The sequence below is a fragment of the Mycobacterium triplex genome, assembly GCF_000689255.1.
In the GTDB taxonomy this organism is placed as follows: domain Bacteria; phylum Actinomycetota; class Actinomycetes; order Mycobacteriales; family Mycobacteriaceae; genus Mycobacterium; species Mycobacterium triplex.
The window spans coordinates 321,001-436,343 of the sequence record NZ_HG964446.1 but is presented as its reverse complement, the minus strand read 5'-3'; the positions used below and the strand labels follow the sequence as shown (position 1 = coordinate 436,343).

General features: G+C 66.8%; 104 protein-coding genes, 2 tRNA genes and 1 pseudogene (1 of these 107 running past the window's edge). 43 read left to right on the top strand and 64 right to left on the bottom strand.

The window, feature by feature from the left end:
* The 10 genes from BN973_RS01975 to dnaA all read right to left on the bottom strand — a co-directional run.
* A protein-coding gene (locus tag BN973_RS01975) for a CDGP domain-containing protein (protein WP_036465570.1) crosses the window boundary here: on the bottom strand, positions 1–145 show its beginning. It extends 170 nt beyond the left edge of the window; the window shows 145 of its 315 coding nt (coding positions 1–145); its start codon is at positions 143–145; its stop codon lies beyond the left edge, outside the window.
* A 168-nt stretch (positions 146–313) separates the two neighbouring features.
* Positions 314–386, bottom strand: a tRNA-Ala gene (locus BN973_RS01970).
* A gap of 139 nt (positions 387–525) precedes the next feature.
* Positions 526–599: transfer RNA gene (locus BN973_RS01965), tRNA-Ile, on the bottom strand.
* A 61-nt stretch (positions 600–660) separates the two neighbouring features.
* On the bottom strand, positions 661–1,533 hold the full coding sequence (locus BN973_RS01960; protein WP_036465569.1) for a DUF3566 domain-containing protein: 873 nt from the start codon (positions 1,531–1,533) through the stop codon (positions 661–663).
* Positions 1,534–1,668: 135 nt separating this feature from the next.
* The gene (gene gyrA / locus BN973_RS01955; protein WP_036465567.1) at positions 1,669–4,188 is read right to left on the bottom strand and encodes a DNA gyrase subunit A; all 2,520 of its coding nucleotides are present in this window, start codon (positions 4,186–4,188) and stop codon (positions 1,669–1,671) included.
* A gap of 34 nt (positions 4,189–4,222) precedes the next feature.
* Positions 4,223–6,256 (bottom strand): DNA topoisomerase (ATP-hydrolyzing) subunit B, encoded by a 2,034-nt coding sequence (gyrB, locus tag BN973_RS01950; protein ID WP_036465565.1) that lies wholly within the window; start codon positions 6,254–6,256, stop codon positions 4,223–4,225.
* 267 nt (positions 6,257–6,523) lie between these two features.
* The gene (locus BN973_RS01945) at positions 6,524–7,096 is read right to left on the bottom strand and encodes a DUF721 family protein (RefSeq protein WP_036465564.1); all 573 of its coding nucleotides are present in this window, start codon (positions 7,094–7,096) and stop codon (positions 6,524–6,526) included.
* Positions 7,093–8,256 (bottom strand): DNA replication/repair protein RecF, encoded by a 1,164-nt coding sequence (gene recF, locus BN973_RS01940; protein ID WP_036465563.1) that lies wholly within the window; start codon positions 8,254–8,256, stop codon positions 7,093–7,095. Before recF ends, BN973_RS01945 begins: the two co-directional genes overlap by 4 nt.
* A complete protein-coding gene (dnaN, locus tag BN973_RS01935) occupies positions 8,257–9,456 on the bottom strand; it encodes a DNA polymerase III subunit beta (protein ID WP_036465562.1) in 1,200 nt (399 codons plus the stop codon).
* Between the two features lie 520 nt (positions 9,457–9,976).
* Entirely contained in the window at positions 9,977–11,500 is a 1,524-nt protein-coding gene (gene dnaA, locus BN973_RS01930; protein WP_036465561.1) for a chromosomal replication initiator protein DnaA, read from the bottom strand.
* 612 nt (positions 11,501–12,112) lie between these two features.
* Between dnaA and rpmH the strand changes: the two genes are divergently transcribed.
* The 9 genes from rpmH to BN973_RS01895 all read left to right on the top strand — a co-directional run bounded on the left by rpmH (position 12,113) and on the right by BN973_RS01895 (position 18,631).
* Positions 12,113–12,256 (top strand): 50S ribosomal protein L34, encoded by a 144-nt coding sequence (rpmH, locus tag BN973_RS30265; protein ID WP_003874369.1) that lies wholly within the window; start codon positions 12,113–12,115, stop codon positions 12,254–12,256.
* Between the two features lie 23 nt (positions 12,257–12,279).
* Positions 12,280–12,636: a ribonuclease P protein component gene (rnpA, locus tag BN973_RS01925; protein ID WP_036471928.1), complete on the top strand. Its 357-nt coding sequence runs from the start codon at positions 12,280–12,282 to the stop codon at positions 12,634–12,636.
* A 2-nt stretch (positions 12,637–12,638) separates the two neighbouring features.
* Positions 12,639–13,004: a membrane protein insertion efficiency factor YidD gene (gene yidD / locus BN973_RS30260; protein WP_084163569.1), complete on the top strand. Its 366-nt coding sequence runs from the start codon at positions 12,639–12,641 to the stop codon at positions 13,002–13,004.
* On the top strand, positions 12,952–14,091 hold the full coding sequence (yidC, locus tag BN973_RS01920; protein WP_407067606.1) for a membrane protein insertase YidC: 1,140 nt from the start codon (positions 12,952–12,954) through the stop codon (positions 14,089–14,091). Before yidD ends, yidC begins: the two co-directional genes overlap by 53 nt.
* Positions 14,092–14,175: 84 nt before the next feature.
* Complete coding sequence (locus tag BN973_RS01915; RefSeq protein WP_036465558.1) at positions 14,176–14,748, top strand: Jag family protein; 573 nt, start codon at positions 14,176–14,178, stop codon at positions 14,746–14,748.
* 63 nt (positions 14,749–14,811) lie between these two features.
* The gene (gene rsmG, locus BN973_RS01910) at positions 14,812–15,558 is read left to right on the top strand and encodes a 16S rRNA (guanine(527)-N(7))-methyltransferase RsmG (protein ID WP_051641075.1); all 747 of its coding nucleotides are present in this window, start codon (positions 14,812–14,814) and stop codon (positions 15,556–15,558) included.
* Positions 15,555–16,574: a ParA family protein gene (locus BN973_RS01905; protein WP_407067605.1), complete on the top strand. Its 1,020-nt coding sequence runs from the start codon at positions 15,555–15,557 to the stop codon at positions 16,572–16,574. The genes rsmG and BN973_RS01905 overlap by 4 nt, the downstream gene beginning before the upstream one ends.
* A 23-nt stretch (positions 16,575–16,597) precedes the next feature.
* Complete coding sequence (locus tag BN973_RS01900; protein ID WP_036465556.1) at positions 16,598–17,581, top strand: ParB/RepB/Spo0J family partition protein; 984 nt, start codon at positions 16,598–16,600, stop codon at positions 17,579–17,581.
* A 285-nt stretch (positions 17,582–17,866) separates the two neighbouring features.
* Positions 17,867–18,631 carry a hypothetical protein gene (locus BN973_RS01895; protein ID WP_036465555.1) on the top strand — a complete coding sequence of 255 codons (765 nt, stop codon included), beginning with the start codon at positions 17,867–17,869 and terminating at the stop codon, positions 18,629–18,631.
* Here the strand turns inward: BN973_RS01895 and BN973_RS01890 are convergent.
* The 8 genes from BN973_RS01890 to BN973_RS01855 form a co-directional block, all read right to left on the bottom strand.
* The gene (locus BN973_RS01890) at positions 18,628–19,848 is read right to left on the bottom strand and encodes an N-acetylmuramoyl-L-alanine amidase (RefSeq protein WP_036465554.1); all 1,221 of its coding nucleotides are present in this window, start codon (positions 19,846–19,848) and stop codon (positions 18,628–18,630) included. The genes BN973_RS01895 and BN973_RS01890 overlap by 4 nt on opposite strands.
* A gap of 133 nt (positions 19,849–19,981) precedes the next feature.
* Positions 19,982–20,335: a thioredoxin gene (gene trxA, locus BN973_RS01885; protein WP_036465552.1), complete on the bottom strand. Its 354-nt coding sequence runs from the start codon at positions 20,333–20,335 to the stop codon at positions 19,982–19,984.
* The gene (gene trxB / locus BN973_RS01880; protein WP_036465551.1) at positions 20,332–21,348 is read right to left on the bottom strand and encodes a thioredoxin-disulfide reductase; all 1,017 of its coding nucleotides are present in this window, start codon (positions 21,346–21,348) and stop codon (positions 20,332–20,334) included. The genes trxA and trxB overlap by 4 nt, the downstream gene beginning before the upstream one ends.
* A gap of 93 nt (positions 21,349–21,441) precedes the next feature.
* Positions 21,442–22,212 (bottom strand): serine/threonine-protein kinase, encoded by a 771-nt coding sequence (locus BN973_RS01875; RefSeq protein ID WP_036465550.1) that lies wholly within the window; start codon positions 22,210–22,212, stop codon positions 21,442–21,444.
* Complete coding sequence (gene sigM / locus BN973_RS01870; protein ID WP_036465549.1) at positions 22,178–22,828, bottom strand: RNA polymerase sigma factor SigM; 651 nt, start codon at positions 22,826–22,828, stop codon at positions 22,178–22,180. Before sigM ends, BN973_RS01875 begins: the two co-directional genes overlap by 35 nt.
* Positions 22,829–22,889: 61 nt before the next feature.
* Positions 22,890–26,486, bottom strand: a complete 3,597-nt coding sequence (locus BN973_RS01865) for a lipid II flippase MurJ (RefSeq protein ID WP_036465548.1) — start codon at positions 26,484–26,486, stop codon at positions 22,890–22,892.
* The gene (locus BN973_RS01860; RefSeq protein WP_036465546.1) at positions 26,483–28,894 is read right to left on the bottom strand and encodes a DUF6049 family protein; all 2,412 of its coding nucleotides are present in this window, start codon (positions 28,892–28,894) and stop codon (positions 26,483–26,485) included. The genes BN973_RS01865 and BN973_RS01860 overlap by 4 nt, the downstream gene beginning before the upstream one ends.
* Positions 28,891–29,622 carry an NUDIX hydrolase gene (locus tag BN973_RS01855; RefSeq protein WP_036465545.1) on the bottom strand — a complete coding sequence of 244 codons (732 nt, stop codon included), beginning with the start codon at positions 29,620–29,622 and terminating at the stop codon, positions 28,891–28,893. Before BN973_RS01855 ends, BN973_RS01860 begins: the two co-directional genes overlap by 4 nt.
* Positions 29,623–29,717: 95 nt before the next feature.
* Here BN973_RS01855 and BN973_RS01850 point away from each other — a divergent pair, with 95 nt between their 5' ends.
* The 17 genes and pseudogenes from BN973_RS01850 to BN973_RS01770 all read left to right on the top strand — a co-directional run bounded on the left by BN973_RS01850 (position 29,718) and on the right by BN973_RS01770 (position 47,933).
* Positions 29,718–31,160 (top strand): CCA tRNA nucleotidyltransferase, encoded by a 1,443-nt coding sequence (locus BN973_RS01850; protein ID WP_036465543.1) that lies wholly within the window; start codon positions 29,718–29,720, stop codon positions 31,158–31,160.
* Positions 31,161–31,184: 24 nt separating this feature from the next.
* Complete coding sequence (locus tag BN973_RS01845) at positions 31,185–31,694, top strand: hypothetical protein (protein ID WP_036465541.1); 510 nt, start codon at positions 31,185–31,187, stop codon at positions 31,692–31,694.
* A gap of 142 nt (positions 31,695–31,836) precedes the next feature.
* Positions 31,837–32,160, top strand: a complete 324-nt coding sequence (locus tag BN973_RS01840; RefSeq protein WP_036465540.1) for a WXG100 family type VII secretion target — start codon at positions 31,837–31,839, stop codon at positions 32,158–32,160.
* Between the two features lie 44 nt (positions 32,161–32,204).
* Positions 32,205–32,495 carry a WXG100 family type VII secretion target gene (locus tag BN973_RS01835; protein WP_036465539.1) on the top strand — a complete coding sequence of 97 codons (291 nt, stop codon included), beginning with the start codon at positions 32,205–32,207 and terminating at the stop codon, positions 32,493–32,495.
* Between the two features lie 59 nt (positions 32,496–32,554).
* Positions 32,555–33,388, top strand: coding sequence for an ESX secretion-associated protein EspG (locus tag BN973_RS01830; protein WP_036465538.1), 834 nt, complete (start codon positions 32,555–32,557; stop codon positions 33,386–33,388).
* A 35-nt stretch (positions 33,389–33,423) separates the two neighbouring features.
* Positions 33,424–34,452, top strand: a complete 1,029-nt coding sequence (locus tag BN973_RS01825) for a MinD/ParA family ATP-binding protein (RefSeq protein WP_036465537.1) — start codon at positions 33,424–33,426, stop codon at positions 34,450–34,452.
* Positions 34,452–35,945: a type VII secretion integral membrane protein EccD gene (gene eccD / locus BN973_RS01820; RefSeq protein WP_084163266.1), complete on the top strand. Its 1,494-nt coding sequence runs from the start codon at positions 34,452–34,454 to the stop codon at positions 35,943–35,945. The genes BN973_RS01825 and eccD (BN973_RS01820) overlap by 1 nt, the downstream gene beginning before the upstream one ends.
* 26 nt (positions 35,946–35,971) lie before the next feature.
* Positions 35,972–37,601 (top strand): annotated as a pseudogene (gene mycP, locus BN973_RS01815) (type VII secretion-associated serine protease mycosin).
* Positions 37,598–39,151, top strand: a complete 1,554-nt coding sequence (gene eccE, locus BN973_RS01810) for a type VII secretion protein EccE (protein ID WP_036465536.1) — start codon at positions 37,598–37,600, stop codon at positions 39,149–39,151. Before mycP (BN973_RS01815) ends, eccE (BN973_RS01810) begins: the two are co-directional and overlap by 4 nt.
* Positions 39,148–40,998 (top strand): type VII secretion AAA-ATPase EccA, encoded by a 1,851-nt coding sequence (eccA, locus tag BN973_RS01805; RefSeq protein WP_036465535.1) that lies wholly within the window; start codon positions 39,148–39,150, stop codon positions 40,996–40,998. Before eccE (BN973_RS01810) ends, eccA (BN973_RS01805) begins: the two co-directional genes overlap by 4 nt.
* Positions 40,999–41,154: 156 nt before the next feature.
* Positions 41,155–42,501 carry a type VII secretion-associated serine protease mycosin gene (mycP, locus tag BN973_RS01800; protein WP_036471924.1) on the top strand — a complete coding sequence of 449 codons (1,347 nt, stop codon included), beginning with the start codon at positions 41,155–41,157 and terminating at the stop codon, positions 42,499–42,501.
* Between the two features lie 9 nt (positions 42,502–42,510).
* The gene (eccE, locus tag BN973_RS01795) at positions 42,511–43,911 is read left to right on the top strand and encodes a type VII secretion protein EccE (protein WP_036465534.1); all 1,401 of its coding nucleotides are present in this window, start codon (positions 42,511–42,513) and stop codon (positions 43,909–43,911) included.
* A gap of 148 nt (positions 43,912–44,059) precedes the next feature.
* Positions 44,060–44,407, top strand: coding sequence for a YbaB/EbfC family nucleoid-associated protein (locus tag BN973_RS01790; protein WP_036465532.1), 348 nt, complete (start codon positions 44,060–44,062; stop codon positions 44,405–44,407).
* 55 nt (positions 44,408–44,462) lie between these two features.
* Positions 44,463–45,248, top strand: a complete 786-nt coding sequence (locus BN973_RS01785) for a sulfotransferase family protein (RefSeq protein WP_269147631.1) — start codon at positions 44,463–44,465, stop codon at positions 45,246–45,248.
* A 13-nt stretch (positions 45,249–45,261) separates the two neighbouring features.
* Complete coding sequence (locus BN973_RS29820) at positions 45,262–46,257, top strand: glycosyltransferase family 9 protein (protein WP_051641073.1); 996 nt, start codon at positions 45,262–45,264, stop codon at positions 46,255–46,257.
* A gap of 61 nt (positions 46,258–46,318) precedes the next feature.
* Positions 46,319–47,362, top strand: a complete 1,044-nt coding sequence (locus BN973_RS29815) for a glycosyltransferase family 9 protein (RefSeq protein ID WP_051641072.1) — start codon at positions 46,319–46,321, stop codon at positions 47,360–47,362.
* Positions 47,328–47,933, top strand: a complete 606-nt coding sequence (locus tag BN973_RS01770; protein ID WP_084163263.1) for a DUF4254 domain-containing protein — start codon at positions 47,328–47,330, stop codon at positions 47,931–47,933. The genes BN973_RS29815 and BN973_RS01770 overlap by 35 nt, the downstream gene beginning before the upstream one ends.
* Positions 47,934–47,937: 4 nt before the next feature.
* On the opposite strand, the gene BN973_RS01765 is transcribed toward BN973_RS01770, so the two are convergent.
* The 5 genes from BN973_RS01765 to BN973_RS01745 all read right to left on the bottom strand — a co-directional run bounded on the left by BN973_RS01765 (position 47,938) and on the right by BN973_RS01745 (position 52,176).
* Entirely contained in the window at positions 47,938–48,714 is a 777-nt protein-coding gene (locus BN973_RS01765) for a hypothetical protein (RefSeq protein WP_036465528.1), read from the bottom strand.
* A complete protein-coding gene (locus BN973_RS01760) occupies positions 48,711–49,055 on the bottom strand; it encodes a hypothetical protein (protein ID WP_139830352.1) in 345 nt (114 codons plus the stop codon). The genes BN973_RS01765 and BN973_RS01760 overlap by 4 nt, the downstream gene beginning before the upstream one ends.
* A 316-nt stretch (positions 49,056–49,371) precedes the next feature.
* On the bottom strand, positions 49,372–50,355 hold the full coding sequence (locus BN973_RS01755) for a sulfotransferase family protein (RefSeq protein WP_036465525.1): 984 nt from the start codon (positions 50,353–50,355) through the stop codon (positions 49,372–49,374).
* Positions 50,356–50,360: 5 nt separating this feature from the next.
* A complete protein-coding gene (locus tag BN973_RS01750) occupies positions 50,361–51,194 on the bottom strand; it encodes a DUF6065 family protein (protein WP_051641070.1) in 834 nt (277 codons plus the stop codon).
* A gap of 13 nt (positions 51,195–51,207) precedes the next feature.
* Positions 51,208–52,176: a TauD/TfdA dioxygenase family protein gene (locus BN973_RS01745; RefSeq protein WP_036465524.1), complete on the bottom strand. Its 969-nt coding sequence runs from the start codon at positions 52,174–52,176 to the stop codon at positions 51,208–51,210.
* Positions 52,177–52,352: 176 nt separating this feature from the next.
* On the opposite strand from BN973_RS01745, the gene BN973_RS01740 reads away from it, so the two are divergent.
* The 3 genes from BN973_RS01740 to BN973_RS30925 all read left to right on the top strand — a co-directional run bounded on the left by BN973_RS01740 (position 52,353) and on the right by BN973_RS30925 (position 57,450).
* Positions 52,353–53,099, top strand: coding sequence for an FkbM family methyltransferase (locus tag BN973_RS01740; RefSeq protein ID WP_051641069.1), 747 nt, complete (start codon positions 52,353–52,355; stop codon positions 53,097–53,099).
* A 425-nt stretch (positions 53,100–53,524) separates the two neighbouring features.
* The gene (gene espB, locus BN973_RS01735; RefSeq protein ID WP_036465522.1) at positions 53,525–55,009 is read left to right on the top strand and encodes an EspB family ESX-1 secretion system-associated protein; all 1,485 of its coding nucleotides are present in this window, start codon (positions 53,525–53,527) and stop codon (positions 55,007–55,009) included.
* Positions 55,010–55,200: 191 nt separating this feature from the next.
* Complete coding sequence (locus BN973_RS30925) at positions 55,201–57,450, top strand: hypothetical protein (RefSeq protein WP_036465520.1); 2,250 nt, start codon at positions 55,201–55,203, stop codon at positions 57,448–57,450.
* Between the two features lie 173 nt (positions 57,451–57,623).
* Here the strand turns inward: BN973_RS30925 and BN973_RS29810 are convergent, their stop codons facing one another.
* From BN973_RS29810 to espM, 15 genes are all read right to left on the bottom strand, one after another.
* Positions 57,624–58,364, bottom strand: a complete 741-nt coding sequence (locus BN973_RS29810) for a hypothetical protein (RefSeq protein ID WP_139830351.1) — start codon at positions 58,362–58,364, stop codon at positions 57,624–57,626.
* Between the two features lie 114 nt (positions 58,365–58,478).
* The gene (gene eccD / locus BN973_RS01720) at positions 58,479–60,050 is read right to left on the bottom strand and encodes a type VII secretion integral membrane protein EccD (RefSeq protein WP_084163259.1); all 1,572 of its coding nucleotides are present in this window, start codon (positions 60,048–60,050) and stop codon (positions 58,479–58,481) included.
* The gene (locus tag BN973_RS01715; protein WP_036465518.1) at positions 60,047–61,810 is read right to left on the bottom strand and encodes a MinD/ParA family ATP-binding protein; all 1,764 of its coding nucleotides are present in this window, start codon (positions 61,808–61,810) and stop codon (positions 60,047–60,049) included. Before BN973_RS01715 ends, eccD (BN973_RS01720) begins: the two co-directional genes overlap by 4 nt.
* Positions 61,811–61,915: 105 nt before the next feature.
* Positions 61,916–62,209: a WXG100 family type VII secretion target gene (locus tag BN973_RS01710; protein WP_036465516.1), complete on the bottom strand. Its 294-nt coding sequence runs from the start codon at positions 62,207–62,209 to the stop codon at positions 61,916–61,918.
* A gap of 43 nt (positions 62,210–62,252) precedes the next feature.
* Positions 62,253–62,564 carry a WXG100 family type VII secretion target gene (locus tag BN973_RS01705; protein ID WP_036465515.1) on the bottom strand — a complete coding sequence of 104 codons (312 nt, stop codon included), beginning with the start codon at positions 62,562–62,564 and terminating at the stop codon, positions 62,253–62,255.
* Positions 62,565–62,652: 88 nt separating this feature from the next.
* On the bottom strand, positions 62,653–63,903 hold the full coding sequence (locus BN973_RS01700) for a PPE family protein (protein WP_051641067.1): 1,251 nt from the start codon (positions 63,901–63,903) through the stop codon (positions 62,653–62,655).
* Positions 63,904–64,180: 277 nt separating this feature from the next.
* Positions 64,181–65,935 (bottom strand): type VII secretion protein EccCb, encoded by a 1,755-nt coding sequence (eccCb, locus tag BN973_RS01695; RefSeq protein ID WP_036465514.1) that lies wholly within the window; start codon positions 65,933–65,935, stop codon positions 64,181–64,183.
* Positions 65,932–68,193, bottom strand: coding sequence for a type VII secretion protein EccCa (gene eccCa / locus BN973_RS01690; protein ID WP_036465513.1), 2,262 nt, complete (start codon positions 68,191–68,193; stop codon positions 65,932–65,934). The genes eccCb and eccCa overlap by 4 nt, the downstream gene beginning before the upstream one ends.
* Complete coding sequence (gene eccB / locus BN973_RS01685) at positions 68,193–69,635, bottom strand: type VII secretion protein EccB (RefSeq protein ID WP_036465512.1); 1,443 nt, start codon at positions 69,633–69,635, stop codon at positions 68,193–68,195. The genes eccCa and eccB overlap by 1 nt, the downstream gene beginning before the upstream one ends.
* Positions 69,636–69,638: 3 nt before the next feature.
* The gene (gene eccA / locus BN973_RS01680) at positions 69,639–71,360 is read right to left on the bottom strand and encodes a type VII secretion AAA-ATPase EccA (protein ID WP_036465511.1); all 1,722 of its coding nucleotides are present in this window, start codon (positions 71,358–71,360) and stop codon (positions 69,639–69,641) included.
* Positions 71,357–71,971 carry a hypothetical protein gene (locus tag BN973_RS30920; protein WP_036471916.1) on the bottom strand — a complete coding sequence of 205 codons (615 nt, stop codon included), beginning with the start codon at positions 71,969–71,971 and terminating at the stop codon, positions 71,357–71,359. Before BN973_RS30920 ends, eccA (BN973_RS01680) begins: the two co-directional genes overlap by 4 nt.
* Positions 71,972–72,006: 35 nt before the next feature.
* Positions 72,007–72,870, bottom strand: a complete 864-nt coding sequence (locus BN973_RS01670) for an ESX secretion-associated protein EspG (protein WP_036465509.1) — start codon at positions 72,868–72,870, stop codon at positions 72,007–72,009.
* On the bottom strand, positions 72,870–73,184 hold the full coding sequence (locus tag BN973_RS01665; protein ID WP_036465507.1) for an ESX-1 secretion-associated protein: 315 nt from the start codon (positions 73,182–73,184) through the stop codon (positions 72,870–72,872). The genes BN973_RS01670 and BN973_RS01665 overlap by 1 nt, the downstream gene beginning before the upstream one ends.
* 73 nt (positions 73,185–73,257) lie before the next feature.
* The gene (locus tag BN973_RS01660; RefSeq protein ID WP_036465506.1) at positions 73,258–74,568 is read right to left on the bottom strand and encodes an EspA/EspE family type VII secretion system effector; all 1,311 of its coding nucleotides are present in this window, start codon (positions 74,566–74,568) and stop codon (positions 73,258–73,260) included.
* A gap of 250 nt (positions 74,569–74,818) precedes the next feature.
* On the bottom strand, positions 74,819–75,931 hold the full coding sequence (gene espM, locus BN973_RS01655) for an ESX-1 type VII secretion system transcriptional regulator EspM (protein ID WP_036465505.1): 1,113 nt from the start codon (positions 75,929–75,931) through the stop codon (positions 74,819–74,821).
* Between the two features lie 441 nt (positions 75,932–76,372).
* Between espM and BN973_RS01650 the strand changes: the two genes are divergently transcribed.
* Positions 76,373–76,654 (top strand): WhiB family transcriptional regulator, encoded by a 282-nt coding sequence (locus BN973_RS01650; RefSeq protein WP_036465504.1) that lies wholly within the window; start codon positions 76,373–76,375, stop codon positions 76,652–76,654.
* Between the two features lie 113 nt (positions 76,655–76,767).
* Here the strand turns inward: BN973_RS01650 and BN973_RS01645 are convergent, their stop codons facing one another.
* Together BN973_RS01645 and BN973_RS01640 are read right to left on the bottom strand one after the other, a co-directional pair.
* Complete coding sequence (locus BN973_RS01645) at positions 76,768–77,217, bottom strand: nitroreductase family deazaflavin-dependent oxidoreductase (RefSeq protein ID WP_036465503.1); 450 nt, start codon at positions 77,215–77,217, stop codon at positions 76,768–76,770.
* A 20-nt stretch (positions 77,218–77,237) separates the two neighbouring features.
* A complete protein-coding gene (locus tag BN973_RS01640; RefSeq protein ID WP_036465502.1) occupies positions 77,238–78,074 on the bottom strand; it encodes an NAD(P)H-binding protein in 837 nt (278 codons plus the stop codon).
* 109 nt (positions 78,075–78,183) lie between these two features.
* Between BN973_RS01640 and sigI the strand changes: the two genes are divergently transcribed.
* The gene (gene sigI / locus BN973_RS01635) at positions 78,184–79,068 is read left to right on the top strand and encodes an RNA polymerase sigma factor SigI (protein ID WP_036465501.1); all 885 of its coding nucleotides are present in this window, start codon (positions 78,184–78,186) and stop codon (positions 79,066–79,068) included.
* Between the two features lie 7 nt (positions 79,069–79,075).
* Here sigI and BN973_RS01630 read toward each other — a convergent pair whose 3' ends face one another.
* A complete protein-coding gene (locus tag BN973_RS01630; protein WP_036465500.1) occupies positions 79,076–80,278 on the bottom strand; it encodes a MinD/ParA family ATP-binding protein in 1,203 nt (400 codons plus the stop codon).
* Positions 80,279–80,940: 662 nt separating this feature from the next.
* Between BN973_RS01630 and gltB the strand changes: the two genes are divergently transcribed.
* Together gltB and BN973_RS01620 are read left to right on the top strand one after the other, a co-directional pair.
* On the top strand, positions 80,941–85,536 hold the full coding sequence (gene gltB, locus BN973_RS01625; protein ID WP_036465499.1) for a glutamate synthase large subunit: 4,596 nt from the start codon (positions 80,941–80,943) through the stop codon (positions 85,534–85,536).
* Entirely contained in the window at positions 85,529–86,995 is a 1,467-nt protein-coding gene (locus BN973_RS01620; RefSeq protein WP_036465497.1) for a glutamate synthase subunit beta, read from the top strand. The genes gltB and BN973_RS01620 overlap by 8 nt, the downstream gene beginning before the upstream one ends.
* 341 nt (positions 86,996–87,336) lie before the next feature.
* On the opposite strand, the gene BN973_RS01615 is transcribed toward BN973_RS01620, so the two are convergent.
* On the bottom strand, positions 87,337–88,191 hold the full coding sequence (locus BN973_RS01615; RefSeq protein ID WP_036465495.1) for an LLM class F420-dependent oxidoreductase: 855 nt from the start codon (positions 88,189–88,191) through the stop codon (positions 87,337–87,339).
* Positions 88,192–88,242: 51 nt separating this feature from the next.
* Between BN973_RS01615 and BN973_RS01610 the strand changes: the two genes are divergently transcribed.
* Together BN973_RS01610 and BN973_RS01605 are read left to right on the top strand one after the other, a co-directional pair.
* Complete coding sequence (locus BN973_RS01610) at positions 88,243–88,674, top strand: hypothetical protein (protein WP_036465494.1); 432 nt, start codon at positions 88,243–88,245, stop codon at positions 88,672–88,674.
* 22 nt (positions 88,675–88,696) lie between these two features.
* Positions 88,697–89,704 (top strand): PHP domain-containing protein, encoded by a 1,008-nt coding sequence (locus tag BN973_RS01605; RefSeq protein WP_036465493.1) that lies wholly within the window; start codon positions 88,697–88,699, stop codon positions 89,702–89,704.
* A 4-nt stretch (positions 89,705–89,708) separates the two neighbouring features.
* Here BN973_RS01605 and BN973_RS01600 read toward each other — a convergent pair whose 3' ends face one another.
* The 3 genes from BN973_RS01600 to BN973_RS01590 form a co-directional block, all read right to left on the bottom strand.
* Positions 89,709–90,467, bottom strand: coding sequence for a YoaK family protein (locus tag BN973_RS01600; RefSeq protein WP_051641065.1), 759 nt, complete (start codon positions 90,465–90,467; stop codon positions 89,709–89,711).
* A 76-nt stretch (positions 90,468–90,543) separates the two neighbouring features.
* On the bottom strand, positions 90,544–91,743 hold the full coding sequence (gene dinB / locus BN973_RS01595) for a DNA polymerase IV (protein WP_036465492.1): 1,200 nt from the start codon (positions 91,741–91,743) through the stop codon (positions 90,544–90,546).
* Between the two features lie 23 nt (positions 91,744–91,766).
* Positions 91,767–92,408, bottom strand: coding sequence for a TetR/AcrR family transcriptional regulator (locus BN973_RS01590; protein ID WP_036465491.1), 642 nt, complete (start codon positions 92,406–92,408; stop codon positions 91,767–91,769).
* Positions 92,409–92,485: 77 nt separating this feature from the next.
* Here BN973_RS01590 and BN973_RS01585 point away from each other — a divergent pair, with 77 nt between their 5' ends.
* A complete protein-coding gene (locus BN973_RS01585; protein WP_036465490.1) occupies positions 92,486–93,955 on the top strand; it encodes a flavin-containing monooxygenase in 1,470 nt (489 codons plus the stop codon).
* Between the two features lie 3 nt (positions 93,956–93,958).
* Here the strand turns inward: BN973_RS01585 and rraA are convergent, their stop codons facing one another.
* From rraA to BN973_RS31325, 10 genes are all read right to left on the bottom strand, one after another.
* Positions 93,959–94,432 carry a ribonuclease E activity regulator RraA gene (gene rraA, locus BN973_RS01580; RefSeq protein WP_036465489.1) on the bottom strand — a complete coding sequence of 158 codons (474 nt, stop codon included), beginning with the start codon at positions 94,430–94,432 and terminating at the stop codon, positions 93,959–93,961.
* A complete protein-coding gene (locus BN973_RS32270) occupies positions 94,432–94,872 on the bottom strand; it encodes an Rv3852 family protein (protein WP_036471914.1) in 441 nt (146 codons plus the stop codon). The genes rraA and BN973_RS32270 overlap by 1 nt, the downstream gene beginning before the upstream one ends.
* Before the next feature lie 106 nt (positions 94,873–94,978).
* Positions 94,979–95,491, bottom strand: a complete 513-nt coding sequence (locus BN973_RS01570; protein WP_036465488.1) for a copper resistance CopC family protein — start codon at positions 95,489–95,491, stop codon at positions 94,979–94,981.
* Positions 95,488–96,153 carry a YcnI family protein gene (locus BN973_RS01565; protein WP_036465487.1) on the bottom strand — a complete coding sequence of 222 codons (666 nt, stop codon included), beginning with the start codon at positions 96,151–96,153 and terminating at the stop codon, positions 95,488–95,490. The genes BN973_RS01570 and BN973_RS01565 overlap by 4 nt, the downstream gene beginning before the upstream one ends.
* A 15-nt stretch (positions 96,154–96,168) precedes the next feature.
* Positions 96,169–96,825 (bottom strand): DUF6474 family protein, encoded by a 657-nt coding sequence (locus BN973_RS01560; protein WP_036465486.1) that lies wholly within the window; start codon positions 96,823–96,825, stop codon positions 96,169–96,171.
* Between the two features lie 123 nt (positions 96,826–96,948).
* Entirely contained in the window at positions 96,949–97,347 is a 399-nt protein-coding gene (locus BN973_RS01555) for a hypothetical protein (protein ID WP_036471913.1), read from the bottom strand.
* A gap of 455 nt (positions 97,348–97,802) precedes the next feature.
* The gene (locus BN973_RS01550) at positions 97,803–98,495 is read right to left on the bottom strand and encodes a TMEM165/GDT1 family protein (RefSeq protein ID WP_036471912.1); all 693 of its coding nucleotides are present in this window, start codon (positions 98,493–98,495) and stop codon (positions 97,803–97,805) included.
* A 255-nt stretch (positions 98,496–98,750) separates the two neighbouring features.
* The gene (locus tag BN973_RS01545) at positions 98,751–99,284 is read right to left on the bottom strand and encodes a hypothetical protein (protein ID WP_036465484.1); all 534 of its coding nucleotides are present in this window, start codon (positions 99,282–99,284) and stop codon (positions 98,751–98,753) included.
* Between the two features lie 189 nt (positions 99,285–99,473).
* Positions 99,474–100,097, bottom strand: a complete 624-nt coding sequence (locus tag BN973_RS01540; RefSeq protein ID WP_036471911.1) for a superoxide dismutase — start codon at positions 100,095–100,097, stop codon at positions 99,474–99,476.
* A 164-nt stretch (positions 100,098–100,261) separates the two neighbouring features.
* Positions 100,262–100,417, bottom strand: a complete 156-nt coding sequence (locus tag BN973_RS31325; protein WP_169718189.1) for a hypothetical protein — start codon at positions 100,415–100,417, stop codon at positions 100,262–100,264.
* 444 nt (positions 100,418–100,861) lie between these two features.
* On the opposite strand from BN973_RS31325, the gene BN973_RS01535 reads away from it, so the two are divergent.
* Positions 100,862–101,908, top strand: a complete 1,047-nt coding sequence (locus BN973_RS01535; protein WP_084163257.1) for a DUF4328 domain-containing protein — start codon at positions 100,862–100,864, stop codon at positions 101,906–101,908.
* 4 nt (positions 101,909–101,912) lie between these two features.
* Positions 101,913–102,737 (top strand): glycerophosphodiester phosphodiesterase, encoded by an 825-nt coding sequence (locus BN973_RS01530; RefSeq protein WP_036465481.1) that lies wholly within the window; start codon positions 101,913–101,915, stop codon positions 102,735–102,737.
* Here BN973_RS01530 and BN973_RS01525 read toward each other — a convergent pair.
* The 3 genes from BN973_RS01525 to BN973_RS01515 all read right to left on the bottom strand — a co-directional run bounded on the left by BN973_RS01525 (position 102,734) and on the right by BN973_RS01515 (position 105,547).
* Positions 102,734–103,291 carry a ferritin gene (locus BN973_RS01525; RefSeq protein WP_036465479.1) on the bottom strand — a complete coding sequence of 186 codons (558 nt, stop codon included), beginning with the start codon at positions 103,289–103,291 and terminating at the stop codon, positions 102,734–102,736. The genes BN973_RS01530 and BN973_RS01525 overlap by 4 nt on opposite strands.
* Before the next feature lie 180 nt (positions 103,292–103,471).
* On the bottom strand, positions 103,472–104,707 hold the full coding sequence (locus BN973_RS01520) for an LCP family protein (RefSeq protein ID WP_036465477.1): 1,236 nt from the start codon (positions 104,705–104,707) through the stop codon (positions 103,472–103,474).
* Positions 104,708–104,758: 51 nt separating this feature from the next.
* Positions 104,759–105,547: a DUF2470 domain-containing protein gene (locus tag BN973_RS01515; RefSeq protein ID WP_036465475.1), complete on the bottom strand. Its 789-nt coding sequence runs from the start codon at positions 105,545–105,547 to the stop codon at positions 104,759–104,761.
* 92 nt (positions 105,548–105,639) lie between these two features.
* On the opposite strand from BN973_RS01515, the gene pheA reads away from it, so the two are divergent.
* Positions 105,640–106,605 carry a prephenate dehydratase gene (pheA, locus tag BN973_RS01510; RefSeq protein WP_036465474.1) on the top strand — a complete coding sequence of 322 codons (966 nt, stop codon included), beginning with the start codon at positions 105,640–105,642 and terminating at the stop codon, positions 106,603–106,605.
* Positions 106,606–106,608: 3 nt separating this feature from the next.
* On the top strand, positions 106,609–107,295 hold the full coding sequence (locus tag BN973_RS01505) for a histidine phosphatase family protein (RefSeq protein ID WP_036465472.1): 687 nt from the start codon (positions 106,609–106,611) through the stop codon (positions 107,293–107,295).
* Here the strand turns inward: BN973_RS01505 and BN973_RS01500 are convergent, their stop codons facing one another.
* From BN973_RS01500 to BN973_RS01490, 3 genes are all read right to left on the bottom strand, one after another.
* The gene (locus BN973_RS01500) at positions 107,296–107,487 is read right to left on the bottom strand and encodes a hypothetical protein (RefSeq protein WP_036465470.1); all 192 of its coding nucleotides are present in this window, start codon (positions 107,485–107,487) and stop codon (positions 107,296–107,298) included.
* Between the two features lie 64 nt (positions 107,488–107,551).
* A complete protein-coding gene (locus BN973_RS01495; protein ID WP_036465469.1) occupies positions 107,552–107,902 on the bottom strand; it encodes a metallopeptidase family protein in 351 nt (116 codons plus the stop codon).
* Between the two features lie 5 nt (positions 107,903–107,907).
* Positions 107,908–109,287 carry a septum formation family protein gene (locus BN973_RS01490; protein ID WP_036465467.1) on the bottom strand — a complete coding sequence of 460 codons (1,380 nt, stop codon included), beginning with the start codon at positions 109,285–109,287 and terminating at the stop codon, positions 107,908–107,910.
* A 110-nt stretch (positions 109,288–109,397) separates the two neighbouring features.
* Between BN973_RS01490 and serS the strand changes: the two genes are divergently transcribed.
* Positions 109,398–110,651 carry a serine--tRNA ligase gene (gene serS / locus BN973_RS01485; RefSeq protein WP_036465465.1) on the top strand — a complete coding sequence of 418 codons (1,254 nt, stop codon included), beginning with the start codon at positions 109,398–109,400 and terminating at the stop codon, positions 110,649–110,651.
* On the opposite strand, the gene BN973_RS01480 is transcribed toward serS, so the two are convergent.
* On the bottom strand, positions 110,648–111,133 hold the full coding sequence (locus tag BN973_RS01480) for a DUF2834 domain-containing protein (protein WP_036465463.1): 486 nt from the start codon (positions 111,131–111,133) through the stop codon (positions 110,648–110,650). The genes serS and BN973_RS01480 overlap by 4 nt on opposite strands.
* A 69-nt stretch (positions 111,134–111,202) precedes the next feature.
* On the opposite strand from BN973_RS01480, the gene BN973_RS01475 reads away from it, so the two are divergent.
* Together BN973_RS01475 and BN973_RS01470 are read left to right on the top strand one after the other, a co-directional pair.
* Entirely contained in the window at positions 111,203–111,850 is a 648-nt protein-coding gene (locus tag BN973_RS01475) for a TetR/AcrR family transcriptional regulator (RefSeq protein ID WP_036465461.1), read from the top strand.
* A gap of 49 nt (positions 111,851–111,899) precedes the next feature.
* Positions 111,900–113,456, top strand: coding sequence for a phytoene desaturase family protein (locus BN973_RS01470; protein WP_036465459.1), 1,557 nt, complete (start codon positions 111,900–111,902; stop codon positions 113,454–113,456).
* On the opposite strand, the gene BN973_RS01465 is transcribed toward BN973_RS01470, so the two are convergent.
* The gene (locus BN973_RS01465) at positions 113,453–113,779 is read right to left on the bottom strand and encodes a hypothetical protein (RefSeq protein WP_036465457.1); all 327 of its coding nucleotides are present in this window, start codon (positions 113,777–113,779) and stop codon (positions 113,453–113,455) included. The genes BN973_RS01470 and BN973_RS01465 overlap by 4 nt on opposite strands.
* Positions 113,776–115,326 (bottom strand): MBL fold metallo-hydrolase, encoded by a 1,551-nt coding sequence (locus BN973_RS01460; protein WP_036465455.1) that lies wholly within the window; start codon positions 115,324–115,326, stop codon positions 113,776–113,778. Before BN973_RS01460 ends, BN973_RS01465 begins: the two co-directional genes overlap by 4 nt.
* Positions 115,327–115,343 lie beyond the last annotated feature (17 nt).

The following is a 115,343-nucleotide window of genomic DNA, read 5'->3' as shown; positions in this document are numbered from 1 at the left end:
TGTCGCAGTAGGACTCTCCCGGAATGATGGTGCCCTGACAGCCCGCGGACGCGGGCGGAGCCAGTCCGATGCCAATTCCGACTCCGCCGAACGTCAATGCCGCTCCCAGCGCCACGGTTCCGGCGACCCGCGCTGATTTCATCATGAGCGGCACGATACAGCTAATAATGTGGCTGTGGCCTTGCCAGCCGAGTGAGTTTACCTGGACGTAGCAAACGAGCGGGTTTGGCTCCGCGGCCCGGCGGCCAATGTCTAAGCAGGAGTCGGTAATTCAGTCGGTACGGCGACCGCGAGAACGCCGCCTTTTGAATTGTGGAGCCTAGGGGAATCGAACCCCTGACACCTGCCTTGCAAAGGCAGTGCTCTACCAACTGAGCTAAGGCCCCTCGACAACCGGTGCGGGATCAACTGCTGCCACGTGCCAGACCTCGACGCCGCGGCGTGACCGCAGCACCGCCGCCACCAAAACAATCAGCGCCAACGGCAATGCAAGTCTCACACAACGTCTTGACGGGTACATGGTTGTGGGCCTAGGAGGACTCGAACCTCCGACCTCTTCGTTATCAGCGAAGCGCTCTAACCGCCTGAGCTATAGGCCCGTACACGCGTACGGCCGAGCGACGAGATTACCGCAATCGCCGCCCCACCCCAAAACCTGCACTAATCCCGGTCCGCCAGCGTGACTTCGACGCCGCCGATCAAGTCGGTTGTCAGGTTGTAGACAAACGCGCCGATCGTGGCCATCGCCGTCAACAAGACGATGTTGACCAATCCGATCAGCACGGCCCCACCGAAGATGGTCCCGCTCGAAACCAGTTCTCCGCTGCTGCCGCTGGTGTTGTTCAGCAGGTCGCCGACGTTGCTGTTGAGCTTGGCCCACACGCCCATGCCGCCGAGCACCAGGTACAGGAACGCCACCGCGATCATCCAGACGAAGAACAGCGCCACCGAAAGCATCAGGGACACCTTCAAGGTGCTCCACGGATCGATGCGCCGGATCTGCATGCTGGCCCGGACCGGGCCCCCTCGTCGCCGCGACACCTGAACCAGGCTGTCACGGCTTTCCCGAGATTCCGTCACCGTCGAGCGCCCGGCCGACTGGGACGATTCCGAGCCGCGGTCCGGGGTTGTGCCGCGCTGCGATCCGCGCGGAATCCCGCCGGACAGGTCCGGCAACTCGCTGGCGTAGGCCTCGTGCGTCGGACCGTCGCCGCGGCTCGGCGCGTCGAAGTCGTCCCGGCGCGGCGGGGCTTGCCCCGGCGCGTTGCCGCCCGAGATGAAGCGGTTTACCCGCGCGTCGACGCCGGAGGGCGGGCCCGGTGGCCGGGCCTCGCTCGGCGGTTCGCCTTGACGATTCCCGGGGTTGGCGGCCCGGGCGGCGCCGCGCTGCCACGGCGGCGAATCGCCGCCGTCCTGACTACGGCCTGCCTGGGTGGGCGTCCCGCGCGGGTGTGCACCGGCCCGCTCGGCCGAAACGTCCCCGTTCTGGCTGTCGCCCTTCTTGGGGGCACCCGGCTCGCTCGGTGAGGTCACCCCGACTCCTTACCTCTGCTGCCTCGGCCGCCCGGTCGGTGGCCCGTGCACTGTCTCTGGTCGGGCTGAGTCTAATTGCCCGTATCCGGTGGCAGTCCCTTGGCAGGCGACTGCCCGGCCCGCACCCCTAGCGGGCTAGCTCTGCGACTCCTCGCCGCCGTCGCGCTCCTCGCCGTCCTCGTCCGAACTTTCCTCGGCGTTGCGGGCAATGGCCAACAGCGTGTCGCCCTCACCCAGGTTCATCAACCGAACGCCCTTGGTCTGCCGGCCGGCCTTGCGGACCTGGCGCGCCGCCGTGCGAATGACACCGCCACCGGAGGTGATCGCGTACAACTCGCTCTCATCGTCGACAATCAACGCCCCCACCAGACTGCCACGGCGGCGGTCGTACTGGACGGTCAAAACGCCCTTGCCGCCGCGGCCCTGCACCGGGTACTCCTCGATCGCGGTGCGTTTGGCGTAACCCCCGGCGGTAGCGACCAACAGGAACATGCCTTCCTGCACCACATTCAGCGACAGCAGCCGGTCGTCCTCGTTGAAGCGCATGCCCTGCACACCGGAGGTGGCGCGGCCCATCGGTCGCAGCGCCTCGTCGGTCGCCGAGAACCGGATGGACTGCCCGTTGGCCGAGACCAGCAACAGATCGTCGTCGGCCGAGCACAGCACCGCCCCGACCAGCTCGTCGCCATCACGCAGGTTGACCGCGACGATCCCGCCGGAGCGGTTGGAGTCGAAGTCGGTCAGCTTGGACTTTTTGACCAGACCGTTCTTGGTGGCCAACACCAGATACGGCGCATCCTCGTAGCTGCGGATCTGGATGACCTGGGCGATGCGTTCCTCGGGCTGGAAGGCCAACAGGTTGGCGACGTGCTGGCCGCGCGCCGTGCGGGACGCCTCCGGCAGCTCGTAGGCCTTGGCCCGATACACCCGGCCCTGAGTGGTGAAGAACAGGATCCAGTCGTGCGTCGACGACACGAAGAAGTGCGCGACGATGTCGTCCTGTTTGAGACCGGCGCCCTGCACGCCTTTCCCGCCGCGCTTCTGGCTGCGGTACAGGTCGGTCTTGGTGCGCTTGGCGTAGCCGGTTTCGGTGATCGTGACGACGACGTCCTCGCGCGCGATCAGGTCCTCGTCGTTGACGTCGCCGTCGGCCGCGACGATCCGGGTGCGACGGGCGTCGCCGTGCTTCTCGACGATCTCGGCGAGCTCGTCGCGCACGATGCCGCGTTGCCGCTCCGGCTTGGCCAGGATGTCTTCCAGATCGGCGATCTCGGCTTCGATCTTGGCCAGGTCGTCGATGATGCGCTGCCGCTCCAGGGCCGCCAGCCGGCGCAACTGCATATCCAGGATCGCCTGCGCCTGGATTTCGTCGATATCGAGCAGCTCGATCAAGCCGGCCCGGGCGATGTCGACGGTTTCCGAAGCCCGGATCAACGCGATGACTTCGTCCAGCGCGTCCAGCGCTTTGACCAGACCGCGCAGAATGTGGGCCCGCTCGTTGGCTTTCCGCAGCCGGTAGGTGGTGCGGCGGATGATCACGTCGAGTTGGTGTTCGACGTACAGCCGGATCATCTGGTCCAGGCGCAGCGTGCGCGGCACCCCGTCGACGATGGACAGCATGTTGGCACCGAAGCTGGTCTGCAGTTGGGTGTGCTTGTAAAGGTTGTTCAGCACCACCTTCGCGACGGCGTCGCGTTTGACCTCGACGACGATGCGCAGACCCACCCGGTCGCTGGACTGGTCCTCGATGTTGGAGATCCCGGCGAGCTTGCCGTCGCGGACCTGCTCGGCGATCGAGGTGATGAAGTTGTCGTGGTTGACCTGATACGGGAGCTCGGTGATGACCAGCGAGGTCCGGCCGCGCGAATCCTCTTCTACCTCAACAACTCCGCGCATCCGAATGGAGCCGCGGCCGGTGGTGTAGGCGTCGTGGATCCCCTGCGACCCCACGATCAGACCATGGGTGGGGAAGTCGGGGCCCTTCACCCGCTCGCAGACCGCGGCGAGCGTCGCCTCTTCGTCGGCCTCGTGATTTTCCAGGCACCAGAACACGGCCTCGGCGAGCTCGCCCAGGTTGTGCGGCGGGATGTTGGTGGCCATGCCGACCGCGATGCCGCCCGAACCGTTGGCCAGCAGGTTGGGGAACCGGCTGGGCAGCACGGTCGGCTCTTGCACGCGGCCGTCATAGTTGGGGATGAAATCGACTGTCTCCTCGTCGATTTCGCGCAACATCTCCATGGCCAACGGCGTCAGCCGCGCTTCGGTGTACCGCATGGCGGCCGGCGGGTCGTTGCCCGGCGAACCGAAGTTGCCCTGCCCGTCGACCAGTGGGTAGCGCAGCGACCAGGGCTGCGCCATCCGGACCAGGGTGTCGTAGATCGACGCGTCACCGTGCGGGTGGTAGTTCCCCATCGTCTCGGCCACCGACCGCGCCGATTTCGCGTGGCTGCGGTCCGGGCGGAACCCGGAGTCGTACATCGCGTAGAGCACCCGGCGGTGCACCGGCTTGAGGCCGTCGCGGACCTCCGGCAGCGCGCGGCCCACGATCACGCTCATCGCGTAGTCGATGTAGCTGCGCTGCATCTCCTGCTGAATGTCAACCGGTTCGATCCGGTCGACGGAGTCGTCGCCCGGTGGCAGCGTGGTGTCAGTCATGTAGTCCTCGTGGGTCGGTCAGCCGTAGATGTGCTCAGACGTCCAGGAAGCGAACATCTTTGGCATTGCGGGTGATAAAGCTTCGGCGCGCGTCGACGTCCTCGCCCATCAGGATGGAGAACAGCTCGTCGGCCGCGGCGGCGTCGTCGAGGGTGACTTGGCGCAGCACCCGGACGGTCGGGTCCATCGTGGTTTCCCACAGCTCCTTGGCGTCCATTTCGCCCAGACCTTTGTAGCGCTGGATGCCGTCGTCCTTGTTGATCTTCTTGCCGGCTTTCGCCCCCGCCTCGAGCAGGCCGTCGCGCTCGCGGTCGGAGTAAGCGAATTCGGGATCGCTGCGTTGCCACTTCAGCTTGTACAGCGGCGGCTGCGCCAGGAACACGTGACCGTGTTCGATCAGCGGCCGCATGAAGCGGAACAGCAATGTCAACAACAGCGTCGAGATGTGCTGGCCGTCGACATCGGCGTCGGCCATCAGCACGATCTTGTGGTAACGCAGCTTGGCAATGTCGAATTCGTCGTGGATACCGGTGCCCAGCGCGGTGATAATCGCTTGGACTTCGGTGTTTTTCAGCACGCGGTCGATGCGCGCCTTCTCCACGTTGATGATCTTGCCGCGCAACGGCAGGATCGCCTGGAACATCGAGTCGCGACCGCTCTTGGCCGAGCCACCGGCCGAATCACCCTCCACCACATATAGTTCCGACTTACGTGGATCGGTGGAGCGGCAGTCGGCAAGCTTGCCCGGCAAACCGCCGAGGTCGGTGGCGCTCTTGCGGCGCACCAACTCTCGCGCCTTGCGCGCGGCGATGCGCGCCTGCGCCGAAGACACCGCCTTGTTCACAACGACTTTCGCGTCGGCGGGGTTGGCTTCGAACCAGTGGGTGAGTTGCTCGTTGCAGACCTTCTGCACGAACGACTTGACTTCGGTGTTGCCCAGCTTGGTCTTGGTCTGGCCCTCGAACTGCGGTTCGCTGACCTTGACCGAGATCACCGCGGCCAGGCCTTCCCGGATGTCGTCGCCGGTGAGGTTGGGGTCCTTCTCTTTCAGCAGCTTCTTGTCTTTGGCGTACTTGTTCACCACGGACGTCAGCGCGCTGCGGAAGCCTTCTTCGTGGGTGCCGCCCTCGTGGGTGTTGATCGTGTTGGCGAAGGTGTGCACCGACTCCGAGTAGCCGCCGTTCCACTGCATCGCGATCTCGACCTCATGGCCGGTGCCCTTGCCTTCGAAATCGATGATGCTCTGCTGAATTGGGCTCTTGGTGCGGTTGATGTGCTTGACGAAATCGACCAGGCCACCGGGGTAGTGGAACGTGCGTTGCTTGACCTTGTGCGGGGCGGTGGATTCGGCCGCCTTTTCTTCGGCGGTCTTGGGAGCTTCGGCTGTGTCGCTGACGACGTCGTCGACCACCTCTTCCCGGGATACTCGCTCGTCGGTGAGGGTGATGGTCAATCCCTTGTTGAGGAACGCCATTTCCTGCAGTCGACGTGCCACCGTCTCGAAGTCGTAGTCGGTGGTTTCGAAGATGTCAGGGTCGGCCCAGAACCGGATCGTGGTTCCGGTCTTCTTCGTGGCTTCACCCTGCTTGAGGGTGCCGGGTACGGCGCGCTCGTAGTACTGCGACCATTCGTGCCCGTCGCGGGAGATGTCGACCTCGAGGCGGGTCGAAAGCGCGTTGACCACCGACACACCGACTCCGTGCAGACCACCACTGACGTTGTAGCCGCTGTTCTCGCCGCCGAACTTGCCGCCGGCGTGCAGTTGCGTCATCACCACGTCGACGGTCGGTGCGCCGGTGGCATGCATGGCGACCGGGATACCGCGGCCGTTGTCGGCGACTTCGACACTGCCGTCGTCGAGGATGCGCACGTCGACCTGGTTCGCGTAGCCGGCCATCGCCTCGTCGACGGAGTTGTCCACGACCTCCCAGATGAGGTGGTGCAGACCTCGTTCGCCGGTGGATCCGATGTACATGCCGGGACGTTTACGGACGGCCTCCAGGCCTTCGAGCACGGTGATCGCTGACGCGCCGTATTCGTCTTGCGCCTTCTTCTTCTGGGCAGCCACGGTCGGAATGCTCTCCTCGGGGTTTCATGCGGGCGGTTCCAGTCACCGCAGCAGTCGCATCAGCCCACTCTACCGTGATCGGGGGTCGGGACCGATTTTCTGGGCGCGTTTCTACCTATCTGGACGCGCCGTGCGCTGAATTTCTCTATTGGCGCCGCGTCCGGACGTGCGTCATGGGGGTCCGTTTCGTTCTCGCGGATCTGAGCGGGCGAACCTTTACGGCTTGCCGGCAGCCGGGCGCCGGCGGCGGAGAACCACTCAATTGTGTCAGCCGTAGGTGTCGCGCGGCCCTCGACCGGAGATGTGTCGCGGCCCCTTGCGCCAGGACGGGGCGGCGGGTCCGGTGATTTTCAGCGATGTCACCACACCGTTGCCCACCGCGGCGGCGATCTTGGCCAGCAACTGCGCCTGGATCATCCGCAATTGGGTAGCCCAGGCGGTAGATTCGGCCGCCACGCTGAGCACCCCCTCGCTCAGCCCGGTCGGCGTCGCGTGATCGGCGATCTGATGCCCCACCACCGACGCCCAGTGCCCGAGCACCGTGCCCTCGGCGACACGTCCCGACCACCCGCGCTTTTTCGCGAGATCACGCGCGACCCTGCCCATCGGTTGCGGATCGCGAACGTCGGGGCCCGGACCCGACCAGCTGCGCCGCTGCCCGGTGACGCGGCGCGGAACCGGATTACTGCCGCGGCCGCGGCCGGCGTCCTTGCCCTGCGCCCGCGCCGCCGCCCGGGCTTCTTCGAGGCTGCGTCGCACCAGGTCGATGCCGCTGAGTCCGCTCGGTGGTTCGCAGGGTGGCGGGCTTTGTTCGTCGTGGTCGTCGTCGGTGCCCGTCATGGTCGCATCACCGAAACCCGGCCGGTGTCATCGTCTTGCAAGTCGATGTGCACCCGCCTAGCGTCCCAGCCCGCCGGGACATCTTCCAGTACCGCCGCGGTTATCAGGACTTGTTCGGCCGATTCGGCCACCGCGGCCAGGGCGCGGCGGCGGGCCGCGTCCAGTTCGGCGAACACGTCGTCGAGCAACAACACCGGCTCGGTGCCGTCCGCGCGAAGCAACTCGTATGCGGCCAGCCGCAGCGCGATCGCGAAAGACCACGATTCACCGTGGCTCGCAAAGCCTTTCGCTGGTTGATCGCCCAGACGGAGCTCTAAGTCGTCGCGGTGCGGGCCGACCAGACACACGCCGCGCTCCAATTCGGCGCTGCGGCGCGCCGCCAACGCGGCCAACAGCGCGGCTTCCAAGAAGTCGCCGTCGCTGGTCGCGGTTTCAGCCCCCTGGGCACCCAACCCGTCGATGCTCGTCTTGTAGTTGATCGACGCCGACCGCGACCCCGGTGCCAACAACTGGTAGGCCTTCTCCACCTCCGGTGCCAGCTGGTTCACCAGATCGATACGGGCGGCCATCAATTCGGCACCGTGCTCGGCCAACCTGCTGTCCCACACGTCGAGGGTGTCCATCGCACCGTGGTCGCCGCGATGTCGCGCCCCGGCCAACGATTTCAGCAGCGCGGTCCGTTGCCGCAGCACCTTGTCGTAGTCCGCGCGCACCCCGGCCACCGTCGGCCGGCGCACGGTCGCCAGGTCGTCGAGGTAACGACGCCGGTCCGCCGGATCCCCGCGGACCAGCGCCAGGTCTTCGGGAGCAAACAACACCGCGCGCAACACCCCGACCACTTCGCGGGTGCTGCGCACCGGCGAGCGATTCAACCGGGCCTTGTTCGCCCGTCCCGCGGCAATCTCCACATCGATCGCGCATTCCCGGCCCTCGTTGACCACGATCGTCGAAACCACCGCTCGATCGGCGCCCGCCCGGATCAGCGGCACATCGGTTCCCACCCGGTGGGACCCCAAAGTGGTCGAATACCACAGTGCCTCAACCAAATTCGTCTTCCCGAAGCCATTGGGGCCGACGAACACCGTTCGGCCCGGCTCGAGCTCCACGTCAACTTGTGCCCAGGACCGAAAATCACGCAGCCCCAAATGCCGGACGTACACCTATCCGGGCAACCGAACTGGCATCAACAAGTAGACGTAATCCGTAGGCAACGCGGAAAACGGACCATTATCCGTCGGGTGGCTGTCGTCGTCGAACGCCGGGCGCAGCAACGCCGGCTTGCCCGGCGTAGTGAAGCCGAACGACACCCGGTCGGCCTTCACCGAGGCGAGACCGTCGGTGAGGTACGTCGGATTGAACGCGATCGTCAACGGTTCGCCGGAGAAGTCGACGGCGAGTTCCTCTTCGGCACGGCCGACATCGTCGGCGCCGGCCGAGAGCCGCAACAGACCTTCGGCGAATTCCATGCGCACCTGCGCACCCCGGTCCGCCACCAACGCAACCAGCTTGATGGCCTCGGTCAACTCGGCCACGTTGATGGTCGCGACCGCCGTGTGCTCGGCCGGCAACAACTGACGAAACTTCGGGAATTCCGCATCCAGCAGTCGCGTCGTGCTGCGTTTGCCGTTGCCGCTGATCCCGAGCAGCCCGTCTTTTCCGACTCCGCTGCCGGCGCCCAATGACAATCGGACCTCGGAACCGTCCGTACCGGTCTTGGCGGCTTCGGCCAACGTCTTGGCCGGTACCAATACCGCCGCCTCGATATCGGGCGACAACGCCGACCAGGTGAGCTCACGAACTGCCAGACGGAATCTGTCGGTGGCGGCCAAAACGACCGTCTCACCCGAGATCTCGACCCGAATGCCGGTCAACATCGGCAACGTGTCATCCCGGCCGGCCGCAATCGCGACCTGGCCGATCGCCTCGGCGAACAAATCCGATGGCAAGGTCCCGGTCTCTTCCGGCAGCGTCGGCAGCGTGGGGTAATCCTCGACCGCCATCGTCGGCAACGAAAACTTGGCACTGCCGCAGGTCAATGCGACGCGGTTGCCGTCGACGTAAAAGTCGATCGGCTTGTCCGGCAATGCCCGGGTGATATCTGATAACAGCCGTCCTGACACCAAAACGCTTCCCGGAGAAGCGATTTCGGCTGCAATCTGTGCCTCGGCAGAAACTTCGTAGTCGAATCCCGAGATCGTCAAGCCCTGATCGGAGCCGGTCAACAGCACGCCGGACAGCACCGGGACCGCGGGGCGGCTCGGGAGGTTCTTCGCCACCCAGGACACCGCGTCGGCGAAAGATTCTCGGACCAGGCGAAACTTCAGATCGGTGAGGCCAGCAGTTGTCGTCGCCACGTTCACAGCGTCCCTTCACCTACCAAAGTTCAAAATCCGACAGCCAGCTTCGGGCCCCGCCACGAACGCCGATGGCGAGTTACCCGCCAGGACGTCCACAACGGAGTCGAATCACAACCGTAGAGCTTCTGCGTCCATCTTGAAAGCTAATCGTGAAGGCCGACAAGCCGAGTGGGAGCGAGGTTGGCGAGTGCTGTGCAGCGACGCATCCCCAAGCCTGTTCTTCAAAGAACAAACAACGGATAGATCTCAGTACCAGTATTAAGGCCTGTGCAATCTGGGGACAGCTTCGGCTCGGCGCTGCTAGCGCGGCGATCGGCTTGTGGATGACGGCGTTGGTAACTGTGTAGCCGATGTTGAGCCACTGGGGATGGGGGAGCGGTGTGCACTTCACGGCCGATTGCTGCACTGTTGTTTGGCACGTTTGTACACAACACTGCGCACACAGGTGGCTGTGACTGGAGTTGCAGACGTGCGGGAAGTTTTTTGGAAAAAATTTGGCGCGCGGCGGCGGAAACGGCTGAAATCAGCGCTTGGAGCGCTGCCGGATGCGAGTGGTGAGCTCTTTCACGTGATCGAAGACCTCACGGCGCTCGGCCATCTCGGACAAGATCTTTCGCTGCGCATACATGACCGTGGTGTGGTCGCGGCCGAATGCCTGCCCGATCTTGGGCAGTGACAGATCGGTGAGCTCGCGGCACAGATACATCGCGATCTGGCGCGACTGAGCCAGCGCGCGCGTCTTGCCCGGACCGCGCAACTCCTCGACGGTGGTGTCGAAGTATTCGGCGGTGGCGGCCATGATGGTCGCCGCACTGATCTGCATGGTGCTGGCATCGGCGATCAGGTCGCGCAGCACGATCTCGGCCAGGGACTTGTCAATTGGCGTCTTGTTCAGCGAGGCGAACGCGGTGACGCGGATCAAAGCTCCCTCGAGCTCGCGAATGTTGCGCTCGATGCTGCTGGCGATCAGCTCGAGCACATCGTCGGGTACCGCGAGCCGTTCCATCTGTGCTTTCTTGCGCAGAATCGCGATGCGGGTTTCCAGTTCGGGCGGCTGGACGTCGGTGATCAGGCCCCACTCAAACCGGGTTCGCAGCCGGTCTTCGAGGGTGGCGAGTTGCTTGGGCGGCCGATCAGACGAGATGACGATCTGTTTGTTGGCGTTGTGCAGGGTGTTGAAGGTGTGGAAGAACTCTTCCTGGATACCTTCCTTGCCCTCGATGAACTGGATGTCATCGACCAGCAGCACATCGACGTCACGGTAACTGCGCTTGAACGCGACCTTACGGTCGTCGCGAAGCGAGTTGATGAAGTCGTTGGTGAATTCCTCGGTGGAGACGTACTTCACCCGCATGCCGGGAAACAGCCGCTGCGCGTAATTGCCTGCGGCATGCAGCAAGTGGGTCTTGCCCAACCCGGACTCACCCCAGATGAACAACGGGTTGTAGGCACGCGCGGGTGCTTCGGCGATGGCCAGGGCCGCGGCATGCGCGAACCGATTGGACGCGCCGATGACGAAAGTCTCGAAGGTGTAGCGCCGGTTGAGGCTGGTTCCGCCGGCGGCCGCGGCGGGGTCGCCGCCGTGCGAACGCTCGGTGAAATAGTTGGGCCAACTCTGCTCGACGCCGATCGCTTCACCGTTGTCGTCGGCCTCGTCGGTGTCACTCGACGTTTCTAGGTCGATGTCGTCTGCGAACGTGTCACCCTGCGCAAACTGGGTCTCGTCGGCGTCGTCGGTCGGCGGTGCGATTCGCACTCCGAGTTGGACCTGCTGTCCGAGCCGGCGGCTCAGCGCGTCGGTGATCGGGGTGCGCAGATGCCGTTCGATCTCGTTTTGCACAAAACTGCTCGGCACCGACAAGAGGGCGAAACCCTCGACGATGGTCAGAGGCTGAACAAGATTCAGCCACGCGCGCTGCTGGGGGGTGAGGGGAGTGACCAGCGTCGTGCGATTACCTGCTGCTCCGTCCGCGTCGGAATCGCCGTTGAGCTCAGAGACGACCGCATTCCACACTGTCGTAAAACCAGAACCGGAGTCATCGGTCAACGACGCATCTCCCTGGTCCGACGTCGAAGTAAAACCACGCTTGGCGACAAAGCAACTGTCCACATAGTTATACACAGGTGTGGACAGGATAGGCGTATGCGGGTCGCAACCTATCGGCGACGGCTCGCGATCCGCGGGCTGGAGACGACCCGAGCTAGGTCGCCTGCACAGCTAGAGGATCCGCCATCATGCTTCGTTGTCGAGCGCCGCTCCAGTCTGAAACGGCATTGCCCGAAGCTAACAGTTTTCCGTGCGGCTGCCAACAGTTCTGCTGCATTCCAGTCGCGGTATTTAGAGTCCATAGGGGCGTGCTATGGCTCGTCGATGATGTCGTGTCGAATGGCTGCGCTTGTGGCCGAGCTTTGAACTCGGGCGTCGGTGGGTCCGTTGGGGCAGGCCAAGTTTGACCCAGCGAACGCTCGTCAGTACCCTCATACAGTCGCCCGAAAGTCGGCGATACGGCAGCGACCCAGGAGTTATTCACCCGGGGACCGCGCCGGCCAGCAGCAAGAACCACCTTTCGACCGAATCACGAAGCAATTTAGCCGAAGCAAACGTGACCGGCCGGATGACTGGGACAAGCTTCTAGCGAGACAGAACGAGGAGAACGCCGTGGCCAAGGGCAAGCGGACCTTCCAGCCGAACAACCGGCGCCGAGCTCGTGTGCACGGCTTCCGCTTGCGCATGCGCACCCGCGCAGGGCGCGCCATCGTGTCTGGCCGGCGGCGCAAGGGCCGCCGCGCGCTATCTGCCTGATCTGACCGACAGGCTTGTTGGCGGTGCTTCCCGCGCGCAACCGCATGAGGCGGTCACGGGAATTCGACACGACAGTGAAGTACGGGATGCGCATCGCGCAGCCCGATCTCGTCGTCCACGTGCGACGGGGAGACGATGACGAAGCCGGTCCGCGGGTCGGGTTGATTGTCGCCAAATCGGTCGGTTCGGCCGTCGACCGCCATCGCGTGTCCCGCCGGCTGCGCCATGCGGTTCGAGGCATGCTCAGCGATCTTCATCAGCAAGATCGGGTGGTGATCCGGGCGCTGCCGAGCAGTCGGCAGGTGTCGTCGACGTGGTTGGAGCAGGAGTTGCGCAAAGGCCTGCGGCGTGCCTTCGAACGCGCGGGAACGGACGGGTGACCGTGACGGCGCCGGTGCGCGCGAGAGCCAGTGGCGCAAGCAGGACCGTGGTGCGCGGACTGGTTTTCCTGATCCAGCTGTACCGGCACATGGTGTCACCGCTTCGGCCGGCGACGTGTCGCTTCATGCCGACCTGCAGTCAGTACGCGGTCGACGCCCTCACCGAATACGGGTTGATTCGGGGGAGCTGGCTGGCGATCGTCAGGCTCGCCAAGTGTGGACCATGGCATCGGGGAGGATGGGACCCGATACCGGAACGCGGTTCAGAACACCGGGGTTGCCGGGTGGACTTTGAAGACACCAGCGTCGTCGGAAATGCCCCGGCGCCGCGAGGGGAGAGTGAATCTGTTGTCGTTCGATCTGTTTAGCCTCGACTTCGTCTACTACCCGGTGTCGTGGATCATGTGGGTTTGGTACAAGCTGTTCGCCGCGCTGCTGGGGCCCTCGAACTTTTTCGCCTGGGCACTGTCGGTGATGTTCCTCGTGTTCACCCTGCGGGCGCTGCTGTACAAGCCGTTCGTGCGCCAGATCCGGACTACCCGCCAGATGCAGGAGCTGCAGCCACAGATCAAGGCGCTGCAGAAGAAATACGGCAAAGATCGTCAGCGCATGGCGCTCGAGATGCAGAAGCTGCAGCGCGAGCACGGGTTCAACCCAATCCTCGGCTGCTTGCCGATGCTCGCGCAGATCCCGGTTTTCCTCGGGCTGTATCACGTGCTGCGCTCCTTCAACCGCACCACGGGTGGCTTTGGACAGCCACAGATGTCGGTCGTCCAAAACCGGTTGACGGGCAACTACATGTTCAGCCCGACCGAGGTGCAACACTTCCTGGACGCGAATCTGTTCGGCGCCCCGATCGGGGCGTCGATGACGCAGCGGGGCGGTCTGGAGGCCTTCACCGATTTCAGTCGCCCGGCGGTCATCTTGGTCGGCGCGCCGGTGATGATCCTGGCGGGCATCGCGACCTACTTCAACAGCCGCGCCTCGATTGCCCGGCAGAGTCCGGAGGCGGCAGCGAACCCCCAAACCGCCATGATGAACAAGCTGGCGCTGTATGTGTTCCCGCTGGGCGTCGTCGTCGGCGGCCCGTTCCTACCGCTGGCGATCATCCTGTACTGGTTCTCGAACAACATCTGGACCTTCGGTCAGCAGCACTATGTGTTCAACATGATCGAGAAAGAGGACGAGGCCAAAAAGCAAGAGGTGCTGCAACGCAGAGCGGCGAACGCGCCGTTGCCGGGAGCCAAACCGAAACGCAAGGCCGCGCCGGCCAATGGCAAAGGGCCCTCGACGGTCGGCGATGCCGCCGCGCCGAAGACGGATGCCGGGGACGAGGAGTCTGCGGGAAAGACACCAGAGGCTATACCGGACAAACCTGGCACACCCGGGGGGACCACCGGCCCGGCCAATCGGACGCCCCGGCCCGGGGCTCGACCGAGGAGACGCAAGCGCTGACGAACGGCGCCACAGCTTTACCGGGCCGTCTCCGGAGAGTTACCCGAATGAGACAGGGACGGACCCATGGATGAGGGAGAGAAAATGACGGACGCTGAGACCACCGAACGCGAGTCGGACACCCAAGCCGCGGTCGAGGATGAAGCCGAGGATGCGACGGCAGCGGAGGCCGGTGCCGAAGACGCCGACGACCTGGAGGAGCGGTTGGTCGCCGAAGGCGAGATCGCCGGCGACTATTTGGAAGAGCTGTTGGATCTGCTCGACTTCGACGGCGACATCGATCTGGACGTGGAGGGCAACCGCGCGGTCGTCAGCATCGACGGCGGCGACGACTTGAACAAGTTGGTCGGCCGCGGCGGTGAAGTGCTCGATGCGCTCCAGGAGCTGACGCGGCTGGCGGTGCATCAGAAGACCGGCGTGCGCAGCCGGCTGATGCTGGACATCGCGAGTTGGCGTCGCCGGCGCCGCGAGGAGTTGGCCGCGCTGGGCGACAAGGTGGCGCGGCGGGTGCTGGAGAGCGGCGAGCGCGAAGAGCTCAAGCCGATGACCCCGTTCGAGCGGAAGATCGTCCACGACGCGGTCGCGGCGGTGGCCGGCGTGCACAGCGAAAGCGAAGGCGTGGAGCCGAGCCGGCGGGTCGTCGTCCTGCACGACTAGTCGGGTTACACGGGTGTAGTTCGTTGCGCCCCGCACGGTGATGTAGGTCCGAGGACCGGAGGAATGTTTCACGTGAAACATGTCGACGGATTTGATCGGGCGGCGGCGCCGAATGAAGTGGCGGACTCCATCGGGCCGGGTCCGCCATCCGGGGCGGCACGCGAGATCTTTGGCCACCGGATGGAGACCGCGACGCGGTACGCGGAGATCCTGGCGACGACAGGTGTGGAGCGTGGACTGCTGGGCCCCCGCGAAGTGGACCGCGTTTGGGAACGCCACCTATTGAATAGTGCGGCGATCGCCGAACTCCTCGGCCGCGGCGAGCGGCTGGTGGACATCGGGAGCGGAGCAGGCCTGCCGGGGATACCGTTGGCCATCGCACGGCCCGATCTTCAAGTCGCACTCCTCGAGCCACTGTTGCGCCGCAGCGAGTTTCTCAAAGAGGTCGTCACCGAACTAGGGTTAGCCGTCGAAGTGGTACGCGGCCGTGCCGAAGAGCCCGGGATCCGCAAGCGTTTCGGCGACCGGGATGTCGCGGTGTCGCGAGCGGTCGCGGCATTGGACAAGTTGACGAAGTGGAGCATGCCGTTGCTACGGCCGGGCGGACGGATGATTGCGATCAAGGGGGAGCGTGCCCCCGACGAAGTCGAAGAACACCGGCGTGGGATGGCGGCGTTGGATGCAGTTGATGTCAGGGTGGTGACATGTGGCGCGAGCTATTTGCGTCCGCCCGCAACCGTGGTGGTAGCGCAGCGCGCAACGCAATCGCGACGCGGGTCGGCACCAAGGGCGGACAGGAGAAAGCGATGAGCCCTCCCCGGGATCGGTCCGGAGGCTCGGGTCCAAGCGTGGAGCATCTGGAGTCGGCGGGGACGCCCGTCGCGCCGCCGCTCACGCGCGAAGAGGCAGTGCCTCTCGCGGACGAAGCGCCGAGCGAAACCACGGCGGATGTTTCACGTGAAACATCGAACGAATTCGACACCCCGATCGGCGCCGCGGCCGAACGCGCGATGCGGGTTCTGCACACCACCTACCCCCCACTGCGCCGACCGACTCGTCGTCGAGTCTTCACCGTCGCGAACCAGAAGGGTGGGGTCGGCAAGACGACGACTGCCGTCAATCTCGCCGCCGCGCTCGCACTGCAGGGACTCAAGACGCTCGTGATCGATCTCGACCCGCAGGGCAACGCGAGCACGGCGCTGGGCATCATCGATCGGCAGCCGGGCACCCCCTCGTCGTACGAGGTGCTCCTCGGCGAGGAGACGATCGAGTCCGCACTGCGCCGCAGTCCGCACAGTGACCGACTGTTCTGCGTTCCGTCGACCATCGATCTGGCCGGTGCCGAGATCGAATTGGTCAGCATGGTCGCGCGCGAGAATCGATTGCGTAACGCTTTGGCGGAGCTCGATCACTTCGACTTCGACTACGTCTTCGTGGACTGCCCGCCGTCGCTGGGCCTGCTGACGATCAACGCACTCGTCGCCGCACCCGAGGTGATGATCCCGATCCAGTGCGAGTACTACGCGCTCGAAGGTGTGTCACAGCTGATGCGGAACATCGAGATGGTGAAGGCGCACCTCAACCCGCAACTCGATGTGACGACGGTGATCCTGACGATGTATGACGGCCGGACCAAACTCGCCGATCAGGTCGCCGACGAGGTGCGCCGCTACTTCGGAGAGAAGGTGCTGCGCACCGTCATCCCGCGCAGCGTCAAGGTGTCCGAAGCGCCCGGGTACAGCATGACGATCATCGATTACGACCCCGGATCGCGCGGGGCGATGAGCTATCTCGACGCGAGCCGCGAACTCGCACAGCGTGGTTAGTCACCATTCGTGAAGGGACGACAATGACGAACGCCGGCAAAAAGAAGGGCGGACTCGGCCGGGGCCTCGCTGCGCTGATTCCCACCGGGCCCGCCGAGGGCGATGGGGGACCCGCGACCCTGGGTCCGCGGATGGGAGACGCCGCCGCCGATGTGCTGATCGGCGGGCCGGCGGCAAGCGCCAACGAAATGGGCGCGGTGTATCGCGAGATCTCGCCGGCCGATATCGAGCCCAATCCCAAGCAGCCGCGGCAGGTGTTCGACGACGAGGCGCTGGCCGAACTGGTGCACTCGATTCGCGAATTCGGTCTATTGCAGCCCATCGTGGTCCGGGCGATCACCCCGTCACCCGGCGGAGCGCGCTACCAGATCGTGATGGGCGAGCGCCGCTGGCGCGCCGCCCAGGAGGCACAGCTGGCCACTCTGCCGGCGATCGTGCGGGAAACGACCGACGACAATCTGTTGCGTGACGCCCTGCTGGAGAACATCCACCGCGCACAGCTGAACCCGTTGGAAGAGGCGGCGGCATATCAGCAACTGCTCGACGAGTTCGGCGTCACCCACGACGAACTGGCCTCGCGAATCGGGCGGTCGCGACCGCTGATCACCAACATGATCCGGTTGCTCAAACTGCCGATCGCCGTGCAACGCAGAGTGGCGGCCGGGGTACTTTCCGCCGGCCACGCCCGGGCGCTGCTGTCGCTGGAGTCCGGCCCCGAGGCGCAGGAAGAGCTGGCGAGCCGGATCGTCGCGGAGGGGCTATCGGTGCGTGCCACCGAGGAAGCCGTGACACTGGCCAACCGCGGCGATACGGCAGCACCGGCGGCACCGCGCCGCAAGCCGATTCACATGCCCGGACTGCAAGACGTCGCCGATCGGCTGTCGAACGCCTTCGATACCCGGGTGACGGTCAGCCTCGGCAAGCGCAAGGGCAGGATCGTCGTCGAGTTCGCCTCGGTCGAGGATCTGCAGCGGATTGTCGACACCATGACCCCGCCCAAGGCATGACCAGTCATACCGTGTAATTACGTCACTGTGACACCGCGCGGTTTCCGGACCCGCATTTGACCCACGCGAGCACGGAGATCCGTTGTACACCAAGTCTTTTCGGCATTCGGCGGCAGCGGGCAGCGGGTGTCGAAGCGGTTCGGTGGCCGCGCCGGGGTGGCGGGGTCAACACTGGCCCGACAACGACACATTCTCCTATTCTGGAGAGGTTGTTGGTGCACGTCAGCCCGGGCACCGCCGGGCTTGCGGCAATGGGCTGCGATACGCACGGGAGCCAGGAGGCTAGTGTCTGCTCGAATCACGCCCCTGCGGCTCGAAGCTTTCGAGCAGCTTCCCAAGCATGCGCGCCGCTGTGTCTTCTGGGAGGTCGATCCCGCGACGCTCGGCAACCAGGACCATCTCGCCGACCCCGAATTCGAAAAAGAGGCGTGGCTGTCGATGGTGATGCTGGAGTGGGGTTCGTGCGGTCAGGTCGCGACCGCCGTTCCCGATGAGCAGAGCCGTACCGATCCCCCATGCCTGGGCTACGTGCTGTATGCCCCGCCGGGCGCGGTGCCGCGGGCGCATCGGTTTCCGACCGCGCCGGTGTCTCCGGACGCGGTGCTGCTGACATCGATGGGCATCGAACACGGGCATGCCTCCGACGACTTGCCGCACGATCTGCTGGCCCGGGTCATCGACGAATTGATGCGACGTGGGGTCCGGGCGCTGGAAGCCTTCGGTCGTACCCCGGCGGCTTCGGAGCCGTTGGATCCCCGGCTCGCCGACCCCGACGTCCGGCCGGTGCTGGAGGCTCTCGGTGACTGCTCTGTGGATCGCTGCATCATCGATGCAGAGTTCTTGAAAGACGTGGGTTTCGTTGTGGTAGCACCACATTCGTACTTCCCACGGCTACGCCTCGAGCTGGACAAGGGTCTGGGGTGGAAGGCCGAGGTCGAGGCGGCGCTGGAGCGCCTACTGGCGAATGCTCAGCTGCAGCAGCCGGTCGGCGCCGGGTCCAGCAATGTTTTGAAGGCCGCAAATACGTTGCAGAGCAAGCGGACTGGTTAGGTACCGCCGAGGCGGGTGGTCCGTTCCACCGACAACTCGTGAGCCAGCAGCTCGGCGAAGGTGAACGTGCCGGTGGGTCGGTCGTTCTTGCCGAGCAGATAGAGGCGCTTGACCGCGGCGAGGATGCCTTCGGCAATCGCATCGCGCGTTTGCGTGGAGAGCAGCATGTCCCGGTCACCGGGGTTGGTGATGTAGCCGACGTCGACCTGGACGGTGGGCATCCGGGTCAGCCGCAGCAGGTCCCAGGTGCGGCCATGTGTCCGGCAATCGCGTAATCCGGTTCGGGCCACCACTTCTCGCTGAATGAAGTCGGAGAGATTGCGGCCGATGGTCGACACCGATCCGTGCGAGTTGCCGAAGTGGAACGATGCCACTCCGTTGGCCGAGGGGCTGACCTGGGCTTCGCAGCGCAGGCTGATCATCAGGTCCGCACCGACATTGTTGGCTGTGGCGGCGCGTTCGGCATCCGACGGGCTGCGGTTGGTCGGTCGGGACAGGAAGGTCTCCATGCCGATGGCGGTCATCCGACCCTCCAGCCGACTGGCCAAGTCCCACAAGATATCTGCTTCGCTGACCGGGCCGGCCGGGCCGTGTGCGATCAGACCGTGGTCGTCGCCCCCGCGGCCCGGATCGATGATGATTCGCTTGCCGGAGAGTCGGGGGCCCGAGCGGCGGACCAGTTCCTCTTCGCGAATGGCGTGCGGCGAACCACCGCTGACTCGAGAACTCAGAAAGTACAAGGAGCGCAAGGTTTCCGGGCCGCAGATGCCGTCGGCGGACATCCCGTATTCACGTTGGTACGACATCAATGCGTTGTGGGTCTGCAAGCCGAAATGTCCGTCGACCAGGCCGGTGTAGAAACCGAGGTCCTGGAGCCGAGCCTGCAACGTCGCGACGTCGTCACCGTAGAGGGGAGCGCCGAATTGGTGGTACAGCGTTCGCGCGCCGAGCCGGTAGGAAGCCTCCTTCAAGGCCCGGTAGGTGGCCTCGCCGACAACGCCGTCGACGAGCAGGCCACGATGCTGCTGAAAGGCGCGGACCGCCTGGTCGAGCTGGTCGTCGAAGACCTCGAGAGCCACCTGCCGGCCCGTGCTCAAATCTTCGTCGCCGTTGTCCAATAACCCTAGTGCAGCCAGCGAGGCCCTGATTTCGGTCACAGCTGCGCTGCGGTCACCACAGCGCAGCGCGTCGCCGTTTTCGCGGCGCGGACTCGACATACCAAGGGCCCTCCGGGACAAACTGACAGGCACACAAAAGCACTACAGCTAACCGGTATTGTCGCAGATCCTTCTCGATTTCGGGAAAACCGCAGGCTAAACGGCGAGGCATCGCCGCAAAGCGCGGATGCGCTCAGCCGAGGTTGGGGACCGCGTCGGAAAGCTCGCGCAGCAGCGCCGCCTTGCCTTTCGCACCGACGATTCGCTTCACCGGCTGGCCGTCCTTGAACAGGATCATCGTGGGGATCGATACCACCTGGAAGTCGCGCGCCGTCTCGGGGTTTGCGTCGACGTCAAGTTTGGCGACGGTCAACTGTTCGGACCGCTCGGCCGCGATCTCTTCCAAGACGGGGGCGACCATTTTGCACGGTCCGCACCACGTCGCCCAAAAGTCAACCAGCACAGGCTTATCGCTGGACAACACATCCGTCGAGAAGGAAGCGTCAGAGACTTCCTTTGTGGCCCCGGTCTTTTCGGTATCGCTCATCGTGGTGCTCCAATCAAATCAGTATTGTCCGCATTCCCAGCCGCCGTCTTCTTGCCGGCGGCTTCCGACCCTTCGTGCTCGGCGAGCCACCGCTCGGCGTCGATGGCCGCCGAACAGCCACTGCCCGCGGCGGTGACAGCCTGGCGGTAGGTGCGGTCCACCAGATCGCCGGCCGCGAAGACGCCCTCCAGCGTGGTATTTGTGGTGCGCCCCTTGACAAGTACGTAACCGTCGGCGTCGACGTCGATGACGTCGCGCACCAGGGCCGACCGCGGCTCGTGACCGATCGCGACGAACACACCGGTGACCGGGAGGGTAGTTTCTTCGCCAGTTACGTTGTCGCGCAACCGCAATCCCGTCACCGTTGTCTCGCCGTCCACCGCGAGCACGGTTTGGTTGGTCATGAACTTGATCTTGTCGTTGGTGCGCGCCCGCTCGAGCATGATCTTGGAGGCCCGGAATTCGTCGCGGCGGTGCACCAGGGTGACGCTGCGCGCGAACCGGGTCAAGAAGGTAGCCTCTTCCATCGCCGAGTCACCGCCGCCGATCACCGCGATGTCCTGGTCGCGGAAGAAGAATCCGTCACAGGTGGCACACGCGCTCACCCCACGGCCCAGCAACTCCTGCTCGCCGGGCACCTGCAGGTAACGGGCCGCGGCGCCCATGGCCAAGATGACGGCCCGGGCCTGGAAGGTTTCCCCGTCGGCCGTGACGACCGACTTGACCGCACCCTCCAGCGAAACGGATTCGACGTCTTCCATCCTGAGGTCCGCCCCGAAGCGCAGCGCCTGCTCGCGCATCTGGTCCATCAGCTCCGGGCCGGTGATGCCGTCGCGGAAGCCGGGGTAGTTCTCCACCTCGGTCGTGGTCATCAGCGCACCACCGAACGAGGTCCCTTCGAAGACCACCGGCGCCAGCTGCGCGCGCGCCGCATACAGGGCTGCCGTGTACCCGGCCGGACCGGATCCGATGATGATGACGTCGTGGACTGTGTCATGAGTGGAGTCGGTCATACGAACCTTTCCAGATACAGATTTGTTCATCGTGTCGAACGCCAGCGTAGGCGGGGGTGTTCCCGGTCGTGTCGCGCAACACTTGGCACCACCTTAAGGGCGGGCGACCTGCGTGCTGGCCAATAGCCCCGTATCGGCGGCGCTGCAGTTCAGCGCCACCGCAAAGACCGCAAGGTCGGCCGGATTATCGCCCGGTAGCACCAGCAGCACACCGGGGCGGGCGTTGATCTCGACCGGCCGCGCGCCGAGCACCTGCGTGGACGCGGGATAGCCCAGTCCGCCGAGGCAGGATGCACGCCGGCCCGGGTCGCCAAGGGGACCGTAATCGGGGGCTCGGCCGAGCAGGGCAACGATCTCGGCCGCCGACAGCGGGATCGCCATCGGCGGCGTCGACACCGTGATGTGCAGGGCGGTGGTCGGCGCGCCGGGTGCGGGTCCGGGCTCGTTGAGCAGTGCGGCCGTGCCGAAGCCGATCGCGGCGAGCACCGCGCAGACCCCGGCCGCCCCGGCGGCAACCCGGGCTCCGCGGATGCGTGGGCGCGCCGCGTGGGTGGCCGCGCCGCGGGAGTCGCCGGCCGACCGCAGCGCCCCGGAGATACGGCGAGTCACCCCGGCCGGTGGTTCGGGCGCCGATTCCGGATCGGCGCCGACGGCCGCGACGTCGCGGCGCACCCGGTTCAAAGCCCGCAAGATCCTTTCAGCGTCCGGGTACTCGCGAACTTGCCTGCGCAAGGCGGCGGCGGCTTCGTCGTCGAGCAGACCGGCCTGCAGATCGGCGAGTGCCTCGACCGTCGGCGGCGGCTCCGCTCTGGCATTGCGGGGATCCGCGTCATGATCCGCCGGTCCGTTCTGCGCTTCGCCCATCGGTCCCAGTGTCCGTCATGCCCGGCCTGACGGTGCCGCCCGGGCCGTTAACGCTGGCCGGCGGGATGGTGGGGGCCAGGTAGCCGAGCAGCTGGGCAAGCCGGACCCGGCCGCGGGCGCATCGGCTTTTGACCGTGCCCTCGGCGATGCCCAGCAGCGCGGCGGTGTCGGCGATCGAGTAGCCCTGCATGTCGACCGCCACGATGGTGGCGCGCTGCTCGACGGGAAGCCGCATCAGCGCGCGCTGCACCACCATTGCGGTTTCGACCGCAGCGGTGCGATCGGGCACGGGGTAGATGTCCTCGAGCGGCGCGGTCCGCTGAGATTTGGTGCGCCGCAGCCGGTCCAGGCACGCGTTGACCACGATCCGGTGCAGCCAGCTGCCGACCGCGGCGTCGTACCGAAACGAGCCCGCACCTCGGTGCGCCGACAGCATGGCGTCCTGCAGCGCGTCTTCGGCGTCCTCGGGCGTGCGCGTGGTCAGCCGGGCCAGGCGGTGCAGCTGCCGCCGATGGCGACCGAACAACTCGCCGAACGCGTCGCGGTCGCCGGCGACATGGGCGGCCAGCAACTCGGCATCACTGCGGTCCTGCTGGATATACCCCCCGAAGCCCACGGCGGGACAGTAACCAATCGGCTACCGCGCAGCACTTCACTCGAACGCGTGGTTGTGAGTGTCAGGACGCGGCTTGGACGGTGATCTCCGAGAAGCCGGCCTGGCTCTTGCCGTTAGTGGTTCCCAAGGTGGAGATCCACACCAGCAGGTTCGACGTCGGGGCGCCGGCCTTGACCGGGATGACGTTATGGCCGGGCTTGAGCGTGAACGCCGGGGCCAGCACGGTGGTGTCCTCGAGCTTCGACGGCGAAGCCGTGGACGCGGCCCGAATCTCGACCCTGGTGCCGGTGCTCGGCGTATCGATGCTGACCTGCCCGATCACCGTGGGTTTCGGCAGCTGCAGGATCAACCCTTCGCCCTGCTTGAAGCTGGGGAACGGGACGGCATCGGTGTAGACCTCGGTCGCCCAGGCGGTGGTGGGGTCGCCGTCGATGGCCTGTCCGGCGGTGCCCGGATTGTCGGCTTCACCGTCGGGCGCGAAGACCGTGGCCCGAGTGGGTTTGACGATGCTGCCCGCCGGCGCGGGATGCGCCGACGACGATGCGCTCGACGAACTCGGCCCGTTGAGTCCCAGCTCGTCCTTGTTGAGGCCGCCGCCGACGTTGCCGAAGATCTTGCTCACGATCGAGGCGAGCACCAACAACGCGACCACGATGATCGCCAGTGCGGCGGCGGCACCGATGAGCACGTTGCGGCGCCGACGCATCATCGTCGCGTACTCCCGCCCGGTTGCGCGCGGGGTCTCAGGTGGTGGCGAATCGTCGATCGGGCCCAGCACTTCGGTGCGGTCGGCCACCGCGGTGGCTTGTTGCAGTAGGTTCAAAAGTGTTGAGGCGCTGCGTATTCCGCCGTCTTCCTGGACCGACCGCACGGCTACCGCCGAGATCTGGAACGGGATGTCGCGATCGATGGTGTTGGGCTCGACGGGCAGGCCCGATCCGTCCCGCTCGGCCGGCGCGAGCCCGCTGCGCACCCCGAACTCCGGCAGCGGCCACCGGTTGACCAGCAGGGCGTACAGCGAGGCGCCGATTCCGCGGATGTCGTCCTCGGGGTTGGCGTCGGGCATGGTCGCGGGGTAAGCGAGCACGACGTCGCCGTCGATGCTGACCCGAATCCGGCTGGGGTGATCGATCGACAGCGCGACGCCGGCGCGGTGAGCGGTGTCGGCGGCAGCGGCCAGCGACTGCATCGCCCGCACGGCGCCGATGGGCGAGGGCGCGGTGTCCGCGACTTCCTGCAGCGAGCCGCCGCGAATCCACTCCGCGACGACCAGGCCACCGTGGCTGGAGTGGACAACGTCGAGCACGCGGGCGATGCCGGGCTTGTCGATCCGGCTGAGCCGCAACGTGCGGGACAGGATCTCCTGGAGGACGTCGTCGGGCAGGGCGCCGTCCGGGTCGACGAACGTGAGCGACACCTGCCGGTCCAGGGCGGTGTCGAGTGCCTGCCAGAACTGCAGGGGCGGCGCACCGCCGTGGAAGACCAGTAGTCGATACCGGCCACCGGCGATGCGGGCGCCGGGTACCAGGTGGACATCGTCGCCCGACGATTCGGTGGCACGCTCGCGGACGAAATCGCCGTTGCGCGGTTCCGACGGGGGTGGACCGGAGGGCTCGGGCTTGCGCGCGGTGGGAATGTCGGGCTGGAAGTCGTCGGCAGCCGGTCGTGGTCGCTCGCCGCCTGAACCCAAACCGGACCCAGGGCCCGATGCAGCGCTCTCCACGGGGCGGTCGGTCACCTCCGGTCCTTTCGCTAGCCGGGCGTCGCCTGCTCGATCCGGAGGGCTGCGCCGGATCGGCTCCTGGACCGCCTTAACCCCCGGCGGGGACGAATTCCTGTGCTCAGGGTACGTGACCCGGCCCGGCTGAGACGATTCCCGTGGGGCAGCCGGTGCGGGACGGCGGCCGCGGCGCCGGACGGCGGCCATCGCGGCCACCGCCTCCGGGACGCGCGCGCGAACCATGACCGTCACCATGATCGGCAGCATGATGCAGCCGAGCACCACCAGCCGCAGCAGCGATCCGGCAGCGCCACCGTGTGCGGTCAACGCGGCCAGCCCCAGCAGCCGGTCGGCGACGTGGGCGATCAGGCCGGCGAGCATCGACGCGACGACCGTCACCAGGACCGTTCGTACCTCGGCGGGCCCGATCAGCTGGCCACCGGCCGGCAGCAGGGTGCGCCGCAGCAGGTAGTAGCCGACGAGCGCGCCGGCCAGGAAGCCGAGCCCGTTGGCCAGGCCGAGGTATCCGGCCACCAGTTGTGGGTCAGTGGTGACGTGCGGGGCGAGGACGGAGCCGGCGATCTTGACGGCGGTGATGACGAGAATGATCACGATCGGCGTCCAGGGCTGCTCGCGTGCGTAGAACACGCGCAGCTGCAGGAGCACCAGCCCATAGGGGATCAACGTGAACGCCGACATGGCGATCGCGGCGCCCAGATATCCGGCGTCGACCCCACCGAAGTTGCCGTAGGCGAACAACGCGCTACCGATCGCGGGGCCGCCGACGGTCATGATCGCCACGATCGGGATCAGCGTGATCAACGTCAGCCGGGTGGCCAGCGACAGATCGGCGAGTACGGCCTTGGTGTCGTTGGCCGCGGCGTTGCGGCTCAGGCGCGGCATCACCACGGTCAGCACCGTCACGCCGATCATGCCGAACGGCAGCATCAGCACCAGCCAGGTGTAGTTGTAGATCGCCGGCCCGGAAGCCGCTGCGGTGCTGGCGATTTGGTTTCCCACCACCAGACCCAGCTGGCTGATCAGCACGTAGAGCACCATCGCGGCGGCCATCGCGCCGAACCGTTTGAGCCGCTCATCGATTCCCCACAGCGGGCGCAGGCTGATGCGCTCGCGGCGCAGCGCGACGAGCAGCACCGCGGTCTGCGCATACACGCCGACCGTGGTTCCGACGGCGAGCACCAGCAGCTTGGGGTTGCCCATCCGGACGGGATCGACCGACAGCTCACCGGGGACGACCAGGTACACCACCAGGGTCACCAGGGCGACGACATTGTTGACCACCGGGGCCCACGCCGTCGGCCCGAAGACGTTGCGGGTGTTCAGGATTGCCATGAACACCGACGTCAGGCCGTAGGCGAGCACCTGCGGCAACAGCAGGTAGGCGAACGCGGTGGTCAGCGGCTCGTTGACCTGCGGGTCGCGGCCCAGCATCAGCCGAACCAGCAGCGGCGCGGCCACCACCGAGACGGCGGTGGCGAACAACAGCAGCGTGGTGGTCACCGTGACCAGGCGCCGGACGAACGCGGCGCCGCCGTCGGGGTCGCTCTGCTCGGCGCGCGCCAGCACCGGCACGAAGATCGCGGTGAAGGTCGCCTCCAGCACCAGCGCGGCGACCAGGTTCGGCAGCTGATTGGCCACCGAGAAGGCGCTGGACAGTGCCGCACCCAGGATCGCGGCCAGCAGCACGATCCGGGCGAACCCGGTGATCCGGCTGACCAGCGTCGCCAGCGCCATCGCCCACGACCGCGACACCAGCGCGGCGTCGGACAGTTCGACGCGCCGGGTGGGCAGGTCTGTCACCGGAGGGAGCGGTCCGGTCGGCGGCGGAATCCGGCCCGGCGGCCGGGGCTGTCGTTGGGGCGGTTGCTGCCGCTGCGGCGGTTGCTGTGGATGAGACCGCCGGTAGGCGGGTTTCATACCCGGTGCTCTTCGTCGACGCGATCGCCGACCTCACGCGCTGGCTCGGCGGGATGGTGGTGGGGCGGGTCGGGGCGGTCCAGGTCGGCACGGTCGGGCTGACCGCGGAACCGGTGCCACAGGCGTCGCCCGGCCAGCAGCACCAGCACGGCCGCCGCCGTCAGGGTGATCGCGAACAACACCTTGCCGTAGGCGTTGGAATGGACCGACATGCGCACCGGATCGCCGAGCCGCGTGCCGTCCGGGGTTCGCAGCGTCACGTCGATCGCGACGCGCTGGGTGAAGTTCACTTCGATCGGCACCCGCAGCGGCAGGTAGCCCGGTGGTAATTCGATCTGCCCGACGTCGGTGACCGTCATTCCCGGCGGGGCGTCGACCTGCAGACGCACCTTGATCGGCACGGCGAGGCCGTTGTGCAGCGCCACCGGCAGGGGACTGTGCTCGGTGGCCAACGTGTAGGAGCCGCCGGGGTTGACGATCGTCACCGCCCCGAACAAGTCGTTGATCGTGTTACCGACCACCGCGAGCCGCTGCTGCGCCAGCCGGTTGCGGGTGCCGGGTGATTCCGACTGGCTCAGCGACCGCAGCATGTCCTCGCGCAGCGGGGCGGTGTACTGGACGCCGGTCAGCCCGGTGCGCTCGTCGGTGCTCAACGCCGAGGTCAGTTTCCACAGCCGGCCGACCTGTCCGTTGATGTCGGCGACGACGTTCTCGCCGAATCGGCCGCGCTGCGGGGCGGGGACGTCCAGCGGCCGCAGCGGCTCGGTGCGGGCCCCGCTGACGGCCTGGGCTTCGGCGATGACCGCCGGGAGCGGCCGGGGCACACCCAAACCGGAACGGATCGTGGTGGCCAGCGCGGTCAGGATCACCTGCGCGTCGTCGGCCCCCAGATTCCACGTCGCCGGCGGCACCAGAATCTGCGTGCGCGGCGGGGCGTCCCGATCCAGGGCATGCCAGAACATCGAGCCCAGGGCATCCTGCCGGCGCGCGGTGTTCGAGTCATGCGCCAGCCGAACCGTCAGCGATGGGTCCAGATAGGTGGGGACGTCGGGGCTGTTGCCCGCCCCGGCCAGTGCCGCACCCACGGCCGGGTCGAACGGCGCGACCACCACCTGCGGGGACAGCCGCCGGGGGACGGTGTCGACGCCGTCGGGCCCCGACGTGGTCTGCGAGTCCGGGGCGACCAGGTCGCCCGCGGCGACCGCGACCGTGCTGTTGTTGGCGCTGAGCAGGTCGACCGCGCCGTCGGTCAGCGGGCCGTCGGGCAGCAGGGTGGCACCGCGGATCGATTGCACGTCCAGGATGTGGTCGACGATGTCGCCGACGCTGGTGGTGGCGATCGAGCTGAGCCCGGGGTCGTTGACACGCTGCAAGGCGTCGAGGTCCGCCTGCGCGTAGGGCAGCGGCGCGACGCAGGTGCGATGCGCCAGCGCCCGAAGCCTGTTCAGCCAGCCGGTCGCCGCCGTCTGCCCGGTGCCCGGATGCGTCGGGGTGCCCGGTTCTTGCGCGGGCCCGTCCGGGGAGTTGGACACGACATAGCCGGCCGCCATCGCGTTGACGGTGACCAGCAGATCCGGGTCTATAGCGAGGCACAACGCGCGGCCGACGGCGCCGTCGGTGTCGACGTCGTGGCTGGTCGCGACCTCGGCCGCGGACAGCAGGATGTCCAGCCGGCCGCCGGTGGCCAGCGATGTCGCCAGGTCGTCGTCGACCAGCCGAACCGGAATGGTGCCTCCGGGTTGGCCGGGGGACAACCGGGGCCGGTCGGCCAGCGGCCACAGCATGGTGACCCACACCGGCTTCGAGGTGTCCGGCGCGACCGCGGATTCCAGGGCATCGGCGTGGTCGGGCGGCACCCCGATCACCGGCAGCAGGAACCGCGCGTTGTCGAGCCGGGCGGGCGCGCCGTAATCCGGCGTCCCGTTCGCGTTGACCAGCAGGGGATAGATCCCCGGTTGGCTGATCCCGAGGGACGACTTGGCCAGCGAGCGCAGCGGCGCGGACAGCGTGAAGCCGACCTCTTGGCCGCGTTGCAGCTCGGGTGCCACCGTCAGGAAGTCCGCGGCCGGCTGGTACTGGTCGGTGGTGCCGTCCAGGGAGGTGCGCAGGCCGGCCGATGAGGTGACCGCTTCGGCGTGTTCGAGACGCACCATCACGTCGCGCACCGGGCGGTCGCCGATGTTGGTCACCACGCCGCTGACCGTGACGACCGGCGGGCTCGTCGTGGTGACGACGTCCGGGGTCACCTGATCGATGCGGACCCGGACAAACGGCGTCGATCCGGGTTCGTCGGCGGCCGCGCGGGGCGTCCCGACGGGCCCGGTGAGCACCACCGCGAAACCGGCCACGACGCCGACCACCAGGGCAAGGCGCAACAAGCCGGCCCAGCTAAGTCGCGACGCGGTCACGGCCCCGGCCCGTGACCGTTCTTACGACCGCGGGGCTTGTCGGAATGCCGGGCTCGGGAATGGGTCTGCGGGTTGCGCCGGGGCGTGCTGGGCGGCAGCGGCGGCAGCGAGGCCGGACCGTCGGCCTGCAGCTTGCCGATCAGTTCGTTGGCGACCTCCGCGAGGCGTCGTTCGTCGGCGTAGGCCAGCCGCGATGGCAGCTCCTGCATCGGCACCCACGCCACCTCGGCGACTTCGAGGTCCTCGTCGGACAGCTCGCCACCGGAGAAGCGCATTAGATAGTGGTGCACGGTCTTGTGCACCCGGCGGCCGTCGGTGACGAACCAGTAGTCGATGCGCCCCAGCGCGGCCAGCACACTGCCGCGAATTCCGGTCTCCTCGGCAACCTCGCGAATGGCGGTCTGCTCGGCGGTCTCGCCGAGTTCGATGTGACCCTTGGGCAGCGACCACAGCATGCGTCCGCGCCGGTCAACGCGCCCGATCAGGGCCGCGACCTGGGCGTCGAGCGGACCGTCGATACCGTCGATGACCAGTCCGCCCGCGGAGGTTTCGTGCACGGTACGCAACCGCTCCGGGACCCGGCGGGGCGGGCGCGGGCGGCGCCGGTTGCCCGCCGCCGACTCGGCGGTCACTTTGGCTTCGGCGTCGTTTTCGGACGCGCCCACACCGCCACGACCGCGACGGCGCCCCCGACGTCGACGTGGTTTGGCTTGTTCGCCATCCGACACCCAAGCGATAGTAGCTGGCACGAGCTGTTCTTCCGGACACACTCGCCGCTCGTGCGGGCGCGACGACGGCCCGCGCACGACTAGGCTCATCGAACGTGTCCGAACTCGCCGCCGATGTGGAGCTGCTTGCGTCGGCTGCGGTCGCCCTGAATCAGCATGCCGAGGTGCTGAGCGGATTGGGCGCCCTGTTCGAGGTGGCGGGGCACGACTTGTATCTGGTCGGCGGGTCGGTGCGCGACGCGCTGCTGCGCCGGTTGAGTCCGGATCTGGACTTCACCACCGACGCCCGGCCCGAGCAGGTACAGCAGATCGTGCGGGGTTGGGCCGACGCGGTCTGGGATACCGGGATCGAGTTCGGCACCGTCGGCGTCGGCAAGGACCAGCACCGCCTGGAAATCACGACATTCCGTGCGGACACCTACGACCAGGTGTCCCGCAATCCCGAAGTGAGGTTCGGCGACCGACTCGAAGACGACCTGGTGCGCCGGGATTTCACCGCGAATGCGATGGCCGTGCGCATCACCTCGGCCGGCCCGGGCGAATTCCTCGATCCGCTAGGCGGTTTGGCGGCGCTGAAGGCCCGGGTGCTGGACACTCCGGCGGCGCCGGCGGTGTCGTTCGGCGACGACCCGCTGCGGATGCTGCGCGCCGCCCGGTTCGTCTCGCAACTCGGGTTCACCGTCACCCCCCGGGTGCGGACCGCGCTCGAGGAGATGGCTTCGCAGTTGGGCCGGATCAGCGCGGAACGGGTGGCCGCCGAGCTGGACAAACTGCTGCTGGGCGCGGACCCGGTCGCCGGCATCGAGTTGCTGGTGCAGACCGGGATCGGCGAAGTCGTGCTGCCCGAAGTCGGTGCGATGCAGATGGCCATCGACGAACACCACCAGCACAAGGACGTCTACCAGCATTCGCTGACCGTGCTGCGCCAAGCCGTCGCCCTGGAAGACGAGGGTCCGGATTTGGTGCTGCGCTGGGCGGCGCTGCTGCACGACATCGGCAAGCCCGCCACCCGGCGCCACGAGGACAACGGCGGGGTGAGCTTCCACCACCACGAGGTCGTCGGCGCCAAGATGACCCGCAAGCGGATGCGGGCGCTCAAGTACTCCAAACAGATGGTCGACGACGTCTCCCAGCTGGTCTACCTGCATCTGCGGTTCCACGGTTACGGCGACGGGAAGTGGACCGACTCCGCGGTGCGCCGCTACGTCACCGACGCCGGGCCGTTGCTGCCGCGGCTACACAAGCTGGTCCGCGCCGACTGCACGACCCGCAACAAGCGTCGGGCCGCGCGGCTGCAGGCCAACTACGACCGCCTCGAGGCGCGCATCGCCGAGTTGGCCGCGCAGGAAGATCTGGCCCGGGTGCGTCCGGATCTGGACGGCAATCGGATCATGGAGCTGCTCGACATCCCGGCCGGGCCGCAAGTCGGCGAGGCGTGGCGATTCCTCAAGGAGCTGCGGCTGGACCGCGGGCCGCTGACCGAGGAAGAGGCCACCGCGGAGCTGCTGGCCTGGTGGCAATCCCGGGGGAACGCCTAACTTCGGCCGCGCGTCCGAGTACGCATGGACTACTGCTTATCCGGAGATGACGGTGCGGCCGCCATCTGGCACGGCCAACCCGACCTCGACCTCGACCACGACGGCCGGCTGGAATCGATCGGGCTGGACTTCGACCACGACGGAGTGCGCGACGACGCGCTCGGGGACTTCGACGCCGACGGGCTGGCCGATCACGCCGTGCTCGACCTCGACAACGACGGAGTGCCCGAGGCGTACTTCACCGACGACGGATCGGGGACGTGGGCGGTAGCCGCCGACCGCGGCGGGGGCTTGCGTTGGTACGGGCTGGACGGGTCCGAGCACACCGGCGGTCCGTTGGTCGACTTCGACGGGCACGGCCGACCGGACGATCGGCTGGTGGACGTCGACGGCAATGGCGTGGCCGATCGGGCGCTGTGCGCCGATCAGAACGGCGTGACCGGCTATGTGGATACCGACGGCGACGGCCGCTGGGACGTCCGGTTGACCGATGCCGACGGTGACGGTTCGGCGGACGGCGCCAGCACGCTGTGACTTGGCGTTTTGCGGCTTTCGCCAACGGGTAACTCAACGCCTGTGCAGCAGGAAATGCAACTGAAGTGACAGACCCCGATCCCTGTCTACACTCTTATCCATATCCAGGTCGGGGAGCCTACGGAAATCAAGGGAGAAACACATGGCGGGGACAACGGTTGTTACACCGGAGCTGCTGCGCAGTTCAAAGCAACGGATTGAAGCGCGACTCGAGGAAGCAGCCGCAATCGCGAACCAGTACTTGAGTGGCCACGAGAACATCGTCAGCGCAACCGGATGGGCCGGCCAGGCCGGATCGACATCGCTGAACACGGCGGGCCAGATCGCCCACGACCTGCAGCAGATCATGACCGGCGGTAACCGGCTGGCTCACGGCCTCGCCCAGACCGCAACGTTGATGGAGCACCACGAAGCCGATTCGGCCCACAACCTCAACGGCGTGTTCGGCGGACTTCAGTCCACCTGAGCCGGCGATCCCAAAAGCTTATTTACTCCTAAGGAATAACGAATATGTCAGACCACATTGTTTATAACCACGCCGCCGTCAGCGGCCTTTCCGGTGACATCGCAACGCAGGCCGCGCAGCTGATGGAAATCAAGGACGACGTTTACCACATCACCCAGTCGTTGGCCGAGTTCTTCCAGGGCCAGGGTGCGACGGCCTTCTTCGACGCGCAACAGCAGATGCTGCACGGATTCGACGACATGATCCAGACCGTCAGCCTGCACGGGCACACCGTCAACACCGTTCACGAGAACGCGATCAACACGGACCAGGCGACCCAGGCTTTCTTCACGTAGTCCTGGCTTGGCGGGGCGCACGTAAGCGTGCGCCCCGCACTTGGCTCTAGGGGAAGACCGTGCTAACCACCTCATTGGACGGCCTCTGGGTCCTACAGGTACTCACGGGCATCGAGGTCCTGGCCCCCGAAATGGGGCTGCGGCCGCATTTGCCCAGCGTAGAGCCCAAGCACAAGGCGCTGGCACACCCGGTGACCGCGGAACTGCGGGCCGCCGGGGCCATCGATGAAACCGGCTCCGTCGACGGCGCGATAGTCGAATGGCTGACCGTGCTGTCGCGCCGCGACATCGCATTGCTGGTGCACTTCCGCCTGGCAGCCGACGGCGAACCGGCGCGCGCGCTGCTGGCCAGGTTCGCGCAGTGGTGGGTGGCCATCGAACGGTCAGGAGATTTGGTCCGGATCAGCGGGGCGGGCATCACGAACAACGAGGGCACGGCCAGCGCCGCGCTCAACCTGCAGATCGAACGTCTTTGCGGCACAAGCGATCCCGCGAAGTTACGGCCGGTCACGCTGGACGCGGACGCCCTGCGCGCCGCCGCCACCGACGAGGGATCGTTGCACGAGTTCCTGGGCAAGCAAGGGCTCGAGGCCGATCAGGTGCACATGCTGAAACTGGCCACCGATCCCGGCCGCTCGGCCCAGGCCTCGTTCGTGGCGCTGCAGTCCGGGGTGGACACCGGATCGCCGACCCGCACCTACATCGACCCGGGCGCGGTGACGATCATCGATACGCCGGAAGGGCGGGTGCTCGCCGAACAGGTTTCCTCCGGGGGCAGGAATTGGATGATCATCGCCCCGGGTACCAAGAGCAACATCGGTGCCGCGATCAACCAAATGGTGCGGCGGCTGCCGGCCGATCAGGAATGGCATTCCTACCGAAAAGTCGTGTAGTCGAAAGGCAGTGCGAAAATGATAGCATCGGCATCGTGACGAATCCGTGGACGGGCTCATCCAATTCTCCGGAACAGGGCGGACCGACTCGGCGAGAAACGCCCGCCGCGCCGTACCAAAATCAGGATTCAGTTTCCGGAACATTACGTATTTCCGACATGGTTGCCCCGCGCAAAATTCCACCCGGCGGGGGCTGGCGTAAATTTCTGTATCAGGTTTCCGGCCATGTCATCAACTTCGGCGAATCCCCGTCCGAAAGACATTATCGGGAATTGCAGGAGCGCATCCGTCGGCATATCCGCAAGCAGTACGTGATCGGGGTCGTCTCGGGGAAGGGTGGAGTCGGCAAGACCACGATGACCGCCTGCATCGGCGCAGTGTTCCGGGAATGCCGGCCGGAGAATGTCGTCGCGATCGACGCCGCTCCCGGGTTCGGCACGCTGGCCGGGCGGATCGACGAATCGCCGCCGGGAGACTACGCAGCGGTGCTCAACGACACTGACGTGCAGGGCTACGCAGACATTCGAGAACACTTGGGGCAGAACAGCCTTGGCCTTGACGTGCTGGCCGGCAACCGGGCGTCGGACCAGCCGCGCCCGCTGGTGGCCTCGATGTTCTCCGGGGTGCTGTCGCGGCTACGGCGCACCCACACCGTGATCGTGGTCGACACCTCCGACGATCTCGAGCACCCCGTGATGAAGGCGGTGCTCGACGCCTGCGACGCCCTGGTGTTCGTTTCCGGTCTCACGGCCGACACGTCGTTGCCGGTCACCCGCGCGATCGACTTGCTGCGGTCGATGGGTTATCACGAACTGGTGTCTCGCAGCATGGTCATCCTTAACGACAGTCGGGATAAATACGACGGGGAGGCGCGCACCTATCTCACCGAGCGTTTCGCACAATCTGGAGCGACGGTTGAATTCATGCCGTATGACCCATTCCTTGCCAAGGGCGGGATCATCGATACCCGGCATGAATTAAGAAAGAAAACTCGACTCCGCATATTCGAAATCACCGCGGCGTTGGCCGACAAATACATTCCAGATGCCGACAGGCCGCGTTAATGACCCCGTACGTGGGTAAAGTCTCGTTTCCAGCCCGTTGTGCGGTCGCGGTCGTATGTGGAGAACACCTGATTTCGCAGGTGTATCCGGCCTCGGTGCCGATCGAGGCCTTCATCGACAACGTCGTCGAGCTGCTCAACGAGGAACTCAAACGCCGGGGTTTCACCGGACTCGAGCCCGGTATCGGATACGAGCTGCAGAAGGCCAACGGGGTGCGCCTGGACGTCACCAAGACGTTGGACGAGCTCGGCGTCGAAGACGGCGCCACGCTCACCCTGGTTCCCGCGGTGGCCGGCGAATCGTTCGAGCCGCAGTATGAGTCGCTGTCCACCGGCCTGGCCCGGGTCGGCAAGGCCCTGTTCGAGCCGGTAACCCTGAGAACCGCGGCGCACACCGCCTTGGTGATCCTGGCGATGGTCTCCCTGACGCTACTGGGACTGGCTGTGCGCCAACGCTTCTCGACCGACTCGCTGATGCCCACCATCGTGACCGGCGGGGCCGGTCTGCTGATCGCCGGCGGCGCGACCACGGTGTGGCGGTGGTGGCCGGATCGCATCGACATGGTCGACGGTCTCGGCTGGACCGCGGTGCCGCTGCTCACCGTGAGCCTGGCATCCGGTGCGCCGGGCCAGCTGGGGGCCGCGCACGCGTTCATCGCCGCCCTGGCCGGTGCGGTACTGACCTGCGGAATCACCTCTGCGACACGACGTCACGCCAACGTGGCAGCCACGGTGGTGACCCTGCTGGGGATCGGTGGCGCGGCCGCCGCTACCCGGATGTGGTGGCCGGTGCCCGCGCAATGGCTGGGCATGTGCGCGCTTGTCGTGCTGCTCCTGCTGCTGACCATGGCCCCGACGATCGCGCTGTGGGTCGCGCGGATCCGCCCGCCCTACTTCGGGTCGATCACCGGCCGCGACTTGTTCCGGCGCAGCGCGGGTCTGCCGGCCGACGCGGTGTCGCCCGTCGAGGAGGGCGCCGACGAGGAGGCAAACTCCGACACCACGCCGCGCGGTGCCCAGATCGCGCTCGCGGCGGTCCACGCCAACAACGTCCTGACCGGGATCTGTGTGGGGGCGGGGCTGACACTTCCCGTCGCGGTGTGGGCCACCCTGATGCCGGGCCACGACCGCGGCGTGCCGGCCGCCGTGCTGGCCGGCCTGTTCGTGGTGATCTTCATCAGCCGGGGGCGGGCGTTCGCCGACAAGCGACAGGCGGTTGCGCTGGTGTGCGGCGCTGCCGCGGCGCTGTGCGTCGGTGTCGTGAAATACGCTGTGCACGAGCCGACTTCGTCGGGCTACGGATTGCTGTGGGCCGCACTGGTATTGGCTGTCTTCGGCGGTGCCGGTCTGCTCGCCGCCCTGCTGGTGCCGATCACCCGGTTCACCCCGCTGGTGCGGATGACGGCCGAATGGGTGGAGATCGCGGCGATCATCGCGGCCTTGCCGCTGGCAGCATGGATCGGCGGATTGTTCACTTGGGTGCGCATGCGATGACCCGGACGGTGTTCATCGCTCGCGCAATGACCCGGCGGGTCGCCGCCACGGCACTGACCAGCCTGCTGGTCGTCTTGATAGCGGGCCTTCCTGCGGCACAAGCGATTCCGCCGCCGGTTGTCGATCCTGGCCGAGTGCCGGCCGACGGCAAGCCCGCTCCCGACCAGCCGATGCGGCAGGCCTTCGCCTGCGCGCGAACGATCACCGTCGCCGATCCCAACGTTGCCCTGCCCGCGCCCGGCTTCACGATGCTCAATGTGAGCAAGGCCTGGCAGTACTCGACCGGCAACGGCGTGCCGGTCGCGGTCATCGACACCGGGGTCAACCCCAGCCGGCGGCTGCCGGTGGTGGCCGGTGGTGACTACATCATGGGCGGTGACGGACTGAGCGACTGCGATGCGCACGGCACCGTCGTGGCGTCGCTGATCGGCGCTGCGCCGCAAGGCACTCCGATGCCCGCGCCGATGCCCAGTGCCCCGGCCTTCGGTCCGCCGGCGGGCCCACCGCCGACCGATGCGGGAGCACCGCCCCCCGGCGGACCGCCGCCGCCGCCCGCACCTCCGCCACCGCCGTCGCCGGTGACGATCACCCAAACCGTGGCGCCGCCGCCACCACCCCCGCCGCCCGACGCGCCGTCGAACGGGCCGGGGGACCCCGCGCCCGGCCAGCCCGACGATCCCGAGGTGCCTCCACCGCCCCCGGGCGCCCCCGACGGCGTCGCCGGTGTCGCGCCGCACGCGACCGTCATCTCGATCCGCCAGTCCTCGCGGGCCTTCGAGCCGGTGAACCCGGGCGCCGGCGACTTCGAGGGACGCAAGAAGGCCGGCACCATCGCGACACTGGCCAGCGCCATCGTGCACGCCGCGAACATGGGCGCCAAGGTGATCAATATCAGTGTCACCGCCTGTGTTTCGGCTGCCGACCCGCTCGATCAGACCGCGATCGGCGCCGCCGTCTGGTACGCGGCCACGGTCAAGGACGCGGTCATCGTCGCGGCCGCGGGCAATGACAGCGAAGACGGCTGTGCCCAAAAACCCGACGTTCGACCCGCTCAATGCGGCCGATCCGCGCGACTGGCACCAGGTCAAGACGGTGTCGTCGCCGTCCTGGTTCTCCGATTACGTGCTGTCGGTGGGTGCGGTCGACAACACCGGCGCACCGATCAACAAGAGCCTGGCCGGGCCGTGGGTCGCCGCGGCCGCCCCGGGCGTCGGGATCATGGGGTTGTCGCCGGAAACCGGGGGACCGGCGAATGCCTACCCGCCGATCCGGCCGGGCGAAAAGAACATGCCGTTCTGGGGCACCAGCTTTTCCGCGGCATATGTCAGCGGGGTCGCCGCGTTGGTGCGGGCCAAATATCCGGGACTGTCCGCACACCAGATCATCAACAGGATTCTGCAGACCGCGCACAACCCACCCCGTGGAGTCGACAATCAGGTGGGCTACGGCGTGGTTGACCCGGTGGCCGCGCTGACCTTCGATGTGCCTGCGGGAGAGCGCCTTTCGCCGGCGGCCGCCAATCGTGTCGTCCATCCGGTACCGCCGCCACCGCCGCCGGACCACCGCGCCCGCAATGTGGCGCTGGTGTTCGCCGGTGTGGTGGCCGCAGCCGTCGCGGTGGTCTCGCTGATCGTTCGAGCACGGCGTGAGCGATGACAGCCGCCACGAAGCTGACGATCATCGTCGCCATCTTTATCGCCACCCTGATCGGATGGTCGGTCGGCGGATACTATGGTGCGGCAACAGGTTTGGTGATCGGCATCGCCTGCGGTGTGATTCGATGGCGGGGCCAGCCGGTGTGGTCCTGGCTGATCCTGTGGTTGCGGCGCCGGCGGCCCATTGCGTGGACCGAGCCGCTGACGGTGGCCAACGACCGCGCCGGCGGCGGTATCCGTTACCAGGACGGCGCCGCGGTGGCGGCGGTCCAGCTACTCGGGAAAGCACATACGCCGACGTTGTTCACCGGGTCGACCGCGACCTACACCGACAACTCCTTCGACGTGACCGAGTTGATGCCGCTGCTGCACCAAAGCCTCGGTCTCACCTTGGATTCGCTCAGCGTCGTCACCGCGGGGGCCCGCCGCCGCAGCACCGGTGACTATCCGCGGGTGTACGACACCTTGATCGGCACACCACCGTATGCGGGCCAGCGTGAAACCTGGCTCATCGTGCGCGTCTGTGCCCTGGACAATGTCGAGGCGCTGCGCGGGCGCACCTCGGTCGGCACCGCGACGCTGGCGGCCGCCCAGCGGATCAGCGCGGCGCTGCGCCAGCACGGCATCCGCGCGAAGGTTGCGACGGCCACCGACATCGTCGAGATGGAGCGGCGGTTGGGCCGCTCCGCGCTGGAGGTCTCGAACAGGCGGTGGCGGTCGGTGCGCGGCGACGGTGGTTGGCTGACGACCTACTGGTACCGTCCCGGCGACATCACCTCGGAGAAGCTCGCCCAGGCGTGGTCGGCCCGCGTGGACGGGATCGTGCAGAACGTCACGCTTTTCGGCTCCAAGACTGGCCCGGTGACCGCGACGGCCACCGTCACGGTGCGCAGCGCGCAACCGCCGACGGCGTCGTTGAGCATGCGGTTGCGCACCCTGCGGGGCGAGCAGGCGCAGGCCGTCGCCGCCAGTCTGTGCGGACCGCTGCCGCCGCTGCGCGGCATCCGTCGTGGTGTGCTGCACGGGCCGCTGGTGATCCCGATCGGACCGTCGGGGGTGCTGCTCGGCAAGGTCGCCGGCGGGAATCGCATGCTGCTGCCGCTCGACGATGCCGGGGAGTTCAGCCGGGTGCACGTCGCCGCGGAGGACGCGCTGGCCAAGCGGTTCATCATCCGGCTGGCCGGGGCCGGCGAACGGATCACGGTGCACACCCGAAACATGCAGCGGTGGGCCAGCGTTCGGATGCCCGACATCGCCGTGACCGATCAGCCGAAGCCGGTGTCCGGCACCACGGTCAGCGTGATCGACGGGAGCATGTCACCGGCGCCGCGACCGAACACCCTGATCTCCGTCGGCGGACCGGGCGAACCGTACCGCGGCACCGCCAACGTGCTGATCACCCAGACGGGTCCGGCGACCGTCGACGTGATCGCGGCCGACGGTCACGTGCATGCGGTGGAAGTGGAGCTGTTCCGCGCCGAGAATAGGTACGTATCGTCGGAACCGATGGCATTGCGAACCCCTGATCTCGAAGCGGTGGACACCCCATGACCAGCAGCACGACGCCGGCCGCCGCGCGCAAGTACTTCGACGCGGCGATGGCGGTGCTCGACAGCGACGCCGCCGCGGCCGCGGCCCGGTTTCGGGAGGCCACCGAGGTCGACCCGTCGATGGCCGACGCCTGGCTGGGCCGGATCGCCGCGGGCGACGAGGCGTTGTCGACCGTCGAACAGCTCTACAACTACGGCAGCCGGCTGCACCGGGAAACGAACCGAATAGGGGCGCGCCTGTCGGCCCCGATCAAAGCCGGCCCGTATCTGTCGATTTCGGTGACCGAGGCCTCGCATGCCGGCCTGGCCCTGGCGAGCGCGCTGATCGACGACCGTCAATACGAGAAAGCCGAAGCGCTGCTGGGGGATTCGACGCTGCTGGATACCTGGGAGAACCACCAGTGGAAGCAGTACATCGAGTCCTATCTGATGTTCGCCACCCAACGATGGCCCGACGTCATCGCGGTGGCCGCGGCCATCCTGCCGCCCCAGGCCATCATCATGTCGGCCGTCACCGCGGCCACCTGCACGCTGGCGGCGCACGCCGCGGCCCATCTGGGCCAGGCACGCGTCGCGCTGGAGTGGACCGACCGGGTCGAGCTGCGCACCGGGTTCGGCGGGTCGACCGAGACGCGCCGTCAGCATTCCGAAACCGCCGTGACCGCAGTCGATCCCACCGACTTCCCGTTGATCGCAGCCGATCTCGCCTATGTGCGCGGCATGGCACATCGCCAGCTCGGCGAGGAGCCCAAGGCGCAGATCTGGCTGTCGAAAGCCACGATCAACGGGGCGTTGATCGAGCCGGCCAAGCAAGCGCTGGCCGACCCGGCGCTGCAGCTGGTCGTCACCGACGAGGACGCGATCAGCACTCGCACCAACAAATGGGATGTGACCACCGAGCTGTCGGAGCAGCAGCGGCAGGAAGAAGAGAACCAGGAGCGGCGCACCGAACTCCTGCGGGAGGGCCGCGCCTTACTCGACAACCAAGTCGGGTTGGCCGACGTCAAACGCGCGGTCGCCGAGCTGGAAGACCAGATCGAGGTAAGGGCGCTGCGCCTGGCGGCGGGACTGCCGGTGGCCAACCAGACCAACCACATGCTGCTGGTCGGACCGCCCGGCACCGGTAAGACCACCACCGCCGAGGCGCTGGGAAAGATTTACGCCGGCCTGGGCATCGTGCGGCATCCGGAGATCGTCGAGGTCAAGCGGGCCGATTTCTGCGGGGAGCACATCGGCGCATCGGGACCGAAGACCAACGAGCTGATCGACCGGTCGCTGGGCCGCATCCTGTTCATGGATGAGTTCTATTCGCTGGTGGAGCGCCATCAGGACGGTCGGCCGGACATGATCGGCATGGAGGCGGTGAACCAGCTGCTGGTGGCACTCGAGGTGCACCGGTTCGACTTCTGCTTCATCGGCGCCGGCTACGAGAAGGAAGTCGACGAATTCCTCACCGTGAACCCGGGTCTGGCGGGCCGGTTCAACCGCAAGCTGCGCTTCGAGTCCTACACGCCCGACGAGTTGGTGGAAATCGCTGTCCGCTACGGCAAGCCGCGCGCCACCGTCCTGGACCCCGCCACCGCCGAAGCGCTGAAAGCCGCGTGTGCCACTTTGCGCGGCTACCGCGCACCCGACGGTGCGCACGGCATCGACGTCATGCACAACGGCCGGTTCGCACGCAATGTCGTTGAACGCGCGGAGCGTCTGCGGGACTCGCGGGTGGCCGCCCAGCATCGCCTCGACAAAGGGTCCGTGACAGTCGAGGACCTGCAAACGCTGCGCACCCAGGACATCGTTGCGGCGGTCAAGGCCGCGTGTGCGGAAAAGCATGTGCCGATAGTGCTTTGATCAGACCGAAGCCGCGAGCGGGTTTGCCCGGGCGCCCGGGCGGCCGGCGTTGGGGGAAACGCGTTGTCGACGTAGCCGGAAAGCTTAAGATGCACGCAGGTCCGCGACCGGCACAATGCGGTGGCGGAGCAAGGCCGATGAATGGAGCGTCTGGCGGTGCACCGTATCTTCCTGATCACGGTGGCGTTGACGCTAGCCATGGTCGGCGCGCCTCCCGCCGTCGCGGTATCCCCACCTTTGATCGACCCGGGGGCGGTTCCGCCCGACGTGACGGGCCCCGATCAGCCCCTCGAACAGAAGCGCGTCTGTAAGGCGCCGCTATCGCTGCCGGGCACCAATTTCCACGATCCGCCGTGGCCCAACACCTACCTCGGCATCACCCAGGCCCAGAAGTTCGCGACCGGTGCGGGCGTCACGGTGGCGGTGATCGACACCGGCGTGGACGCCTCGCCGCGCGTCCCGGCCGACCCGGGAGGCGACTTCGTCGTCAAGGACGGCGACGGGCTGTCCGACTGCGATTCGCACGGGACGCTCACCGCATCGATCATCGCCGGGCGCCCCTCCCTGGACGACGGATTCGTCGGCGTCGCTCCCGACGCGCGGTTGGTTTCGGTGCGCCAGACGTCGGAGGCCTTCGAGCCGAAGGATTCTCAACCCGATTCGGGTGACCCGAACGCCACGCCGGCGGCGGGCTCGGTCCGCAGCCTGGCCCGCGCGGTGGTGCACGCCGCGAACCTGGGTGCCGGCGTGATCAACATCAGCGAGGCCGCCTGCTTCAAGGCCAAAAAGCAGGTCGACGAGACAACCCTGGGCGGCGCGCTCAACTACGCGGTCAACGTCAAGGGCGCCGTCGTCGTCGTGGCGGCCGGTAACGTCGGCGGGGACTGCCAACAGAATCCGCCGCCCGATCCGTCCATTCCCGCCGATCCCCGGGGCTGGCAGGGGGTTCAGACGATCGTCACACCGGCGTGGTACGCACCGCTGGTGCTGACCGTCGGAGGCGTCGGGCAAAACGGGGCGCCGAGCGAATTCTCGATGCACGGACCATGGGTGAGCGTGGCGGCCGCCGCCGACAACATCATTGCTCTCGGTCCCGGTGGCGATCCGGTGGACGCGTTGCCGGGCAAAGAGGGTCCGGTGCCGATCGCCGGGACTTCGTTTGCGGCGGCGTACGTGTCCGGTCTGGCGGCGCTGCTGCGACAGAAATTCCCCGACCTGACGCCGGCTCAGATCATGCGCCGGATCACCGCGACCGCACGTCATCCCGGAGGCGGCGTCGACGATGCGGTCGGTGCGGGCATCGTCGACGCGGTCGCGGCGCTCACCTGGGATCTCCCGCCCGCCGCGCCGGCGCCGGCGGATCCGGTCAAAGCGATTCAAGCCCCGGTGCCGGTACCGGGCCCCGATCACGGGCCGATCGATGCTGTCACGATGGGGGTCATGGGTTTGATCGTCGCGCTGGGTTTGGCCGCACTCGTCGGGCGCGCCCTGAAACGGCCCTGACGACGCCCCATGCGATCTCTACGACTCCGGTTCAGCACCGTTCACGCGATGTGGGCGGCGGCGCTGGCCCCGCTGTGCATCCTGCTGTTCATGGGCACGCGCTACCAGTGGGCAGGCCCGACGCTGGTGGCGATCGGCGCGCTGGTGGCGACGGTGACGTTCCGCGGCCGGCGGCTCACCGGCTGGGTGGCGGCGATGCTCGCCTGGCTGGTGCGGCATCGCAGGTCTCCCGAACTCCCGTCGGAGCCCGACGTCGGTGCCACCGTCCTGCCCGGCGATCACGTGGCGGTGCGCTGGCAAGGCGAGCATTTGGTCGCGGTCATCGAGCTCATTCCGCGGCCGTTCACGCCGACGGTCGTCGTTGACGGGAAGGCCAACACCGACGACGTGGTCGACACTCGGCTGCTCGAGCAATTGCTTGCGGTGCACTGCCCCGACTTGGAGGCCGACGTCGTATCGGCGGGCTTCCGGGTCGGCAAGACGGCATCGGCGGAGGTGCTGAGCTTGTACCAGCAAGTGATTGGGCGCGACCCGGCCCCCGCGTACCGACGGACCTGGATCGTGATGCGTGCCGACCCGCAGCGCGCTCAGGCATCGGCGCGGCGCCGCGATGAGGGCGTCGCGGGGATCGCTCGCTACCTGGTTGCGTCGACCACGCGGATCGCCGATCGGCTGGCCAGCCACGGTGTCGATACCGAATGTGCCCGCAGTTTCGACGATTTCGACCAGGCCACCGAGATCAGCTTCGTGCGCGAGAAGTGGTCGAAGATCAAGGGGCAGGACAACTTCACCGCCGCCTACATCGCGCCGGGCGGCCCGGATGTGTGGTGGTCGGCGCCGGCCGATCACACCATCACCAGGGTCCGCATCACCCCCGGGAGCGCGCCACGGTCCACGGTCCTGTTGACCACCGCGACGAAGCCGAAAAGGCCGCGCGGGTTTTCGCGGGTGTCCGGTGGGCAGCGCGCCGCACTGCAGGGCCAGACGGTCGTCTCCGGCCGCCACTGGCAGCTGCCGATCGGCTCAGCGGGTGTGCTCGTCGGTGAAACGGCGAGCAAGTATCCGGTCTACATGCCGTTCGACGATGTCGACGCGAGCATCAACCTGGGTGACGCCCGCGCCTTCATGCAATTCGCCGTCCGGGCGGCGGCCGCGGGCGGAACCGTGACTCTCGCAGCGCATTTCCAGGAATTCGCCGACCTGATCGGCGCCAAGGTCGGCCCGGAGTCGAAGGTGGCGTGGCCGCACGCGACAACCTATCTGGGCCGGCATTCCGGCGTGGACCGGGTAATCCTGCGCAACAACGTGATCAGCACGCCACGGCATCGCCAATTGCCGATCCAGCCGGTTTCCCAGCCCGACGAGAGCCGCTATCTGACCGCGCTGCCGGGCCGGCGGGACGGCGCCTGACGGCCTGGTCGCGAACGCTCGGGTTGCCAAGATGAACAAGGATTTAACTGTCGTCAGTGCAGCGCGAGCCGCCTTACACTGAGAGTCTGTGTGGCCGAAGCACTGGCCCAGGCAGGCTTGCTATCCCCGACGCAAAGGATGATCTGACGTGCAACCACTAGAGCACCCGCAGGCCACTGCGGTCATGGACGAGTTCAAGAAGTTCAGCGACGTCCTCGAGGGCGCCTTGAAGCGGCAGGGCTCCGGCTCCTTCACCGCCAAGGACGAGACGGAGACGGTCGAGGTGGTCATCAACGGTGACATGTGTGTGACGGCGGTCAACATCGAGGACGGCCTGCTGCGCCTGGGTGCGGAAACGGTGCAGGACCGCATCAACGAGGCACTGATGAAGGCGACCGCCGAAGCGTCGGCGAGCATCGAGGCCAGTCAGGTCGATACCTTCGAAAAGCTGTCCGAAATCGTCGACTCGCTGCAGAAGATCACCGGCGAGGAGTAGGCGAGACGACTTTCACGCTGCCGCTGGCTACCGGTTAGGGGATACGGTCAAGGCCGTGCAGCTGTTCGTCGTTGGGCCACCGAGGTCGGGGTTGACCATCGTCACCCAGTTCCTCAACCACCACGAAGACATCAAAATCTTCGACGAGATCGATCTGATCGAAATCGACCGGTCCGGGGGGCCGGTCGTGGGCACGTTGGCGGCCTTCCTGCTCGAGCGCGAGGTCTACGACATCTACCGGCGCATCGCGCGGGAAACGGCGGAGCCGGCCGCGGCGCTGCGGGCGGTCATGAGCGATATCGCCCAGCCCTGCGCGATCTGGGGCGAGAAGAACCCGAGATATGCGACGCGGCTGGGAAGCCTGCGCCGCTGCTTTCCCGAGGCGGTCGTTCTGTTTGTGCTGCGGGATCCGCGTGAGGTGGTGAATTCCTGTGTACTGCACCGGGATTCGGATCTACGGACCGATTTGGACTTCTGGATCAAGGACACGGTGACCGAGGCCCTCGCGCTGGTGGAGAGTTGCCTGGAGCCGCTGAACACCGACGACGCCGAGCTGGTCGTGCTGCGGTACGAAGCCTTCACGGCCCGGCCGGCCGACACGCTCGACGACGCCTTGCGGCGGTGGGGCCTCCGTTTTTCCGACGACGCCGTCGCATTGGCCCACCGCGCTCCGGAGACGGTCGGCGACAACCAGTTCTACCGTCACGGCGCGCCGCTGCCGTGGAAGGCGGGCAACCTTGCGCCCCTGTGCCGGGCGATGCCGGCGCGGGCCCGCATCGACGCCGATGATCCGGCTTGGTCCCGGGTCGACGCTCTGGCACGCCGCTTCGGTTACAACTGAACAGGTTCTCCAAATGGCGCTACGCGATCTCCTGCAGGCCGAACGACCCGCGTTCTGTTTCGTCACCAATGTCGGCGATGCCGTGCTGACGCTGCCCACGCTGCGCGCTCTGGGCGAAATGTTCAGTGCCCCAATCACCGTCATCTGTCCCAAGGTCGCTTTCGACCTGTGCTTCCGGGAGGTCAGCCCGCGCCTTGTCGACGTCACGGGGCTGCCGCTGACGGGACCGCCGCCACTGCCGGGTGGACCGGATCGGCCGCCGGATTACGACGCACTGGTGGCCGAGATCGGTCCGGTCGATGTCTTCATCGACACCCTGCCCTGGAGCTCGCTGTCCAGCATTGTCATTCATCCGCTCCTGCAACGCCTGGCGCCGACGACGAGCATCGGCTTCACCGACGCCGGCCACGACATCGTGGTCCCCAAGGATGACTGCCACTCCGCGGACGTGACATTCCGGCTGGCCCAGCTCTTCGATCCGTCGCTGCGAATCGAAAGCTACGCGCAGCCATTGCCGATACCCGCGGCCGTGCAGGACGAAGCCCGGTCGATCCGTGCCGCGGTGCGGCCGGGGGCCAAAGTTCTCGTCGTGCACGCGGACAGCAATTGGACGGAAAAGTGTTGGCCCGTCACCAGATTCATCGATCTGTTGGACCGATTCTTGTCGCGCCACTCCGACTTCGTGGCCTGGGTGGTCGGGATGGGATACGAGGAACTCAACGTCGGGCGCCACGGCGACCGCGTGTTTGCGCACCTCGGACTGCCACTGGACCTCACCATGGGGTTGGTCGCCACCGCGGACCTCTTCGTCGGGATCGATTCCAGCATGCTGCACGCCGCCGATCTGGCGCGAGTGCCCGGTGTGGGGCTTTTCGGCCCAACCCGCGCCGAGACATGGGGGTTCAGGTTCGCGCCACACCGCCACCTCGATATGAGCACGATGCCGGACATCACCGTCGAAGCGGTGCTCGATGCGATCGAAGAGCTCGTCGACGGTTCCACGAGGTGACGACGTTGTGCTGCGACACGATGACGGGTGTGTCTAAGCTCTCGCTGGAGGTGCGTCGGGTTTGAGCGAGATCACGGTTCTGCAGGGCGGACGCGCGTCAAGCCTCGACCCGGACGTGCTCACTGAGCTGTTGCGCGCACGCACCCCCGCGGTGTATTTCTCCACCTTGATCGGGGACGCCATCCTGACGCTGCCCACGCTGCGCGCGCTGGCCGAGATGTTCAGCGCCCCAATCACCTTGATCTGCCCCAAAATCGCCTTCGACCTCTGCTTCCATGCGGTCAGCCCGCGCATGATCGACATCACCGGCATCGCCCCGGGAGGACCGCCGATAGGCCGGGAGGCAAGTCGGACCCTCGACTACGACGCCCTGGTGTCCGGAATCGGTGCCGTCGACGTCTTCATCAACGCCGTCCCGTGGGACATCCCGTCGAACATGTTCATCCGGCTCCTGTGGCGACGGCTGGCTCCCACCGTGAGTATCGGTTTCCCGACCGACGACGACTACGACATCATCGTGCCGCGAGATTTGCCGCACTCGGCCGACCTCACGTTCAAGTTGGCCCGGCTGTTCGATCCGTCGCTGCGGCTCGAAAGCTACGCCCAGCCGGTGCCGCTCGCGCAATCCGTGCAGGAGCAAGCCCGGTCCATGCGCGCCGCCGTACCCGCCGGCGTCAAGGTGCTGGTACTCCACGCCGATGCCGGCTGGACAGACAAACGTTGGCCTGCAACCAGGTTCATCGACGTGCTGGACCGCTTCTTGTCGCGTCACCGCGACTTCGTGGCCTGGGTGGTCGGGATGGGCGACGAGGAACTCAACGTCGGGCGTGAACGCGATCGCGTCTTTCCCTATCTCGGGCTGCCGCTCGACCTGGCCGTGGGCCTGGTCGCGAACGCGGACCTTTTCTTGGGCGTCGACTCGGCCATGCTGCACGCCGCCGATCTGGCGCGGGTGCCCGGCGTCGGCCTCTTCGGTCCGACCCGCCCGCAGCTTTGGGGGTTTCGATTCGCGCCGCACCGCCACGTCGACAGGAGCTCGATGGCGGACATCACCGTGGAAGAGGTGCTTGATGCCATGGAAGAGCTTGTCGCAGAACATGTCTGAGGGCATCGAAGACCGGCCGAGTACGGACTTGTTGTCAGCCGTGCGCCAGTTCCGTGACATCGCCATGCGGTGGCATACCGAAGCGCCCGACGACGCGGCGGTTCGCGACAGCATCGCGGCGAAGACGCTACACCTGCACGCGCTGAACTTCGCACTGTGGCATCACGAAGACGCCGTTCGCCGGCCGGGCGCCGACGATCCCGAGGTGGCGCGCCGGAAACGTTGCATCGACGACGTCAACGCCCGCCGCAACGGGGCCATCGAAGACATCGACGCGAGCCTGCTCGATTGCATCGATCTGAATCCCAACGCGCCGCTGCACACCGAAACCCCCGGCACCATCGTCGACCGGCTCTCGGTTCTTGCGCTGCGGATCGCGCATACCAACAATGGCGACCAGCCCGATGCGCGCCGGCCCGTGCTCGACGAGCAGTACGAAGATCTGTTCGGCGGGCTCGAGCAACTTCTCGCGCGCATGCAGGCCGGTGGGGCCAGGTTCAAGCTGTACCGGCAATTCAAGTCGTCGGCGCAACGAAGTTACTGCGACCTGTTCGAGGACCGCGGCGCCTGAGGAGTCAATACGCCGCGGCTTGCCACCATTGGGTCCAGTCGAGGTAGGGGTCCTTGTGTTCCTCGTACTGAAGATGAAGTGCCAGCGAAGGTATGGGTGTAAAGAGGGTAATCTGTTCGCGCCAGATCCGGTTGATCGTCGACGCTTCGAAGATGTGGTGCTGCCGGCCATAGGGCGTGCTCGAATAACGGGCCAGCAGCTCGAATAGCTCCCAGTTGCGCCTCAGCGTCTCGATCTCGACCCAGCAGGTGTTGGTGGTGTGCGTGTTGGTGCGCCAGTGCCGCCGGGTGCCGTAAACGACGCGGCAGTCCTCCCGGCTGAATATCGGGCTCCAATAATTCTTCGGATCGTCGTAGGGGTGCAGCGCGACTTCGCGTCCGCCCAGCTTCTCCCGTAGCAGCACATGCGTGTCGAGCATTTCCTGGATCGCGGAGGGGACGTGGAGGTAGTCGTCCTCGACCAGATAGACGAGGTCGCGACCGTCGTCGCGCGCCCTGGAAAACGAGGCAAGACAGGATGCGTTGTACCCGCGGTCATCGAGCGCGATGAATTCGACCGGGTGGCTGCAGGTTTCGAGTATCCGATGCAGCGTGGGCAGGACTTCGGGCGACGAGTGATCATCGAAGACCCGCAAGACGATGTCGCCCTCGGCGAGATTGAGCGACGTGACAAGGGATTGGGTACAGCGGAGCAGGATCTCAGACTTCGGTGCGTCGACGTAGCGGTGGGCGCCGTGCACGCTGATGTCGGAATGCGTCTGAAGATGAACGTCCAGCTTCATGTCGCCGACCGCAGCAACATCGTGCGAAAGACCGCGGACCAATCGGAATCCGAGCCGCGCAGACCCGGGGTTATGTCCATGAGCAGCAACCGATCACGGTTCGCGGGTGTGGTGAGCTGGTGGCGGCCGGGTGCCGACACCACATAGAGCGGCGCATCGAAGCGCTGGGTAACCGCGGCGGCGAGACGGTCGATCGCCTCGTCGGTGAAGGTGTACGGAATCGGAGCCACGGCCTGAACTTCGTCGGCGAGATTGTCCTGAGTGTTGGCGACAAAGAATATCCGGCGGGTGAACCCGGTTACGCCTCGCAGCGTCCGCGAGGTGTGCGCGAACTTGGCCAAGAAGGAATCGGGGGAAGATACAACGGTTCTCGGCTCATGCCAGAAATAACAATCCCCCATGGCCGGCCAGCGCGGCGGCGATCCGGGTAAGCATTCCAACTCGCCGATGTGCTCCGGATAGTACCGATCGCCGGCGATCATTCTCGCGGCGGACAGCGGAGGGCAAACCAGCCAGTCGAACGGCGTCCGTTTGAGGACGGCCGCAGATCCGAGGATATGGGCAACCAGCGCTCGGTGCACTTGCAGTTGGATTGCTCCTTGGCATGACATCCCGAGGCTGACCAGAGCGACGTCCGCACACAACAACGCCATTGCGTCACCCCCCGCCTGGCGGGGCGGTGGCGCGGGTCAAGACCGTGCTGCCCAGTGCGCGATAGCCGGGCCCGGCGAATCGCTCGGCCGCCCGCCGGATCGTGTCCGACACCGGCCGGTATTCGGCAGCGCCTCCGGTGAAGGGCCGGGGGGTGGGGTCCTTCGAATAGAACCGGGATTGCTCGGCCATACGGTCGATCGCTGCCGGGGTTGTCTCGAGGCCGAAATGCGGTGCCGCGCGCGTCCATACGGCCTCGGGCAGCTCGGCATGGTCGAGGACAAGCCGCCCGGCCGGATCATCTGCTGCCGCCTCGAGCATCGCCCCCAGCGCACGGGATGTGAACTCGGCTCGCCCCATCGTGGGCACCGACGTCCGATCGATCCCGAAAAGTTGCGCGGCCCTACCGAGAGCCGCCTGGTTCCCGAGCCAGCCCGGCGGTTCGGCGAGCAGCGAGGCCAGCACGCGAACCGGATCGCGCTGGACCCAGATCCACGGAATTTCGGGAAACGCCGCGGCGAGTACCCGCCGACGCAGAATGTTCCAGCTGGTGCATTTGAGCACCAGCCGCCGTTCGTCGCCGTGCCGGCATCGACCAAGCGCGCGCACCAACAGCCGTACCGCCTTGACCAAGAAGGCTTGCTCGACGTGCGCGGGATCGAGCCCGAGCAGGGAGTTCAGCGGCGCCGGCTCGGCGAGCACGACGACGCCCGGCAGTGTTGCCAGCAGCCGCGACAGCAGCGTCGATCCACACCGCGAGACGTGAAAGATCATGCCCGCCGGCTCGAGTGACGGCGCGCTGTCGACGGCCTCGAGTTCGTCGAGCCCGGTGCGTACCAGCGGCCGGGCATTCGGGCCGGATTCCCAGCGGGCGACGGTCTGGTCGAAGAAGGGCTCGGTGAACCGCACCGCCGACAGATCGGCCCACCACAGCGCCGGGGCCGGACCGGAGAGGTCCCAGCGGATCGGTGTCCAGCCGGCGAGGTCCATCGAATTCAGCGGGGTTCGCCCGGACGCGTTGCCAGGGTCGGAATCGGCCAGCCGCAGATCTCCTCCTCGACCCGCGTGAAAGGCCGCAATCGCATGCGGGTTTCATGCTCCCGCGCCGGCGAGCCGTCGGGGAGCTTGCCCCGAAAGTAGTCCTTCTGCCAACCCGCCTGGCGCGCGAACGACCCCGGATGCTGCAGGTCCGTATTGAACGCGCGGCGATTCTGCCACCAGGTGTGATAGGCCGTGCGCAACTCGTCGGGTGCCGCCGCGATCGACACCATTTTCGGCACGAATTCGTCGAGCTCGCCCCGTCGTTGCGGTACCACCATGCCGACCGGCTCTCCCTCGTCGAAGGTGGCCCATACCCGCGGCCGGGTGAACTTCCAGTTGAGGGTGAAAGTCGAAGGGGACCAGTCAGTTTCGACGATGCCTTCCAGCGCCGCGATGCCGTGCTTTGGGTCGTTGACCGGTCCGCGTACCAGCAGATTGAAACCGGGCGGGGTGCGGAAAAGAAACGGCAGACCCCAGGTGATTATCCCGTGCCCGAAGTGACTTGTCGGCCGAAACGTCGACGCACCGTTGCCGTATTCGAACTCGATGGAATCCGGCGACGTCCCGCCATTCCACCGCGCGCGCACCCGCGTGGTGTTCACGACCAGCCAACCAGCCTGGTTGGCCATCAGCAGGGGCAGGCAACGATTGGCGAATCGTTCGCGCGTCGAGTCCATCCAGCCGCGGCCCCGCGGTGCCGGCACCAACTCGACAGCGTGCCCGGTGTGCAACTCGTAGGCAATGAGGTCGCGATCGGGCTCGCTGCCGCCGGACAGCTGTGCTGACATCAGATTCCGCTTCCTAGTCCGTGATCGATTCGGGTGTCCCACCGGTGAGCTGCCGGCTGCACCGCCCGTGAATATCGACCGGGACCTCGCCGATCAAGGCGACGCGGTGCATGAGGCGATGCTGGTCGTCGTAGTCGTCGACCGCGCGGTGTTGGGTAGCGCAGTTGTCCCATATCGCCACGTCGCCCGGCTCCCAGTCCCAGCGGATCGTGTTCTCCGGCAACGTGATCCGGTGTTGCAACAGTTCGAACAACACCTGCGATTCGTAATGTTCCAGACCGACGAATCCGCGCGCCCATCCCCCGAGCAGCAGCGTGCGCTCGCCGGTCTCCGGGTGCACCCGGACCACCGGATGTTCGGCCCGCAACGTGGACTCTTCTTCGTGTGCGGCCCGTAGCTGGTTGCCGAGCATGTTGGTGTCTTGCAGCGAGCGGTACGGGGTGGGGCTGCCCCCGGGGGTCAGGATGGCGCCCACACCCTCGAGGTATCCGAGCTGGTCGTAGCGATTGCTGCTGTGCATGGCCCAGAGATTTTCGGTGAGGTGTCGCAGCGGCGTCGGCAACGACGCGTATGCCGCGGCGGTGGATGCCCACAGTGTCGATCCGCCGTAGGCAGGCAACGTCACCGCGCGCAGTATCGAGGCCTTCGGGATGGTGAGGGCGAACGTGTGATCCGTGTGCCAGCGCGTCGCCTTGCCCCGCCGGGAGTCGACCCGCGATACCCCCGGCGGGCCGGCGGCGATCGCGTTGGGGCCAAACACCCGGATGGGCGCGCCGAGGCGCTTGGCGAAGGCGAACTGCCCCTCGTCGTCGAGGTGGTGCTGACCCCGGAAAAAGATCACCCCGTGCCGCAGCAGCGCGGCGTGTAGCAGCTCTACCACACCCGATTCGAGATCGCCGTCGAGTCGCACCCCATCGACGCGCGCGCCAATGTGCGTGCCCAATTTGGTGACGGTGAGCGCGATTTCGGCCGGCCTTACCATCGCGGTGGTCCCTCCTGGCGAACCGTGCGGGTACTGCATTGACCCACATCGGCGTGGCGATGGGAAATATACCGATCCATAACTCTTCTGGTGGCGTATCACGCTTCGAAGACAACGCGGCCACCGCCCGCGGTCACTTCGGAATCGGCCAAGTAGCCCAATGTTAGTGTCATGCAATGGGTTTGTACTGGATCACGAACCGGGCCGAAAAGGAGGTGAAAAATTACCATTCTGAATTGGAGTGGCGCCGCAATTTCGTGAACGAACTCAAAACCCGCGGCGTCGACGTCGTTATTGATGTCGGAGCCAATTCAGGACAGTACGCCAGGCGCCTTCGCGAGGCGGATTTCGACGGCCGCGTCGTTTCGTTCGAGCCCCTCTCCGGGCCATACTCCCGGCTGCACCGCGTTGCCTCGAAGCTCCCACTGTGGGATTGCCGGCAGTGCGCGCTCGGCGATTTCGACGGAGCGACCACGATGAATGTCGCAGGCAACGCCGGCGAGAGCAGCTCCATCCTGCCGATGCTGCAGCTACACCGGGACATATTTCCCACGGCGAACTACATCGGCACCGAAGAAGTGACGGTGTCGCGGCTGGATTCCGTCGCGTCCGAGGTCCTGGTGCCCGACGAGGTCGCCTTTCTCAAGATCGATGTTCAGGGGTTTGAGAAGCAAGTGATCGAGGGTGGCCGGGCGACGATTATCGGCCGATGTGTCGGCATCGAACTCGAGCTGTCCTTCGAGCCTTTGTATGAGGGGGGAATGCTCATTGACGAAGCATTCGCGCTCCTGGACTCGTTGGGTTTCGCACTGAAGGGGTTGGTGCCCGGTTTCATGGATCCGCGTGCCGGTCGAATGCTGCAGGCCGATGGTGTGTTTTTCCGCGTCGACGACCGAGCGCTCATAGAAATGGACTGCGGGTAAATGACAGCGGACCCGGTAGTTTAACGGCCGATGTCTGTGAGCTGAATAGGATCGCGATCGGACCGGCCCGTCATCCCGTCTCGAAAAATCGGTCCGCGAAACCGCAAGGGCCGTAATGATCACGGGCAAAATCGGTGCACGTCGGTGCTGTTAGGTGCATTACGATTGCATTCGGTCGTGGTCGGAGTCCCGCTGCACCGTCCGCATGCCCTCGCGAGACGAAAGAGGTGGTCGGTGATGACACCGCATCGTGCTGCTTGGCGAGACGGCGGTGTACCTCGGGGCATCGTCGGGCGTCGACCAAGCGGTCCTGCGGCGCAACACAATTGGCATCCCGCGGCGTTGCAAGTCGCCGATTCGGCCGGCGTCACGAGGGAAATGAACTACCGAGCACGGTGGCTTGGGCACGAGGAGAATGAGTCGATATGACACAGGCGGTAAACGTCGAATACCAAGAACTCATGGCGCGAGCCGACGAACTCGAGGCGCCGCTGCCGAAGATGCCGATGGGCAACCCACAGGCACCGTGCAACCTCTCATTCGTCCGTGATGCGGCCGTGCAAATCGCGATCAACGCCGACTCGTTGCGGCTGTACATCCAAGCGTGCCAGCGCGAATGGAGCGCGCTGGCGAAGTCGCTCCGGAACGCAGCGAAGGCGTATCAGGAGGCCGACGAAGGGGCCGCCGACGACCTCAACGCGATCAACACGGACGGGACGTCCGGTTCCGGCTCGTCGGCGAGGGTAGCCGCCGAGGAAAACGTCTCGCTGATGTGCGATCCGGACTACATCCCGGCGCCGCCGCCACCGCCGCCGCCGCCTCCGCCCTTCCAATACCCCTACTACGAGGTGAGGCAGGCGGCGACGGACATCGAATCTCCCGACCAGGGGCGGGCATTCAGACAATTTGCCACCGATTGGAACAGTTACCAGCTGAAATTCCAGCAACTGGCCTACCGGTTTCGGCCCTTCCTCAACTGGGAGGGCGATGCCAGGGCGTCCGTCGAGTCGAATTTCAACCAACAGAAGCAGTGGATATTCGGCATGGTGACGCAATGCACCACGCTGGCTAAACAGGCCCAAATGGTTGCTGACGCGCACAAGAAGGTCATACCTAGCGGCGGCAGCGAATGGGGCGGCAGGGAGCCCTACGGCCTGGAGGGCGAGCACCCCTCGACCTACGAAGTGAGCCAGTGCGATTACTGGTACAAGTTCTACGTCGAACACAACAGTCCATACATGTATATGGCTATCGACTGGTACAAGAAATTGCAGAAAAGGTCGGAGACGGCGTTATCGACGTACATTTCTGCCGGCGGGATTCCGCTGGCGCCGGCGAACCCGGTGGCGCCGTACAGCGCGTTTGTGATACCCAACCCGGACGACGTTCCCGACGTTCCCGACGTTCCCGACGTGCCCGTGGTGCCCACCGACCCGTCGGCCAACATGCCGATGATGCCCACCATGCCGACGCTGCCGACGGGAATGGGCGGCACTCCGCAAACCCCGCCGACCCCGGACACCCAGGCGCTGGTGGACAAGGCGATGCAGAAGACCGGCGCGGGTAAGGGTGGCGCCGGAGGAATGAAACCGGCCTCGGTCGGCGGAATGGGCGGCATGCCCAAGATGCCATTGCAAGGCGCTGCCGGAGATGGCGAAGCGTCGTCACGTCCGGCCGCCGCGGCGGCACCGGGCATGGCCACCGCCGGTCTGGGCAAGGGCCTTCCAAGCGCAGCTGGTGCGGGCGGCGGGATGGGCGGCATGCCGATGGGCGGGCACGGGGACAAAGGCGGCGGTAAAGGCAAGCGCATACCGGGAGCCGACGAGGACGCGCTCTACACCGAGGAGCGGTCGTGGACCGAGGGCGTGATCGGTAATCGTCCCCGCAAGGGCCCGGCCGAAAAACAATGACTCGAAGCCACCGCCCGACCGCAGCCGACGCCACGATTTTGGTGGCGCACGAGCGCGAATTTTGCCGCAGTTAGCCTGTCCCAACCTCGATTACGCTTATTAACCATGATGTCCGGCGTCCTGCTAGCCACTATCGCCCGCGCGACTGGCGGCACCACAGCGGCGCGTCCCACCCTGCGGAGGAGTAGCTGATGGGCCTCGCGAAGCCAACGGGGGGTTATGCCGAGCAGATGCTCGTTCCGGGTGGGTGGCCCGACGTCGACGAGCAGGCCTACTACGACCGCGCCCAGGAGTACTTGCAGGTGCTGCGTCAAGTCACCGACGTGTTGGAGGCCTGCCAGTCCCAACGGGGCGAAATCTTCGACGGTGGTACCTGGTCGGGTAGCGCCGCCGACTCCGCCAACACCCAACTCGGGACGCTGATCGACGGACTGGTGACGCTGCAGAACGGTCTTGCCACCGTCATCACCTGGCACAAATATGTGGCCCAGACGGTCGTGCAGGCCAAGTCGGACATCACCGACAACGTCGTCGAGGCGCATCGCACGATCCAGAAGCTGGAGACGGACTCCAGCCTGGACGACGCCGAGCGCACCGAGCAGATCAACACGGTGGTGACCACGACACACGGCGCTAACGTCAGCATCGTCGACGGCACCGCCGCGCAGATCTTGGTGAGCAAGTCGTGGAAACCGCCGGCCAACGCGCTGCAGGAGCTGCTCGATCAAAAAACACCACCCCCGGTCAACATCCCGGACCGTCCGGCACCGGCACCGTCCCCGTTCCCGCGGCCGACCCCGCCACCAGCGCCCGTCGCACCGGGCGGTGGGGGGCTCAAACCCACCATCCCGAGCGGGACGCCGCCGCTGACGCCTTCGGTTCCGGGGGGTGGCGGGCTCACGCCGATGACACCTCCACTGGATGGCGTCGCGGGTCTGCAGCCGGTCCCGGGGTCGCCACCCCTTGGACTTCAGCCACCGCCGGGCTCGGCCGCGCCTGCCGGACCGGCGGCTCCCCTGGCCCCGGCCGCTCCGGCGGTGCCGTTGAGTCCGGCGGCCGGGCTGCCACAGCCCGCAGCGGGTCCGGCCGGCGGCCCCAAGGGCGTGACGCCGGCGGCCGCGTCGGGGCCTGGCGTGATGCCGGCATCGGCGACCACCGCAGACGACGCGGCGGCCGCGCATGCCGGGGGGGCCGGCGTGCCGACCGGGCCGATGGGCGCGGGTGGAGCCGGTGCAGCGGGCGGATCGGGCGGATCGGGCGGCAGCGGCGGGCCGGGCGGAAGGTCGTTTGCATCGGCGGGAGAGAAGGCCGACGAGAAATCGGCCAGTTCGCGGCCGGCAGCCAGCTCCCGGACGGCGAACAAGAGCAAGCCCCGCGCACAACCGATGCATCCCGATCGCGCCGACGTCGCGGAGGCCATCGTGTCGACGGCCGCGGTGATCCCGGTTTCGGCCGCCCGGCTCGAACGTGACGCGCGCGCCGATGCCGCGAAGGCCGACGCGGAGCGCCGCGCCGGGCCCGATCCGCTGCAGCTGGCGCGCCGCATTGGTGCCGCACTCAACGCGGCGGACCGTGGCGGCGCGATGGACCTCGGGTTCTTCTGGGTGACGGGGGTGACCGCCGAGGGCGCGATTGTGGTCGCCAACAGCTACGGGCTGGCCTACATCCCCGACGGGGTGGAGTTGCCGGAGAAAGTCTATATGGCCAGCGCCGATGAGACGATTCCCGCCGGTGAGCGGGCGCGTTGGGCAACCTACCCGGTGATGGCAGTGCAAGGCTGGGCGGCCCACCACGAAATGGAGCTGCGGGCGGTCATCGGCACCGCGGAGCAGTTGGCCAATTCCGACGCCGGGGTGCCGACCGTTGTCTTGGAACCCGACGACATCCCGGAAACGGGCGACATGATCGGCCGGCCCCGGCTGACGGTCGTGGATTCCGAGGCCGCCGAACGGCTGGCGGCGACGCCGGACACCCGTTTGACCGACCTGCTGCCGCCACTGCCGGAGGGCGCCGAGCCGGCACCCGAGCCCGCACCCGAGCCGCCGCCCGAACCCGCCGAAGTGGTCGATCCCGAGACGGCGGCGGTGCTCGTCGATCCCGGCGCGCGGCCGCTGCGGATGGGCGAACTGCTCGCCCAGATGCCGCTCCCGTCGGCCGGTGCCGATGCGCCCGCTGCCGGTAAACCTTCGGACAATCGGTTCATGCTCTGGTTCGAGGTGATGAAGCCGATGGCCAGCAACGCAAGTGGTCGCCAGGTTGCGCACCTGCAGGCCTTCCAGGCCTACGCCGCGCACGCCGAAGAGGTCCTCCTCAGGGAAGCGCACACCACGATCGACCCGGAGGATCAGCGCGGTGCCGTCGCCGACTGGATGTACTGGAAATACCTCGGCGAGCTGGTCAACGCTGCCCTGGCCGAGGCGCCCGTCTTAGCTCCGGCGTAGCGGTAACTAGTCCGCAAGCAAGGGCGTGCGCTCATCGTGCGCTGACGGCTTTGGGTGTGAGTGCAGGCGGAGTTCGCCGGCGTGTCGCCACGCTTGCGCGCACACTCAACGCTCAGGACGCACACTGCCCCGGGCGAAAGCCCGGTGCCCGAACCCGAAGGGCAAAACAGCGCTCAGATCCCGATCTCCGACTGCGTCGTCCCCGGGCGACCGGCAGCCGGTGCGTCGACGGGGGCGCTACCGGAGCCCGGCTTGCCCGACGCGGCGCCGTCGGAGTCTTTCGTCGTGGCGTCGACCAATTGCGATTCGGCGACCGGGGCGTCGTCGGGCTTCGTGGTGTCGTCCTTTTTGGTGTCGTCGGCGAGCTTGGCCGGCGCGGCGCCAGCGTTGCCCATGCCTTGGCCGGCCTGCTGCGCGGTCGACATGACGGTCTGCAGGCCCTGGGACAGCGGTTGCGCCGCCTGACTCATGGCGGCGAACTGACTGAGATCGGCCGGCTTCGCCGGGTGCGGCTTCTTGTCGTCCTTCTTGCCGTCCTTGTCGCCGGACTTCTTGTCGGTTGCCTGGGCACCCAGCATTCCGGACGCGCTTGCCGGTTGGTCCGTCCCGGCGGGCTCGGAAGCGGCCAGGAACTGGACCTTGCCGACGCTCTCGCCAAGCCGTTGGTCGGTCTGGGCGTACATGTCGGCGGCGGTGACGATTTTCGATCCCGTATTGGCAAGGGCGGCTTGGGCTTCCGGCAACCCCTTAACCACGGGCGATTCGATGATCGGCAATGTCTGGTTGATCGCTGCCGACACGGAATCCGTTCCGGGCGCTGTCATCGGCGGCGGGGCCGCAGGTAGCTGCTGGTCGCGAACCGCTACTCCCGCGGCCTTGAGCCGAGCGGGATCAACCACCAGTGATTCAGTCATCGTTTCGGTTCCCTTTGCGTGCGCGGCCGACAGACAGATTTTACCGAAGGCCGCCGCAGGCCAAGTGCAGCAATATTTCTCGGCACGTGTCGGCTCCCATCGATTCGGGCCTCGTCAGAATTGGATATTGCGGACGGTGTCGTATACGCCGGTTATCCAGAGCAGCAACGGAAGGATCGCCGCGACGACCGCGCCGTCGAACAATTCCAGCGTTCGTTTCATCACCGGCGTGATGCGGCGTATCCCGGCCGCCGCGCCGACCGTCGTCAACGCGACCAGCGCCGCCACCAACAGAACGACCACGAACCAACGCGCGCTCGTCGGATACCAGATACTCAACCGAATGGTCACCCCGATCGGGATGGCGACCGTGGCCGCCAGCAATGACCATGCGCACCAAGGCTCCGCGTACAGGCGCGACCTGAACGCGCACATCATCGTGACCAGACCGGCCACCACCAGGCTGTGTACGAAGAAGTGTCCGCGCGCCAGTACCCCGATGACGCCGGCGACGAGGACCAGGGTGCCGGCCGTGATGAAACCGGTCAGCAGCTGCTTGGCCGTCTGGCTGCGTTCGGCCAGCCGGGCGGCCGAATCGGGCACCGACGCGATGATGGCCTGCCAGGTTCGTGTCTCTTTGTCTTCGGCGGCCTCTTCGCCCGCAACGGGATCGAGCAGTTCCTCGTGCTCCACGGTCTCGCCGGGAGCGGGGATGGGCGGCAGGGCGATCCGCGCGAAGACGACCGTCAACTTGGCCGCGTTCGTCACGGTGAACAAGCCGAATACGATCGCCAGGGCCGGCACCCATCGCTGCCAGCCGTACCCGTAGGCGAACGCGGCCGCGGTGAGCGTGATCGAAGTGACCGCGGCGAACGACGCCAGCTCGGTACGGTGCCGCGGGCCGCCACGGGTGATCAACGTCAAGAACAGAACGGCCGCGGCACCGGCGGCAAGCTGCGGCGGCCCAAACGAAGTGGTCATTCCGCGTGGCCGCGGGATGGCCATCGCTACCGCCACCACGATCAACGGGAACGCCGTCGCCAGCAGGCTTTCCGACAAGTTCGGGTTCCGGTAGAACCTGTTGGCCGCCCAGCTGCCCAGCAGGACAAGAAGTCCGGCGGTGCCCAACCCGATCGGCCACCACAGGTGGTGTCCGTTGGCCATCCACGCCACGGCTCCGATTCCGGTTATTGCCATCGTCACGACCGGAATTGCCACCCCGACAAAGCGATTCAATGCCGCCCGGTCGAACTCCGGTGATTCGTCCAGCACCGCGATCGCGTCGATGACGTCCTCGACGAGCGGACGGTACCGCTCGGTGCGACTCACCGGCACCAGGGTCAGCAGCGATCCGTCGACGACGACCGCCTCGTCCAGGGATTGGTCGGCCTGCAGCGGCGGGGCGCCCGGCCGGGCAAACGTCCACGCACCCTGCGCAGCGAAGTCGAAACCGGCGAGCACGTCCGCCGGCGTTTCGCCCAGGATTTCAGCCAGCACCGCGACGGTGTCGTCGATGTAGCTTTCTATCGGCGCCGCCGACGGCAACACGACATCGGTCATCCGTCGGCCCGTGAGAATCGTTACCCGCGTGGTGGACGGCCTGGCCGGGGATGCTGCGCCCGCGGCGGCCGGAGCGGCGGCGGCTCCCGCGCCGGCGGCAGTATCAGCAGCGGAGGGCGCGCTCAACGACGTTCACTCCTGTCGAAATCGTCGGACAGTGCGGCGGCTAGTTCCAGGATCTTACGCTTGTAGGCGGGTTCGAGCAGGCCTAACTGGATCTCGGTGCCGGCCGCGATGTGCTTGTCCCACGGCAACACGATGACCCGACCGGGCTGAACATACTGCTCGAATTGCCGCCCCAGTTCGGCGACGGCGATATTGGTGTCGCCGGGGGACACGTGGTTGATCACCACACACGCGCGGTTCAGCAGATCCTGGTGACCGTGATTTCGCAACCAGTCGATTGCGACCGCGGCCTGCCGGACAGCGTCGATGGACGCACTGGTCACGATCACCGCGGCGGACGCCGTCGAGAGCACGCCGCGCGTCACCGGGTCGAAGAGGCCGGCGCCGCAGTCGGCCAGGACGAGGTTGTAGAACCTCGAGACCGCGTCGGACGCGTAGTGCCAATCTGCTTCGCTGAACGCGCGCCGGGCCGTGCTGTAATCCTCCGCCGGGAGTACTTCCAGGTTGACCGCATTCGCGCTGGTGTGCGCTCGGACATCGTTATAGTGAGTTAAGTCTTTGTCGGCCAACAGATCTGCGATGGTGGCCCCGGACTGGCGCCCGGCTCGATCGGCGAGGTTGCCGCAACTGGCGTCGGCATCGAACGCCAGAATGCGGTCACGGCGCACCTGGGCGAATATCGAGCCCAGGGCGACTGTCACGGTCGTCTTACCGACTCCGCCCTTCAGGCCCAAGACCGCGATCTGATACGAACCGCGGGGGCTACGGCGAATTCGATTGCGTAGGTCCAGGTCGTGCTTCTCGTCGCGAGACAGGCCCACGTTGATACGGGTCAGCTTGTGGACCCACCGCCGCCAGCCTCGGCGCGAAACCAGCCGGGTGGCCGACTTCTTCGCGGGCTTGACCCCGATCTGGGACGTCGCGCCCGGTGTCCGGTGATCGCCGGCCGGGTGCGCGAGAGTCGAATCCGGTTGCACGGCAACGCGTTGCGTGGGCGGCGCGTGCGGTGGGGCAGGCCGGGTGGTCGGACCGGGCGGATGTGGGTGCGGGCGGTCCGCCCGAGCGGGTTTGCCCTGGCGTCTCCCGGCATCGGCGCGTTGGGTCGGGGCGGGATCGTGCGGAGCCTGGCGCGCGCGTTGCGGAGGTGGAGGCGGGCCGGGCCGGGCCGGCGGCGGCTGCTTGTTGTTCCAGTCGACCGGCATTGGGGGCCTTGGTGTTTCGGGCCGGGCGGCTGGTGAGTCCTCCCAGTCGACGGGCATCGGGGGACGCTGGGGTTCGGGTCGGGCCGGCGCGGGTCGGTCTTCCCAGTCGACGGGCATGGGGGGCGGCGGATGGCCATTGGGCTGCGGTGGGCCCGCCGGTATCGGCGGCGCACTCGCGTCGAAGTCGGTCAGATCGAACTCCGGGCCCGCCGCCGGGATTTCGACTCCTTCCGGCTGCGCGAAGAGCTCGTCGTAGCTGACCGGCATGGGAGGTCGCGGGGGCCCGGGCCGGGCCGGTGCGGGTGGTTGGGCCGCGTCGACCGGCATCGGAGGCCGCGGCGGTTCGGGCTCGGCCGCCGGTGGGGGGTCGTGCCAATCGACCGGCATCGGCGGGGGAGCATCGGCGGTGGGCCGGGGCACACCCGCCGGCATGGGCGATGCGGCAGCGGGGGAATCGACGTCGAAGCCAGCATCGATATCGAAACCCGAATCCGCTGCGTCATCCGGGATTTCGCCCCCCGCGGGCGGCTGAAAGAGCCGGTCGTAGTCGGCCCCCATGAGAACCTCTCAGAAATTCAATCAAGCTGCCGACAACACGAGAAGAGGCGAGTTCTTCCATGCGGTTGAACTCGCCTGATCCCGTGTTTCGACGTCGTTGCCGTTCTAACCGCCGAACATGCCGCTAACGCCGTGCTCGGTGCTGGCCATCGCCGCACTGGCCTCGGTGATGGTGTGCGACAGCGCCTGCAACGAGTTGTTGAGGTCGTCCGACTTCTGCTGCCAGTCGTTCTGCACGGCCTGGTAGGCCTCAGAACCGGTACCACCCCAAGCCTCGGCAAGCTTGGCGAGGGACTGCTTTCCTTCGTCGAGAAGACCTTGGACGGTCTGCACCGATGACGCGATGGAGCTCGCACCGGCCTCGATGCCGCTGAAATTCCATGACTGAGCTTCCGACATGATTTTTCTCCGTTTCTTTCTGATGCTGAGGGGTTAGGTGGACTCAGAAGCCCATGTTGCCGGCGGTCGACTGCAGGTTGGAGGCCTGCTCTTCGTTCGCGCGCTGGTACTGGACGCCCGCCTGGCTGATCTTCTCGTGGATGTCGGTCAGCGCCTTGATCTGCGCGTTGCCGGCTTCCTGGAAACGCTGCAGCGCCGACTGTGCCGCCGAGCCGGCCTGGCCGGTCCAGTGGCTGGCCAATTCGCCGCCGGTGTGCTCTACGCCCTTGATGACGCCCTGAAGCTCGCCACCGATCCGGTCGAAGTTCCCGGCCTCGGCGCTGAGGGTACTGGCATCAGTCTTCATCTCTGCCATGTTGTACTACTTTCTGTGTGCTCTGTCCTCGCCAAGTGATGGCAAGTCTTCCGGCCCGGGCGGCCGGGAAGTCTGTTGTGGTGGATGCTCACCAGTCGTCTCCGTCGTCGATGCCGTGCAGCTCGTCGTAGTGGAGGTTGGTGCCTTCTTCCTCTTCGCGGGCAAGCGCTACCGGAGCCGCCAGACCCGGCTTCGCGCTCGCGGCGGATTGCGCGCCGGCGCCGGCACCGAGCGGGGCGGCGCCGGCTCCCGCCGACGAGCCGACACCGGCTCCGGCCGGCGCGACGACGGCGCCCGGCGGCTTGTCGAGCAACTGGCTCATCATCGACGTGCGGGGCCCGCTCAGCCCGGAGCCCGGAAGCGCCTCCGCGTGCATCAGTCCCATGCCCACGCTTGGGCCCGAACCGCCCAACAGCGGATGGGACGACAACGGCGGTGCCCCGAGGAGACCCAGCTGCGCGCCACCTTTGCCGAGTTCGCCGCCGACGTGACTGCCGCCCACCGTGAGGCTGTCGCCCAAGGTTGAACCGCCCATGCCGCCGGACTGGCCGGCCAGCGATGTCAGTTGCTGCAGCGGCTGCATCAGCTGCTGCATGGGTCCGCTCAGCTGTCCCAGGCCGTTCATCAGTTGCGAAACCTGGTCCATCCCAGTGGGTGTGGGGGTGAGGTCGCCCGCGTCGTCGGCCGCGTCCTTTGCCGCCGCGAGCATGGTCGTCGGCGCACCCGTGAGCCCGGTGTCGGACTCGGAGGCCACGGTCGACAGCGCGCTCAGTGCTCCGGCCGTCTCGGCCTCGGCGGCCGCGTCCATTCCGGGGGCGAGGATCGGTGTCATCTCGGGCAGTGGCTCGAAAACGGTGTTGGCGGCGGTTTCGGCGGCGTAGATGTCCATGGCGCCACCGGCCTGGTTCCACATCCGGACGAAGTAGTCCGTTTCGTGGAACCCGATCGGCATCGTGTTGATACCAAAGAAATTGGTGGCCGTCAGAACCGTGGTGGTGATCCTGTTCGTCGCGATCTCCGGCAGCGACGGCGTCGTCCCCAACGCTTTCATGTATGCGGCGGCCTGCGCCCCGGCCTGCACGCCGCGCTTCCGTGCGGCCAGCGCGGCGGTCTGTAACCACGTCACCATTCGCGCGGCCGCGGCCGTCGCACGCTCGCTGCCGATCCCGGTCCACGACCCCGCGAGCGCGGTCATGCTCGCGGCCAACTCGGCGGCCTCGGTTTCCAGACTGGTGGCCAGCATTTCCCAGCCCGCGGCGGCCTGGAGCATCGGCGCAGGTCCCGCTCCGGCCATCAGCCGTGCGGTGTTCAGCTCCGGTGGCATAGCGTGCCACAGCATGCTCGGTCTCCCTTGGTCACGAGGTTTTGTCTTAGTTCTTGCGGTCCGCTGTTACTCGAAAGTTTCGTTCGCGCGAATAATGCCGGACGGGCTGCATTTTGCGGGGCCCTCCTCAAATTGCACGTGAACTAATCTCAAATTCTGAGTGAACGCAATCCATTTCTCTCGCGGTGAAAAGCTTAATCGCACAATGCAGTCCCCGGTGCGGTTTATCGCGGTTCGGTTCCGGCTCCTGTAATGGGCGGCTGGGATAATCCTAACCGCATGCTCCGGGTGGTCAGTGCACTTCTTCTGGGGGGTCGATGTAGGACGCTTGGATGACGTCCTTGCCGTCCGGCGTGACGAAAATCCCCTGGCCAGGGGGCCGGCGCTTGACCTGAAACTCCCTGGAGGGGAAGTCCGCCTTGTCGCCGGACAGGAGCAGGGTGGGAGATCCCGCACCATAGGCCGCGCCGACGAACTTGTCCATGGTCGACTTATACGCGTGGCTCATTTGGCAGGTGACGATGATGTGCAATCCGATATCCGACGAGGCCGGTAACAATGGAGCCAACGGCATCATTGGAGGCATTCCTCCGGAAGCACCGACGATCATGTGCCAATCGTCGACCAAAAGCACCAGATCGAATCCCGACCACCACGACCGTGACCGCAACTGTGAGGCGGTCAGATCGGCCGGCGGCAACCGCTTTTGCAGGTTGAGCGCGAGCGCTTTGATGGACTCGTCCAGCGACTGGGCATTGCGGTTGATCGCCCCCGCGGCGAGCAGGTGGCTCTCCGGCACCGCGTCCAGTAGCCCGGACCGATAGTCGGCCAACATGAAGCGCACTTGGTCGGGGCTGTTGCGGGCACAGATGGCTCGGGCGATGGCGTGGGCAATGGTGGTCTTGCCCGACTTGGCCGCCCCGAAAATCAGGATGTGGTTCGCCGCGTACAAGTGCGCGTAGGCCGGCGTGAGGTCCGTCTCGCGGATGCCGACCGGAATCGTCCAGCGGGTGCGGTAGTCGGACTCCGGGCCGGGTGGGTTCGGGTCGAGCTCGTAGAGGTGGATGCGCTCCGGCAACACCCTGACCCGGGGTGCTTCCTCGTTGGTATGGGACGCAATGTGGTTCACCGCAACCGTGATCGCCTCCACCAGGCCCTCGGTGCTGTGCACGCCGTCGAGCCGGGGCGCACCCATCATCAGGTGGTGCTTCTCGATCGACATTCCCCGGCCCGGCCGGTTCGCCGGGATATCCCGGGTGGCGCGGTCCAACTGGGTGTCGTTGACGTCGCCGAGCCGGAACTCGATCTTGGTACCGAGGTAGTCGCGGACTCGCGACTTCAGTTCCGTCCATCGCGGCGTGGTGAGGATGGTGTGGATGCCGAACGACAGGCCCTGCGCCGCCAGGGTCTGGACGTGTGCTTCGAGGTCGGGAAATTCTGCGACGAACGCCGGCCACCCGTCGATGACCAAGAAGACGTCGCCGAATGGGTCGGCGGCCACGGGTTGGTTGGGGTCCGCGCGCAATTCTCGGTAGCTTGCGATCGAGCCGACGCGATGCTCCTTGAAGGTGGCTTCTCGTTGCCGCAGAACGGCTTGCACCTCCGCGATCACGCGCATGACCCGGTCGGGCTCTGATCGGGTGGCCACTCCGCCGACGTGCGGCAGTTTGTCGAGATACATCAACCCGCCGCCACCGAGGTCGATGCAGTAGAACTGGACTTGCCGCGGGGTATGGGTGACCGCGGCCGACAGCATCAGGGTCTGCAGCAGCGTCGACTTTCCGGTCTGCGGCGCCCCGCCGATGCCGATGTTGCCGCCACCACCGGAAACGTCTACCCCCCAAGGTTCTTGGAGGTGCCGGCGCGGCTCGTCCATGATCCCCAGCGGAAAGTACAACGGTCGCAGATCGGCGCGCTTGACGAGTTCGTCGACCGGAGTCGGATGGGTCAACGGCGGCAGCCACATCTTGTAGGCGCGCGACTCCACGGTGCTGAGTTGATCCAGGATCACCTCGCTCAGCGGTTTGCCCTTCGACTCGACACTCATGCCGAGACCTCGTCTTCGAGGTCGTCGAGGATCGGCGCCGCGGTGAACGGCCGGATTTGCACACCCCGGGGACCAGGCCGCGCGCCGTCCACGCTTTCGGCCTCGCCGTTGGTTTCGGCGTGCACCTGCGGTACGTAGGTGGCACCGGTGTACAACGTGCTGAACTTGACCGGATCCTCCATGCCGACCCGCAAAAAGCCGACACCGCTTTCCTTGTTGGTGATGTACTGCGCCTCCGGCGTTCCGATCACCGACTTGGATTCATGAGAACTGGTGGTACGCAACGCAATTCGGTAGGTGAGGTTGGGCTCCAACTTGTCGATGCGCGCCCCACCGGTCTGCAGCGACTGGGTGGCCAGCAGCAGATGCACCCGCAACGAGCGGCCCACCCGGCAGATCCGGTCGAACAGCCCGACGAAATCGGGGTGACTTTGCAGCAACTCGGCGAACTCGTCGACGACGACGAAAAGCGTTGGCAACGGCTTCAGGTCGGCGCCCCGCTCCCGGTACTTCTCGTACTCGGCCACACCGGACAGCGCCCCGGTCGCGCCGACCTGAATGCCGGCCTGGCGCAGCAGGTTCTGCCGTCGGTCCAGCTCGCCGGTCAACACCTCGCCCATCCGGCCGACGAGCTCGGCTTCCTCGGCCATGTTCGTGATGACCGCCGCGGTGTGCGGAAGGTTTTCCATGCCCAGGAATGTCGAACCGCCCTTGAAGTCGGTCAGCAGGAGGTTCACCTGGTCGGGGTGAGTTATCGACACCAACGACAGGATGAGGGTGCGCAAAAACTCGGACTTTCCCGACCCGGTGGTTCCGATGAGCATGCCGTGCGGCCCGCCACCGAATTCCGCACCTTCCTTGATATCGAGGTACATGATCTCGCCGGTCTTGAGCTGGTGACCGAACGGGATCTTGAGGCGGTCGAGGTCTTTGTCGGCGAACATCTTCCAGCGCGCCGGCGTGATGTCCTCGACGCTCTTGGCGCCGACCAGCTGATAGAACTCGGTCGCCACCTTCTTCTTGGGGCCGCCGCTGCTGGCTTTCTTGTCGACGATGGTGCCGGTGATCGACCACCCGGCCAGCTTTCTCGCGACGCGAGCCGCCTGCGCGGCCGACATGTGGTCGGTGCTGGCCGTCACCTGGCGGAACTGCTGGCCGGGCAGCCGGTCGTCGGCCGTCCCGTCCGCAGCCACCCTGATCCGGTAGTTGGAGCCGCGGTGGTTGCCCAGCGTGAACACCGTGACCCCGGCCCGGCCGTCGGGCGGGACGCCGGCCTTGCCGCCGGTCAGATCCACGACGACGACGTAGGGTCCGCCCGGCGTCGAATCGGGTGAATGCGGACCGCGCGCGGCGAGATCGGACAGGCTCTCCGGGTGGGAGGAGATCATCCGAACCGGCCCGGCCGCATCGGTGTCGGTCGGATGCTGAACGTGCGGAAGCCATTTCAGCCAGGACCACTCCGGGTCATCCGGGGTTTCGGTGAGCACCCGGATCGCCAGCAGGTCCGGCGGGTGGAACACCGCCAGGTGACAAATCATCGCCGTGAGCAATCCGGCGGCCCCCGCCGGATCGCCGCCGATGGCGATGGTCGGAAATGTCCTCAGCTGCAGCAGCTTTGGGCAGTCGTGGATCAAGCCATGGGTGCGCAAGAACTTGACCGCCCACATGTTGGCGACCGGCTCGAGATACGGCTGAGGTGCCGCGGTCGGGCCCGCCAGCTCGCCACCGACCGACGGCTTCATCAGCCGGTCGACCGCCGGCTGGTCACCGATCCCGATGCGGGTGGCGGCGTAGAAGTCGGCACTGGCGGGGCGAGACCACTGCCGGGGTGTGCCGATGATCGACAGCAGATCGTCGGGGTGGGGTGCGTGGTAGCTGAAGAAGGCCACCTGCGCGGTGGCAGACGACGTCACCCGGGGGCGAAGCCCGGCCAGATACCGCAGGTACTCCTTGCGGTCGGCGTTGATCTCGGGCACCTTTTTGCCGCCGCCGCCACCGCCGGCACCCACCATGCTCAACGACATCATGATCATCATCAGCGGCGTCATCATCATGTACGGCGACAGCGCCTTGGTGCCGGTGAACACCATGATCCCGATCATGCCGAGCATGCACACACCCATGACGTAGGGCATCACTCGCTGCACAAAGCTGGGCGGGACATCGACACCGAGGTCCTCGGGCGGCACGACGGCGATCTCGCCCGGAGTCAACCGGGGTCCGCGGGTGACCGAAGGGGTGAACTTTCTCGTCGACATCAACCGGCTCCGGGCGCTGAGGGTAACTTTCGCGGGCTCGGGTCGGCGGGCAGGGTGTCGTGCTCCAGCAGGGCGGCCTCTTTCGACAGCACCGGACCGTCGACCAGTAGACGAATGATCTCCCACGGCGCGGGTTTTGGCGACTGCAGGCCCAGCGAAGCGGCCGCCTTCGGGTCGGAGATCCCGTACCGCACGCCCTGCGGGTCGACGTAGTACAACGATTCGCCGTACCGGGGATCCGGGGACTGCAGCTGCAGATATTTTCCGCCGTCGATGTAGACCGTCGCCGGGCCCTGGATCTGCTTGATGCCCTGGCCCATCATCGACGTCGGGACCGGCAGATGCCGACCGGTCACCACCGCGGTCCTGGGTGTCTGCTCGCCGGGCTTGCGTTCCCACGTCCAGCACAGCACCGGTTCATTCGGCCGGTTGACGATCTTGATCGATTGGTCGGGCAGGGGCGAGTTGTACACGCGTTCGGGGATTCGGACCACCAGACTCGACACCACCGACGGCGGCTCGACGAGTCCGTGCGACTGGGCGGCGCGCAGCGCCACCGCGGTGTTGGCGTTGATCGGTGCGACACCGTCGGGCAACACCACGAAATATTGCGGCCCCGACTGGGCGTGGATCTGGAACACCGATCCGATCACCAGAAAGTCAGGCAGTCCAAGGGTATTGGGTGCACCGTCGTCCGGGATCGGGGTCAGTTGCCAGGAGCCGCCGTCGGGCAGGGCGTTGAACACGGCGGTGGACAGCGGGCTCGGCTTGGCGTTTACGGGTATGCCCACCGCCGAGGTGAGCGTCCGGTCCCCCAGATCGGTGGCGTGTCGCCCGGTCGACGTGATGATCCAGTCCTTGCCTTGGTAATAGGCCAGCAGCGCCTCGTTGGGCTGCAGCGCATCCACCGAGGAGTCCAGCGCCAGCGGCATCGAGATCACCGACGTCTGCACGGTCGGGTTGATGGTCTCGGCCTTGGTGACGGTGTCGCACAACGCCCATATCGACGACGACTCCGACGAGACCGGGGTGGCATAGGGGGCGCCGGGGATGCCGACCGTCTGGCCCCGGGGGAACTTGCTCAGCTCGGTGGATTTCACGACGGTGGGCTCGGCCGGATTGCCCAGCACCAGGCGTGCCGAGGTCAGGTTGTAGACGGGGTGCAATTGCCCGGACACCATCAAATACAGCTGGTTGGTCGCGCGGTCGACGAACAAATTCCCGCCCGCGAGCTTGCCCTGGGGTTTGAAGTACGCCATCGCCAAGGCGCCCACCAATATCAGGACCGAGATGACAATGCCCAGCGCGGCCGCCCGCCCGTAGAAGGACAACGGGTCGTCGAACATCCGGGTGTCTCGCCGAACAATGGCGTGCTCCAACCGCCGGAGCAGAAAGCGCCAACCACTCACCTGAACCTTGGTGGTAAGCCGAATGCCCGCCATACGCTACTCGGTAAGAGCGAGCCGTGCGTGCACCGAGGCGACTGCTTCGGCCATGTCCTCGCCGCTGATCTCGCGCAAGAAGTCCGCGTCGAGCTCCTCGAAGTCAACCGCCTGGGTCAGGCGCATATCGCGGTATTGTTCCGCGGCCTCCACCATTTGCCGTGCATATCGCCCGTTGCCGGCGATGTCGAGTGCGGCTTTGCCGCGCACCGACCGCTGGCTCAGCAGCTTCGCCGCCTCCAGCAGGTTCTCGGCCGCTTCCACGCTGAGCTCCGAATCGTTGTTCTTTGCAATCACTTTCGCGATTTCGAGAATTTCCTCGGGGGAGTAGGAGTCGAATTCGATACGGGTGGCGAACCGGGACCGCAGTCCTTCGTTGGTCTCCAGCAGTCTATCGATGTCGTTGCTGTAGCCGGCGATGATCACCACGAGACGGTCGCGGTCGTTTTCCATCCGTGCCAGCAGCGTGTCAAGCGCCTCCTGCCCGAACGGGTCGGACCGCCCCTCTCGCTCCTGGACGAGGGTGTAGGCCTCGTCGATGAACAGCACACCGCCCAGGGCACGGTCGATCGTCTTCGCGGACTTGACCGCCGACTGACCCTCGTATTCCGCGACGAAATCCTTACGCGCCGTCTCGATGAGTTTCGGTTCCTGGATCACGCCCAACCCCGCCAGGATGTTGGCCACCACGCGCGCGATCGTCGTCTTGCCGGTTCCCGGCGGGCCGGTGAAGATCATGTGCTTGCTCGCCTGCGCGACCTTCATCCCGCGCGCGGCACGAACCTTGGCCATCTGGGTCGCGGCGCGGTAACGCTCGACCTGATCCTTGACCCGGGTCAGCCCGATCTGCCGGCGCAGCTCGGTCTCGGCCTCGGCAAGCAGCTTTTCGCGTCCCGACGTGTCGGCCACCACGCTGCCCGCATCCCACGGGTCGGTGCGGGCCGAGATCTGCTCGGCGGTGGTCGTCGCGAGGCGATAAGACGGATCCTTCAGTGCCGCTGTGACTTTCGGGCTCGGGTGGGTGGTCTGCAGCCACTCCAGCAGGGCCACCGCAGCTTCTTCGTTGCCCTGGCTGCGGCGCGTCATTGCCAAGAACCAGGCGATGGCCTGCGCGCAGGCTTCCCCCGCGGGGGAGGAGTTCGCCTCGGTCAGGCGGCGCTCGGCTTCGGTGAACAAACCGAGGTTGGCCGCCGCGACCCCGTGCGCGACGCCGGCGGCGGCAGCCAGGAAGGTGTCCGGCCACTTGCCGGCGGCGCGGACCTCGTCGATGACCTCGGTCCAACGCTGTCCCGCCCCGTAGATCACCGCCTTGGTCCAGGACAACAGGTGTTCGGCACCGGCGGCCGGACTGGCTTCGACGGCCTCCATGGCGTCCGCGTAGTTACCCTGCAACGCTTCGTTCACCGCGAAACCGATGGTGATCGCCAAGGGCGAATTCACCGGGTAGGTGATGTCGCCGTAAAGGCCGCCGATCGGAACCCGGGCGCCCAGGGCGGTCATCGAGATCTGAGCCGACCCGGACAGCTGCCCAAAGTACTTGCGCGAGTACCAGGCTCGGAACAGCGTCACCCGGTCGTTGTCGCCACACCGGATGCGGCCGACCCATGCGTCGCACGCGGTCTCGTCATAATTCGTGATCTCGGTGAACAGGTCCAGCGCCCGCGACTCCGAGACCGGCAGCATGCCGACCGCGCTTTCGAACAGGCCGGCCAGGTGATCGCTCATTTATCGGCGGTGTAGCGCGCGGCGAAGACCTCGGCCTGCGCCGTCTCGGCCTGTTCCTCCGTCGGCAACCGCATGCCGGTGTCCACGAAGTCACGAAGCAGCTGGCTGCTGTCCAACCCCATGTCGCTGAGTTGCTGCAGGCCGGGGTTGTCGGCGGCGCTCTCCATGACGTAGCTGCGCTGTCCGGCCAGCCCTTTCTGCCGGGCCAGCTCGGCCAGCACGATGATCTCGTCGGCGAGTTCGGCTTCGGTCAGATTGGTCGCGGTCGGCGACAGCGTGACCCGCTGAGTGCGGCCGTCGATGAGCGCAGACACCGACACCGTCTCGGGAGGGTTGGTCACGGTGTACTGCTGGACGCCGTCGTCTTCCTCGTCTTCGTCGTCGGAGGGTTCGGTCGTCGCGGCGATGGCCTCCAGCTCGGTGTCGGCCTCTTCGGGTTCGGTGGGCGCGTACGCGTCCAGCGCCTCGGCGTCCGACTCCGCCCCGCCGTCGTCATCGGCGGCCGAGAAGTCGAGGGCATCCGCGGGTTCGTGGCCGTTGTCGTCGGATCCCGACTGGTAGGAGGAGAAGTCCAGGGCCGACAGATCGTCGTGGTCATCATGCTGGGACATGGGATCCATCTTTCTCAGATTGGTTGCGGGAGAAATCAGTTTTGGTACGAGGCATGATCGTGATCGTCATCAGAATTGTGATCCAGCCAGGCGCGCGACGGAAGAAATTCCAGGAGTCCGTCTAGCGTCCGCTGCAAATTTTCTTGGCTGCCGGACAAGAAACTTCCGTACAGCTCGCCGTGCACGCGGCGGGGCAGCGAAACCAGCCTGCCCAGCGGCGAGTCCAGGACGCCGGCGGCGACCTCGGTCTGCGTGTAGGTGCCGCCGGGGTGGCGCTCGCCCGCGATGATCTCCACCCAGCTGTCCGGATTGCCGACGATCTCGGCGTAGACGCGGGCGGTGGCCGGCGCGACGCCGAGATTGACCAGCTGGGCAGCCGTGGTGCATTCGGCGAGTTCGGTTGCGACACCGGTCAGCGGTTCGACGTTGGCCGGCGTCGCCGGGCCCAGCACCGCGGTCACCATGCCCGCCAGACCCACTTGCGCCGCCACCAGTTGTAGCGCGATCAGCTCGCCGTGGCGCGCCGCTATCACGTGACGATCGCCCTTGCGGCACACCGCAAACCGCACCATCACACCCCCGCCGACGTCGGCTCGCCACCACCGGCCCTCAAGAGTTCGGTCCGGCCTGCTGAGCGTGTCGAGGATCGTCGCCACCGTCGGGTGGGGCTGGCCCAGTTCGTTCAGCACGCCCTGCGCAATGAGGTCCTGCTCCACCTGATCCCAGACCAATTTGCGCAAGTCGTCCTGCGGGATGTTCTGCCGGATCCCCAGCGCCGCAGGGAATTCGATGAGCTGCAACCGGTCGGCGATCACCAGCATGCCGTCGATGGTCACCTCGACGCCGACGACGTCGTCAACAAGCCCGGCGCGGCCGGCGGCGAGGGGACCGGATGTCATTATCTGTCGAGAAGTTGCTTGTTGAGGTTGCCGGCCAGCTCGCTGTCAACGCCCTCGTAGGCCTTCTTGGCGGTGCGCAGCTTCGCGGCCATCAGCAGGCTGGCGTCTCCCAGGGCCTTGCCCGCGGTCTTGCGGATGCCCTCGAGGGTGTCGAAGGCCCCGTTGGAGCATCCGCTGATGACGCCGTGGGTGAGCCAGCAGTTACTGCCGGTGCCGTTGAGGGCGTCGGCAGCCGCTTGGGCATCCTTCTGCGCGGCTTCCTGTTTGGTCGCCAGCGTCTCGAGGACTGTCGGTGAGACGAGTAGGTTTGTCATTGGTTGGTCTCCTTAACGTTTGATCGTCGCTCTATAGCGTTGGGCCACAGTGCTTTTGGCGCGCGAGCGGGTATCAGAGGACGCGCTCGCGGCCGGCGCCGGCCGGTGCGGCAGCGGGCGCCGCGGCAGGTGCCGTGGCGTCCACGGGTGCGCGCTCGGCGCCACCGTCTTTACCGGCGGCAGCGCCGGCTTCCGCATCCTTCTTGTCTTCGTCCGTCTTGTCCTTGTCCTCGTCCTTGACGTCGCTGACGTCGTGCGCCGGGACCGGGGCCGCGGGGGGAGCGGAGCTCTTCGCGGATTGGGCGAGCGACTGAATCTGTTGCATCCCCTGGCCCAGTGTCTGGCCGACCTGGTTCATTCCCTGGGACGCCTGCCCAATCTGAGCCAGGCTCGGCGGCGTGAATGTCGCAGCGGGGGCGGGTGTCTTGTCGCCCTTCTTGGCCGCTGTGTCGGTCTTCGCGGGGGCGGCCTTGTCGCTCGAAGCGCCCAACAGCGCCTTCTGCTCCGGCGAAACCTTGTCGCCCGCCTCGGCGGCCAACTTGGACACGGTGGGTTGCTTGGTGAAGGAGCCGGCGAAGGTGAAGTCCGTCAGGCCGTCGGACACCGCCCGGAAGCCGGACAGCTGGGACGTCGTCTCGGTCGCGACCTTGCCCTGGATTTTGTCGAAGGTGCCCGCCAGCTGCGCGGTGATGTCCTTGCCCAGCTGGACGTACTGCTGGCCCAGGGTCGAGCACTGGTTGGCCAGGCCCATGGAACTCGACAGGGTGAGCATCTCGACGACGAAGACCGCCGCACAGCACGCGAACGCGGCGACGATTTGCCACGCCTGCGATATGCCCGGACCCGCGATCGGGATCAGGTAGAGCGCCAGGGCAATACCGGCGGCGGCGGTCAGTACGGCCACGTTGACCGTGCAGCACAGGTGTGCCTGCTTGACCTCGGATGCCTGCTTGCTCAGGTAGCCCTTCAGGGTCTGGTCGTACGTCTTGAACGTGTCCACGAAACCCTTGAGCTTGTTGACCTGGCCGATGTAGGCCGTCGCCGCGTCGCCGCTCCAGTCCCGCGGATCCGGAATGCTCGCGGGGTCCAAGTCCTTGAGGAAGAGGTTGAGTTTGTCCGCAGCGGTGGAGACGGCGGATCCCGAGTTGGGGCTGCCGAATCCGTTGAGCAAGTCCACGACCGTGACGGCCAGCGCCGCGGCGTCGACAATGGCCGTCGGCGTCGGCAGACACTTTGTTCCGCTTTCTTTCAACGCCTTTGCCAGGACCGCGTTCTGCTTGCCCGCATAGATCAGCCCTTTACCGACAATGGTGGCCGCACTCGCACCAAGGTTCGCCCAGTCGCCGGTTGAAGCGGCAGTAACGCCGGACCCAAAACTTTTCACACACGTCGCTAAATCTGTTGCCCCGTTAAGCCAAGCCACGTCGGTGTTTCCCTTCAAGTTCGCAGATCCTGTGCACCGATCCCGGGCACGGTAAAACGAGCCTAACAGTGCTCAGAGCGGGTCCAGTGCACGAATTTTTCGGCTGGACAACAGCTTCCACCACCCGGCTCCCGGCCGCCACGGTTAACATTGCGGCAAGGTTGCCGAAAAGCGAACAGTAAGTATTGACGGCGTCGGCGGCGCGCCAATTTCAGTTGATGTGGCCTATCAACGTTTCGATCGCGGCCGTCACGTGCGGGGGTAACGGCTCTTCGTTCTCCGCGCGCACGATCATTTCTTCGTCGACGCCGGCCGCCTGGGCAATTTCGCGCGTCGAGAGGTTAGCGCTGCGCCGGGCCGCGTACAACCGCTGCGCCAGTGGCGCATCCGGAGCATTTGCCCCGAGCGTCATCAATTCGTCGCGATGCCGGCGTACCGCGCTCAGTGCCTTGATCAATTCCGGGGTGATCTGGCTGATCCGGGTCGCCCGGACGGCTATCGCCTCGAGTTGGCGCAGATCGGAGAGGATGGGCGCCGAGCGCTCGGTGAATTCGGGGTCGTCGGCCGGCGGCAACGCGGAAATGGCCAGGCTGCAACCGTCCACTGCGGCGACCACCGCCTGGGCGATCAGCGACGCCGCGCCGTGCGCATCCGGGTTGTCGGCCGCCGCTGGACCGTCGGCCGGCGCGGCCGCCGCCGTGGTCTCAGCCGCGACGGGCTCTCCGTGTCGGATCCGGTCGATGGTGCCGGCCGGCCACTGCAGGACTTCCTCGAGCTTCGCGCGGGTCCGTTCCCGCGGCCAACTCCGGCCTTTCTCGAAAGCAATCAGCGCGCCGGCGTTGATGACCCCGTCCGCCGCGAGGCTGCGCTGGCTGATGTCGAGTTCTCGGCGCCGGGCAGCCGCGGCGGCGCCGGCGCGAACCACGCCCGGATCCAGATCGGTTGGCTCGATGTTGTCCCCCTGTCCATCGGAATCGTTGCCCTGCTCAACGGATTTCGGTGGCCTGACGATTTCAAACGTCAGGGCTTTCCCCGCGGTGGGGTCCCCGAACCGGACGATCGTCTTGTCGGTGATCGTCACGGAGGTCTTTCGTAATCCGTCGACGAACATGCCGCTCGGGCTGCTGTCGACGATGCGCCACTCCCCATTGGCGGCTTCGGCCCGCAAGTGCTCCTGCGAGATCTGTGGATCGTCGATCTGCACACCGGCCTGAGGTTCGCGGCCGATGGTCACCACACCGCGTCCGGGCTCGATTGCATGCGATGTGTCGCCGCTGTGCACGACCAGCAGAGCTGGCCGGGCGGTTCTGGCGGCGCTGGACATCGTCGGTGATTCCTCGCTGAAGTTGTGTGGCGGCGGGCTGCGCCCTCACGATTCTAACTGCTGCACCCGTCGGATCCTATCGCGGCGCTACAGTTCTGCGTCAAGTTGTTACGGAATTAGCCCGCGCACGGCTCCGCCCGGCAACCTGGCCTTAACCGCATCACCGCTACAGTTTGAAACCCCGTCCGCCGCTCCGCGCCCACGCTGCCCGCGTGTGCGCGGGAAGTGCCTGGTCGGCCCGACCATTGGGGCACCGTTTCGCCGCCGTTATCCGCTTGTTAAGCCAGGTGAAGCCTGCGGCGCGTGTGATGTGGACCGAAGCGCCAGCGTACGGGCACGATCGAAATATGGAGCAGTAAACTGTTGCATCGCGACGGTTAGTGCTATAGCCTTTCGTGTCATAGGACGCAGAACTGCAACGCTTTCTGGAGGAACGTAGCGATGACCGCAACAACCCTGTACAACGTCCCGTTGGGCGCTTGCACCCAGGACCCCGATCGTTGGACGACCGCCCCCGACGCGGAGGCCAAAGCCCTGTGCCGGGCTTGCCCTCGCCGGTGGATGTGCGCTCGCGATGCCGTTGAGTCAGCCGGTGCCGAAGGCCTGTGGGCCGGTGTGGTGATTCCCGAGTCGGGCCGGCCGCGGGCATTCGCGCTGAACCAATTGCGCTCAATGGCCGAGCGCAACGGATACCCGGTGCGCGAGACGGCCAAATCGGCCTAACCCCGGGCTCCTGAGGCGTCAGCAGTAGAGCAACGTCCGGGGGACCGCCCGGACACGCGTACAGACAGCGCGAGAACCACGCAAGGTTCTCGCGCTGTCTTGCGTGTGGGGCGCTATGGCGAGGTGGCCGGGTCGAAGCGGAACACGGCGAGCCGGCCTGCCAGCGCCTCGAATTCGTCGGAGGTTCCGTCGCGCACCATTCCCGAACGCTTGGCGAACGACACACCGACCGGCACCTTCTTCGGGAACTCCCGCAGCACCGGCCGTGCCTGTTCGGCGGTCAGTTCGACGATTCTGACTGCCCGGGCCCGCCGGCCCCGGGCCAGCGTGCCGGCACCCGCGGCACGCGCGTTCGCCGCCCAGTCCGCGCCCGGATAGCCCGCGACCACGTAGAGCCCGCCCTGGAATTCGAACGGCGTCATCGGGGTGCTGCGCGGTTGGCCCGACTTGCGGCCCGGCACGGTGAGCACCATTGCCGGGCCGGTCGGTATCCCGAGTCTTTGCACCGCCATCATCACCTTGTTCATCGGCTTGAGGTAGCGCGGCGGCCGTAATTCGGTCATTTCGCAAGCTCCTATCGGATCTAGTTCGTGTACAGGTCGCGGTGTTCAGACACCCACTGGGCAAAAGACTGTGGCGCCCGGCCGAGGATCTTCTCCACGTCGTGCGTGACAAGTGCGGGGTGGTCCAGCGTTTCGGCGAGCATGGCCGTGTACGCGTCGCCGAACTCGGCGCCGAATCCCAAGTCGATGAACCGTTGCCGCACCGCCTCCGCCGGTATCTCCCGGTACTGCAGTGGGCGCCCCAGCACGGCGCCGATCACCCCCACAAGTTCTGAGTTGGTGAGGGACTGGGGGCCGGTCAACGGAACCCGCTGAGCGACAAGGTCATCGGTGAGCAGGGCGCGCGCCGCCACCGCGGCGATGTCGCTTTCGACGATCGGTGCGGTCGATGCCGCCGCATACGGCCCGGCCACCACGTCGCCGGCGCGGATCTGTGCGGCCCACATCCCCGCGAAGTTCGTCGCGAAGACCGCGGGCCGCAGGCTCACCCACGCCAGCCCGGAGTCCACGGCGAGCCGTTCGACCTCGCGGTTGCGGTCGCCGCGGAAGCGCGATGGCTGTCGGGAGAAGTCGGCGTCGGCGTTGATCGCCGACAGCGCAACGAGTTTGGTGACTCCTGCTCGCCGGCATTCGGCCACGACCTCGGCGAGGCTGTCGCCGAGTGCCCGCGAGTTCAGGAACACCGCCGATGCTCCGGGCAGCGCTTCGGCCACCGAGCCGAGCACCTCGACGCGTGCGGAGAACCCGGCATTGTTCGGGGTGCGGGTGATGGCGCGTACCCGGGCACCCGCGGCGACAAGTTCGGCAACGAGCGGGCGCCCGACGTTGCCGGTCGCCCCGGTTATGACGATCGTCATGATGTTTCCTCCTGAGAGTCGAAGATCTTGACCCAACGACGGGCGGAAAGGAGGGAAAGTTACAGTCGGGAGCAGGTAACTTTTTTCGACACCAGATCGTCGATGTTTCATGAACCAGTCGCAGCCGCCGACCGACCAGCTGGCCGACGCATGGCGTCGCCATCGCCCCTATCTGGTCAATCTCGGCTATCAAATCCTCGGCGACGTCGGTGACGCCGAAGATGTTGCGCAAGAGGCATTCCTGCGGTTGTCGCGGCTGGGCCCCGACGAGGTCGACGACATCCGTGGCTGGCTGACCGTCGTCACGAGCCGGCTCTGTCTCGATCAGGTGCGCTCGGCGCGAACGCGCTACGAGAGGTTGAGCCGGCCCGGCGTCGGCGACCCCGGCATCGAGGTCGCGGAATCGCGCAGCCTGGATCCGGCTGATCGCGTCACCCTCGACGACGAGGTCCGCACCGCGTTGATGGAAGTCTTGCGCCGGCTCAGTCCCGGCGAGCGGGTCGCGTTCGTGCTGCACGACGTGTTCGGGGTCCCGTTCGACACGGTCGCCGAAACCGTGGGACGCCCGGTCGGCACGTGCCGCCAGCTGGCGCGGCGAGCGCGCTCGAAATTCACTGCGGCACAACCGAAGATGAATGAAGTAGCCTCCGCCGAGCACCAGCTGGTCACCGAGAAGTTCATTACCGCCTGCGCCAACGGCGACATCGCCGCGCTGACCGCTGTGCTGGACCCGACGGTCTGGGGGGTGGGCACCGTCCTGGCCGACCCGGCGCCCCCGCCGCAGATCAACCACGGTCCGGAGGCGGTGGCCACCAACCTGATGCGCTATCTGGGACCGGGGGTCACCCTGGTCAGCGGTCCCGCCGGGCAACCGGTGGTCCTCGCGTTCGCCGAGCGCCGGCTTTTCGCCGCCGTTGTGCTGACCATCCGGGGTCCCCTGGTCAGCAAGATCGAAGCGATCGCCGACCCGTCGGCGCGGATTGCGGCCAGCTGAAGACGCGTCAGCTCTCGCGGCCACCCGGCCGGGAGCCCGGCGCACGCTCGGGCCTGTCACCGAAAAACCCGGCGATCATCGCGGTGGCCTGCAGCAATTTGCGTCGGGTCGGGGTGGCCATCTCATGTGTCACGTCGATGACGCCGCCGGGACGCAGATGAGGGTCGTAGGGCACCTCGACCACCGGCTGACCGTGGTCGACGAACTCACGGGCCAGCAGCGCCCGGGTGCGCTTGTCGGCATGCCCGTCCGAGTCGTTGAGCACCACGACCGTGTGGTGCAACAACTCCGTCATGCCCTGATCCGCGAGCCATTCCATGGTCCGGGCGGCCGCGGATGCGCCATCGGCCCACGGCGAGGACACCACGATCAGTGCATCCAGGTCGCGCAGTACTTCCTGGGTGACCGGTGAATCCATCGTCGAGCCGCAGTCGATGACCGAGATGGTGAAATGGCGGTCGAGCCGGGACGCGGCTTCCCGGTAGATCGCGGGATCGAGCACCCGGCGCGGACCGGACGCCGGTTCGCCGGCCAGCACATGCAGGCCGACCGCATTGCGGCCCACGCGCGCGGCGACGTCGGTGAAGGTCTCGAGGTTTTTGTCGGCGGTCAGTTCCCAGAACGAACTCGTCGACTGCGGATCGATGCGGCTGCTCAGCCGGCCGAAGGCGGTGTCGGCGTCGATCGCCACCACGTGGTCTTGCCCCTGTCGCAGCTCGGCGAACAGCGATCCGACGCTGGCGGCGACGGAGGTCTTTCCCACCCCGCCCTTACCCACCACGCCGACCTTGTGGATGCCGTGAAAACCGGTCCGGATGGTGGCTTCGAATTGGGCGTCTTGGCGCTGTGCGGGCGACGGACCCAGCTTGACGAGGCCGAAAGTGAGCAGCCGCAGGATGCGTCGCCACCCGGCCTCGGGCGCCGGGACCGCGGACGCGGGAGGAGCCTGCGGCGCCGCGGCGGGTCGTGGCGGGGGAGGGGGAGCGACATGCCGGCGCGCCGGCGCCGGCGCGGGCGACGGCTGACGCGGTGGTGGCGGGGGCCCGACCGGGGGCCGCGGCGGGGGTGGCGGAGGCGGGGCGGGTCGTTGCGAAGGCTCCGAAATTGCCGTGGGCGGCGCGCTCCGGTGATCGCTGGAACGGGGGGCGGCGGGGGTGCTGGGCCGTTCGGGCTGCAGACGGTCCCGCAGGAATTCGTCGCGCTCGTACATGGGCTCCTCGGTGCCGGGCGATCGATCGTCGCGCGCTGGGACAGCCGCAGGGGTGGACCCGACCAGTATCGGCCCGGTATCTCCCTACTCGTCCTAACTAGTATCGCGCAAACTCGCTAGGCCCCAACGGGGTGCCGGTGGGACGTCCGGGCCGTCGGCCGCGCACGCCGGCGACGGCTACGGGAGGCATGGCTGCCACGCCTTATCGCGATCGGCGGCGCGGATGCGCGGGAACACTGTGATGCCGGTCATCCCGGAGGCGCCGCAACGCTGGGGTCACAGCAAACTCGAGTCCCGGGTTTGGTCCGGTGCCCGGCCCTTTCGGGTCTGCGCGCTCACGCGTGGATTGCCGGTGGTCCAACCGCATTTCCTGCGCTATCGCCCGTCGCGTTCAGCGAATTTACGCCGCTGCTACCTACCGGGTTAGACTTGGCGAAGTTGGCATGTCAGGCGGTTTTTGTCATATCGTTTTACGACTTGTCGAGACCGGGTACACGCCACCGTTCAGCGCCGCACGGACGATTCTCTCATCGGATCATTTTCCGCCTGGGAGACAGCCTATCGACAAGACCGAAGGGGTCAGCCCGCAACCCTGGGCGCGGCCCCGTCGGAGCCACTGAAAACGGCCGCGCAGCAAGTTCATCGTGAAGAGGCAGGTGCATATGACGCCCACGCGCGTTGGGTTGTATAACCCCGCGTACGAGCACGATTCGTGCGGGGTAGCCATGGTCGTCGACATGCACGGCCGCCGCAGCCGCGACATCGTCGACAAGGCGATCACTGCACTGGTCAACCTCGAACACCGTGGCGCGCAGGGTGCCGAACCGCGCAGCGGTGACGGCGCCGGCATTCTGATTCAAGTCCCGGACGCGTTCCTGCGGGGAGTCGTCGACTTCGAACTCCCCGAGCCGGGCAGCTACGCCACCGGCATCGCATTTTTGCCGCAATCGTCCAAGGATGCCGCGGCGGCCTCCGCGGCGGTGGAGAAGATCGCCGAGGCCGAGGGCCTGACGGTGCTGGGCTGGCGCAATGTGCCCACCGACGACTCGTCGCTGGGGGCGCTGTCCCGCGACGCGATGCCCACCTTCCGCCAGGTGTTTTTGGCCGGAGCCTCGGACATGACGCTGGAGCGCCGTTGCTACGTCGTTCGCAAGCGCGCCGAGCACGAACTCGGTACCAAGGGACCGGGCCAGGACGGGCCGGGCCGGGAAACCGTCTACTTCCCAAGCCTGTCCGGTCAGACGATGGTCTACAAGGGCATGCTGACCACCCCGCAGCTCAAGGCGTTTTACCTTGACCTGCAAGACGATCGGATGACCAGCGCGCTGGGCATCGTGCACTCCCGTTTCTCGACCAACACCTTCCCGTCCTGGCCGTTGGCGCACCCGTTCCGGCGGATCGCCCACAACGGCGAGATCAACACCGTCACCGGCAACGAGAACTGGATGCGTGCCCGTGAGGCGCTGATGAAGACCGACATCTTCGGGTCGGTCGACGACCTGGAGAAGTTGTTCCCGATCTGTACCCCGGGCGCGTCGGACACCGCGCGTTTCGACGAGGCGCTGGAATTGCTGCATCTGGGCGGGCGCAGCCTGCCGCACGCGGTGCTGATGATGATTCCCGAGGCCTGGGAACGCAACGAATCGATGGATCCGGCGCGACGGGCGTTCTACGAGTACCACGCATCGCTGATGGAACCGTGGGACGGCCCGGCGTCGATGACGTTTACCGACGGCACGATCGTGGGCGCCGTGCTGGACCGCAATGGCCTTCGCCCATCCCGTATCTGGGTCACCAAGGACGGCTTGGTCGTGATGGCGTCCGAGGCGGGGGTCTTGGACCTGGACCCGTCGACGGTGGTGCAGCGGATGCGTCTGCAGCCGGGCCGGATGTTCCTGGTGGACACCACCCAGGGCCGCATCGTCTCCGACGAGGAGATCAAGGCCGAGCTGGCTGCCGAACACCCGTACCAGGAGTGGCTCGACAAGAACCTCGTTCCGCTGGAATCGCTGCCACAGGGCAACTACGTGCGGATGGCGCACGATCGACTTGTGATGCGGCAGTTGGCCTTTGGCTACACCTACGAGGAGCTCAACCTGCTGGTGGCGCCGATGGTGCGCACCGGTGCCGAGCCGATCGGGTCGATGGGCACCGATACCCCGGTCGCGGTGCTGTCGCAGCGTCCCCGGATGCTTTACGACTACTTCCACCAGCTGTTCGCTCAGGTGACGAACCCGCCGCTGGACGCCATCCGCGAAGAGGTGGTGACCAGCCTGCAGGGCACCACCGGCGGGGAGCGTGACCTGCTCAGCCCGGACGAGTTCTCGTGCCACCAGATCGTGTTGCGGCAGCCGATTCTGCGTAACCACGAGCTGGCCAAGCTGATCAATCTGAACCCGGACGACGAGGTCAACGGTCGCCCACACGGCATGCGCTCCAAGGTGATTCGCTGTCTGTACCCGGTCGCCGAGGGCGGCGCCGGGCTGGCGGCCGCGCTGGAAGACGTGCGTGCGCAGGCGTCGGCCGCGATCGCCGAGGGCGCTCGGGTCATCATTTTGTCCGACCGCGATTCCAACGAGGAGATGGCACCGATCCCGTCGCTGCTCGCCGTCGCCGGGGTGCACCACCACCTGGTGCGGGATCGGACCCGCACTCATGTGGGTCTGGTGGTCGAATCCGGCGATGCGCGCGAGGTGCATCACATGGCGATGCTGATCGGGTGCGGCGCGGCCGCGGTGAACCCGTACCTGGCGTTCGAGTCGATCGAGGACATGCTCGACCGCGGCGTCCTGGATGGTTTGGGAGACGGGATCGACCGCGACAAGGCCTTGAACAACTATGTGAAGGCCGCCGGCAAGGGCGTGCTGAAAGTCATGTCCAAGATGGGCATTTCGACGTTGGCCTCCTACACCGGCGCCCAGCTGTTCCAGGCCATCGGCATCTCAGAGGATGTGCTCGACGAGTACTTCACCGGGCTGGCCTGCCCGACCGGCGGCATCACGCTGGACGACGTCGCCGCCGATGTCGCGACGCGGCACGCGCTGGCCTACCTGGACCGGCCCGACGAGCGCGCGCATCGCGAACTCGAGGTGGGCGGGGATTATCAGTGGCGCCGTGAGGGCGAGTACCACCTGTTCAACCCGGAGACCGTGTTCAAGCTGCAGCACGCGACCCGCACCGGCCAGTACAAGATCTTCAAGGAATACACGCGCCTGGTCGATGACCAGAGCGAGCGGATGGCGTCGCTGCGCGGATTGCTGAAGTTCCGCGGCGATGTGCGCCCTCCGGTGCCACTGGACGAGGTGGAACCCGCCAGCGAAATCGTCAAACGGTTCTCCACCGGGGCGATGAGCTACGGGTCGATCTCTGCTGAGGCGCACGAGACGCTCGCCATCGCGATGAACCGGCTGGGCGGGCGATCCAACAGCGGTGAGGGCGGCGAGGACGTCAAGCGTTTCGAGCCCGACCCCAACGGGGATTGGCGCCGCAGCGCGATCAAGCAGGTCGCGTCGGCACGCTTCGGCGTCACTTCGCACTATCTGACCAACTGCTCCGACATCCAGATCAAGATGGCCCAGGGTGCCAAACCCGGTGAGGGCGGCCAACTTCCAGGGCACAAGGTGTACCCGTGGGTGGCAGAGGTCCGGCACTCCACGCCCGGCGTCGGTCTGATCTCGCCGCCACCGCACCACGACATCTACTCGATCGAGGATCTGGCGCAGCTGATTCACGACCTGAAGAACTCCAACCCGTCCGCGCGCGTGCACGTCAAGCTTGTCTCCGAGAACGGCGTTGGCACGGTCGCGGCGGGTGTGTCCAAGGCGCACGCGGATGTCGTGCTGATCTCGGGCCACGACGGCGGTACCGGTGCCACCCCGCTCACCTCGCAGAAGCACGCGGGTGCACCCTGGGAGCTGGGGCTGGCCGAGACGCAGCAGACCTTGCTGCTCAACGGATTACGCGACCGGATCGTCGTCCAGGTGGACGGGCAGCTCAAGACCGGACGCGACGTGATGATCGGCGCGCTGCTGGGCGCCGAGGAGTTCGGTTTCGCCACCGCACCGCTGGTCGTTGCCGGCTGCATCATGATGCGGGTGTGCCACCTCGACACCTGCCCGGTGGGTGTGGCCACGCAGAACCCGGTGCTGCGGGAACGCTTCACCGGCAAGCCGGAGTTCGTCGAGAACTTCTTCATGTTCATCGCCGAAGAAGTCCGGGAGTACATGGCGCAGTTGGGCTTCCGCACCTTCAACGAGGCCGTCGGCCAGGTGGGTTCGCTGGACACCACGTTGGCGCGCGCGCACTGGAAGGCACACAAGCTGGATCTGGCCCCGGTGCTGCACGAGCCGGAGTCCGCGTTCATGAATCAGGACCTCTACTGCAGCTCGCGCCAGGACCACGGCCTGGACAAGGCGCTGGATCAGCAATTGATCGTGATGAGCCGTGAGGCACTGGATTCCGGCAAACCCGTCCGGTTCTCCACCACCATCAGCAACGTCAACCGCACGGTGGGCACCATGCTCGGCCACGAGCTGACGAAGGCCTATGGGGGTCAAGGCCTGCCCGATGGAACGATCGACATCACCTTCGACGGGTCCGCGGGCAACAGCTTCGGCGCGTTCGTACCGAAGGGCATCACCCTGCGGGTGTACGGCGACGCCAACGACTACGTCGGCAAGGGCTTGTCGGGCGGCCGAATCGTGGTGCGCCCGTCAGACAACGCGCCGCTGGACTACGTCGCTGAGGAGAACATCATCGGCGGCAACGTGATCCTGTTCGGCGCCACCAGCGGCGAGGCCTTCCTGCGCGGCGTGGTCGGCGAACGGTTCGCGGTCCGCAACTCCGGTGCCCACGCGGTGGTCGAGGGCGTCGGCGATCACGGTTGCGAGTACATGACCGGCGGCAGAGTCGTGATTCTGGGCCACACGGGCCGCAACTTCGCGGCCGGTATGTCCGGCGGCGTCGCCTACGTGTACGACCCCGATGAGGCGCTGCCGCAGAACCTCAACACCGAGATGGTGGATCTCGAGGCTCTCGACTCCGATGACGCGGAGTTCTTGCACGGCATCATCCAGGCACATGTCGATGCGACGGATTCCGCTGTCGGACAGCGGATCCTGGCAGACTGGCGCGGACAGCAGCGGCATTTCGCCAAGGTGATGCCGCGGGACTACAAGAAGGTGTTGCAGGCGATCGCCGAAGCGGAGCGCGACGGGGTCGATGTAGACAAGGCGATTATGGCGGCGGCGCATGGCTGATCCGACTGGCTTCCTCAAGTACACGCATCGGGAACTGCCGCAACGGCGGCCTGTACCGCTGCGGTTGAAGGACTGGAACGAGGTCTACCAGGAGTTCAACGACGACACCCTGCGCGAGCAGGCGACCCGTTGCATGGACTGCGGTATTCCCTTCTGCCACAACGGCTGTCCGCTGGGCAACTTGATCCCGGAGTGGAACGACCTGGTGCGCCGGGGCCGGTGGCGCGACGCGATCGAACGGCTGCACGCCACCAACAACTTCCCCGACTTCACCGGCCGGCTGTGTCCGGCGCCGTGCGAGCCGGCGTGCGTGCTGGGCATCAACCAGGATCCGGTGACGATCAAGCAGATCGAGCTGGAGATCATCGACCACGCCTTCGACGCGGGTTTCGTCGAGCCGAAGCCGCCGACGAAGCTGACCGGAAAGACCGTGGCCGTAATCGGTTCGGGCCCGGCCGGATTGGCCGCTGCCCAGCAGCTCACCCGGGCGGGACACACCGTCACCGTCTTCGAACGGGCCGATCGCATCGGCGGACTGCTGCGTTACGGCATTCCGGAATTCAAGATGGAGAAGCGCGTCCTCGACCGGCGACTGGACCAAATGCGTGCGGAGGGAACCGAATTCCGCGCCGGTGTCAACGTCGGAGTCGACATCACCGCGCAGCAGCTGCTCGCCGACTTCGACGCGGTGGTGCTGGCCGGTGGTGCCACCGCCTGGCGTGATCTGCCGATTCCGGGTCGTGAATTGGACGGCATCCACCAGGCGATGGAATACCTGCCGTGGGGCAACCGCGTGCAGGAGGGCGACGATGTGCTGGGACCCGACGGGCAGCCGCCGATCACCGCCAAGGGCAAGAAGGTCGTCATCATCGGTGGCGGCGACACCGGCGCCGACTGCCTGGGCACCGCGCACCGGCAGGGTGCCGCCAGCGTGCACCAGTTCGAGATCATGCCGCGGCCGCCGGAGGCGCGCGCCGAGTCCACGCCGTGGCCGACCTACCCGCTGATGTACCGCGTCTCGTCGGCGCACGAAGAGGGCGGCGAGCGGGTGTTCTCGGTGAACACCGAGCAGTTCGTCGGCACCGACGGGCACGTGTCCGCGCTCAAGGTTCACGAAGTGACGATGCAGGACGGCAAGTTCGTCAAGGTGGAGGGCTCAGACTTCGAGCTCGAGGCGGATCTGGTGCTGCTGGCGATGGGCTTCGTCGGGCCGGAGAAGGAAGGTCTGCTCACCGACCTCGACGTGAAGCTGACCGACCGCGGCAACGTCGCGCGCGGCGCCGATTACGAGACCTCGGTGCCCGGCGTTTTCGTTGCCGGGGACATGGGCCGGGGGCAGTCGCTGATCGTCTGGGCGATCGCCGAGGGCCGGGCCGCCGCGGCGGGTGTGGACCGGTATTTGATGGGGTCAACGGCGCTTCCCGCGCCCATCAAGCCGACCGCCGTCCCGCTTCAGTAGTCACATCAGTCACACCAGAAACACGCCTATATTCGTTCGGCGAGTCTCCCACAGTTTGCCAGACGCTGGGCGTCTAATTATGACTTGTGCGCTTCGTCACAGCGGAGGCACGATGGAGCAGATCGATCGCAGGAGTGGTCACTGTGCATGTGAACCCAGTACCTCGTTCGCGGGTGGGGCGAATGGCCTGGTCATGGTTTCGCCACCCGGTGAAAAGCCGTGAATTTCCCGCTAAGCAGGAGCGTCTGGTGACCGCCGAGGAGCTAGTGCTTTTCGGGGTCTGACAACCTAATTGCTTCAGCTACGGTTCCACGACGAGTTTGCTCGGCGTTACGGAGCCGTCATTTCCCCGACAACAGCCCCGAATCCCGGATCGCCTCGGCCAACGGCTCCAGCACGGCCGGGTCGTGCGGCGGGGGCAGGTACACGATTCCCAGGTCGAGTCCCTCGGCGCCGAGGCCTGCCGCGGTGTCGATCACCTGTGCGTAGTCGAGGTCATCGCCGAGGCGAACGTGGGCCGACAGGGTGATCTCCTTCGGGTCGCGTCCGATGTCCGCGCAGCACGCCGCGAGCACGTCGCGCTTGCGGGCGAACTCTTCGGGCGTCCCGCCGGCGAAGTTCCAGTGCTGGGCGTAGCGCGCGGTGAGCGGCAGCGTGCGCTTCTCCCCGCTGCCGCCGATGCAGATGGGCGGGTGCGGTTGTTGCGGTCCCTTGGGTTCGTTGCGGGCGTCTTTGAGCTGGTAGTACTTGCCGTCGAAGTTGGTGGTCTGCTGGCTGAGCAGGCTGATCAGCACCTGGCACGCTTCCTCGAACCGGTCGAACCGCTCCCGGATGCTGCCCAGCTCGATGCCGTAGGCGCCGGACTCCTCCTCGTTCCAGCCGGCTCCGATGCCGAGTTCGAGCCGCCCGTTGGAGATGACGTCGAGGGCTGCCGCCATATTCGCCAGGACCGCGGGGTGGCGGTAGTGGATGCCGGTCACCAGCGTGCCCAGCCGCAGCCGTTTGGTCGCCTGCGCCAGCGCGGTCAGCGTGGTCCAGCCCTCCAGGCACGGCCCGGTGCTGTCGGAAAAGATCGGGTAGAAGTGGTCGAATGTCCACCCGGACTCGAACACGTCGATATCATCGGCGGCCTGCCAGACGGCAAGCATGCCGGCCCAGGTGGTGTTTTGCGGTGAGGTTTTGAACGCGAATCGCATGAGATCAACGCTAGTCGAAATTTATGAAGCGCAACTAAACTCGTGCGGACGATGACTACCGCGCTCGGGCTCGACACCAGGATCACGCTGCTCTGCGCCGGCCTGATCTTCTTGCTCGCACTGGTTCTCGGCGTCTGGAAGTACCGGCAGATCATGACGTCCGAGGACCATCGGGCGCATCCCTACGTCGACATCGCCCACCGGGCGGCGTTGCTCTACTCGTTCGCGACGATGCTGCTCGCGGTCTTCGTCGAACTCAGCGCCTGGCCCACGTGGGTCAACCTGACGGCGGCCCTGGTCGTCGTGTTCTTCTTCGTCGCGGCGATCGCGGCCTACATCGAACACGGTGCGCGGCGCGACACCGTCAACCAATTCGAGAACCCGGTGCGGGGGACCGGGGTGCTGATGGCCATGCTGATCATCGGTGAGATCGGCGGCTTCGGGGTGGTGTTCGCCGGGTTCATCGCCGGGCAGCTGTGCTGAGCGGCCGGGGCACACTGGAGCCATGGACCCGGTAGCCGCTCTTCGGCAGATCGCCTACTACAAGGACCGCAGCCGCCAGGACCCCAAGCGTGTCATGGCGTATCGCAACGCCGCCGACATCGTCGAACTTCTGGACGAGGCCGAGCGCGAGCGCCATGGGCAGGCCAACAGTTGGCAGACGTTGCCGGGCATCGGACCCAAGACCGCCAAGGTCATCGCCCAGGCCTGGGCCGGCCAGGAGCCCGATGCGCTGGTCGAATTACGTTCTGAGGCAACCGATCTCGGTGGCGGCGAGGTGCGCAGTGCGTTACGCGGCGATCTGCATCTGCATTCGAACTGGTCGGACGGGTCGGCCCCGATCGAGGAGATGATGGCCACCGCGGCGGCACTGGGTCACGAGTACTGCGCGTTGACCGATCACTCGCCGCGTCTGACGATTGCCAACGGGCTCTCACCGGAGCGGCTGCGCAAGCAGCTCGACGTGATCGAGGGGCTGCGGGACCAGTTCGCGCCGATGCGCATCCTCACCGGCATCGAGGTGGACATCCTCGAGGACGGCAGCCTGGACCAGGAGCCCGAGCTGCTGGAACGCCTCGACGTCGTCGTGGCCAGCGTGCACTCCAAACTGTCGATGGACGCGGCGGCGATGACCCGCCGGATGGTCCGGGCGGTGTCCGACGGGCACGCCGATGTCCTGGGCCATTGCACCGGCCGGCTGGTTGCCGGCAACCGCGGCATCCGGCCGGAATCGAAGTTCGACGCCGAGACGGTCTTCACCGCCTGTCGGGACCACGGCACCGCGGTGGAGATCAACTCCCGTCCCGAACGCCGCGACCCGCCGACCCGGCTGCTGAACCTGGCGTTGGAAATCGGCTGCGTGTTCAGCATCGACACCGACGCCCACGCCCCCGGCCAGTTGGACTTCCTGGGGTACGGTGCTCAGCGCGCGCTGGACGCCGGCGTTCCGGTCGACCGGATCGTCAACACCTGGCCGGTCGACAAGCTGCTGGCGTGGACGGGATCCAACTGAGCGCTTACGCGCGTGCCGCTTCGGCCGCCGCGGCAACCGGTTCGTCGCTGGTGGCGCGGCCGTGCAACACGTTGGCTCCGGCCACGATCGCGCAGATAGCCGCCGGCAGCAGCAGCGAATATCCGCCCAGGTGAACACCGAACACGATCCCGGCGATGCCTCCACCGAGAAACAACAACAGCGTGGTCACCAGGATCGCGGCCTTCCACTTCTGGATCCCGTCTTGCCGGCTGCGGCCCAGCATCAGGCCGAGGTCGGTGACGGTCCCGGTGAAGTGAGTCGTGCGGATCGACATCCCGCGAAAGCTCGAGGACATCGCGTTTTGCAGACCGAGGGCGGCCGCCGCGAACATCGCCTGGACCGCGGTCAGCTCGACCCCGAGCGCTTCGATCTGGGCCTTGACGTAGGACTCTTCCACGCCGACGGCGGCAAGCACGAGCAGCGCCGCCTCGGTGATCAGCACGACGGCATGGCGCGGGCCCGCATGGGCGTCGGTGGGTGCCAGCACCGCTCCGGCCATCGTCGCGCCGGCCAGGAAGCCCAACAAGATCGCGGCCAGCACATGGCCTTCGTACAGCCACGGATTGGCCGTGTTCATGCCCAGCTGGGTGGTGATCGCGGTGAGGTTGCCGACCGGCAACGCCAGAATCAGCAGGGCTACCGCGTTGACGAAGCCTGCGGACAACGCGAGTACCGCGCTGTAGCCGAGCAGAAGACCCTCGCGGGGCAGGCCGCTTCCGCGGGATGTGTCCGGCGGCGGCATCGTGTTCGGTTACTCACTTCCCGGGTTGGTCGAAATGGCATGGGCTGGGCGGCAATTGGTGGGCAATAGGAAGTCGTCAGTCGGGGAGATGTGGCATCTCTATACCCGAATCGCGCCCGATCAACACCCCGCGGGTGAGCGCGGATTTGCCGAAGCGCCGGCGCACCTGGTCGACCGCGGCGTCGACCGCATGCGATTCGGAATCAAACGGCAGCATCAGCTGCTGGGCTCCGCTGCGATCGATGCCCGACACCGCGAAACCGAGCAACGTCAACCCGCGTTGGGCGATCGCGGGTGCGGCCGAGGCGACCAGTTGCCGGGCGGCGGCCAGGATGGGCTGCGTCGACGACGTCGCCCACGGCAAGGTGCGGGACCGGGTCGCCCGGGTGAAGTCGTCGAACCGCAGCCGCAGTACCACGGTGCGGCCCGTGCGTCCGGCGGCGCGCATCCGGGCGGTGATGCGGTCGATCAGGTTGACCACCACCGCGTCGATCTCGTTGGCGGACATGCGATTTCCGGCCCGGCCCAACGCCCGCTGGGCACCCACGGAGCGCCGGCGCACGCCGGTGTCGACCCGGCGCCGGTCGATGTTGCGCGACAGCGCATACAGTTGACGGCCCATGGCGACGCCCAGCAGCGAGGCCAATGTCGACTCGCTGAGCTCGGCGACCTCGGCCACCGTCGTGATGCCGTAGCCGTGCAGCTTGTCGGCGGTCACCGCGCCCACGCCCCACAACCGCCGCACCGGGAGCGGCCGCAGAAACGCCAGCTCCTGATCGGGCGCCACCAGCAACAGCCCGTCCGGCTTGGCCTCTTGGCTCGCGACCTTGGCCAAGAACTTGGTGCGGGCGACGCCGACGGTGATCGGCAGGCCGACCCGGTCGCGCACGTCGACTCGCAGTTGTGCCGCGATCTGGACCGGCGGGCCCGACACCCGGCGCAGGCCGCCCACGTCGAGGAACGCCTCGTCCACCGACAGCGGCTCCACGATCGGAGTGGCGTCCCGGAACACCTCGAAGACCGCGTCGCTGGCCCGCGAATAGGCCGACATCCGCGGCGGCACCACGACGGCGTCGGGGCACAGGCGGCGGGCCTGGCGGCCGCCCATCGCCGTGCGCACGCCATAGGCCTTGGCCTCGTAGCTGGCGGCCAGCACGACGCCGCCGCCCACGATCACCGGGCGACCCCGCAGCGTCGGATCGTCGCGCTGTTCCACGGACGCGTAGAACGAATCCAGGTCCGCGTGCAGGATGGACGCATCACACCGCACGAACAGATGTTCGCACGCGGGTGTGACAGCTAGCCCGATTCGCCGTAGATGCTGCTGAGCCAGACGTGCGTGAGGGTGTCGACCACCCGCTCGGCCTCCACCGCCGGGGTCTCGGCGGACAGCGCGGCCATCATCGTGCGCTCGTTCATCTGGTTCAGTGACGTCGCCAGGTCAGCGGCAGGGATGGTGTGCGGCGCGGCGCCACGTTCCCGTTCGGCGGTGATCATCGCGGCCGTTTGGTCGATCCATTTCTGCATGAATCCCGACCACACCGTGCGCAGCTCCGCGCTGGTGGCCAGGGCCTCGGTGGCGGTGCGGGCCACCGAGCGGTGCGTGCTGAACGCGGTGAAGAACGCCTTGATGCCGTTGCGCCACACCCGGCGCGGGTCCGTTGGAAGCCGCTGCACCGCGCCGTCGAATTCGGAGTCGGCGCGCGCGATCACCGGCTCGAGCAGCGACAGCAGCACCGCCTCTTTGGACTTGAAATAGAAGTAGAAGGTCGGACGCGAGATGCCGGCGCCTTTGGCCAGGTCATCGACCGAGATGTCGGCGAGTGAACGCTCTTCGAGCAGCCGCTCGGCGGTCGCGAGGATCGCCTGCTCACGGTCGTCGCCCGACGGACGCAGGGCACGACGGCCGCGCAGGGCGCGAGTCTGGCCGGCAGTTGTCACGCCCGCTACTTTACACACGGTCGATGATTTCGACAGTGCGTTGACTACCTCGACACCGCGTTGATAGCCTGGGCCTCATGACTGAGCACCTGGACGTCATCATCGTGGGCGCCGGCATCTCCGGCGTCAGCGCGGCCTGGCATCTGCAGGACCGCTGCCCGACCAAGAGTTACGCCATCCTGGAGCGTCGCGACGACCTCGGCGGCACCTGGGACCTGTTCAAATACCCGGGCATCCGGTCCGACTCGGACATGTTCACCCTCGGGTTCCGGTTCAAGCCCTGGCGCTCGGCGAAGTCGATCGCCGACGGTGCCGACATCAAGGCCTATATCAAGGAAGCCGCGGTCGAGAATGGCATCGAGCAGCACATCCGCTACCGCCAGCGCGTCGTGGCCGCCGATTGGTCCGACGCCGACAACCACTGGACCCTGACCGTCGAGAGCGACGGTCAACAGCGCGAGATCACCTGCTCGTTCTTGTTGGCCTGCACCGGTTACTACAACTACGACGAGGGCTATTCGCCGACCTTCCCCGGTTCCGAGGACTTCGGGGGCACCATCGTCCATCCGCAGCACTGGCCGGAGGACCTCGACTATGCGGGCAAGAAGATCGTCGTGATCGGGTCGGGTGCGACCGCGATCACGCTGATCCCCGCCCTGGTGAATTCCGGCTCCGGCCACGTGACGATGCTGCAGCGCTCGCCGACCTACATCGGCTCACTGCCCGGTGTCGACCCGTTTGCGGTGCGAGCCAACCGACTGCTGCCGGACCGCCTGGCGCACTTGGCGAATCGCTGGAAAGCCATCATCTTCAGCACCTTTCAGTACCAGCTGGCCCGTAAGCGCCCCGCCTACATGCGCAACCTGCTGATGACGATGGCGCAGCGCCGCCTGCCGAAGGGCTACGACGTCGAGAAGCACTTCGGGCCGAGCTACAACGTGTGGGACCAGCGGCTGTGCCTGGCCCCCGACGGGGACTTCTTCCGGGCCATCCGGCACGGCAAGGCCGACGTGGTCACCGACACCATCGACCGGTTCACCAAGACCGGGATCAAGCTGAGCTCCGGCGAGGAGCTGCGGGCCGACATCATCGTCACCGCAACGGGTTTGAACATGCAGTTGCTGGGCGGCGTGCAGCCCACCCGCAACGGCCAGACCTTCGACCTCACGTCGTTGATGACCTACAAGGGCCTGATGTTCTCCGGCGTGCCGAACTTCGCCATCACCTTCGGCTACACCAATGCTTCCTGGACGCTGAAGGCCGACCTGGTCTCCGAATTCGTGTGCCGCCTGCTGAACTACATGGACGCCAATGGCTTTGACAACGTCGAGCCGCAGCAGCCCGGCGAGGACGTCAAGGAACTGCCGTTCATGGACTTCAGCCCGGGTTACTTCCAGCGGTCGGTGCACCTGCTGCCCAAGTCGGGATCGCGCGCGCCGTGGCGCCTCAAGCAGAACTATCTGTTCGACATGCGCATGATCCGTCGCGGCAAGGTCAACGACGAGGGCCTGCGATTCACGAAAAAGCGTGTGCCAGTCGCGGTTTAGCGACTAGACCACGACGATGCCGTCGTCGTCGCTGTAGGCGATCTCGCCGGGCACGAACGTCACCCCACCGAGGCTGACCTCGACGTCGCGCTCGCCGACGCCGCTCTTGCCGCTCTTGCGGGGGTTGGTGCCCAGCGCCTTGATGCCGATGTCGATGCCGCGCAGCGCGGCGGCGTCGCGCACTGCGCCGTTGATGATCAATCCCGCCCAGCCGTTGGAGCGGCCGAGTTCGGCGATGAGGTCCCCGACCAGTGCGGTGTGCAGCGAACCGGCGCCGTCGATCACCAGCACCCCGCCCTCACCCGGTTGTGACAGAACGGATTTCAGCAGGGCGTTGTCCTGGAAGCAGCGCACGGTGCTGATCGGCCCGGCGAATTCGGAACGGCCGCCGAACTGGCGGAACTGGAGGTCACAGCTGCGGACGTCGGGCCCGATTCGATCGACCAGGTCGGCCGTCGCCTCAAACGACACGCTCATCAGCGGCGCCGCAGCTGACGGATGAGCAGGATCGCGAGCAGGCTCAGCGCGACGGCGACCACCACTGGCAAAATGGACTGGCCGGGCACCGTCTGCGGAATGTTTGCGGAGACCGGGTTGTTGGCCCCATCCACGGTGGACTTCGCCTGTGCCGCGGCATCTTTGGCGGCAGCGGCGATTTCGCCATTGGGCGGCTGCGGCGGTTTCGGGTTGGGTGGCGTGGGCGCGGGGCTGCTGGCCGGCGCCTTCTTCGCGGGTGCCTTCTTGGCCGGAGCTTTTTTGGCGACGGCCTTCTTCGCGGGTGCCTTCTTGGCCGGTGCTTTCTTGGCGGGTGCTTTCTTGGCGGGTGCTTTTTTGGCGGCCTTGGCGGGGGGCGTCTTCTCCGGCGGCGTCGCCGCGCCGTTGGCCTCGCGGTCGGGTTGATCTTGAGGGTCTGCCATGCGGCCGCTCCTTCGCAGCTTGCTCTCGGCCATTGCTAGCGCCACCAAAAGTTACTCGGACACCATCATGCCAGCCCGGGCGATCGCGCTTCGCCGACCAGGGCAGTCAGGGCTTGCGGCGCACGGTCCACAACACGGCCGCGCCGACGATCGCGGCGGCAGCCGCGACAAACGGCCAGACGGGCAGGTCGTGGCCCGAGTCGCTGGTAACGGCGGCGGGCCCCGGCGTGCCGGTACCGGCCACCGTCAGCCGAAACGTCCAGGACCCGGACACCACGTGGCCGTCGGCGGACGTCACCCGGTAGTTCACCGTGTAGCTGCCCACCGGTCCGAGCGGGCGCACCGCGACGCCGACGATCGCGCCCTGCACCGTGGTGTCCCCGGTGGACCAGACGTTGCCGTCCGGTCCGACGACGGTCATGGCCGCGAAGGTGGTCTGCAATCGTTCGTTGAAGGTCGCACTGACCCGATCCGGGCCGGTCGTGAGAGCCGCACCATCGGCGGGCTCGGCCGACAACCGGGCGGCATGGGCCGCCGCGACCTGCGCCGTCAGCGTGGCGATGGACAGTGTGGCGGCCAGCAGCAGGCCCGCCCAGGCTACGACGACCAGCCGCTTCATGTCCTGGGGCGGCGCACCAGCACCAGGGCTATGCCGAGTGCGGCGACCACCAGGGCGGCCCCGCCGAGCACGCGCGCGATATTGTCCCCTGACGTCGCCGCGCCGCCGTGGTCGGTGGGCATGCCCGAGTGGTGGTGCTCATGCGGGCCGGCCGACGCGGGGCCGAGGGTCAGCATGGGCGCCGGATGCTCGGGCTCACCACCGCCCGGCAGGGGTTGCTGATCCCACTTGACGACCGTCCCGTCCGCGTAGATCTGGGTGGCCGGGAAGCTGACGGTATCGGTGTCGGGCAGCTTCACCGAGATACGGAACAGCGCGAACTGGTCGACGCCGATCCCGCCGCCCGGGGCGGCCGTCCAGGTCACCGATCCCACGGTGCCCGATGCCGCGTCGCGGTCCAACTTGGCCGTCCACCCTGGCATGGTTTCGGTGCGCGCGGATGCGACATTGGGAAGCGTGACGGTCAGTGCCGTGGTCGCGGCGCCCTTGTCGGATTCGTTGGGCACCTGGAAGGTGACGATCGCCATCGCTCCGCGGGCCGCGTTGTCGCTGCTGGCGTGGACGTGCGCGGACGCCGTGGCACTGCCGGCGCCGGCATAGAGCGCGGCGGCCGCGGAGCCGACGATCATGGCACGCGAAATCCATCTGTCGCGGAATGGCATGTCAGAACACTACTTTCAGGTCAATCCGAGCCGAGCCATCAGATCTGCCTCGATGCCGTCGAGTTGCGTCGAGATCGCCGAGTGTGCCGCGCGCCGGCGCGCGGCCGGCATGTTCTCCGCAGCGGTCACCGCGGCCGACAAATCGGTGAGCCGCTCGGAGATGGCGGCCACAAACTGCTTGGTCTCGGCGTCCTTGGGCTTCTTGTCCTGCACCATGTGCAACGACTTCTCCGAGCCGGCGATCCGCGCCGACAGCTGCGCGCCATGCCCGGAGAACTGGCCGATCTGCGCCAGCGGTATCCCGAGTTGATCCGCCCGACGCTGGTCGATCAGCGCGCGGACGGCCATCGCCGCCCGATAGATCACCGGCGTCAGGATTGGTGCCAACAGTCGCGACACCGTGAGCACCCGCCGGATTCGCGTCGGCGACAACACTTTGCCTTCGCGCGCGGCTTTGAGTTCGGCCTCGGCGACTTTCAACGCCGCGCGGTCACTGTCGCGCTGCGACTTGATCTGCGCCTTGACGACCTTGTCGGCCGCCCGTCGATCGGCCTTGAACCTGCGCGCCTGGTTCTTGGCGGCGAGCTTGGCTTCCAGCTTGGCCCGGGCCTTGATCGCCCGGGCTTCGGCACGGCGTGTGGCGCGAGTCTTTCGCTTGCGAAACAGGCCCATTCCCGGCCGCCTCCCGGTGTCTCGTGGACTATCGCTGTCGCGTGTACGCGATCCGTGCGGCCAACCCTAATCGGAACAGGCCGGCGGCAGCCCAACAGGGCGGGCCTCGCTCGGGCGATCGGGCTAGGCGTCGAGGTGTTCGGCGCGGCGCAGTTCGTCGACGCGCTCCACGATGTCCTGCTGCGCCTGCGGGGACAGCCCGGCGGCGCGCAGGGCGATGCGGCGTACCCCGTCATCGCGCATCGTGGACATCCACACCAGCTCCTTGTCGAGCTTTTCGTAGTACTCGTCGTCGGTGAAGTAGGCCGACTTGATGCGGAAGAAGTTGGCCAGCGCGGCCATGGTGGCCGACGACGGGTTCGTGCGATTGCCGGAGCGTAGCTGCGACAGGTAAGGAGCCGACATCGTGATGCCCTCCGCCTTGAGTGCCGCGATCACCTCCGCAGAGGTGTGCGGCCCGCGCCCGGGTGGATACACCGTGTCGAACAAGCGGTTCAGGCGGGCGGAAAACGTCGTGCTCATCGATATGACCTCCACTGGGCTGTAGAAGTGAAACTATTACCTAAGTGTATTTGCTGATCATGGTAGCGAGAGTTTGAGTCCGCAACCAGGTGCAAAGGGGGGTGGGTTCGCTGGTGGCGGCCCAGGGGTTCGCTGTATCCACACGTCACGAGCGTCCAACTAAATGACGGCAGTGTCCATAAAGCGAACAAAACTCACAGGTTATCCGCAGAAAGCAAGTCTGGTAGTCGGGTGCTTCAGCGCTGTGCCCAGCGGTAGCGCAGGGCCCGGCCGGATGGTGTCGGGCGGATATCTCGCAACGGACTGGTAGCAAAATCCTATCGAAAGGCTACTTTGCTGTCCGGTCTGATTTCGATCTCGCTTAGAGGGGGAGGGTGCAGCAAATGGCCCTCAGAGATACCTCTGGGGGCGACTGCCGGGCCAGGTCGGCCGGCGCGGCTCGGTGCCGCTGCACCTTAGACGGTTTCCGGCGACCTCCCGGCGAAAGAAGCTTCGGTGCGGCGTCGCCGCAGAGTTTGCGCCGTCGCCGCCGAAACAGCGGCCAATGCCACCGCCACGGTGGTAGCGATGGCCACCGATCGCCAGCCCAGCGCGCCGTCGAACAGCATCCACAGGCCGAACTCGAGGAACAGCATGCTGGCCAACACGTGCAGCAGCTGCTGGGGCAGGCGGCGGTGTAACAGCATCCCGGCCCCGATCGCGAGCGCGTCGGCCAAGACCATGCCCAGGGTGCTGCCGATCCAGACGCCGGCCCAGTCGTGATCGCTGGCCAGCGTCACGGTCGCCAAGGTCGTCTTGTCACTCATTTCGGCGAGTGCGAACGACGACACCACGGTCAGTAATACGAAGCGGGGTTGGGGCGCGTTCGACACATCTTCGTCGGCGACGCCTTCGCGCCAGGCCCACCCGGCGAAAATCAGGAACGCGATCGCGGAGGCGAAGGCCATCGGGCGCGCCGGCAGCGTGGTGCCGAGGAGGTGACCGATCGTCACCGAAACCCCGTGCACCAGGAAGGCGGCGATCGTGACCCCGGGCAGCACCACCCACCAGCGGAAGCGCAACGCGTAGGTCATCGTGATGAGTTGAGACCGGTCGCCGAGTTCGGCGAGAAAGACCACGCCCAGACTCAACAGTGTGGCGGCAAGCATCTTGGGTGACCTTTCGACGCGTCGTCGACGACCGCTGTGGTCGTCGAACACCGGTCGAAGGTCTCGCCCACCGATCTGCCGGGATCGGTTCGCCGGCCGGGCTGTTCGCCAGTATGTCGACACGACGATTTGGGGCTACTCCCCTTCGCTAACGGTCCCAGGTTAGCGGGCAAATCGAGAGCACGCCAGCAGGCAGCGAAGTTCGGACACCCGTATCTGTGGATTCGGCGGTCGAACTAAATCGTTCGAATTTCCTTATGCCGCAAGCAGCATGGCCAGAATCGCGGTGTCGGGATGGCTGATGGGGTCGACGCCGACGCGGCTCACCATCGACGTGATGGTGCCGTCGGCTTCGGCTTCGACCCAGGCCGCCCGGTGCTCCAATCCCAGATACGGCAACCCCGGCAGCAGGACGCAGCCCGACGCCGCTCCGGTGCATTCCGGCAACGACGGCGTGGTCTCCGAAGGGGGATGCAGCATCAGCAATGCTGGCGGTTGATGATCAGCGAAATAGCCTGGCTGGATTGCTGATTCACCGAACACGGTGCCCTCGGCCAGCACCAGGCCGACGGTGTCTGGTGCGGGCTCGTCGGGCAATTCTTCGCGGGCGCCGAATACCGTTGTGGTGGAAAGCAATCCGGGCAACGACGCGACCCGCACGGCGACCATCAACAGTTGTGCCCATTCTTTGGTCGAGTCAGGCCAACGGCCAGAGATCACGAACCCTTTCAGGACACCCCGAGCATGGAAGGGGGCAACCCCTATCGGCTGGCCTGAACCAGTTTCCATCTCGACCTCCGCGCGACGCCGTCATCCGATATAACCACGCTGGTAGCTCGAATAATTAAGAATGCCTGCGGTTTAGACCCGTTGCAACTCGACACGGCCACTGCCGCTGGCCTTTCGGCGAGCGCGGAAACCGGGGAAAGGTAAGGGCGCCACGCGATCCGCGTGACGCCCCGGCCTTACCAGATTGAATCAGCCGAAAATCAGGCCCTGAGTCTTCGAAGTTGCGGCCGCGTAGCGCGACTGCACGTCTTCCCAGTTGACGACATTCCAGAACGCCTTGACGTAGTCGGCCTTGACGTTCTTGTACTGCAGGTAGAAGGCGTGCTCCCACATGTCGACCTGCAGCAGCGGGATGATGCCCAACGGCACGTTGGCCTGCTGGTCGTACAGCTGGAAGGTCAGCAACCGGTCACCGAGGGTGTCATAGCCGAGCACCGCCCAGCCCGAGCCCTGCAGGCCGTTGGCAGCCGCGCTGAACTGAGCGCGGAACTTGTCGAACGATCCGAACTGCTCGTCGATCGCGGCGGCCAAGTCGCCGGTCGGCTTGTCTCCGCCGTTCGGCGACAGGTTCTTCCACCAGATCGAGTGGTTGACGTGACCACCCAAGTGGAACGCCAGGTTCTTTTCGTTCAGGAAGATCGCGGCGTGGTCGTCGTTGGCGCGAGCGTCTTCGAGTTTGGCAATCGCGTCGTTCAAGCCTTTGACGTAAGTCGCATGGTGCTTGCTGTGGTGGATCTCGTTGATCTGACCGGAGATGTGTGGTTCCAGCGCTGCGTAGTCCCAGTCCAAATCGGGCAGGGTGTATTCAGCCACGGCATTCCTTTCCTCGATGATCGTCTTAACGCGCATTCGCACGGAGTCCGCCACGCGACAGGCTCAGCGTAATAACCCTGCTCCATGACTGCACGCGCCGCAAGGACGACCCCTATGGGCCGGTAACCGGAGTACCCGCGCGGCCGGGTTTCAATAGGAAAGAATCAAGACAAAACGATGAGGGCGAGCACCGCGAGCAACGCCAACGCGATCAGCCCGGCGCGCAACGCGGCGATGCTGTAACTGTGGTTCCAGGCAGGCGATCCGGAATACGAGTTCGACGCGGCCGGGGTACCCGGACCGAACGAATGCATTGCCATCAATCGCCTTTCACCTGTCGCTCACCTCGGGGCGAGTGAGGTGAGTCACAACATTTTTCGTGATGGCGATCATAACCCCTTGTGATGAGGTTGAGAAATATCCCGGGCAGCAGGGCCCTGAGCTGCGGATTCACGTCGGCTAGCGCCTACGACACCCCGGCCGGGCGGCAGGCGAGTGCGCGCTTTGGGAGCGCGGATCCGATCGGTGTGCAATGGGGCGGTCCATTCGCTCGGCTACCTGCTGGCCTGTCGATGGCGTGCCGAAAAAGCCCGGTGTTTATCCACAGCTGGGGCCAGGGTTAACCGCAAGTTGCTGATTGATTGCCTCTATACCCCGCCGCCCATGTGGATAAACCTGTGGAAACTGTGGATAGTCATGAAGTAGCTGTGACCTCCGTAACAGCTGCCGATCGGCGGACTGCTCGCCGGGGCTACGCTGGTCCGGTGATCCAGGTGTGCTCGGCGTGCGGCACGCGGTGGAACGTGCGCGAACGTCGCCGCGAGTGGTGCCCCCGCTGTCGTGGCGCACTGCTCGCGCCGCTGGCGGACGTGCCCGTGGCCGACCCCCGCTGGAGTACGCACGCCGGCCCGTCGGTGCCCGCTCGGCCCGTCGCGCCGCAACGAACCCCGCCGCGTCTACCGCCGGGCTTCCGGTGGATCGCGGTGCGTCCGGGCGCCGCACCTCCCGCGCGGCGGGGACGTCGGGCACTCGGCCCCACACCCCGCTACACGGCGATTCCGCGTTGGGGTTTGGTCGACCGCGTCGAGCAGACGTCGGCCGGCGCCGTCGGTGCGGCACCGGTCGGGCCGCCGGCCGCGATGGTGCGTCTGGTGCTGTTCATCAGCGTGTTGGCGCTCGGCGGTGCGGCGCTGGTGTACGTCGCCCGGTATGTGCTGTTGGTCTACAACCGAAAGACCCTGCTGAACTCGGTGGTGGCGACCGCCGCGGACTGGTTGGGAAATTTGGCCAGTGTGGCGGCGCTCATCGCGCTGATCACCTCGGGCGTGTTCCTGATCCGGTGGCTGATCGCCCGGCGGGCGGCGGTGTTCGCGCATTACGGCCTGTCCGATCATCGCTCTGTCCGGGCGGTGTGGGCCGGCTGCGCCGTCCCGTTGGCCAACCTCTTTTGGGCCCCGGTCTACGTCATCGAGCTGGCCATTCTCGAAGATCACTACGGCCGGGTCCGCCGTCCGATCCTTCAGTGGTGGGTCGCCTGGATCTTCAGCTACGCGGTGTCGATCTGGGCCATGATCACCAGCTTTGCCAAGGATCCGCAGGGCGTCGCGAACAACACCGTGCTGATGGTGTTCGGGTACCTGTTTGCGGCCGCGACGCTGGCGGCCGTCGCCCGGGTTTTCGAGGGATTCGAACGCAAACCCGTCGCCCGGCCCGCACATCGCTGGGTCGTGGTAACCCCGGATCTCCCGGATCGGTCCGGCGAGTCGCCGGCTGCTCCGGTTGAGTTGAAGGGGGAGGAACCGGCAGCATAGGGGTATGACGTGGGCCGACGAGGTGGTCGCCGGGCATCCGTTTGTCGTTGCCCACCGAGGCGCCTCGGCTGCTCGCCCCGAACACACGCCGGCCGCCTATGACCTGGCCCTCAAAGAGGGCGCCGACGGTGTGGAATGCGATGTGCGGCTGACCCGCGACGGACATTTGGTGTGTGTGCACGACCGCCGGCTGGACCGGACCTCGACCGGTGCCGGGCTGGTCAGCACCATGACCCTCGCTCAACTGCGCGAGCTCGAATTCGGCGCTTGGCACGACAGCTGGCGGCCCGACGGTACCCACGGTGACACCAGCCTGCTGACGCTGGATGCGCTGGTATCGCTGGTGCTCGACTGGAACCGGCCGGTGAAGATCTTCATCGAGACCAAGCATCCGGTCCGGTACGGCTCGCTGGTGGAAAGCAAACTGCTGGCGTTACTGCACCGCTACGGCATCGCCTCGCCGGCCTCCGCGGACCGGTCCCGCGCGGTGGTGATGTCGTTTTCGGCCGCGGCCGTCTGGCGAATCCGGCGGGCAGCACCGCTGCTGCCGACGGTGCTGCTGGGCCGGAATGCTCGCTACTTGACCAGCAGCGCGGCCACTGCCGTCGGGGCCACCGCCGTCGGGCCTTCGCTCGACGCGCTGAAAGACTATCCGCAGCTGGTGGATCGCGCCGCCGCCCAGGGCCGGGCCGTGTACTGCTGGACCGTCGACGGGTACGACGACATCGACTTCTGCCGGGACGTCGGGGTGGCCTGGATCGCCACCAATCACCCCGGCCGCACGAAGACCTGGCTGGAAAACGCGCGGACCCTCGACAACAGGGGCTAGACCGGCGAGACGAGGTAGCCGCCCGCGGCCGGTGGGGCGCTGGCGCTGATGCCTTGGGTAGCCACCTCGCGGGCGACGAAGTTCTCCAGATCGAACAGGTTGGCTCCCGCCCGATCCGAGACCGTCACCAGCGTCTTCATCACCGCTACCTCTTCGACCTGCTCCTGCAGGAACCACTGCATGAACTGTTCGCCGAGGTAATCGCCCTCGTCGCGGGCCACCCGTGCCAGCTGGGTTATCTGGTCGGTGACGACTCGTTCCTGCTCGAGGGCCAGCACCAGTGCGTCGCGCGGTTGGTCGAACTGATTGCGCACCGCGTCGACGCCCGTGATCTCGACCGGCACGTCACGGTCCAGCAGATGCTGCACCAGCATCATGGCGTGATTGCGTTCCTCGAGCGCGCGGCCGTAAAAATGCTTCGCTAATTGTGGCAGTTCGGCGGCGCTGAAATAAACGGCAATCGCAACGTATTGCTGAGAGCTCGTGAATTCGTGGGAAATCTGTTCCTGGAGTAATGAGTGGAACTTAGACTTGGGGGCGTCGGTCTCGGTCATGGCAGCAGCTTAGCGCAGGTAGAAGCCCATTGCAAAGCGTGCCGGAGCGGCTCAAGAAGGGTGCTCGGGACACCGCTCGCGCCATTTGTTCAGGTCGGGTTTACCTAGGTATAAAAAGGCTAGATTACGCCGCGCGCATTTCGGCGAATTGTGCTGCGCATTAGTGTCGCAAAATCATGATCATTGCCCGTCGAGCGCGGCGGCGGGCACCGGTTCGTCGGCGGCGAGCGCGTCGAACAGCTGGCCCGCCACTTCGTGGTCCCACACCACCACCGAGCCGGCGCTGTTGCTGGTGAAGTCGCCGAGCGGGACGGTCAGCGTGGTGGTGGATCCGTGCAGTGCCCAGCCCAGCCGGGCCAGGTCCCACACGTGATCGCCGTCGTCGACCGTCAGCGCGTCGGCCGCGGCGTGCGGTACCGCGTACCACCGCCACGGGTTGAGCCACACCGAGGGGCTGGCTGCGCGCTGCAGCAGCGCCGAGATGAACTGCCGCTGGTTGACCATCCGGTCGAGATCCGCGCGCGGGGTGTCGCGGGTCCGGACGTATCCGAGCGCGCTGCGGCCGTTCAGCTTCTGGCAGCCGGCGGGCAGGTCGATGCCGGCCAGTGGGTCGCCGATCGGTGCGGTCGGGCAAACCGTGATGCCGCCGAGGGCGTCCACCAGAGCGGCGAACCCGCTGAATCCGATCTCGGCGTAGTGGTCCAGGCGCAGTCCGGTGGCCTGCTCCACCGTCTGGGTCAGCAGGGCTGCCCCGCCGATCCCGAACGCGGAGTTGATTTTGTCCTTGCCGTGCCCGGGGATCGGCACGAACGAGTCGCGCGGTATCGACACCATCGTCGTCGGGGTGTTCGACGCGGGCGCGGGGATATGAATCAGCAGCATCGTGTCGGTGCGAGTGCTACCCACATCGCCGCCGGTGGCCAGGTCCTCTTGCTGCTCGGCGGACAGACCTTCGCGACTGTCCGAGCCGACGAGAAGCCAGTTGGTGCCGCGGCCGGACGCGGGCCGGCCGGCGTAGCCGGTCAACGCCGGCTTGCGATGCAGTGTCGTGTCCAACCACCAGCCGCCGCCCACCACGACGGCGCCGGCCAGCAGCACACCGATCAGCAAGGTCGACGCGATGACCCGGCCCCAGCGGCGTTTTTTGCGCTTGCGGTGCGCGCCGGGCAGGTCGGACGGGGGCGCCGTCCGGTCGCGGGGACGCGCGCGAGATTTCGGCTTCTCCCGGGGCGCCGAGTGCCCGGGCGAAGCGCCGGCGGCGGGGGCCGGCGGCGCGACGCGGGCTAGCGGCACGGTCTCGTCGGTGGGCGACGGACCTGGGTAGCGGTGCAGCACCGGCGGCGGCTCGGGGCGCGCACCCCGCGGCGCAACCGGTCGCGGAGGCCGGCCACGGTGCGGGGATCGGTCGCCGTTCACTCGGCTAACTTACGTGCCCCGCTCGTCGCGGCAAGCGTGCGGCGCGCCAGGCTACGGGCGGGCGCGCAGGCCGTTGATGAAGGGGCAACCCATCAGCACGCGAATGGCCTGGCTCAACCCGGTCATGTCGTCCACCGGTTTGTGGAACGGCAGCCGGATGTCGTGGTCGTCGCCGTCGCTGCCCTCGACACGGAACCGCACGCCGTAGCGGTCCAGCCCGAGCGGGCGGACGTGTCCGCGCCGCATCGGCGCCGGCAGCCGGGATACCAGGCGGGCGACCACGTCGCCGTGGGCGTTGTCGAGGTGCCACAGCAGGCTCGACTCGATCTCGCAGAACGGGTCGGGGCGGGCCGCCAGCAGGTCCTGGATACTGACGGGCTCGGCGCCGGTGGCGTCGGTGACCACGACGGAGGCGATCTCCAGCCGCAACAGCGTGTACCGGTTCTCGCCCGGGGTGGCCGGCATGCATTTCGGGGTATCGACCTGCAGCAGTGCCGGATGCGGGCACTCGCTGGCGATCACGTCGAGGGTGGGGTTGATGTCGGACGGCGGGACCCGGCGCAGGTCGCCGCGGACCCACACCAGCGAGCGGACCGGCTCCCGCAGCGGCAGCGGCGCGTAATCGGTCAGCTCGAGCAGCGCCTGGGATCCGCAGACCCGGCCGTCGGTCGCGCTGTCACTGGGAAGGGCGACGGCGAAGGATCCGTCCTGGAGCAGGTGGTGCACCGGCGTGGGTACCGGGTCCTCGCGCTCGACCGCGAGCAGCGCACCGCCGGCCCGGGCGCAGGCGCTGCGGATGCGTTCGGCAGTCGTCGGCGCGGCGCTGGTCAGCGGTAACATCGTTCTCCTCGTCCCTTAGGTAAGCCTAAGTTAACTTAGATCGCGGGTCGAAGCAAGGCCCCTTTTCGGTTGTGGCCACTAGGGTTGTCCTCGTGGTCGGCATCACTTACCTCGGTCCCGAAGGGACCTTCACCGAGGCGGCGCTGTTGCAGATGTTGGCCGCCGGCTTGATCCCCGACCAACAGCTGGGCCCGGTCCAGCGGACACCGATCGACAGCACGCCCGCGGCGCTCGAGGCCGTCCGCAATCGCGAAACCGACTACGCGTGCGTGCCGATCGAGAACTCGATCGACGGCACGGTGGTGCCGACCTTGGACAGCCTGGCGAACGGCTCGCCGATGCAGATTTTCGCCGAGACGACGCTGGATGTGGCGTTCAGCATCGTCGTCAAACCCGGCCTTGGGAAAAAGCTCAGCGCCGAGGACGTCAAGACGCTGGCGGCCTTTCCCGTGGCCGCCGCCCAGGTGCGCCGCTGGCTGGCCGCCAACCTGCCCGGCGCCGAGCTGCGGCCGGCCTACTCCAATGCCGACGCCGCCCGGCAGGTGGCCAAGGGCGAGGCCGACGGCGCGGTGACCTCACCGCTGGCCGCCACGCACTGGAAGCTCGAGGCCCTGGCCGAAGGCGTGGTCGACGAGGCCAACGCGCGCACCCGGTTCGTCCTGGTGGGCCTGCCGGGACCGCCGCCGGTGCGCACCGGAGCCGATCGCACGTCGGTGGTGTTGCGGATCGAGAACGCCCCGGGCGCGCTGCTCGCCGCGCTGGGCGAATTCGGCATCCGCGATATCGACCTCACCCGCATCGAATCCCGGCCGACCCGAACCGAACTCGGCACCTACCAGTTCTTCGCCGACTGCGCCGGCCACATCGACGACGATGCCGTCGCCGAGGCACTCAAGGCGCTGCACCGACGTTGTGTGGATGTGCGGTATCTGGGCTCCTGGCCCACGGGCTCGGCCACGGGCATCGGGCCACCGCCACCAGACGAGGCGTCGCGCTGGCTCGCGCGGCTGCGGGACGGCAAACCCGAGCAGACCGATGCATCCGGCGGGGGGATCTAGACGATGAGCGGTCGGTTGGTGCTGGTTCGGCACGGCCAGTCCGTCGGCAATGTCGAGCGGCGGCTGGATACCCGGCCCCCCGGTACGGATTTGACGCCGACGGGGCGCGACCAGGCCCGGGCGTTCGCCCTCGATGCCGGACGGCCGGGGCTGCTCGCGCACTCGGTGGCCAACCGGGCGTCGCAGACGGCCGAGGTGATCGGCGAACAGCTCGACGTGGCTCCGCGGGAAGTCGCCGGGATACACGAGGTGCAAGTCGGCGCCCTGGAGAACCGCAACGACGACGAGGCGGTCGCGGAGTTCAATGCCATCTACGAGCGGTGGCAGCATGGCGAACTCGACGTGCCGTTGCCCGGCGGTGAAACCGCCAACGAGGTGCTGGACCGCTACGTGCCGGTGCTCACCGACTTGCGGATGCGCTACCTCGACAACCACGACTGGACCAGCGACATCATCGTCGTCAGCCACGGCGCGGCGATCCGGCTGGTGTCAGCGGTACTGGCCGGGGTGGACGCGAATTTCGCCCTGGACAACCATCTCGGCAATGCCGAATCGGTGGTGTTGGCCCCGATCACCGACGGGCGGTGGAGCTGCGTGCGGTGGGGAACGTTGACGCCGCCGTTCTACCCCGAACCCGAGGCGACGCCCGTCGCCGACGCGGTGCGCTCGGGCACCGATCCGATGGGCTGATCAGACCGCCAGCGCGATCAATTCCGTGCAGGTGCAGCCGACGGCGTCGCAATCGATGACGAACGTGTGCGCCAGCAGCTCGGGGCTGACGCAGTCCGGCTCGGTGCACTCCGAACGGCGCAACGAGTGGCGAATGATGGTGCCGTGGCAGTGTTCTAGGCCTGCCCGGCATTCGCGGCATGCTGCGCTCATAGGCCGTTCCTAGCACCAGGGGCTGACAAATCGGCGACGCCGCGCCCGGCTATCGGCGGATTTTCTAACCCCAGCCGAGTTCGTCGAGCCGGTCGTCGTCGATGCCGAAATGGTGGGCGATTTCGTGGATCACGGTGATCGCCACCTCCTCGACGACGTCGTCGTCGGACTCGCAGATATCCAGCAGCGCGTCACGATAGATCGTGATGGCGTCCGGCAGCGCTCCGCCGTAGTCGGAGTCGCGTTCGGTCAACGCCACCCCTTCGTAGAGGCCCAGCAGTTCGGGCTCCTCGGGATTGCGGTCTTCGACGAGGATGACGACGTTGTCCATCGCGGCCGCCAGCTGCTCGGGGATCAGGTCGAGGGCGTCGGAGACCAGTTCGTCGAACCGCTGCGGATCCATCCGCACGGCCACCGTGGTTAACCTGCCGGCGCCGGCTCGGCTGGCGGGGGCGGTGCGCCCGGTGGGGGTGCGTCCGGCGCCGGCGGCGGCGCCTGGTTACCCGCCGGGGGTGCGCCGGCGTCGGCCGGCGGTGCCGGAACGTCTTGCGGCGCTTGGCTGGCCGGGGCCTGCGTGGCGGTGGCCCGCGGCGGCGTCACCACCGGCTGCTGCTGGGGCAGGTGCTGGTTGCCCGGCGGCATCTCGGGCGGCGTGTTGGACTGCTGCGGCGGGCTGGCCGGTATTTGAACCGGAAGCTGCGGCATCTGCGGCATCGTCAGCCGCTCTTCGGGAATGTCGGGCGGGGGCACCGGTGCCTGGCCGTTGATCAGCAGCTGACCCTTGGCGCTGTTGACCAGGGTGGCCCAGCCCCCGTTGCCCAGCGTGGCGCCGATGCTGCAGGCGACCTCGCGGCTACCCGCCGACCAGCTCGGCAGCGACACCGTCGGGTAGATCAGCGTCAGCGTGGTGGTGCGCAATTTGATCGGCGCGAGGAAGGCGTCGGTCATCTTGGTGCAGGCGTCCTTGATGTAGCCGTCCTGGTCGGGTTCGGCCGGCAGCGCGCCCGGGAATTTCTCGGCCAGGTTGACCGTGCCGGTGACCTCCATGGCGTGCGGGGCCTTGCAGTCGACCGGGGCGTCGACGGGCTGGTTGGCGGTCGAGTCGATGCCCAGGCAGGTGCCCGCCGGCCAGACCTTGGACTGGTCGACGTCGGCGACCTTGCCCTTGAACGCGGCCTGCTCGTTGTTCGCGCCGGGCATCTGCAGCCCGCACAACATCCGGCGCTCGCCGGACTGACGCCAGGCCCGGTCACCCGCCCACAGCAGGCTGACGCTGAATTTGCTGTTGGGGTCGTACTTGGGTCCGAGGTAGCGGCGCACCGCGGCCTCGCATTGCTCCTGGCTGATCTGCTGGATGCGAGCCGGTGACGGCGGGGCGGCGCTGGGACCGTACTCGGAGCCGGGGAAGGTCCGCATGTCGATGGACTCGGCGACCTCGAACTTGTGGTCGTCGGAGCACTTGACGATGCTCGCGGACTCCGGCGTGACGTCCGGCCACATCAGGCAATCACCGCTTTTGGCGCGGTTGAACGCCGCGTCGGTCTTCGCTCCGGTGCTGGGCACGGGGTTGCCGTCCAGGTAGCCGGCAAGGCGGCCCTGCCCCGGCCCGCCGACCGGCAGGGCGGTCACCAGCCCGGCGATCAGCAGCCCGCCGAGCGCGAAGAGCAACAGCGCCCGCCGGGTCGCGGTCGCCTGCAAGGTGCGCGGCAATCCGAAGCCGGCCGCCGGCTGCTCCGCCTCGGTGGCCGGCGGGCTGGGTGCGGCGACTTCCGTCTCGAGCGTGTCCGACATCGAGTCCATTCTGACAGGGCACCCGAGCAAACGTGACAAACGTTACAGATGTGAGTCCTGGGGTTAGCTCGGGCGATGCTGCGCGCGCCGGGTGCCGTAGCGAAAGTAATCTTGCCGCCGTGATCGACCTCAAGCTGCTCCGCGAAGACCCCGACGCCGTTCGCCGCTCCCAACTCAGCCGCGGCGAGGATCCGGCGCTGGTCGACGCGCTGCTGGCGGCCGACGCCGCCCGCCGGGCCGCGATCTCGACCGCCGACACGCTGCGCGCCGATCAGAAGTCGGCCAGCAAGAGCGTCGGCAAGGCGTCGCCCGAGGAGCGCCCGGCGTTGTTGGCGCGCGCGAAGGAGCTCGCCGACCAGGTGAAGGCGGCCGAAACCGCCCAGTCCGATGCGGAGACGGCGTTCACCGCGGCGCACATGGCGATCTCGAACGTCGTCATCGACGGGGTTCCGGCCGGCGGCGAGGCCGACTTCGCCGTCCTCGACATCGTCGGTGAGCCGCCGACGATCGACAACGCGAAGGATCATCTCGAACTCGGCGAGTCGCTGGGCCTCATCGACATGCAGCGCGGCGCCAAGGTGTCCGGATCGCGGTTCTACTTCCTGACCGGAAAGGGCGCGCTGTTGCAGTTGGGTCTGCTGCAGCTGGCGCTGCGGTTGGCCGTCGAGAACGGCTTCATCCCGATGATCCCCCCGGTGCTGGTACGCCCGGAGGTGATGGCCGGCACCGGGTTCCTGGGCGCTCACGCCGAGGAGATCTACCGGGTGGAGGCCGACGATCTGTACCTGGTCGGCACCTCGGAGGTGCCGCTGGCCGGCTACCACTCCGGCGAGATCCTGGACCTGTCCGGCGGCCCGTTGCGCTACGCGGGCTGGTCGTCGTGTTTCCGCCGTGAGGCCGGCAGCTACGGCAAGGACACCCGCGGCATCATCCGGGTGCATCAGTTCGACAAGGTCGAAGGCTTCGTCTACTGCACGCCCGCCGAGGCCGAGGCCGAACACCAGCGACTGCTGGGCTGGCAACGCGAGATGCTGGCCCGTATCGAGGTGCCGTACCGGGTGATCGACGTCGCCGCGGGCGACCTCGGCTCGTCGGCCGCCCGCAAATTCGACTGCGAGGCATGGGTTCCCACCCAGCAGACCTACCGCGAGCTGACGTCGACGTCGAACTGCACCACGTTCCAGGCGCGCCGGCTGGCCACCCGCTACCGCGACGACAACGGCAAGCCGCAGACCGCGGCCACGCTCAACGGCACGCTGGGCACCACCCGCTGGCTCGTCGCGATCCTGGAGAACCACCAGCAGCCCGACGGCAGCGTACGGGTGCCCGCCGCGCTGGTGCCGTTCGTCGGCACCGAAGTGCTCGAGCCTTAGGCGTTGACCGTCGCGCGCTCTTGTTCGTGGCGGCGTTGCCGTTCCATCGTCGCGAAGTAGAACGCGAAGGCGAACGCGAAGCTGGTGAACAGGCTGGACACGAAATACAGCCAGGGCCGCCGATACCCGCGGCGGTAACCGTCGACGATGGTAAAGATCGGCAGCAGAACAACATTCGCGATCGTGTAGTCCTGGCTGGCCGAGCTGGCCGCGGGGTTGGTGAACATCAGCTTGATGTATTCGGCCCAGCTCCCGTGTTCGCCCCACAGCGGGTTGGTGGATCCGTGTGAGTACTCCGCCACGTAGGTGATGTTGAAGTACCAGCCGAGTGCGACCGAGGCGATCCCGACGACGTAGTAGACGATTTCCATCGCCGAGAAGAAGGGGCCGCCGGCGGGCCGGGCGAAGACATTCGAGTTGGACCTGACGATCCAGATGATGACTGCCAGTCCGAGTACCGCGTGGGTGATGAGGGAGACCATCCGCGCAGTCTCACCCCCGCCGCGAAGTTTTGTCAATATTGTCAAAAGAATTCTTGATACCTTACTGCAATGGTCAGGCCCGCCCAGACGGCACGCAGCGAGCGCACTCGTGAAGCGCTGCGCCAGGCTGCGGTGGTGCGATTCCTGGCCCAGGGCGTGGAAGACACGTCGGCCGAGCAGATTGCCGCCGATGCCGGGGTATCGCTGCGCACGTTCTATCGCCACTTCACGTCCAAGCACGACCTGCTGTTCGCCGATTACACCGGGCTGCACTGGTTTCGCGCGGCCCTGGATGCCCGGCCGGCCGACGAGCCGATCATCGAGTCGGTGCAGTCGGCCATCTTCTCGTTCCCGTATGACGTGGACGCGGTGACCAAGATCGCCGCTCTGCGCCACGACGAGCTCGACCCCGGGCGCATCGTCCGCCACATCCGGGAGGTCCAGGCCGACTTCGCGGATGCCATTGGGGCGCAACTGCAACGGCGTAGCCGCGGGACCGACGGAACCGCGGAGCCCGGGGTCGATCAACTGGTGCACACCGCGGTGACCGCCCGCTGCATCGCCGCCGCGGTGTTCGGCGCGATGGAAGTCTGGATGGAAAGCGACGACCGGTCGCTGGGTGAGCTCGCGCGGGTCTGTCACGCGGCGCTGGAGTCGCTCCGGGCAGGGATCACCGACTCCTGGAACACGGCGGCCACCCGTCAAGTTTCGTCATAATTGACAAAACTTTGTCCCCGTGCGAGCCTCCTTTCCGGAGGGCAGGCACATGACTGGATATGACGCGATCGTTATCGGTGCAGGGCATAACGGCCTGACGGCGGCCGTGCTGCTGCAGAAGGCCGGGCTGCGCACGCTGTGCCTGGACCCCAAGCTCTACGCGGGGGGGATGGCCTCCACCGTCGAGCTGTTCGACGGGTATCAGTTCGAGATCGCCGGCTCGGTGCTGTTCCCGACATCGTCGGAGGTGGTCAAGGAGCTGGGCCTGGACACCATGCCGACGATCGACCTGGACGTCATGTCGGTGGCGGTGCGCGGGGTGGGCGACGATCCGCTGATCCAGTACAGCGACCCGATCAAGTTGTTCACCCACCTCAACGAGGTGCACGGGGCCGAGGCCGTCAACGGCATGGCGGGGCTGATGGGCTGGGCCCAGGCACCATGCCGCGCGTTGGGCCGGTTCGAGGCCGGTATGCCGCCCAAGAGCATTGACGAGATGTATGCCTGCGCCACAAACGAATTCGAGCGTTCGGCCATCGACGACATGCTGTTCGGCTCGGTCACCGAAGTGTTGGACCGTTACCTGCCCGACCGCGAGAAGTTCGGCGCGATCCGCGGCTCGATGACCGTGCTGGCCGTCAACACCCTCTACCGCGGTCCGTCCACGCCGGGCAGCGCGGCGGCGCTGGCCTTCGGGCTCGGCGTCCCCGCGGGGGACACCATGCAGATGAAGAAGCTGCGCGGTGGCATCGGCGCGCTCACCGAGCATCTGCGCCGGGTGCTGGAGAGCCACGGCGGCGAAGTCAGGTTGCGTACCAAGGTGACCGAGATTCTGGTCGCCGACGGTCAGGTGACCGGGGTGCGCACCGAGTCGGGCGAGACGTTCGACGCGCCGATCGTCGTCTCGGGCATCGCGCCGGACGTCACTGTCAACGAGTTGATCGATCCCGCCGCGCTGCCCGCCGATATCCGGGAACGCTATGCGCGCATCGACCACCGCGGCAGCTATCTGCAGATGCACTTCGCGCTGGACGAGGCCCCCGAATTCGCCCCGCCCTACCAGGTTCTCAACGACCCGGCCATGCAGGCCTCGATCGGTCTGTTCTGCACGCCGGAGGAAGTCCAGCAGCAGTGGGAGGACGCCCGGCGCGGCATCGTTCCGGCCGATCCGACGGTCGTGCTGCAGATCCCGTCGCAGAACGACCCGGACCTGGCGCCCGGCGGCAAGCACGCCGCGTCGGCGTTCGCGCTGTTCTTCCCGATCGAGGGCGACGTGGATTACGGGCAGGCGAAAATCGAAATGGGTCAGCGGGTGATCGACAAGATCACTCGACTCGCACCGAATTTCGAACGCAGCATCATCCGCCACACCACCTTCACGCCGCGGCACATGGGTGTGATGTTCGGCGCGCCCGGCGGCGACTACTGCCACGGCCTGTTGAACGCGAACCAGATCGGCCCCAACCGGCCCGGCCCGAAAGGCTTTCTCGGTCAACCGATCCCGATCAAGGGGCTGTACCTGGGCAGTGCGGGCTGCCACGGTGGACCCGGGATCACGTTCACCCCGGGCTACAACGCCGCTCGGGCGGCGCTGGACGACCGCTAGCGGTTCAGCAGCGCGTCCAGCAGGGCGATGAACTCGTCCGGGCGCGCCGGAGTGAACGCGGGGCTCGGCCGGGTACCCGGAACGTCCAGGGTGATCAACGTCGACTTCAGTGGCCGCCGTATGTCCAGCGGCAGCCAGTGGCGCGGGTCCGCTCCGCCCCAGAAGGTGAACCGGGCCGCAAGCCAGCCCAACGACTGAGCCTTGTAGCCGCGGATCGCGTCCAGCGCGATGATCTTCGACGTGCCGTCGGGAAAGTGGTACCGCCGCAACGTGATCGCCGCCCGGTCCAGCTGCACCAGGCCGTCGTCGTAGGTGTCGTTCATGTCCGTCGGCTCCGCAGCTCGTGACCGCGGGTGGTCAGGCAGCGACCGTTGTCCAGCCGCCACTGCCAGCCATGCAGGTTACAGGTGAGCGTAACGCCGTCGACCACACCGAATTTCGACAAATCGGCCTTGAGGTGGGGGCAGCGGCGCTGAATCTCCCAGCCGTCCATCGTGATCGACGCCGAGTCGTCGTGGGTTTCGGCGAACCACCCGTCGGCGTAGGCGATGCGTTCGTCGGTCAGGCACTTGAAGAACGTGTACAGGTATTCGTTGTAGCCGCCGACTCGCCACGCGGTAAAGCGCGTGGACAAGAAGATGGTGTTCACCCAGTCCGGTTCCCGATCGCGCAGCACGGTGCGCACCAGCTCCGGTGCGATCGCGAAGCCGTAGCGGACCTTCTCGTGGGGAATGCGGTCGCGCACGGTCCGTTTCGGGAAGTCCAGAACCACGGTCTCCGGACCGATCACCAGCTCGACGGGATAGCCAATGCCGTCGCAGATCTCGTCGCTTTGCAGCATGACCGGCTCGAACAGGGCGCGCAGTGGTTCCAGCAGCGGTTCGCCGGCCGCGGGCGCCCAGCTCGCCCGCTCGGCGGCCAAGACCGGAGCCATCCGCTCGGCGTAGTCGGCGATGTAGTCCGCCTTGCCGGTGGTGAAGATGGCCTCCACTTGTTGGTCGGGCAGCGGATGTCGAAGTGAATTCAAGGATTTGCCAGTGAAATCGGCGACCGACCCGGGAATCATCAGCAGGCCGCGCTCGTGCCCGTGCCGGCGCATCTGGTCCAGGAAGACCATCTGGTCGGGGAAGATGTTGGCCGGGTCCCCGTGATCGTCGTTGAGGTGACGCAGCTCGGGGTCCAGAAAGCAAGGCGGGCCCGCGGACGGCACCACCCAGGTCGCGTCCACCTGGGCGATGTACTGGCGCGCGCGATCCATCTGGCGCTGCCGTTTCTGCGTGCCGAACGACTTTTTGGCCCGGGCCGGCATGTCGTAAACCATCGGATACCAGATCGCTCCGGAGTACTGCAGCAGGTGGACGTCGATATGCCCGAACTCGGTTGCGAGCATGTCCAAATCGACCGGCCGTGCGTCGTTCATGTTGAAAACCGTTGTCGTACCGTCGGATACGACGAGGGCCGAGTCGCCGATCGGACCGTCGGCGGGTGCCCGCAGCGCGACGATCATGATGTCCAGGCCGCCCTTGGGTCCGCCGACTTGATGCTTGACCGAGTCGCTGGTTTCGAAGAAGCGGTGAAAACCTAACTCCTGCAGAGCGTTTCTAAGATCGGGCACCGGGAAATCGGGCAGCAGCACGACGGCGTCCTTGTTGACGTGGTCGCGCAGATGGTTCGCGTCGAAGTGGTCCTTGTGCAAGTGCGAGACATACAGGTAGTCGCAATCGCCGAGGGCGTCCCAGTCCAGTGCGGTGTTGTCCGGGAACGGAAACCACGACGCGAAGTAGGCCGGATTCACCCAGGGATCGCACAGAATGCTGCCCGCCCGGGTTTGGATCAGAAATCCGGCGTGGCCGACGCTCGTGACCTGCACAAATGCCTTTCGAATGG

Coding starts and splice junctions, on each gene's coding strand:
- gyrA (WP_036465567.1), bottom strand. CDS start 4,188: ATGACTGACACCACGCTGCCACCGGGCGACGACTCCGTCGACCGGATC.
- BN973_RS01945 (WP_036465564.1), bottom strand. CDS start 7,096: ATGACGGGCACCGACGACGACCACGACGAACAAAGCCCGCCACCCTGC.
- yidC (WP_407067606.1), top strand. CDS start 12,952: ATGCCCCGGCGCCGCGAGGGGAGAGTGAATCTGTTGTCGTTCGATCTG.
- BN973_RS01915 (WP_036465558.1), top strand. CDS start 14,176: ATGACGGACGCTGAGACCACCGAACGCGAGTCGGACACCCAAGCCGCG.
- rsmG (WP_051641075.1), top strand. CDS start 14,812: ATGTTTCACGTGAAACATGTCGACGGATTTGATCGGGCGGCGGCGCCG.
- BN973_RS01905 (WP_407067605.1), top strand. CDS start 15,555: ATGAGCCCTCCCCGGGATCGGTCCGGAGGCTCGGGTCCAAGCGTGGAG.
- BN973_RS01900 (WP_036465556.1), top strand. CDS start 16,598: ATGACGAACGCCGGCAAAAAGAAGGGCGGACTCGGCCGGGGCCTCGCT.
- BN973_RS01890 (WP_036465554.1), bottom strand. CDS start 19,848: ATGTCGAGTCCGCGCCGCGAAAACGGCGACGCGCTGCGCTGTGGTGAC.
- trxA (WP_036465552.1), bottom strand. CDS start 20,335: ATGAGCGATACCGAAAAGACCGGGGCCACAAAGGAAGTCTCTGACGCT.
- trxB (WP_036465551.1), bottom strand. CDS start 21,348: ATGACCGACTCCACTCATGACACAGTCCACGACGTCATCATCATCGGA.
- BN973_RS01875 (WP_036465550.1), bottom strand. CDS start 22,212: ATGGGCGAAGCGCAGAACGGACCGGCGGATCATGACGCGGATCCCCGC.
- BN973_RS01865 (WP_036465548.1), bottom strand. CDS start 26,486: ATGAAACCCGCCTACCGGCGGTCTCATCCACAGCAACCGCCGCAGCGG.
- BN973_RS01845 (WP_036465541.1), top strand. CDS start 31,185: ATGGACTACTGCTTATCCGGAGATGACGGTGCGGCCGCCATCTGGCAC.
- BN973_RS01840 (WP_036465540.1), top strand. CDS start 31,837: ATGGCGGGGACAACGGTTGTTACACCGGAGCTGCTGCGCAGTTCAAAG.
- BN973_RS01835 (WP_036465539.1), top strand. CDS start 32,205: ATGTCAGACCACATTGTTTATAACCACGCCGCCGTCAGCGGCCTTTCC.
- eccD (WP_084163266.1), top strand. CDS start 34,452: ATGACCCCGTACGTGGGTAAAGTCTCGTTTCCAGCCCGTTGTGCGGTC.
- eccE (WP_036465536.1), top strand. CDS start 37,598: ATGACAGCCGCCACGAAGCTGACGATCATCGTCGCCATCTTTATCGCC.
- eccA (WP_036465535.1), top strand. CDS start 39,148: ATGACCAGCAGCACGACGCCGGCCGCCGCGCGCAAGTACTTCGACGCG.
- eccE (WP_036465534.1), top strand. CDS start 42,511: ATGCGATCTCTACGACTCCGGTTCAGCACCGTTCACGCGATGTGGGCG.
- BN973_RS29820 (WP_051641073.1), top strand. CDS start 45,262: ATGGCGCTACGCGATCTCCTGCAGGCCGAACGACCCGCGTTCTGTTTC.
- BN973_RS01770 (WP_084163263.1), top strand. CDS start 47,328: ATGCCATGGAAGAGCTTGTCGCAGAACATGTCTGAGGGCATCGAAGAC.
- BN973_RS01765 (WP_036465528.1), bottom strand. CDS start 48,714: ATGAAGCTGGACGTTCATCTTCAGACGCATTCCGACATCAGCGTGCAC.
- BN973_RS01755 (WP_036465525.1), bottom strand. CDS start 50,355: ATGGACCTCGCCGGCTGGACACCGATCCGCTGGGACCTCTCCGGTCCG.
- BN973_RS01750 (WP_051641070.1), bottom strand. CDS start 51,194: ATGTCAGCACAGCTGTCCGGCGGCAGCGAGCCCGATCGCGACCTCATT.
- BN973_RS01745 (WP_036465524.1), bottom strand. CDS start 52,176: ATGGTAAGGCCGGCCGAAATCGCGCTCACCGTCACCAAATTGGGCACG.
- BN973_RS01740 (WP_051641069.1), top strand. CDS start 52,353: ATGGGTTTGTACTGGATCACGAACCGGGCCGAAAAGGAGGTGAAAAAT.
- espB (WP_036465522.1), top strand. CDS start 53,525: ATGACACAGGCGGTAAACGTCGAATACCAAGAACTCATGGCGCGAGCC.
- BN973_RS30925 (WP_036465520.1), top strand. CDS start 55,201: ATGGGCCTCGCGAAGCCAACGGGGGGTTATGCCGAGCAGATGCTCGTT.
- BN973_RS29810 (WP_139830351.1), bottom strand. CDS start 58,364: ATGACTGAATCACTGGTGGTTGATCCCGCTCGGCTCAAGGCCGCGGGA.
- BN973_RS01715 (WP_036465518.1), bottom strand. CDS start 61,810: ATGGGGGCCGACTACGACCGGCTCTTTCAGCCGCCCGCGGGGGGCGAA.
- BN973_RS01710 (WP_036465516.1), bottom strand. CDS start 62,209: ATGTCGGAAGCTCAGTCATGGAATTTCAGCGGCATCGAGGCCGGTGCG.
- BN973_RS01705 (WP_036465515.1), bottom strand. CDS start 62,564: ATGGCAGAGATGAAGACTGATGCCAGTACCCTCAGCGCCGAGGCCGGG.
- BN973_RS01700 (WP_051641067.1), bottom strand. CDS start 63,903: ATGCTGTGGCACGCTATGCCACCGGAGCTGAACACCGCACGGCTGATG.
- eccCb (WP_036465514.1), bottom strand. CDS start 65,935: ATGAGTGTCGAGTCGAAGGGCAAACCGCTGAGCGAGGTGATCCTGGAT.
- eccCa (WP_036465513.1), bottom strand. CDS start 68,193: ATGTCGACGAGAAAGTTCACCCCTTCGGTCACCCGCGGACCCCGGTTG.
- eccB (WP_036465512.1), bottom strand. CDS start 69,635: ATGGCGGGCATTCGGCTTACCACCAAGGTTCAGGTGAGTGGTTGGCGC.
- eccA (WP_036465511.1), bottom strand. CDS start 71,360: ATGAGCGATCACCTGGCCGGCCTGTTCGAAAGCGCGGTCGGCATGCTG.
- BN973_RS30920 (WP_036471916.1), bottom strand. CDS start 71,971: ATGTCCCAGCATGATGACCACGACGATCTGTCGGCCCTGGACTTCTCC.
- BN973_RS01670 (WP_036465509.1), bottom strand. CDS start 72,870: ATGACATCCGGTCCCCTCGCCGCCGGCCGCGCCGGGCTTGTTGACGAC.
- BN973_RS01665 (WP_036465507.1), bottom strand. CDS start 73,184: ATGACAAACCTACTCGTCTCACCGACAGTCCTCGAGACGCTGGCGACC.
- espM (WP_036465505.1), bottom strand. CDS start 75,931: ATGTCCAGCGCCGCCAGAACCGCCCGGCCAGCTCTGCTGGTCGTGCAC.
- BN973_RS01650 (WP_036465504.1), top strand. CDS start 76,373: ATGACCGCAACAACCCTGTACAACGTCCCGTTGGGCGCTTGCACCCAG.
- BN973_RS01645 (WP_036465503.1), bottom strand. CDS start 77,217: ATGACCGAATTACGGCCGCCGCGCTACCTCAAGCCGATGAACAAGGTG.
- BN973_RS01640 (WP_036465502.1), bottom strand. CDS start 78,074: ATGACGATCGTCATAACCGGGGCGACCGGCAACGTCGGGCGCCCGCTC.
- sigI (WP_036465501.1), top strand. CDS start 78,184: ATGAACCAGTCGCAGCCGCCGACCGACCAGCTGGCCGACGCATGGCGT.
- BN973_RS01630 (WP_036465500.1), bottom strand. CDS start 80,278: ATGTACGAGCGCGACGAATTCCTGCGGGACCGTCTGCAGCCCGAACGG.
- gltB (WP_036465499.1), top strand. CDS start 80,941: ATGACGCCCACGCGCGTTGGGTTGTATAACCCCGCGTACGAGCACGAT.
- BN973_RS01620 (WP_036465497.1), top strand. CDS start 85,529: ATGGCTGATCCGACTGGCTTCCTCAAGTACACGCATCGGGAACTGCCG.
- BN973_RS01615 (WP_036465495.1), bottom strand. CDS start 88,191: ATGCGATTCGCGTTCAAAACCTCACCGCAAAACACCACCTGGGCCGGC.
- BN973_RS01610 (WP_036465494.1), top strand. CDS start 88,243: ATGACTACCGCGCTCGGGCTCGACACCAGGATCACGCTGCTCTGCGCC.
- BN973_RS01605 (WP_036465493.1), top strand. CDS start 88,697: ATGGACCCGGTAGCCGCTCTTCGGCAGATCGCCTACTACAAGGACCGC.
- BN973_RS01600 (WP_051641065.1), bottom strand. CDS start 90,467: ATGCCGCCGCCGGACACATCCCGCGGAAGCGGCCTGCCCCGCGAGGGT.
- BN973_RS01585 (WP_036465490.1), top strand. CDS start 92,486: ATGACTGAGCACCTGGACGTCATCATCGTGGGCGCCGGCATCTCCGGC.
- rraA (WP_036465489.1), bottom strand. CDS start 94,432: ATGAGCGTGTCGTTTGAGGCGACGGCCGACCTGGTCGATCGAATCGGG.
- BN973_RS32270 (WP_036471914.1), bottom strand. CDS start 94,872: ATGGCAGACCCTCAAGATCAACCCGACCGCGAGGCCAACGGCGCGGCG.
- BN973_RS01570 (WP_036465488.1), bottom strand. CDS start 95,491: ATGAAGCGGCTGGTCGTCGTAGCCTGGGCGGGCCTGCTGCTGGCCGCC.
- BN973_RS01565 (WP_036465487.1), bottom strand. CDS start 96,153: ATGCCATTCCGCGACAGATGGATTTCGCGTGCCATGATCGTCGGCTCC.
- BN973_RS01560 (WP_036465486.1), bottom strand. CDS start 96,825: ATGGGCCTGTTTCGCAAGCGAAAGACTCGCGCCACACGCCGTGCCGAA.
- BN973_RS01555 (WP_036471913.1), bottom strand. CDS start 97,347: ATGAGCACGACGTTTTCCGCCCGCCTGAACCGCTTGTTCGACACGGTG.
- BN973_RS01550 (WP_036471912.1), bottom strand. CDS start 98,495: ATGCTTGCCGCCACACTGTTGAGTCTGGGCGTGGTCTTTCTCGCCGAA.
- BN973_RS01545 (WP_036465484.1), bottom strand. CDS start 99,284: ATGGAAACTGGTTCAGGCCAGCCGATAGGGGTTGCCCCCTTCCATGCT.
- BN973_RS31325 (WP_169718189.1), bottom strand. CDS start 100,417: ATGGCAATGCATTCGTTCGGTCCGGGTACCCCGGCCGCGTCGAACTCG.
- BN973_RS01530 (WP_036465481.1), top strand. CDS start 101,913: ATGACGTGGGCCGACGAGGTGGTCGCCGGGCATCCGTTTGTCGTTGCC.
- BN973_RS01525 (WP_036465479.1), bottom strand. CDS start 103,291: ATGACCGAGACCGACGCCCCCAAGTCTAAGTTCCACTCATTACTCCAG.
- BN973_RS01515 (WP_036465475.1), bottom strand. CDS start 105,547: ATGTTACCGCTGACCAGCGCCGCGCCGACGACTGCCGAACGCATCCGC.
- BN973_RS01505 (WP_036465472.1), top strand. CDS start 106,609: ATGAGCGGTCGGTTGGTGCTGGTTCGGCACGGCCAGTCCGTCGGCAAT.
- BN973_RS01500 (WP_036465470.1), bottom strand. CDS start 107,487: ATGAGCGCAGCATGCCGCGAATGCCGGGCAGGCCTAGAACACTGCCAC.
- BN973_RS01490 (WP_036465467.1), bottom strand. CDS start 109,287: ATGGACTCGATGTCGGACACGCTCGAGACGGAAGTCGCCGCACCCAGC.
- BN973_RS01480 (WP_036465463.1), bottom strand. CDS start 111,133: ATGGTCTCCCTCATCACCCACGCGGTACTCGGACTGGCAGTCATCATC.
- BN973_RS01475 (WP_036465461.1), top strand. CDS start 111,203: ATGGTCAGGCCCGCCCAGACGGCACGCAGCGAGCGCACTCGTGAAGCG.
- BN973_RS01470 (WP_036465459.1), top strand. CDS start 111,900: ATGACTGGATATGACGCGATCGTTATCGGTGCAGGGCATAACGGCCTG.
- BN973_RS01465 (WP_036465457.1), bottom strand. CDS start 113,779: ATGAACGACACCTACGACGACGGCCTGGTGCAGCTGGACCGGGCGGCG.